Below are 93,555 nucleotides of genomic sequence, written 5' to 3'. Positions count from 1 at the left end.
CTACCAGCTCAAGAGCGGGAAGAAACAAAACCCCACGCTGGAGACGATCAACTCACTGGCCAAGGTCCTCGGCGTCTCCGTCGCCTTCCTCACGGACTTCGACAGCACGCCCGAGGCCGCGGCCGCGGTGGCGGACGTCGAGACGAAGGCCGCGCTGAACATTTTGCAGCGCGACGCCGGCGTCAAGGAAGTCCTCTTCCGGATGGGGGAGATGACACCCGAAGCACGGACCGTCCTCGCCACCATGAGCGAACAGCTCGTCCAACTCAATAAGAAGCACGCGAAGCCCGAATAGGAACACAGCCGCACCATGTCCATCGACGCCAGATCTGCCGCCGACACCGCGCGTTGGCGGCCCGGCCTTCGCGGAGCCGCCGAGTACCGGCGCCTCCGCCGCCGCATCAACAAGCTCCTCGCCGAGGTCGGCATCCCCGACCCGTGGGACATCCGCGAGTTCATCCAACGCGTCGCCGACCACCGCGGCCGGCCGATCGAACTGCTGGCCGCCGAGATCCCGCCCAACGGGCCCGACGCGATGTGGGTGCCCACCGAGAACGTCGACGTCATCCTCTACGACTCCACCCTCCGCGAGGGTGACCTGCACTGGGAGCAAGTCTTGGCGCACGAGGCCGCCCACATCCTGCTGTGCCACCGCGGCGACGACGACGCCGTGCTCGCCCGCGGCCCGCTCAACGACCAGCTGCGCAAGCTGATCGTCGACAACGGCGGCGACCTTGACGGCGACGGCGTGCTGCACCGCGAGACGTACTCCCACCGCCAGGAGACCGAAGCCGAGGTCGCGGCGTCGCTGATCTGGCAGGCCGCCGGCCGGAAGCTCATCGAGCCGAAGCGCCGCCTGCGCGGCGCCGACCTCAACAGCGTCGACGCGCTCGCCTCCGTCATGGGGCGCGCCCGTGCGTGAAGCGATCCAGACCGCGCTGCAATGGGTGATGGTCCTCGCCGGGATCGCGGTCACCGTCTACCGGCTCGTCGACCTGATCCGCTCGCCGAAACGGCCCGCGATGTGGGCGATGTGGTCCGGCCTGCTGCTGCTGACCCTGTGTGTCGCGGTCGGCATGAAGGCCATCTGGACCCTCTCGGCGCCGCAGTTCCTTGTCCAGCACCTGCTGATCCTCGGCTCGCTGGAGGCCTTCACCTGGTTCTACCTGCTGTCGATCTACGGCAGCCGTGAACGGCCCGCCGAGATCCGCTGGTACCAGGCCGCGATGTACCTGCTCGCCGCCGGCATGGTCGTCACCTGGGGCCTCAGCGTCGCCTTCGAGAACCCCGACTACCTGGACCTGGACTACGCGGCCTTCCCGCTCATCCGCGCGTCGGTGCTTTGCTACACCGCTGCCACCGGCGTCCTGCTCCTTACGCTGAGCCGGCTGTCCTGGAAGTGGTCGCGCATCGCCGACCGCGTGTGGCTCCGCCGGAGCCTGGTGACGCTGACCATCAGCACCGGCCTCGGCCTGCTCTACACCGCCCACCACCTGGCGTACACGCTCCTCGAGGCGATCGGCATCACTCCGCCGTACCCGCAGGGCCTGGAAGTGCCCGTGATCGCAGGCGGCGTCCTCGCGGCCCTGATCGGTCTGTCCATGCCGGTCTGGGGCCCACGGGTCACCGCGCTTCGGATGCTGGTCGAATACCGGCGCTCCTACCGCGAGCTGGAACCGTTGTGGCAGGCGTTCACCGCGGCCCAGCCGGCGATCGCGCTGGAGGCCCGGCCGCCGAAGTGGGACAGCGAGTTCGCGCTTTACCGCCGCGCCATCGAGATCATGGACGGCCGCAGCAGGCTCCGCGCCTGGCTCGACCCCGAGGTGGCGCAGGCGGCCGAGCAGGCGGCGCAGGCCCGCGGCCTGGAGGGCGCGGAGCTCGTCGCTGCCGTCGAAGCGGAGGTGTGGCGTCACGCAATCGCTGCCCACGCTGCCCAGGCTCCGGAGCCGAGTGAGAAGGTGCTCACGGAGCCGGCGACCGGCAACAACCTCGCCGCGATGGTCCAGTTCCTGCGGCTGGTCGCGGCGGCGTGGCAGCGGCCGCCGCTCATCCCGAGCTGATCACGAGAAGGCCATGAGCACCGACACCGTTGAACACCAGCCCCAGACCGCCGCCGAGAAGGCCGGGAAGGTCGTCGGCGAAATCCTCGCGCCCTGGGTGGTGCTCGTGCTGCTGTCGCTGGCGGTGCCGTGGCGTGCCACCGGCTACAGCGTCGGGTTCACCCTGCTGTGGGGCTTCGTTATCGCGTTCTTCTGCGCTGCCGTGCCGATGGCGTTCATCGTGCGGGGCGCGAAGAAGGGCGCCTGGGATGGCCACCACGTCCGCAACCGCGAGGGCCGGGTGAAGCCGCTGATCGTGTGCTTCGCCTCCACCGCGGTCGGGTTGGCGATCATGTTGTTCGGACACGCGCCGACCGACCTGGTGTACATGGCGGTCGCCATGCTCGTGTCGCTCGTGGTCACGTTCGTGATCACGTTCCGCTGGAAGATCAGCCTCCATGCGGCCGTCTCCGGCGGGGGAGTCGCGACGCTCGCCGTGGTGTATGGGCCCGTGGCCCTGGCGCTGCTGCTCGTCGTGGCGCTGATCTGCTGGGCCCGCGTGGTCACCGGCGACCACACTCCTGCGCAGGTCGCGGCGGGTACGGCGCTCGGTTTCGGGATCACGATCTTGACGTTCGTGCCCACTTTTTGACCACTCGAACGGAGTAACTTTGATGTTGCATACCGTCGAGGATGTAATTTTTAGTTGACGTTGGTTCGGATGGGCGGATAGCTTGAAGACCTCGCCGGGTGATCAGCACTCGCACGGCGACGAGCAGGGGGGGATCCTGCTGGCGACACAGACCTTCCGACACGCAAACCCTGTGTCGCCAGCAGGGAAAACCCCACACCCGAACCGTCCGTCGCACTAGGACACGCGACCCGGCACCCTCGAACCCGGGCCGCCGCGACGAACGAGAAGCGCCCCGCCAGCCAAGAGCGATCTCCCAGGCCGGCGGGGCGCTTCGTCGTTCAGCCGCCGAGCGCCGTCTGGTACTCCTTCGCCTGGTCCGGCGTCAGGAACCGCGACACCCGCACCAGCACCGCGCCCTTCACGTAGTCGTACTCGCCGACCGCGGGCATCCCCTTCGCGACCGACTGGATGAAGTCCATCCGCGCCTTCGCGCCGGCTTCGTCGGCGAACACCTCCACCGAACCGCCGCGCTCGACCGCGTCCTCCTTCGAGTACTCGACGTCGTCGGCCTTGACGCGCGAGTCCGAGAACGCCGTCTTCGACGTGTAGCCGTTCGGCCGGCCGAGCAGGTGGTTCGGGTCGTCCTCCGCGGTGTAGGTCTTGAACAGCTTCACCGTGGGGATCTTCGCGCCGAGCGTCTTCGTGACGTCCTCGGCGGACTTCGGCCCGGCGGCGGCCTCGGCCGGGGCGACAACGCCCGCCGAGTCGGTCGCCGTGGGCGCGCCGCCCGAGCTGCTGCACGCGGCCAACGAGAGCGCGGCCGTGGAGACGGCAACGGCCAAGACGGTACGACGGATGATCACGGACCCCTCCTACGTGACGATGGTCAACGCCGGTATGTCTCGCCAGACAGATCTTGCGTTACTGCAAGCAATGAACTCGTGACCGTGGCGCTTGACGGCTGCCCGACGCCAGCCTGGTTCGATATCCGCCATGACGCCTGCGCCCGCCCCGCCTGAGCCCTGGTACACATCAGCCCTTTTCTGGACCATCGCCGGCGTCGCAGTGGCGATCCTCGCCATCGTCGTCAGCGGGTTCGTTACCTGGTGGGTGGCGAACCCCAAGCGACGGCTGTACGTGTACGCCGCGAACATCACCCCGCTCGTCCACCGGGCGGGAGCGATCCTTTCCCTGGAAGTCCGGTCTGATGGGGTTGTGCTAACCAACCCTCACGTGGTCACCGTGCACATCTCCGTGCGGAGCCGTCGAGACATCCGGAAGGATGCCTTCGACGGGCCGATCAAGTTGTTCTTCGGCGCGCACATCGTGGACGTGCTGGAGCAGATCCATCAGTCCGACGTCCCGGGCTCACCTTGGCCAAAATTGGTCCAACATAAGGACTTCCTCGAAGTCCAGCCCTCCTTACTACGTCGCGATGCCAAGCTGACTTACACCGTTCTGGTGGAAGGCGACAAGGCGCCGAGCTTCTGGTCCGAGGTGCCCGTCGACGCAGACATCCGCGAGAAAGGTCCTGCCGAGGCGACCGTTCTTGAAGGGGTCGCGATCAAGATCGCCACGCGGGTTGCAGTGGGAAGTGCGCGCCCGTGGGTGACAAAACGTTGACACGAAGCAGGTGCGTTATCGTGTCCGACCAGTTACGCTTCGTGTGGGGAAAGGTGAGCGCGGCCAGGCAACGAGCAGGGAGGAACACCCCCGCATGACCGCCTCTGTACAGAAGACCGCTATCCAGGCCCGGACCCTCGTCTCCGACGAGCTGTTCCGGAAGCTGACGAACGACGTCCTCCGCGAGGACCGCGAGCTGGACGCCGCGTGCTCCCACCGGGTCACCGACCGCGAGGTCGCCGAGCGGATCGTGGACCAGGCGATCGCCTTCGTAGCCTCCGCCGACCCGGACAAGTTCCTGCGCCCGAGCAAGCGGGTCGACAAGGGCTGGCACGCCTTCATGCTCCGCACCCACGAGTACGCCGAGTTCACCGCGCAGCGCCCCGGCTGGTTCGTCCACCACGACCCCGACGTCGACCCGGCCTTCGGCGACGAAGGCCGCGCCATCGCCGCCGAATCGGTGAAGGTGATCGAGGCCGCCGGCTTCGTCGTCGACCACGAACTGTGGGACAACGCCGCCAGCTGCGGCGAGTCCGGATGCGGCGCTGGCCGACCGCCCGCCACCCGGTAGCCGCCACCATGGACCGTCGACACTGGGACCAGCTTCCCGAAGGTGCTCGACGCGTCGTCGAATCCCGGTGCGGGCCGGTCGTCCAGGCCGAGCCCGCACCGTCCGGGGTCAACAACGCGTTCGCTGGCACGCTCCACCTACGTCACGGCACACCCGTGTTCTGCAAGGGGATACCCGACGACGTCGACCCGTGGACCCTCGCGATGTTCGACCGCGAAGCCGCCATCGGCCCCGACCTGCCCGCCGACGTCTCTCCGCGCCTGCTGTGGGACCTCCACGCAGACGGCTGGCGGCTCTTGGGATTCGAGTACGTCGAAGGTCGCCCTGCGGACTTCGCTCCGGGTTCCTCGGACCTCCCGCTGGTGGCGCAGACGTTACGCACTCTGGCCACCAGCATCCCGGCGCCCACGAGCGAGAAACAGCAGCTGATCGGTGAGCGCCTGGCCGGCATCCAGGTCTGGAACACCTACCTCCGCAAGGGCGTACCCGAAGGCCTCGACTCCTGGGCGTCGGACAACCTCGCCGAGCTCGCGGCCCGAGAAGCCGCCGCCCCGGCGCACACCATCGGCGACACGCTGCTGCACACCGACCTCAACAGCCACAACTGGATCATCGGCCCGGCAGGTCCCCGGATCGTCGACTGGTCGTGGACAGCCCGCGGAGCAGCGTGGGTCGAAGTCGAGTTCCTCGCCCCGCGCCTGCTTGCCGCCGGTCACACTCCTCGGGACGTCGAACGATGGGCCGACAGTGTTCACGAGACTCCGCCGCCAATCGCCGGAAGCGCCGCGTTCGCCGTCGCCCTGGCCGGCATCTGGACCCACCGGGCGATGAGCGGCGGCTTCAACCCGGCGTTCGCTGACGCTGCACGGGAATGGGCGCGGCACCAGCTCGCGCTGACCTGATCGAGCCGGCTACACCGGTCGGGGCGGGCTACTGCTCGTCCCGACCGGGCCCTTCTACCTGTCGGAAGCTCGGGCTCGACATCAAGGTCGCCGGCGAGATCACCGCCGGGTCGGAGAAGCCGCTGCCGTCGTAGCGCTCGAACACCGCCCGGTCGTCCAGCGCGTACCACTTGCCCTGCGCGATGTTTCGGCCGTCCGCCTCGACGAACACCCGCGCCCCCGTCACATCAGGAAACTCCGCCACCGGTCACCCCTTCCGCTCAAGCCCCTCCTGCATCCTGCCTCCGACTGGGCACCGGGCTGCAGCGGCCCCGCCGCGGCGTGACAAAGTGCCCTGGTGAACATGCTCGGCGAGCTGCTGGACCCACGAAACCGCCTCGACCCGTACCCGCTGTACGCGCAGTGGCGGGAGAAGGCGCCGGTTGTCCGGGTCGGCGGCCCGTTCGTCGCCGTGCTCGGCCACGACGAGGCGGACCAGGCGCTGCGCGGCACCGAGTTCGGGCACCCCGAGCCGGAGGTCATCGACGGCGGCGACCCGGACCAGCCCGTCGACGAGCAGGGCCGGGTGGTGCGCGCGTTCGCGTTCCTGAACCCGCCGGACCACACCCGGCTGCGTCGCCTGGTGTCGAAGGCGTTCACGCCGCGCGTGGTCGAGAACCTGCGGCCGCGGATCGAGCAGCTGGCCACCGACGCGATCGACCGGATCGTCGACGCCGGCGAGGCGAACCTCATGGAGGCACTGGCGGTGCCGCTGCCGGTGACGGTGATCGCGGAGCTGCTGGGCGTACCGGGGGAGGACCGGGAACGGTTCGGCGCATGGTCGGCCGCGATGGCGCGGGCCTCGGACCCGGGGTTCCTCCTGCCGCCGGATGTCGCCGAGCGCGCCGCGGCCGCGCGGCGGGAGTTCATCGCCTACTTCCGCGACCTGGCCGTCGAGCGCCGCCGCGCCCCGGGGGACGACTTGCTGTCCGCGCTGGTGGCGGTCTCCGACGACGGCGCGATGCTAAGCGAGGGGGAGCTGCTGGTCACGCTCACCCTGCTGCTGGTCGCCGGCCACGAGACCACGACGAACCTCATCGGCAACGGCGTCCTGGCCCTGCTGCGCAACCCCGAGCAGTACGCCGCCCTCGTCGGCGACGGAACGCTCGCGGAGGCCGCGGTCGAGGAGATCCTGCGCTACGACTCGCCGATCCAGCTCACCATGCGCACCGTGCTGGCCAACACGACCCTCGGCGACGTCGAGCTGAACGCCGGCGACCAGACACTGGTGTTCTTCGGCGCCGCCAACCGCGACCCCCGCGCGCACCAGGCGCCCGACACGTTCGACATCACGCGGGCCCCGGAGCGGCACCTGTCGTTCGGGCACGGCATCCACTTCTGCCTCGGTGCGCCGCTGGCTCGGCTGGAGGGCCGGACGGTGCTGCGGGAACTCGCCCGCCGCGCCCCGGGTTTGCAGCTCGCCGGCGATCCGGAGTGGGCGGCCACGATGACGTTGCGCGGGCTGAGCTCGCTGCCCGTCACCGTGGCCTGAGCCGCTACCGGGGCTCCCCGTACTTCTCGACGTAGGAGGCGTAGTTGTCCGCGATGACCTGCTGCCCCTCCGCCGCGGTGAGCCGCTGCACCTTGATGAAGGCCAGCACCCTGGGGCCGTCGAGTCCCGCCCCATGAGCGAGGGCCGTGATCGTCTTGACATGGTCTTCCAGCTGGTCGACGACGCTCGGCGCCGACTCGATGATCCAGCGGCCGTTCCGCCACCCGAACCGGACGCTCCGGCCGGTCTTCCCCTCGCGGATGCGGCCAGAGATCCAAGCGGTGCCGCCATCGGCCTTCGCCGGGTTCTCTGTGAGCAGCAGGTAGACCCGCTCGGGGTCGTCGGCGTAGCTGGGGAGTCCGCGGCATGGGGTGATCGAGCCGTCGTCGTTGCGCGCCACCACCTCGTATTCGCCGCAGTCCGAGCACTTGAACAGGTCGTTGAGGGACTCGTAGTCGAACCGGTGGCCGCCATACTTGTCGGCCGGTGGCCCGGCGGCGGCCTGCTCTCGGACTGCGCGGACCGCGGCGGTGTGGCTCTCCCCGGTTTTCCGGGCGCGAGCCCGCGCGGCCTTCTGGGTGTTGCGGCTGGTCATGGCGTCCTCCAGCGGAGCGCCCACGTCACCCCGCGAGGTCTGCCGATCACGGGTCTGCCTTGCTGCTGCGCGCCGAGGCCATGAGCCGTCTTGTCCGCTGGGTGCCGGGTGGCCACGTGGGGGCCCGTCCGGCGCGGAGAGTGGTCTGCGCGTGCGACCACCGCGATCATAGCGGGCCGCGGTGCTCGGCGGCGGCTTCGCTGAACGACGACGCGATCGCCAGGCCGGGGGAGCTGGCCGGGTCGAAGAACTGGTTGCCGTACCGGCCGGTGGTCTCCTTTTGCAGGTGTCCGATGAGCGCCTGCAGCTCCTCATCGGAGAGGCCTTGGCGGCGGCCCTCGGTGATCACCGTGTGCCGGGCGACGTGCGAGGTGACCGTCTCCGGCTCCTCGATGCCGGCCAGCCGGGCAATCCGCTCGAGCGTGGCGTTCACCGCGGACCGCGCCAGCGGCTTGCCCGTCGAGGTGACGAAGAGCAGCGGCGGGGCGGATGCCGTCCCACGCAGGGCGATGGCTGAGCCGATGCCGCGCGATTCGAGGTATCGCTCAAGCCGCTCGTATGCCTCCGGCGGCACTGTCAGTGTGTGCACCCGGTCGCCCTTGAGCACCAAGTCGACGACGCGGACGCCGTGCGTGCGCCGGATCTTGTTCACCCGCAACGTGATCATCTCGGTGACGCGCGGAGCGCAGGCGAAAAGGAACCAGATCATCGCCGACGTCCGGAGCGCGACGTCGGCCGCCGGGTCCTTGTCGGCGGCCGCGAGGAGCGCGCCGACCTCCTCCCGGGTCAGGGACCTGGTAGTGGACTTCGTGCCCCTGGGCATGTCGACCTTGAGGTTCTTCCGGTTGACCAGGGCCATCGGGTTCATCTCCGTCAGCCCGGCCTGCATCGCCCACGTGTAGAACGCCGACGCCGCGGTGAACGTGTGCCCGCGCGTGGAGTGGGGGAGCGGCAGCCCGGTCTCCGGGTGCGGGGTGTCGTTGAGCGCCTGCGCCCACTCGACGACGTGAACGCGCTTCGCCTCGAACAGGTGCACGCCGTTGCGGGCGCACCAGGTCAGCCACGTGACACCGTTGCGCAGCCGAGAGGTGTCGCGCCACGTCTCGTACTGGTCGTACGGGTAGCCGATCGCGTCGCGGTACGTGGCCTTGGTGTCGCCTCCGACCTCCTTGAGCCACGCGCCGACGATCGCCAGCTCGCGCTGCCACCGGTCGCCGGCCTCGTCCCGGACCTGGGCGGGAACCGCTTCCGCCCGGACGAGTTCGCCGGCGACGTCTGGCTCGCTCAACGCGGCCTCCTTGCTGTTCGGATCGCGCGCGGCGTCTTGCCGCTGCGCCAGGGCTTCCCGGGCTTCGAGGTGAGGTGGTAGCCGCCGCAGCTGCGGCACTCGCGGGCGTAGACCGGGCTGTAGAGCCGGTTCGGGTCCGGCGGGGCGTCCTGGATCTCGGCGAGCCGGTCGAGCGCGGCCTGCTCGGTGTCAAACCGCAGCCGGTGGCCCTTCGGGCAGAACCGCGCGGCCGGCCGCGCCTCCCGGGCGGGCTCGGCGAAGTCCGGGGCGGCCCACGCCGGGGGCGGCGCGAACAGCGCCGTCCCCTGGTTGCCGCGGATGGCCTCCTGCAGCTCGGCGAGGTCGGCGGTCACCACAAGGTCCCCTCGGGTGCGCTCTCCTCGAGGAGAGCGCGGACCTTGTCGGCGACGACCACGCCGGAGAGATTGCGGGTGGCCGGATCGCTCACGAGGGCGAGCACCGCGGCGACCCGCTCCTGGTGTCCCGGCTCCGCGAGCATCCCCTCCTGGTCGAGCACCAGGGCGTGGCGGCACGACATCGTGACGAGCTCGTCGCCGAAGCCCGCGGTCATCTTCACCCGGTAGGCGAGGCCGGCGGCGCGCTCAACCAGCGTCGTGCCGACGAGGCTCGGCGAGTGCTCGATGCCCCAGGTGTCGTTCTGCAAGCGCCAGTTCGTCTCGTCGAGCTTGGCCCGCTGCTCGGCGATCACCCTGCGCCACATGGCGCCGGTCGTCGTCATCGGGCACCTCCAGTGGCCGCGTCGTACGCGGCGAAGATCTCGCGCGCCTGGTTCTCGCCGACGTGCTCGATCAGGACGGTTTCGAGCAAGTCGGGGTCGAGCCCGGCCGGCTGCGTCACGTCGTTGATTTCGGGATCTTCGTGCAGCTGGTCGTAGTAGGAGCACGCCTGGAGCCAGATTTTGCGGCCGTCTTCGTGGCCCTCCTGGGCGACGAGGCGCGAGTAGAGGTCCGGGAAGCGGTGTTCGGCGGTGAACTCGGGGTGCTCGGCGATCGACTGGTAGGACGTCGTCAGTGGCGGGGTGATCTCGACGCCGGTCGGGGTCGCGCCCCAGATGATCTCGGTGCCTTCGGGGTGCGCGGTGTGGTCGAGCGCGGCGGTGAGGTGCCAGGCGGCCTGCTCGGCGTCGTGCCGGTACGTGTAGCCGAGGTGGACGGTGGGGTGCCCCGGGCACGTGATCGTGACCGCGAACGGGAAGTCGTGTCTGCTCGCCGGTTCCGGCGTGCTGGTGTCCGTTGTGGACATGAGGGTTCTCCTTCGCTGGGTGCTGACCAGCTCGGTGATGTGTTGGAAGGTGGTGTTTGTTCGCGGGGTGCTGTCCCGCCGGGTGGTGCTGGGTTATGCGCTCGCGCCTGGTGCGCGGAAGACCGGCAAGGTGCCGTACTGGGTGACCTCGGTGAAACCCTGGCGCAGGTGCAGATCGGCCAGCAGCGGCCGGGCCCTGTACCCGATGGCCTTTTCACTGTCGAGGATGCTGCTCTCCAGGAGTCGGATCGCGTACTCGAACAGCTCGATCTCCGTGTCGAAGATCGGGCAGAACTCCGGGACGGCGTGCACTGCCGCGGCTGCGCCCATCCGGCGGCTCAATTCCCGCGCGATCTCGTCGGGCCGGCAGTCGGCGCGCTCGCCGGTGGCGCCGAGCATCGTCTGCGCGGCACGGAGCACGCGGACCACGTCCTCGCCCTCGTCGGCCGCGATGGGCGCCGAGGTGCCGTTCGCGCCGGCCTGGCCGGGTTCGCCGACGACGCTGGTCATGGCGCGCTGGTTCCGCGCCTCCCGCTCGCGGCGGTGCTGCTCGGCGGCCGAGGCCTTGCCGCTCAGCTCGAAGCCGAAGATCTTCACTCGCTTCCTTCCTGGCTTGGATCGATCGGTCGGGGGTGCTCGAATGCCCGCGACGAGTGCTCTGGTCCGAGCGCGCGGTGGCAACTCCAGCAGAGGTCGTTGTCGTCGAAGGTGTCGACGATCTCGTGATCGCCCGTCACGCCGTCGAAGTACACGAGCGGCGCGCGGCCGCAGAGCGTCGGCACGGGTTTGCGGGTGAAGCTCAGTGCGGCCTGGAGCTTCGCCTCCTCGTCGAGGTCGTCTATCGGCACCGTCTCGGGCTTGATGTTGGGATCGTGCGGCACGGCGACGTGCACGCGGCCCCGGTGGCGGTGCCGGACGAACTCCAGCTCGATGTCGCTGCGGCTGGCCAGCAGGTCGTGAACGACGCCCACGGGGGTGTTCACCTCCTCTTGTCGGGTTACGCGGTCAGGACGATGGTGGTGACGCCTCCGGCGAGCGCGAGCACGCCGAGCGCGAGGATCGGGAGCAGCCGCCGCAGAGCGCGGCGGCGGACACCCATGATCACGCCCCACACGAGCACCGCGGCGTACGCCGACACGGCGATGATCTGTCCTGTCCACACCGTCATGGTGTGCGTCCCCTCGTCCGTAACAGTGTTCGGATACTCAGTTCATAATACAGATTATGTACTGAATCTGGAAGATTCCGGAGCCGCAATGGTCGCTACCGGTTAAGGTGCGTCCACAGCCGGATCGCATCACCGAGCGAGCCGCCCCCCAAGCAGGGATGATTCATGATCAAGTCCGGTTAACGCGTACGTCGCGGCCGTGTTGGGGTTGGGCACCCTCGCCGCCGTAGTGCGACTGACCACGATGGCCCAAGCACTGTGGTTCCTCCGCTGGTTGATCAAGACCGGCGCCGAGAACGAGCGAGTACTGCGGCTCGTCCTCCCGATTCTCAAAGCCCTGCCTGGCCTGCTCCGCGAAGACAGCCGCTGGGCCGCCTCCCTCCGACAGCTGCTCCCCCGGCCTCCGGAGGCCGGCGACGAGGACAGCGCGGACGGGGGTGATGCGCCCCGCTGATCTTCGCCCGGCGCGGCCCCCGTATCGAGCCGCGCCGGGCTCCCCTCCCCGTGTGGGTTCACTGTGGGACGACGCGCGTGAAACTGTCGGTGGCTCCTGCCATACTTGGCGCGGCCGTTGCGCTGGCCAGAGTCCGAGCATCATGCGATCGCCCACGCCGGTCGAGATGCGCCAGAGGACCGAAGGGGCTCCGACTCGCGCCAGCTTGACGCTGCGCTGGTTGTCGACTCCCGACCCGGGCGGGCTGCGTGGGAGCCCGTCGTAGAGACGAGAGATCGACCGTGACCGCGAACAAGAGGCTCAAGCGCGACGCCCGCGCGTACGCCGCCAAAGCTGGAACCTCCCACACCCGGGCGACCTTCGCCGTCCGCCGCCGACCGGCCGTGCAGGTCGCCAGCGGCATGACCATCGACGAAGACTTCGGGCTCCTGGGCAAGGTTGAGCAGACCGACGATGGCTGGCTGATCACCCCGATCCGCAACGCCGAGGCGTGGACCCCCTTGAAGCCGCTGGTCCCGGTCGAGCACCCGGACCCGGCAACCTGGGACTCGGTCGTCACCGAGCTGCCGCCGCTGGCCGTCTTCGGAGTGCACAACCCGCCATTCCGGCTCGCCGCGCGATGCTGGACCTGGGCCGCGACCGGCTGGGCGATGAACGACCCGGGCGAGATCGCCGACGCGCCCGCGGTGCCGCAGCCCGCCGCTGAACTGCCCTACGAAGTCCGCGAGTTCACCGTCCTTGACCTGGACGGCGTGCTCTCCGGGGGCTGGCACGGCGTCATGCCGCACTGGCGAACGGTCGGCTGGTGCGACGATCTCGACCGCGCCCGGGAAGTCGCAGCCGCGGGCATCCGCTGGAAGGACGGCGCGGTCATGCGCGCGCAGGTCTGGGGCCCCGACCCGACCGATCCGGCCAGGCGAAGCGTGCTGGACACCGTCGATCCCCCCGCCGGGCAACGGCCGGACCGCCCGCATCGCCCGTTCCGCACCCTGCCCGACCTGCCACGCCCGAAGTGCGCGCCACCGACCCCGGAACCCGCCTGGACGGTCGACGAGCGAGACGCGCCGCAGTACGCGGTGCGATCCTGGCGCCCGGACGCCGGCTGGCAGCTGATGCTCTGGACCTCCAGCCGCCAAGCCGCGGCGATCACGACGTCCAACCTGTGCATCGGCATCGACGACCACCCGTACCCGTACGGCGACGTCTGGGGCCCCGGCTGGCGCCCAGGCGAACCGTCGCGCGTGCTGATGGACCTCGAACCGGAACGCGTCTATGGCGAGGAATCAGGCGACTACCGGCCGGACGAACCGGCCTTTTAGACCGCTGGCGTGCGACATAAGTGCGACAGCAACCGGCCAGTTCCGTGCGACGCTCGAAGACATGACCACACCCGAGCACCCGGAGATCGCCGCGATGCGCACGGCCTACCTCGCGCTGGCCGGCCTCGACGAGACGCGACGCCGCCGGGCGGTGCGCTGGTTGCTGTCGCGCCTCGCCGACGACGAGACCGCCGAGCGGGCGGCCGCCGAGCTCAGCCGAGCCAGGTGACGTCGAGGACGTCGACGCGCTCCTGGTCCTCCAGCACCAGGTAGGTGACCAGGCCGCGGCCGCTGGCGAACTCCAGCATCCGCATGGGGCTCTTCGGCTTGGCCAGGTTGTAGGGCGGCCCGGTCAGCGGGGCCAGCTCGAGGAGGTCGTACACGGCGGCCAGCTCGGGCAGGACGTCGTCGGGGAGCGTGCGGATCTGGCCGAGGACGCGCGGGTCCGTCTCGATGCGGTACGCCACCAGGGTTCTACCGGCGGAGCAGGGCCCGGACGTCGGCGAGCGGCACAGCGCCGGCGGGCGGCTCGCCGGTGGCCAGGGTGCGCTCGGCCTGCTGGAGCATCGCGCGGTGCGCGGCCGGGTCGGCGATCGTCTGCCGGGCGATGCGGCGCCAGCTGGCCAGCGTCTCGAAGACGTCGGTCAGGTCCAGCTTCTCCCCCGCGTCGGCCAGCGCCTGCTTGTACGCGGCGTCAAACTCGCCGCGCTCTTCCGGCAGGAGGGCGTCCCGGATGGCCCGGGGCGAGTCCAGCTCGCCAGGCTCGTGGTGCTCGGGGTGGTGCGCGGCCGCGGTCACCCGCTCACCATAGCCGGTCCCGGCGGGCCCCAGGGTTACCGTCGAGCCCATGAGCACGCCGAACAGCACCGATCCTGCCGCCGACACGGTGTGCCCGGGGTGCCACGACGGCGACTTCCCCGACTTCGACCACTTCGTGGAAGCGCGCGAGATCGCGCCGGAGGACGTCGGCGCTGCCTTCGGCGCGTGGCTGAACCTCACGGCGGGCTGGGACGGCGACCAGGACCAGGTCGCGCCAGGCCGCTAGCGGCGCTCACGGGCCGGGCGGAAGTGCAGCGTCACCGGCCGGTCGCGATCCGGGCCGGAGTCCATGCCCGCCAGCGTGGCCACGACCTTCCCCAAGCAGCCCTGGCACAGCTCGTGCGGCGGCCGCCGCGGCTCGCCGGCGTCGTCGAGCAACTCGACGTCGGCGTCGAACTCCCGGCAGCCGACGCAGTCGTTGCGGGCGTGCGGGTACGGAAGCACCGGCTCGCCAGCCTGGCGCGGGATGGTCACCGCGAGTTCTTCTCGAAGTTGAGGATGACCTCGCCGCCTCGCGGGTCGTCGACGAACATCAGCTTCAGCTGGTCGAGCAGCGGCGCGAACATCTCCGGCCCGAACGCGGCGAAGGCCGGGGAATGCTTGACGATTCCTTGGATGCCGCGGATCAGCTGCATCGCGGCGAACGGTCCGATCGGCACTTCGGCGCGTTCTCCCGCCTTCTCCCGCCGGATCAACTTCCGCAGCTCGTCGTCCGGAATGACGTCCGGCTGGGGGCCGTTCTGGGTGACGTACCAGACGATGCCCGGCATCATCGCCCGCGTGAACGGCCCGACCACGAGCGTCAGGCGTTCTCCTGCAGTCTCGCGAGCGCGCAGCGCGACGGCGTACGCCGTCCGCTCCTCGGGTGTCACCCGCCGCTCCCCCGCAGCCGCTGGCCGGGGCCGAGCTGAGCCTTGCGGAACTGGTCGACGGCGCTGTGCTCAAGCTGCGCATAGCCGAGGAAGTCGGCGAGGCCGGCGAAGTCGCCGCGGTCGAGGTAACCGTGGCACTCGTTGCAGGCGACCCAGCCGTTGCCGAGCAGCGGCCCCAGGTCGAAGAGCACTTCGACCCCGCCGAGTTCGGACGCCAGCGTCGACTTGGTCGGGTAGTACCAGGCTGGCGGGTGTTGCTCGGGGGCGCGCTCGCAGAAGTCGCACACCTTGCTCAGGCCGGCAGGGACGTCGCCCGGCTGCTGCGGCGCCGCGGGCAGCCCGAGCGCGGCGAGGAGATCAGCCTCGGTGCGCTGGGGCTCCGGCTGGATGTTGCCGAGCGGGTGAGGCGGTGTCGTACGCGGCGCCGCCCGGTACTGGCGCGGGGTGCCGTCGTGGTCCGGGAACCTGAAGCTGTTCATCGTGCTTCCCGGTCAGCAGTAGTCGGTGTTGAGGTGGCTGGAGGTCGAGTACAGCACGCGGTAGCAGGCGCGGAAGTCGTCCTGGGCCAGGCTCTTCGGCTGGAGCCACTGGTCGGCGATCTTCGCCCAGCCGTCCGCGCCGTGCTGCTCGTCGGCGAAGCTGGCCACGATGTCGGCCAGGTTCTCGGCGACCTCGGTGTAGCCCTCGTCGCTGGCTGTCCAACGGCGTAGTACGGCTGCTATCCGGTCCCGGGCGGCGACGTCGACGCGCTTCGGGTTCGGGCCGGTGGCGCGCATCTCGTCCACGGGCGTGGAGTCCTTGTACGGCCACAGGTTGAGGCCATTGCCGAACACCACGATCGAGGTCAGGCCTACCGACTCCCAGGAGCCCGGCCGACCGGCCATGAGGGTGCGCTGGGCGTAGTCCCAGGAGTTCCCGCTGCTGTCGCGTTCGCGGGCTTCGTGGAAGACCTGTTCGAGCGCGGACGCGAGGCTGGTGATCATCTTGCGCCCCGCTGCGGCGAACGCGGCGTGCAGCTCGTCGACGTCCTCCTTGCGCGGCGGGACAACCGGGCGAGATCCGCCGGCCTCGTGCTCGATGTCGACCAACGCCTTCTCCACGTGGCCCGCCTGCTCGTCGAACCGCCAGTACCGGTCGGTGTCCGGGACGGACAGCCACCCGCGGTTCTGCCCGTCGACGATGCGGTACGCGAACTCGGTCTGCGGCTCGGTCATTTCGCCTCCAGGGCAACGTGTTCGGCGCGAACGTACACCGGCGTCGTGGTGATCTGGCCGGGGTTCTCGTTGCCATGAACGGCCACCACGCCCGGCTCGGGGTCGTCGCCGACGTCGGGCAGCGTGCCGAGGTAGACGACGCGGCCTTCCTCCACGGGCTCTTCGGTGGTGAAGCCGCCGCCGAAGACGGGGTACGTGACGCCGCCGGCCTGGCCGGGCCCGGGGCCCTTGGCCTGGACCTCGCCGCGGCGGTGGACGTCGTCGAGGCCTTCGATGGTGCAGGCGACCCACCACTTCGTCGTGGTGTAGCCGGGGCTTGTGCTCTTCGGGCGTCCGGGCGACAGCTCCCGGGCGCCGCCGAGGGCGCGGTAGCGCTGGCTCATCGTCTGCCGGGTGATGCCCTGCCGCTCGGCGAGCGAGGTGAGGGTGGCGCCGCGGTCGAGCGCGCCTTCGATCAGCTGTAACTCGATCCGGTCGAGCTGGCCTCGCTCCCTCGGCAGCAGCAGCAGGCCGGCTTCGCAGGCTTCCCGGCTGACCTCCTCGGGCTGGGGGAGGTTCATCAGCGCGCGGAACTCCGGGTTGGCGCCGGTGGCGGCCGCGCCGAGGTTCCGGAGGGCGTCGATGGTCGCGTGTGGGGTTCCGAGCGGCGGCCGGAACGGGCCGAGCTGGTCTTCGGGGTCGCTTTGGACGGTCACGACGGCCAGCTTGCTCCACCTTCACGAAAAACGCAGTAATCGACTGACAATCTACGGAGAGGTTCACCCATTCGCGCGCCTCTCGACGGTGGCGAGCACCCGCTTCAGCGAAACCGCGTCCGCGCCGGCCTCGTCCAGGTACGCGGCGAGTTCGTCATGCCCCTCGGCGGGCAACCAGCCCTGCCGCATCCCGGCGGTGAGCTTGGACATCATCGAGACCTGGCGCAGCGTCTCCGGCGCGAAACTGCTCCTCGCCAGCCCGACGTACACCTCGGCCAACTCGGGGTCGCCCGCGGTCTGCGCGTCGACGCTCTGCCGGAACAGGATCAGGGCCATCATGAAGTCCCGGTCCATGTCGGCCTCGGCCGCGAGGTGGTCAACGATCTTCAGCGCGGGGCTGAGGTCGCCGGTCTCACGGGCCTGCTCGATGGCGGCGCCCAGCGCGGTGCCCTGGCGGACTTCGTACACGTCGGGGAGATCGATCGGCGTATCCACCTGGCCAAGTCTTCCGGGTCGCGCTGGTCGGGCGCATCGCCCGACCGGTCGTGTCCTGTTTTCGTCAACTATTCGACCAGCCATGGCTACTTCGCCAGGCCGGCGCCCGGTCCCCCGCCGAAGATCTTCCCCGCCACCTCCGGGTAGCCGAGGACGAGCGCGAGCACGGCGACCAGGAGCGCGGCGAGGATGCCGATCAGCCACGGCGAGGGCTTCTCGCCCCAGATGCGCCGGAGGACGGCAGCGCCCAGCAGCGCAAGCACGCCGATGACGACGACGGCCTTGATCAGTTCCACGGGATGGCCCACTTTCTTCACGCGGGCAGGCCGGCGACCTGCTCTCGTGCCTTGGTAGGAGACGCGCGACGTCTGGCAGGCCGTCGCGGTTGCGGTAGCCGAACAATGCATCGGCCGTTTGAGGAAGGCTGGGCCCCTGCCTTCCTTGCCGCGGACTCTTACACCGTCACGCTGCGTTGCGGTTTCAGTGTCGGGCACACTCTCCGCGTCTCCCGACGCCGACAACAACGGCCATTCGTACGCTCTCGGGCACGAGCTGCGAAAACTCCCGGATTTGCCACTCGGCAGACTGGAATGCATTATCGAACGCGTGTTCGAGAACGATCCGCGGTTCGAGTGGACGCGCGAGGCCGTGCGCCCGAAAGACCCGCCGGTCGACGTCGAGGCCGACATGACCCTGGTCCTGCCGCCCCGGCGGATGCGCTGGGGCAAGGACACGCCGATCTGGGTGCGCGCAGCCGGCGTCGGTGGCGGCTGGGCACCCGGGCGCCTGGTCGAGCAGTTCCTCACGGTCTCCGGGGACTGGTGGTGCGTCGTCGAGCTGCAGCTGGTGTCCCAGAACGGGAAGACGAAGATCGACCTGCGGATGCCCGTGGACCCGGAGATGCTCCGCGAAGCGGAGCCCGGCGATGCGCCGCAGCCGGAGTGACTTCCCGCGCTGGCCTGTCCGCGCGCATCAGCACGGCGCACGGCCAGGCCGGCGATGTCGCCCGGTCGCGGCCGCGGGCACCTCGGCACACGATGATCAGGTGCCCGAATACGACTTCGCCCCCGCTGAGCAGCGCTTCATCGAGCGCTGCGCGAAGGCGCGGGTGCCGGTGAACGTTGTCGAGTACCAGCTGGATCTGGGCCGCTTTCGACCTCCGCGAGCGGCACTCGTCGACGGGCCGGGCGCGGGACGTGCACGCGCTGGCGTGGCGCCGGATCCGCGACGCCAGCTACGGCCGCCGCTCCCCCGCCCGGGAGCCGTACGCCGGGTACGCGTGAAGCGGCGGCGTTACGAGAACCAGGACAGCACGGTGGGCGTGATCGCGTTGACGACGATGCCGGACAGGAACGCGAGCACGAGGGCAGCCCACCAGTAGATCAATGCCGACCGGCCTTGTCGCTTGAACTGCCTGCCGATCAGGTCTTCGACGGCCTTGGCCTGCTCCGCCTTGAGCGACGCCAGCTGCTCGTACCGGTCGGCGTCCGCCTCGGCCTGTTCAAGCAGCGTCGTTCGGGTGGCGAGGTCGTCTTCGAGCGCGCGCAGCAGCGTGCTGGTGCGCGTGAGGTGCTCCTTGACCTCGATGATCCTGTCTCGGTAAGTCACCTCGCTGCGTCCCGCAGCGCGCCGGTTTTCCCGAGCGGCGGAGTACACCCCGCCTGCGGCGGCCATAAACAGGAATACCGAAGCGCCGACCTGGAACCAGGTCGAGGCCTGGGGAGCGCCGAACTTGACGATGTCCCTCGCCAGCGCCGCAAGCATGAAGGAGGAGGCGATCGCGACCGTAATTACGGCAAGGATGGCAAACGGCGACCTCCGGAAGCGGGGACGCTGGCGCGGTCCAGACGTGCGCTCGGCAGACATCAGCTCAGCTTCGTCTACCGGAGCGGGAACGGGTTGCGGGGGTCGCGGTTGACCTGGACGGCGATCTCGGCTACCTCGGCGGCCCCGGCGGCGTCGAACGTCGCGTAGACGGTGTTCATGCGCGTCATCCCAACGGCCCGAGGGTCGTGCATGGTGAGCATCCAGCCGCCGGTGCCGTCGATGGCGATGACCAGCTGGGCGTCGCCATCGCGCCCCATGCGCGGGCTGGTGTCGACGCGAGGGAGAGCCAGCGTCCACTCCGCCGGGCGCTCGGCGGTGACGCCGTGGTTCGCGGCGAGCGCGTTCTCCGCGTGCTGGAGCAGCGCGATCACGGCCGCCGCGGTCTCGGGCTTCTTGTAGTACCGGTCCTGGCGCCACAGGACATCCACGGCAGCAGCAGGCAGGTTGGCGACGTTGTCCCATTCGCTCGGCGCGACGCCGTGCCGCTGGCCGGCCTCCAGCAGCTCGCCCAGCAGCGAGGCTGCCTCCTTCAGGTAGGTCGGGCCGTACCAGCCTGCGTTCCTGCTGGCGGCCTTGGTGACGTCGGCGAGCAGCTGCGTGTCGACGGTGGTGGACATCCGGTTCCTCTTCTCGGTCGGTGGTCAGAGTCCGCCGTGCTGGTACAGGGCGTCGCGTGGCGCGGCGAAGGTGTTACGAGTCAGTGGCGGACAGCGGCGCTCTCCAACAGCAGGCCGGCCAGGTTCTCGGCGTGTGCCTGGAACTCCTCACCGCGGTCGCGGCGAAGCGCGGCTTCTTCGAGCAGGCAGGCCAGTGGCTCGGCGACGTCCGGCGAGAGGAGCAGCAGGTAGTCGTTCACGGCTTCGTACTGCGCGGCGTGCGTCTCGATCAGCACGGTGGGCCGTTCCCGGTCGTTGACGATCACGGGGTCGCCGAGGACTCCCGTGCGGCTGGGGACCCACTTGCCGGGCGGCACAGCCGCCGCGCGGCCGCGGAGCAGCCGGGCGGCGGCGCGAAGCTCGTCGGTCGGATTGGTCACCGGGCTCTCCCTCCGAGGGACGTGACGGGCGACGCGAAGACGTAGCCGCCGGGAACGCACTGTTTCGGCGCCGGGTCGGCGAGGCGCACCCAGTCGGAGGCCGGCAGCCGCAGGTGCGCCTCCCCCGCGTCGGGTTCGGTGAAGACGTACACGACGCCTTCGTCCGCGTCCGGCACGAACACGTCGCTCACCCGTTCCCGGATGCCTGCGGGCAGCTGGCCGGACGCGGCCTCGGTGATGATGTCGCGCTCGCGGAGGCTGAGCACGGGCACCCACTGACCCGGCCGGGCGGCGGCGCGGGTGGTGTAGCGGCGCGCGGCGCGGGCTCGGTGGTGGCGGCGGGCCCGCGCGGTGGCGCGGTCGAGCCGGTGCAGCAGCTGGGCGTACCAGCCGTGGTCGATGACGGGGTTGTGGCGAGGGCGGTCGGTCAGGGCCTTCACGTCGTCTCCTCCGCTTCGGCTGTCTCGGCGGCCTTCCGTGCCTCGGTGCGCATCTTGCTCAGGGCTTGGCGGGTGACGCCGAGCTTGTCGGCGACGGGCTGGAGGCTGCCGGCCTCGGCGATCCACGTGTCGATCAGCGCCAGGCGGGCGTTGACGATGACGCGGTGGGCGGCCTTCTCGACGTCGAGCAGCGCGGCGAAGTCGTCGTACTTCGGGGCGGCCGGGTCGAACGGCACGTCGTCGGTGAGCTTGAGGGTGCGGATGAGGGCGGCGGCCTGGCGGAGCGCGGGGTTCGTCGGCATGGGCGAAGCGTCCAGCACGGCCGCCAGGTCGTCAACTGCGGGGTTGACGGGCGGGGCGAAGGTGGTCACAGCGTCGCTCCGGTGAGGGTGGGCGTGTGGCGGCGGGCGCGGCCGAGGAAGAACCGGCGGGCTGCGCGCTCGCGGTGGTCGATGCTGCGTTCGGTCAGCTCGAGGAGACAGCGCCCCGCGGTGTCGACGTCCCCGGCGGCGGTGCCCGGGTCGGCCGGGGTGATGTCGAGCGTGGCCGCGATGTCGTCGAGGCCGGCCAGCTGGTCGGGCGCGGTGGCGAGGACACCGCAGGCGAAGCTGGTGAGGTCGAGCAGCCGGGAGTGCCACGGCTCGTTGGTGGGGAAGTCGCTCCCCCACTGCGGGCGCTGATGGGCGGGGACGAGGCTGTACTGGCGGGTGAGGAGCCGGGCGACGCGGGTGGGGTCGACGGCGGCGAGGGTGTTGTCGTACAGCTGGCCTTCGAGCCGGATCAGCGCGGCGTGGTCGAGGTCCTGGTCCTGCTCGGCGAGGCCACGTTCGACGTAGCGGAGCGCGCGCAGGGCTTGCGGGTCGCCGAGGTCGGTGACGAGGCGGACGTTGTGCTTGACGAGGAAGTCGCCGCGCGCGCCGGTGGTGAGGTTCCACCAGGCGAATTCGACGGGCACGTAGCCGAGGACGTTGAAGTCGTCGCCGGACGTCTTGACGTCGACGACCACGACGTTGCGGTGTCGGGGCATTGCTGGCCTCCTGGTGGGCGGCTGCGGGGCCTGCCGGCTGCGGGCGGGCCGTGAGTCGGTCGGGATGGTGCACCCCGGTCCCGCCACGCGAGGGGCGCGCGGAACCGGGGTGCTGGGCGGGCGGGTCAGTGCGGGTCGTCGAGGCCGAGCGTGTCCCGGACGGCCTCTTCCAGGTCAAGGCCGAGGGTTTCGCGGACGACGTCGGCCAGGTGGAGCACGGTCGTGACGTGGGCGATGGCGCGGGCCTCGTCGTCGCCGATGGCTTCCCCGATCTCGCCGAGGTGGAGGTTGGCGCGTTCGTCCTGGGCGGGGAACGCCAGGTAGATGCCGAACGGCGGGCAGAGGTCGAGGATGGTGTCGCTGGCCGGGTGCGTGTACCGGATGTTGCCGGTGGGGTCGTGGTACGTGCGGGTGAAGCCGCGCGCGGCGAGCAGCGGGGTCAGCTGGGTGTCGAGCTGCTTCCGGCTGGCGGTCCTCGCCCGGATCGAGTCCAGGTACTCGCGGCTCATGCGACGGCTCCGTGCTGCGCGTCGGCCTTGATGGCGTCTTCGACGGTGAACTCGGCGACGAGGGTGCGGGCGAGGAACACGATCGGCGCGACGTCCGGGGCCGTCAGGGGCAGGCCGCGCGTCGAGTGGCCGAGGCGGATGTGGTGGAAGTTCTGGCGGGACGTGGTTCCGCGCCCAGCGACGTAGAAGCCGAGCGACGCGCCGGAAAGGTCGATGACGATGGTGGTGCGGGTGGCGTCGTGCTGAATGCAGCGGGGGGCGTCGTCGTCGGTGCGGGGCTGGTCGGCGAAGCCGTGCGGGGCGAGCGCGGCCGCGATGTCGTCGGCGAGCTGGTCGAGGTGGGCACGCCGGTTGGCGACGGTGTTCGGGTGGTCTTTCACGGGGTGCTCCCGGGGTGTGGGCGGTTGGGTGGTGTGGGTGGGCCCGCGCCGGCCTGGGCCGTGCGCGGGCCCAGTGCGGCTAGCGGGGCGGCAGTCCGGCGCGCTTGCGGCTCTCCTGCAGCGAGACCGCGTTGACGACGTCGCGGACGATCTCGGGGACGGCGTAGCCGTCGAGGTATTTCAGGGCGGCGAGGCGGCTGGCCTCGGTGTGCGCGACCTGGTCGGGGAAGTCGACGTGCGCGTACTCGCGGGTGATGACGAGGGTGATGCGGTTCGCCTGGTGGCGAATGGGGCCGCGCCACCAGGTGCGGCGGAAGCCGATGTGGCGGAGTCGGCGCCAGGCGGTGGCGCGGATCTTGCGGGATTGGCCCTCGGCGGGGAAGTCGATGCGTGTGGTCAACGGGTTCTCCGTGGTCTCTCGTGTGTTGCTGACGGAGAGGACGTTACTCGCATCGGCTTTGCTTGTCAACCTTTCGGTTGACAGGGACCGCCCCCGGGGTGGCCGCCCGTTTGACGGCCACCCCGGGCGGTCAGCGGAGGTGGGGACCCGGGCCGTAGAGGCGGAAGTCGGGGCGCTCGTCCAGCTCCTGCCGGGACTGCGCGTGCGGCGCGCACATCGGGTCACCGGCGTAGACGGTGGTGGCCTTGCTGGAGCAGGCGGTGCAGGTCTGCGGCTTGTCGGTGTTGGTGTTGGCGGCCATGGGTTCCTCCGGTCTCGTGCGTTGCTGACAGGGAGGACGTTACTCGTGCTCGCCACAGCTGTCAACCCCCCGGTTGACAGCCGCTTCGGTGAGCGCTGCCTGGCCGTCGAGGCGCGCGGCCGTCGCCTGCACGACCTGGCGCCGCTCCCGGGCCGCCTCCTCGGCGGCGAGACGCTTCTTGCGCAGCTTCTCCCGCTCCCCCGCCGTCACCCCGCCCCACGTGCCGAACCGCTCGTCTGCGGCCCACGCGGACGCGAAGCACTCGGGGCGCACCGAGCAGCCGGTGCAGATCCGGCGTGAGGCCGCGTGGGCGTGGCGGACGTCGCCCATCTTCGGGAAGAACGCGTCCGGCCCGACCTCGGCGCAGGCGGCGTCGCGGCGCCAGTGCTCGTCGGCCAGACGGGCGAGCTTCGGGGTGAGCGCGGCCAGCTCGGCGCGCAGCGTCAGCTCCCGGGCGTCGTCGGTGGGCAGGCTGGTCACGGTGTCCCCCTTGGACGGTTGGCCGCGCGGCGCGCGGTGGTGTCCCGAGTGGAGCAGGTGGGCCCGCCACCGTGAGGCCGGCGAGACGCCCGCGGCCTGATTGCCCGCTGGCCGGCCTTCCCGGGGTGCCCGGGATGCAGGCCCGGCGGTGCCGGCCTCGGCCGCCCTGGGCGAAGCAGGACCGGCCCCGCCCGGGGTTGGGCGGGGCCGGTTGGTGTCACCAGGCGGTCAGGGAGGCGTCGTAGATGTGCACGCGCTTGGCGGGGCGGGTGGTCTGGAGCAGCTGGGCCCACCGTTCGGTGACGTCGTGGTAGCTGTCGACCAGGGCGCCGATGTCGATGGGCGTCTCGTCGCCCTCGGCGTGTCCGAGCGCGGCCGCGACCTTCCACAGCGGGAAGGGTTCGAGGACGTACTGGTCGTTGTCGACGGAGTACTCGATCTCGACGTTCTGGTCTCGGGGTGTGCGTTCGATGCCTGCGGCGTACTCGACGGGGATGGCGGCCAGCCGCTGGGCTTCGTCGGCGGGTAGGCGGCGCGCGCGGAAGGTGGTGGTTCCCGGGTGGAGCTGTTCGACGACGTGGTGGAGGTCGGCGAAGTCTCCGGCGGAGACGTAGATCTTGGGGTAGCCGCCGAAGTCGGCGCCGGTCACCTCGTACAGGCGGGTGGTGTCGGTGTGCACGTTGGGGTCCCTTCGGGGGGCCTGGTGGCCCGCTGGCGTGTCTGCACGGCCGGGCGGGCGGGTTGGTGCCGCCGGGGCGGCTGGGGGCGTTCTGGGGCCGTTCAGGGGCGCCGGCCTCGGTGGGCGACGGCGCCCCTGAACGGGGTCATCGAGGGGCGGGGATGGCGCGTCGGGCGATGTGGAGCAGGGCGGCGGTGTAGTCGAGCAACGACCTCGAGCTGAGGCCCCGGTCGTACTCGGCGAGCAGCGCCCGGTTGCTCTCGTCGGGGTGCAGGTACACCAGCTGGTTGAGCAGGTCGTGGTGCTCGTCCTGTTCGGCGCGGGTGAGCGCGGCGAGCGGGTGGCCGGTGGTGGGGCGTCCGGCCCGGTCGTTGAGCTCGGCGAGTCGAGCGACGACCGGGCGGACGTCCGTGGTGGCGGTCAGCACTGGCCGTCGCAGAGGAACAGGCCGGGGGTGCCGCGCCACTCGTAGCCGCCGATACCGGCGATCTGGACGCCCGCGTTGCCGGGCGCGTCGTAGAAGTGGACGAGGTGGCCGAGGTAGTCAAGGCCGTTGAGGAACCCGTTCCACACGTCGAGTCCCCAGCCGCCGATGGTGCTCGGGAGCTGCGCGTAGAAGTTGATGACGTTGGCCCCGAGCGGGGTGAGCATGGCGAGGGTGATGACGACTGCGGTCACGGCGATCGTGGCGGCGACGGGGATGGCGAGGTGCGTGCGCATCGGGGGTTCCTTCGGTTGTGCGTTGCTGACAGAGAGGACATTACTCGCACCATGCAGGGTTGTCAACCCACCAGTTGACAGCGCACCCGGCGCGCCCCGTGAAGGCCCATCCCTCTATGAAGGCCCAACCGCCCGCCAGGGGCACATGGGATCTCCGGCCGCTCGACGGCCCGCTGACGGGTCTTCGACCACTCGGCGGGACAGAGGCCGGCGGAAGCGGGAAGGCCGGCCAGCGGGCGACCAGGCCCGCGGTCTCCACTCCCCCGGAAACCAGGCAGCACGCGGCCCCCGCCGGACTGGTCGCTCGACGGGGGCCGCGCGTGGCTCACTCGCTGACGAGCAGCTGGCGCCTCTCCGGCTGGATCGCGTCGAGCGCGTCGTCGACGAGCTTGGCGGCCAGGCGGGTGCACGCACGCGGAATGCGGACGGCGGCACCCTCGGCGACCCCGGGGGGCGCGGCGAGCATCAGGGCGGACACGACCAGCTGGGCGGCCGGGACGATGGCGTCACCGGCGATCCGGAAGACCTGCGGGCCGGTGCTGGGGCTCTCGACGACGAGGACCTTCGGGGTGCAGGCGTCGTCGCCCGGGTTGCAGGCGATGACGGTCTCGCCGACACGGGCGAGCAGGACCCCCTCGGCGATGCCCCACGCGACGTTGATGGCGAGGCCTTCGGGCAGCTCGTCGATCTCGGGCAGGGCGTACACCGGCTCGGCGGCCAGGACGAGCGCGGCCGCGACCAGGCGGAGGGTGTCCTTCATGTCGTCGAGGTCGACGGTGAAGCTGACGGGGCCTTCGTCGGGGAGGCAGATTGTGAGCAGCGGCTCCTCGTTGCCGAAGGGTGCGACGGTGGCGACGATCAGGATGTCGCCGACGTGCACGCCCTGGTAGCTGCCGTACTCGTTGGTCCAGTCGGCGCGGTCGGCGAGTTCGATGGGAAGGGCTGCGATCTCGGGGAGGTTCATCGGGGTTCCCTTCGGCTTTGCGTTGCTGACGGAGAGGACGTTACTCGCACTGCCAGGGGGTGTCAACTGGTCAGTTGCAAGGCGTGGCATCAGCCCCAGTGCTCGACGACGGCCTGGCGCCCCAGTGCACCGAGCATCAGGTCCTCCGCCATCAGGCTCAGCAGGTAGTGCTCGGACACCGAGCGATCCTCGTCCGCGCGCCCGTTTGCGAGGACGATCGCAGCCGCGACCATCCGAGCGGCCGACTCGACGTCGCCGTCGTGCGCGCGGAGCTGGCGCCGTTCGTGCGGCGTGTCGATGACGAGAAGGGCGGGCTGCTCACCCGGGGGCTCGGGGTTGCATACGATCAGCGCGTCGCCGACAGCGGCCCACAGGATGTCGACCCCTCGTCCCCAGGAGCGGCACCAGTTGAGAGTGTCGGCGAGGTGGCGGGGCAGCTCGCGGACGTCGGGCAGACTGGTAGGCGCCTGGGCTTCCCGGGCGCGGCGCTCGATCTCGGCGGCCGCCGCCTCCTGCTCGTAGTAGGTGTCGCAGCAGATCGGGTCGTAGACGCCCGTGGGGCTTTCGCCGTTCCAGTCGTGGGCGAAGGCGAGGTGCAAGGTGCGGCCGTGCGTCGGGACGGCGAAGACCTCGCCGATCGTCTCGCCGTCGTTGGTGTAGGTGGTGCGGAAGATCTGCACGGTGGTGGTGGTCGATTCCACGTCGGTGTCCTTTCGGGCCTGGTGGCCCGCTGCGGGGCCTTCGGGGGGTGGCGGAGTGACGGGCCCGGCGGCCGCCGGCTGGTCGCTCGGCGGCCGCCCGGGTTGGTCAGACGTGGCGGCGGCGCGCACCGGCGGACAGCTCCGGGCCGTCCGACTCCTCCCACTGGTCGAAGGCCACCCGGTAGAGGTCGGTGCCGAGCGCCTGGTGGGCCATGCCGAGGCCGGTCGTGTGCCCGTGGCGGCGAATAAGGGCGCGCATCCACTCGACGGCGGTGGCGACCGGGTCGGCCGAGAAGCGCAGGGCCGCGATGGCGAGGAACGCGAGTTCGCGAGCGACGTGCGCCTCCCCCTCGGCGAGCAGGTGCAGCGGGGCCGCCATCTCCGGGTGGACGACGATCACGCGGCGGCCGCCGAGCTCGAACCCGACCGTCCAGCCGTCGACGGTGGTGATCGAGCAGTGGATGCCGTCGAGCTGGAAGAAGTCGAAGTCGCCGGAGATGGCGAGGCCGGTCGCGAAGTCCTGGTCGAAGCGGGCGATCTCGGGGAAGTTCATCGGGACTCCTTCGGGTCTGTATTGCTGACAGGGAGGACGTTAGTAGCACTCGCAGGGTTGTGTCAACCCATGAGTTGACGGGTTCTGGTGGCCCGCTGAGCGTCCTTGGCGGCGAATCGGGGCGGAGGCCGGCGGCCGCGGTGCAGGTCGCTCAGCGGGCAATCAGGCGGCGGAGACGGGCGCCGGCCTCAGCTCGCAGGTGGAACGAGGGGCGAGGTCAGCAGTAGGCGATCTCGCCGCGGCTCGGGACGGTGACCGGGCGGCCGCAGGCGTCGCACTCGAATCGCTGGTGCTCGATGTGGACGTCCTGGAGGTCGACGCCGATCTCGCCGTCGCCGGAGGCGCAGACCGCGTTTCGGCGCACGCACGCGTCCACTTCCACGATCCTGTCGACGGCGGTGCAGTGCGGGCAGGCCAGCGCCTCCTTGTCCGCGTCGTACGTAGCCTCGGCGATCGCGTCCGACTTGCGGGCGGCGTAGGCGTCGAGAATCTGCTGTGCGCGCGTCGCGTCGAACGCGCGTCGGATGGTCTTCCTGGCTTCCGTGGCGCCGAGTTCGGCGACGCACAGGCCGTAGGCCTTGGTGAGGAAGTCGAGTTCGCGGATGGGGTCGGACACAGCTGGGGTCCTTTCGGGACGACGGGGCGGCCCCGGCCGGCTGCCCGGGGCGCGGGTGGTCAGGCGGCGACGGCCTCGCCGTAGTTGCGGTCGACGTTCTTGGCCATCTCGATGTCCCGGGCGCGGCCGAGCATGTGGGCCATGTACTCGCGCCAGGTGATCCGGCCGTTCGCGTAGAACCACGACTTGAGCTCGGGGGACGCGTGCTTGCGGATCCGCGACGCCGGGCCGCAGAAGAGCGTGCGAGCGTCGACCCCGGCGGCCTGGGCTTCCTTGGTGAGCAGGTGGCCCCGGCAGTCGGTTTCGGCCTGCGCGAAGCGACGGTCAGCGTCTTCGGTGAACAGGCGGTCGACGGTCTGCTCCAGGGTCTCCCCGGGCAGTTTCTGGGCGCGGACGAACGCGGCGCGCTCTTCCTGGGCCAGCTGGTCGGCGTCGAGTCCGTGAGCGTCGGCGTAGGCGTCGCGGTACTCCCAGCCCTGGGCGACGAGTTCGGCGATGCGGGCCTCGGTGGCTTCGCGGCGCTCGATCTCGGCGAGGATGGCGGACGTGACGGCTTCACTCTTGGCGTTGGCCAGCTTGGCGAACAGCTGGTCGTCGGTGAGCTTGGTGAAGTTCGGCGTCTTGGCCATGGCTGGTGTCCCTCGGTGTTCGGTGTGCGTTGCTGACAGAGAGGACGTTAGTTGCACGCATCCTCGCTGTCAACCCCTCAGTTGACACTGGTTACGCGTCGAGATGATTCGCCAGGTCAGCGACGTGCGCCTGCGCGGATTCGAGGCTCGGGAACGGCTCCGGCTCGTCGTCGATTCCCTTCGGGTCGAGCGTCCAGACGCCGTCGACCTTGGCCAGGCGGTACTCGACGCTGTACTCGGTGCAGGGCTCCCAGTCGCCGTCGAGGGTGCGGGTCTCCCCCTGCCGCGGAGTGAGGGTGACGTACTCGGTGTCGCTGATGCGGGTCCACACGGGAGCGATGGCGGTCTGCATGGCTTCTCTCCGGTCTTCGGGAGTGGTCGAGAGTGGGAGGCCGGCCGGGCGGGGTCAGCTCCCGCTCCGGCCGGCCTGGGCCGGTCAGAACAGGGCGAGCGCGGGCTCGGGGGCGGTGGCGACGAACCCGAAGCCGGTCTCGGGGGTGCCTTCGGTGAGTGCGAGTCCGAACAGGCCGCCGTCGTGGGCGGGCAGCAGCTCCGGCGCGGTGCCCAGCTCGGCGACGTCCGGCGCGGCAGCGGGGGCAGGCAGCTCCTCGGCGGCGGGCTCGGCGTCCACGGTGAACGCGTCGGTGGCGACGGTCCACCCGCGCTTCTCGGCCTCGGCGAGGGCGACGGCGTACGCGGCGGCGTAGATCGGCTCGGTGCGCTCCTCGTCCAGTCCGGCGAACTCGGCGGCGGTCAGGTAGCCGTGGAACGCGCCGTAGGCGGTGGTGATCGCGGTGGGCCACGCCTGGATGAGGATGCCGACGACCTTGTCGGACTCGGCGACCAGGACCGCGCCGTCCTCAATGGAGTCGTTGGACTGCGACGCGTTGTAGGCCGCGCCGGTGTCGTAGAACTCCCAGACCATCGGGGCCAGCTGCGGCGCGACGTCGGCGACCGGCTCGACGTCGGCGCGCTCGGCGGCGTTGGCGGCGGCCTGCTCGACCTCCTCGACGATGGCTTCCTGAGCGTGAACGCGTGACTCGAAGAGGTCCCACGCCTCGCCGTTCAGCTCGACGTCCCACATGCGGCCGGACCGGAACAGGTAGAACTCGCCGATCGCGGTCTGCGCGACGTAGTCGCCCATGTCGTTGCGGGTGAACTCGACAGTGGCGGTGGTGTCGGTGCTGGTCATTGGGTTCTCCCGGTTCGGCCGTGTGTTGCTGACAGAGAGGACATTAGTTGCACTCGTGGGGTGGTGTCAACCAGTGAGTTGACACGAGTTTTTCGGAGCCCTGCGCGGCCGAGGACGGGCCTGTGCCGGCTGCGGGGTGACGGGCCCGGGGGCGGGGCGAAGGTCGGCCAGCGGGGACGCAGGGGCGCCGGCCTCGCCCGGGTGGGGCGAGGCCGGCGGGCGGTCACTCGGCGGCGGCCGCCGCGCGCTCCGCGCGGAGGGCCTCGATGCGGGCCTTGGTAGCGGCGGCGCGCTCGGCGTCTTCCTTCTCCCGGGCGGCCTTCGCGGCGGCCCACTCCTCGTCGCGCTTCTTCTTCTCGGCCTTCTGCTGGGCGACGCGGGCCTTGTGGTCGGCCTCGACCTTCGCCCAGTGCTCGGCCTCTTCCGGGGTGGCTTCCCGGACCTGCGTGGCCTGCTCGATCTGCACCGTGTTGGTCCATCCGTACTCGGAGCGAACCGTCACGGTCTTCTTGTTCACCCGGACGATGGGGCTCCAGCCGCCCCAGTAGCGGAGCATCTGGCCAGGCTTCATGGCGTCGCGGTCCGCTATCGCGAACTTGCCGGAGGCCTTCGAGGCGGCCAACCGCTGGCGGTCGTACTCCAGCTCCTGCTCGATGTACGGGACCCGCTCCAGGAGGTTTTCCCGGTACTTGCCGGTCGCGGGCTTGCTCTCCGAGACCATGTAGACGGTCTTGCCGTCGGCGCCGAGGTGCCGCCGGGTGTAGCCGTCGAGTTCGCGCCGGATGCTGCGCAGGTCGGCCTCCAGCTTGTCGATCTTCCGCTGGATCTTCGCGGGCGACTCGTGCTCGACGGCGAGGTTGGCCTGGGTGACGGCGGCCGCGCGGGCGGCGTACCCGGCCTTGTCCAGCGCCTCGACCTCCTTCCGCATCGCGGTGTGCATCCGCTCCTGCGCCTTGCGGGCGCTCCGCTCGGAGTGGTGACCCACGAGAATCGGCTGGCCCATGTCGAACCGCTCGGACAGCTGGTCATGCCGCGCGCGGTAGCTGTCCGCCGTGGACAGGTGCCGTTCGGCCCGTTCTTCGAGCCGTTCGGCGCGTTCCTCCAGGCGCTCGCGCCGGTCGGCGACGGCCTGGGCGTGGTCGCGCGGGGTGTTGTTGACCGACACCCACACGCTGAACCCGGCGGCGCGCAGGACCTCGGCGGACCTCTCGATGGTGTAGTGCTTGGCCGGCTTGTCGCGGGACATGTGGATGTACAGGGTCCCGCCGGGCAGGCCGGAGTTGCGGCGCGCGGTCTTCCAGTAGTGCCCGGCGTCGCGCAGCGCCTGCCAGCTGCCGTCGCCCTTGACGGACCCGAACAGGAGGGTGCCGTCTTCGGGGGTGTGCACGATCTGGATGTCGTACTTCTGCTCGGCCTCCTCGAACGTCAGCTCCGGCTCGGCGGCCACAGCCGGCTCCGGCTGGCCGGCCTCGACGGGAGCGGACCCCTCGGGAGCGGCGGCGGGAGCGTTCCGCGCGGCGTCGACGTCGAGCGGGCTGGGCGGCGGGGTGCACGGCATCGGCTCGAGCTGGATGGCCTGGACGTCGAGCCCCATGCGGCCCGCGGCGTCGGCCTGGTCGGTGAGCACGATGTCGAACAGGGCGACGGCTTCGCCGGGGTGGACCTTGCCGAGTTCGAACATCTCGGCCGGGCGGGTGGTGGTCTTCGTGGACATGGCGGGGGATCTCCTGGCGCGCGGGGTGGCTGGGCTACTTGACGTGGGCGGGCAGGTCGGCGTAGGCGATCGGCTGGACCCCACCGGCGAGCAGGTCCATGTCCTCTCGCGCGTTCCGGGTCTCCACCCAGGGGCTGTTCGGGTAGTGGAGCCAGGTGACCTCGCCGGCCTGCTCGCCGGGCTTGACGCGCCAGACCAGCTGGCCCGACCAGTTCGAGCTTTCGGCGAAGTACTCGTAGGTCGCGGCGTTGCGCTTGCGGCGGATCAGCTCGGCGTACCGCTCGGCGCGGGGCTCGCCGAGGTAGAAGCCGCGGAGCAGGCCGCCCGGCCGCTCCGGCAGAAGGAGGCGCCGGTGGTAGTCGGCGAAGCTCATCGGCTCGCCGTCCCGGCTGACGTGCGTTTCGACCCAGTAACGGCAGTGGGAGCAGACGCCCGCCGCGGTGTCCGGGTACGGGACGGCGTGCGGGGCGACGCCGAGGAAGAAGTCCGTGCCGCCCGCGGTGATGAGGTCCCACTGCTCGTTGAGCCGCCACGCTTCCGCTTCCTGTGCTTCGTCGGCGGGGGTGTTGTTGTCCATGTCGACCACGGGATTTCCTTCGCTAGTGCGTTGCTGACAGAGAGGACATTAGTAGCACTCGCCGAACGGTGTCAACCCGTGAGTTGACACCGCTGGGAACGCGGCGACGCCAGACCCGATCCGAGCCCGGCGTCGCGAGTGGCACTACTGGTCAGGCGGGTTCGGAGTAGTCGTGGAGCGGGATGGGACCAGACTGTCCGGCGATCTGCGACCAGCGGCTGTCGGGCGACCACAGGAAGGCGTTGCCGAAGCCGTACGGGAGGTTTCCCGGGCCGAGCTCGTCGACGGGCAGGGCACGCAGATTGCGGGGGCCGCCGTCGAGCACGACGGGCGGAGTTTTGCCGCAAGGAACGTTGATCCGCAGGTGGGCGGGCACGCCGGGGCCGGTGATGACGACGCGTTCGTGCCGCGCGAGTCGGTGCACGGGCCAGTGCGCGCAGCCGGCCCGGTAGATCGCGGCGGGGAAGCCCTGGAAGTCGGCGATCGCGGCGTCTCCGGGGATTCCGATGCGGCCAGGGATGACCAGGCAGGGGATGCCGTTGGTCTCGTAGGCCCTAGCGAACGCCTCGACAGCGGCCGGGTCTGCGGGGTGACTGATGGGGCCGATGTGCCCGAGGGCGTCGGGCCCGGGGTCGGTGGGTACGACGTAGAGAGGCATTGCGGTTCCTCACTGTGCGTGTTGCTGACAGTGAGGACATTACTTGCGAAGATCTCGCGTGTCAACTCTATAGTTGACAGACGAGAAGGCCCCCGCGCCGAGGAAGGTACGCGGGGACCGGACTCGGAGGCAGAGGCTCAGCCGAGGCTGTGGTGCGTGCGGGAGATCAGCCGGACTCCGAAGGGCAGGGCGGCATGCTCGACGAGGTCGGGGGCGCCATGCATCCAGGAGATCCGCCAGCGGCCGCGCACGAGCGAGACGTTCTGAACGAGGCCGCGCGGGCTCCAGCCCACGACGCGGGAGATCCCCCGCGGGTCGACGTCGACGCCGGGCAGCTGGATCACGTCGAGGGGCCGGACGAGGTCGAGCGGGATTCGCTGCTGGTCGTCGCCGGGGATGCTCTTCAGCGGGGGGATCGTGGATCCGGCGAGCCGGGAGGCAACCGTGAGCAGCAGGTAGCTTTCGGTGTACTCGGCGGTGATCCGGCGGTCGCCGGTGACGCGCTTGTCCAGGCGGGGCAGGTCGTCCAAGACGTCCTGGTACTCGGCGGCGTTCGCGGTGCGCGGCGCGGCGATGGTCGTGATGACGGTGGCGTCGCTCATCTGCGTCTGCACCTTGCGCGCGGCGAGGCCGGCGCAGCGGAGCCGGTGGCGCACCAAGCCGTTCTGTCGCATCGTGACGGGTTTTGTCGTGACAGGCTTTTTCCTGACGGACATGGGTTCCTCCCGTGGAATGTTGCTGACAGAGAGGACGTTACGCACAAGCATGGCCCGTGTCAACAGGGCGGTTGACACGGGCCCTCCAGGGCTCGATCGGGTGCGGCTACGGCTTGGTGGCCCAGATGGCGACGGTGCGCACGGAGGTGCCGGAGATGGCGAACGCGTCGTCCGGGAGGTCGTAGTGTCCGCCGTGCTGGGCGACGAGCGCGCGGATCTCGCGGTGTCTGCGGTCCTCGCGGAAGGTGAAGCCGCCGGGGACGACGGCGACGAGCGTGCCGCCGGTGACGAGCGAGTCCCATGCTTTGCGTACGTGGTCGATCCAGATGGTGCGGTTGCCGGGAACGGAGAACGGCGGGTTCATCAGCACGCCGTCGAACGCGAGGGTCGCGCCGTCCGGCTGGCTGTACACGTGCGGGCCGTAGTTCTCGAAGGTCATGCGCTTGACGTCGGTGCGGTAGTGCTTGTCGATGTGATCGGCCAGGCCGTGCTCCGGCTCGATCGCGGTGATGTGGTAGTTGCGCGGGTGGAACGCGTCTTGCATGGCGCGCACGAGGTTGCCGTTTCCGGCGGACGGTTCGAGCAGGAGCGGCCCGTCGCTGCGGACGTTGTCGGCCAGCAGCTCGGCCAGCTCGGCGGCGAGCTCGGGCGGGGTCGGGTAGAAGTTGGTGCGCTGCCGGTTCTCGCGGCCGCCGACCGCGGTCGCGAGTGCGACGGCTTTGTCGGCGGCCGCGGTGGCGGCGGCGTGGTCACCTTCGGCTTCGGCGCGGCGGGCCTGGACGCGGAGCATTAGCGCGGTGGGGCGCATCGGTGTCCTCACTTCGGTAGTGCGTTGCTGACAGCGAGGACGTTACTAGTAGCGTTTCCGCTGGTCAAGGGGGCCTAACCGAACAGGGAAAGCTGCTCCACTTTGGCTTTCGGCCTCGGCGCGGGAGCCTGGGCCACCTTGGGCGCCGGGAGCGCCGGCCTGGTGCGGCGCTTCGCCTTCCGCTTCTTCTTCGGCGGCTTGTGCCCGCACTCGCAGGGGCAGGACCAGCGGCACACGCGGTCGGCGAGCCAGACCTCGGCGCCGTTGATCACGGTCCCGTCCTTGCGGGTGATCCAGGTTTCGCTGCTGCGTTGCGGCGTCGCATCCGGCTTGGCGAACTGGCATTCCTCGTGCCCGTCGTTGCTCGCGCAGTGGCCGGTGACGCCGTATTGGCAGGCGCATCGCAGGTGGAACTTCGGCGCGCTGGCGTGGACGGCGCGCAGCTGCTTGGGCCACACGGTGTCGCGGATCCAGGCCGCGTCCTCTTCGGACATCGGCGGCCGCGGCTGGTGGGCGCGCTCCAGCACGGCGACGTCGGCGGCGGCGACGCCGACCTGAACGTGGTCCAGCCGGTAGCGAGACTGGCGTGAGCGGTCGTAGATCAGGTGCAGGTCCAGGAGGCGCCCTTTGGGCCGGTCGTGCGCCCAGAGCACTTCGCACCGGCCGTGCTCGGGGTGCTCGACGACGTCGCCGACGTTGGGCCCCTCGGGTAGCCAGGCCGGCGGGGAGACCTGCTGGATCGTCTTCATGGCCTCGGGGTCGCGCAGTGGCTTCCAGTGCTCGGGCAGGCAACTGCGGTCGAGCTTGTCCGCGATCTCGTTGACGGTTTCGTAGAACCAACGCTGGGGTTCCCAGTACATCGCGCCGTAGGCGGAGGCGACGCGGACGCCGTTGACCTTGATCCGCACTTCGTTGGGCTGGCCGTCGACGAACACTTCGTCGGCGTCGATGGCGTAGCCCTTGTACTGATTGAGGGTCGTCCGGTCGTACGGGATCTCTTCGTGGTGCTCGACGCAGTCGCAGCTGCAGGTGAATTTGCAGACGCGGTCGGCGAGCCAGACGGGGACGTCGGAGCGGTCGCGGAGTTCGCCGGTGTAGCGGTCGTGGAACTGGCCGAAGCCGGGGAGCTTCGCCGGGGTTTCGCCGTCCGCGCGGAGAATCTTGGTTTCCGGCGAGTCCCAGGTGTCCTCCGGGTGGCAGTGCTTGTGCATCCCGTTCTCGCAGTGCCAGCTGGTGTCGAGCTGACACCGGCAGGCGTTGAGGTTGCCGCCGCGCTTGGCGGCCTGCCGGTATGCGGCGCGGAGTTTCCGGGGCCACACCTTGTCGCGGATCCACGCCGCGTCCTCTTCGGACATCGGCGGTAGAGGTTCGAGCATGTCACTCTCCCGTGCGTGTTGCTGACGGAGAGGACATTACTTGCTCTCGGCTCGTGGGGTCAACCCGATGGTTGACAGGTCGGCGCCTGCCGGCCAGCCCCACCCCTGCAGGGGTCTCCAGCTGCACGACGAGGTGCCGAAGATCCGGGCCCCGGGAGCGAATCTCTACGGGAGCGAACCCCTGGTGTCCATTCGGGAGCGAACCGCGCCGGGGCCTGCGGGTCAGGCGCCAGCTTTCGCGGCCGCGGTCATCAGGGTCAGCTGTTGGTAGGTGGTGAGCAGCACGGTCGTGAGCGCGGTGCGCGCGGCACGGCTGAGGGTGCGGTCCTGGCCGATGGCGAGCATCGCGACGGTGATGGGGTCCTGGCCGAGCTCATCGTCGCCGGGTTCGGGCTCGTCGCCGGTGATGTACTGGGCGATGTCGAGGCGTCCCCAGCGGCAGAGGGCGGCGAGGCCGTCCGCGGCCGGGGCGGCGCCGTGCTTCATGCGGCTGAGCAGGGCAGTGGAGACGCCGGTGGCCTTGGCGACGTCGACCCAGCCCATGCCGCGGGCGAGGCGAACGGTGTCGAGGGCTGCGTGGAAGCCATCCGCGTCGAAGCGGCGATTGCCCACCTTGGACCCCCCTGCCGTGCAGGTCACCGCCTTGATCACGGTGACACGAGCGGAAGCTACGCGCGGGCCCCGCCACGTTGCCGGTGACAGGTAGCGGGATCGGCCGGCGAAGTAGTATCGTCCTCGCCGTAAGCAACTTGATTCGGGAGGTTTCCGCAGCCGCGGAGACAGGTCGGGCCCGCCACAAGGTGGCGGGCCCGGACTCCTGTCGAACCCCAAAATGTGACGTTGTCAGCAACACACCCGAGGAACCTGAGAGGAGTGAGCCGAGTATGGCACAGACGGAGAGCGCCATCGACGAGAGCATCCCGAAGCTGTGGAACATCCACGGCCTCGCCGACAAGTCTGGCGTTGCGCGAACGACGGTGTCGGACCTGTACCGGGCCGGCCTGCTCCCCGGCTTCCAGGTCAACGCGCGCCTGGCGGTCTTCCGCGACAGCGCGCTCAAGCGGCTGCGGCGCAACCTGACGCCGAGCCACCCGAAGTCGGACCCCCGTCTACCCGAGCTCGTCACCACCGCGTGGGTCGCCGAGGATTGCGGGGTGTCGATCTCGGCGATCGACGCGCGATACCGGGCCGGGAAGCTTCCTGGTGTCTCGCTGGGCAGGTACACGCTGTTTCGGCGGCAGCTGGTCGAGCAGGGCGGCGGGCCGGGTGACCGCGACGATCCGATGCGCGACCCGAAGATCCCGGACCTGGTGACCCGGGAGGGCGCCGCGGAGATCCTGGGCATGAATCCGCGCGAAGTCCTGACCTGGTTCCACTTCGGCCGCATCCCCGGCGCCCAGTGCGACCTTGGCGCCGGGGAGGGGCGCAGCGTGCTGGTGTTCCGGGAGTCGACCATGCACCAGCTGGACCCGGCGGAGATCACCGCGAGCGCTCCAGCTCGTGACCACGACATCCCGGACCTGGTGACGGGCTCCGAGGCCGGCGAGATCCTGGGCGTCAACGTCACGAAGGTCTTGCGGATGCACCGGGCCGGCGAGCTGCCCGGCCGGGACGTGATCGGCAAGGCCGGCGATTCCCAGCGCACGGTGTACCGCCGGGACGTCGTCGAGAAGATCGCTTCCGGGAGGTAACCGCAGGCGAACGCCACAGGGCCCCGCTCCCCCAGGCCGGGGGCGGGGCCCTGTGGCGTTCAGGCCGCGCCGGTCACGTGTTCTCTTCCTGGTGGTGGTCGCCGCCGGGGCAGCAGGTGCATCCGATTTGGACAGTGAGCCACAGCCGGCGGGTGTGCTGGGGTCCTGGGTGGATGACGGGCTCGAGCTTGCGCATGTGCTGCGGGCTGTCGTCGGGCACCAGCTGCAGCCCCACCCACGCGGCGCCGGTCGTTTTGCGGGTCGGGCGGGCAAGCGCGTCGTAGGCCGGTTTCGCCGAGGCGGCGAGGTTGTCGGTATCGGCGCTGCGGTTGTCGCCGGGCGCCCAGTGCAACTGGACGGTGAGGAACTTGGCCTTCGGGATGCGGGCGGCTTTCGCTCGCCACGTCACGCCGTCGGTGATCGTCTGCTTGTACTCGTGGTGTTTCCGCCAGTGGACCTTCCAGTTGAGGTTGTACGGGCACAGCTTCGGCGGATAGCTGCGGTTGACGGCCTTGCCGCTGCGGCGCTTGGGCTGCGGGGGCATGACGAGCGGCACGTCGATCTCGAAGACGCGCCCCAGGTTTGGGTCCGGAGCGTTCACGCTGCGACCACCTGGGCGGCGCGCCCGGCGCGCAGGCCGCGCCACCAGGCCGCGGTCGCGGCCGCGCTGGCTTCGCGACGCAGGTCCCGGCGGACCTCCTCGACCACGCGGCGCCGGACGCCGGTCCGCTCGGCGATCACCGCGACGTCCAGCGACGTCGCGGCGAGCTCGCGCAGCAGTCCCAGCTGGCCCGCCGGGACGTCTTTCGCGCGCCGGGCGGGCAGGGTAGTCACCGCGGCCGCTTCGCGGCGCAGCTCGGCGCGGACGCGCTCGACGGTGCGGCGGCTGACGCCGGCCTGGGCGGCGACGTCGACGGCGTAGCGGTCCGTCGCGGCGAGACGACGCACGACCTCGTCGCGCTCGTCCGAGTTGAGGCGGGCGACGTCGATGACGCCTTCGCAGGCCAGCTCGATCGCGAAGTCGTCGAGCAGGGCCTCCGGCTCGGCGGCGAACAGGGGGATCGTCATGCTGCGACTCCTTCCCGCTTGCGGGAGCACAGGGTGCGGGCGACGCCGGCGTCGACGCCGGCGTCGAGCAGCCGCTCGTACTCGGCGGGGTCCTGGAGCCAGCCGAGCAGGTCCGCGGGCGAGCGATCTTCGAGGACCAGGCCGGCGAGGATCGTGAGGACGGCGCGGGTGCCGAGCTCGATCCCGGCCGGGGCCGGGGCGCGGTCGTTCCTGAGGGCCCCCCGGAGGACGCGGTCGGCGTCGGCCAGTGCGAGCCCGATGCCGTCGACGTCGCCGCGGTGCACCAGGTCGATGACCTGCTGGGCGTGCGGGAGCACCTGGTCGAGGTGTCGGCTTCCGGTGAGGGCGGCGGCGTCGGTCGTGGTGGGGGTGTTCATCGCTGGTGGGCTCCCTTCGGGCTGGCGCTGGTGGCGGTGTCGCGCGCGTAGTGCTCGGCGGCAAGCCGGCAGGCGCGACGGTTTCCGTGGAAAACCGGGGCGGGGCCGAGGGGCCACACCCGGTTCTCGGGGAACTGGATGGGCCGCTGGTTGGCGGTGACGACGTCCCCGCACTCGGGGCAGCAGCCCGGCTCGGCGAACCGCAGGGCGCGCGCGTAGGCGAGTTCCGCGGCCCGGTCGGCTTCCTGAGCGAGGCAGGGCATCGGCTCGTGGCAGCAGCCGCACACCGCGTAGTGCCCGTGCGGGTAGATCCACCAGGCGACGACTCCGGCCCAGGTGCGCAGGCGGACGCCTTCGCCGTCGCCGGTGGCCGGCCTGATCGTGATGAGGCTCGGTGTGGCGTCGGGTCCGTGGACGTCGACCATGGCGTGGTCGGACTCTCGCCACTCCTCGGCCGGGACCGGGGTGATGGCCTGGACGATCCACACGCGACGGTCCCACGCGATGGTGTCGCCGATCTGCGGCGTGCGGTGCGTCTTCTCGGCGTCGGCCGGTTCCCACTTGGCAGTCGTGCTCATCGCGCTGTTGCTCCCGCCTGAACGGGCCCCTGGAGGAACGGGGCGTCGTTTTCGGGGTGAAGGGCCGGGGGCAGCTCGGCGAGGTCCGTGATGAGCCTCTGGCGGCGAACCGGCAGCTCGCGCGCGCGCCCGCGCGTGTGGTGAGTTACCTCCACGGCCTGAGTTTCGAGTTGACCACTGATTCGGTGACCACGATTTTCGAGGGCAAGCCGACCCGGACCGCAGGGAGCGGAGCGACCGAGGACCGGAAGCGGCGCGGCAGCGCCTCCGTTCTTCGGTTCGGGTTGTTCTTCTGTTCGGGTAGTTAGTACTTCGGGTAGTTGATCTCCCTCCTGAGGGAGGTCGGGACCTCCCTCAGGAGGGGTGACCGGACCTCCCGTGGAGCGGGTCACCGGACCTCCCTTGGAAGGGATGTCCGGCCTGACCTGCGCGTTCGCGGCGTAGAAGCTGGTCAGGGAGGCGTGGCCGGTGAAGGTGACGGGCGGGGCCTCGTGGACGGTGTAGATGTGCCGCTTGTACATGCGGTTCGGGCCCCAGCGGACCACCTCGATCTCGACGGCGCCGAGCTCCACCAGCGGCTTGGTGTACTTGCCGACGTCGGTGGCCTTTTTCAGTCCCATCAGGCCGGCGAGGGTGGCCTGCGTGGGCCAGCAGGTGTCGTCGCCGCGTTGCCCGTTCACGTGCATCCGTAACAAGGCGTAGAGCGTCTTCGACTGTGACGGGAGATCGGCAAGGAGAACCCACTGGCCGACCGTCGTGTAGGGGAATCCCCGACCGTGGCGGATGGCCATCTCGGTGTCGGGGTCGTGCGTTTCGAACAAGGTCGTGCTCCGGATGTAGGTCCGCGCGCGCGATGGGACAGCGAGCGTGCGGACGATGACCCGGCAGGCAGGAGGAAGCGCGCGTGTGCGGGCAGCTCGAGCTGTGCCGGAACTCGCGACGCGGCGACGGCGCGCGGTCCGGGCAGGTGCCCGTAGGAGTGGACCGCGGCGACGTGCTGGGCGTCGTGAGCTGGAGGAACCCCCTGCCCGGCTGGGTTGTCAGCTGGCGGGGGCTAGAAACCCGCGCGAGTGCGGGTTATCCGACGTTCGTCGGCTCTCTACGGCGCTAGTCCGGAGATGTGATCGTCGTATCGGCTTCGCTTCGGCGTGCCGTGGGTACGATCCACGCTGGCCCCCTTGGTGCTCGTCTGTGTTGGAACGAGTCCTCGGGCGGTGAGGCGGTCCTGGACCGTCTCGGCCCCGGGGGTGGGGTGCTGACCCACTTCCGGGGCTCCCGCCGGGAACCCGAGACTTGCTTACTCAACGAAATCTATGTGAGTAATCGTCTTCGTGGAATAACGGGGCCGTAACACTGTGGTCTCCTAGAATACTCGTCAGCCGCCATTCGGGTGACGAATTCCGCCGGAACTTCTGGGCCAAAACCTGTAACGCCTCCCTCCTCGCCGTCACTTACCAGCGACAACGCGTCACTACCGCCCGGTAGCTTGATCAAGAGAAACCGCAGGTAGACAAGGCTTGTCACCGTCCACAGTGACCACTCGCACACGTTGCACTCATGATCACCTGCGGTACCGAAGTGATCACCTCTGGTTACAGAGAATGCGTGGCCTAGTCGTTCTAGAGCATTTGCACTAGCCCCGCGAATTTCACAGTAACGCCGCAGCCCTGTTCGGCGATGAATAGAGTTCGACTCTGCATTTTGCGCTGCATTCACGGCCATAGGCGGTTGTCACATCACAGACCGTGACGGGCGAGGAAGGCGAAGTACCCGCCGCGCGGCTCGAAGTGCTTGCTCAGCTCGTCGAACAGCTCCTGCACCGCCTTGCGCTCCCAGCCCGGCACCTCGCCGTCCTGTGTGCCCTCGAGGTAGAGCCGGGCGCTCTCCCACTCCTCGAACGCCGTGAGTGGCCGGTAGATCAGCAGCCACCGGGCACGCGCGGCCGGGCTTCCGTGCTCCCGCACGGGCGCCAGACCGATCCGCTCAGCGTCCTTTTCGGACATGTCGAACGCTGCCCACGGGTCGGCGTCCGGGGCCACGCTGGGTGCCGCCCCGGCCGGGGCCGGTGCCCGCCGCTGAATCGCGGCGGGCACCGGCCATGCCCACTTACTGCTGCTCACCGGAGGCTTCCTCGTCGGCGCGCGCCTCGTCTTGCGTCGCCTGCTCGATCGCCGCGGCGATCACCTCGCGGCGCTCACTCTCGGGCATCGCGCTGTAGTTGCGCAGCTCTGTCAGGATCGTCCGCAGGTCCCCGATGGGCATCAGGTCGTTCACGCCGGGGACCCGGCGTTTGACCACATCGGACAACAGCAGTCGCTGAGCGGTCCGGTCCATGACTTCCAAGTGGGTCAGGCCGGCGCCAATGGCCGCGCGCAGCTGCTCGGACGTCATGCTCTCGACCGGCTTCCCCTTGGTCGCCGTGCCACCCTGGGGCGTCGGAGGCGGCGTGTCGGCCCGCACGCGGGCAACGCGGCGTTCCTGGCGTTGGTCGCGCTGCTCGGCGGGCTCCGGCGGGCGGCCGACGCCCTGGGCGCGGGCGTCGCGCTCGGCCAGGCGACGGTTTTCCTCCTCGCGGTCCTCGTCCGCGCCGTCGCGACGTACTTCCCGGCAGTACGCCTTGTCCGGGTCGCACTTCATGTAGTCGAAGATCAGCCACTCCAGCGGGTTCTGGCTCGCCGGGGTGGCAACGGCTTCCTCGTCGGACTGGATGCCCGCGAACACCGATCGGCAGCCGACGACCTCGACCTTCGGGCGCCGGCCGCTGGTGCTGCGCCGGACGCGCAGGACGGCCGTCGAGTCGAACGCCAGGTCCTTCTGCGCCTGCGTGCTCCAGATCTTCTCCCCGGTGGGGTTCCCGTCGTCGCCCATCGCGGCGACGTCGCGGCCGCGGGCGGTGTAGACGACGATGCCGGGGATCGCGGCGAGCAGGTTCAGGATCTCGTAGTGCTTGTCGATGACCGGGTTCCAGTAGTTCGGCCCGGCGTTGATCTCGGCGTTCGGGTCACGGCGGAGGATGGCCTGGTTCTTCTTGGACTGCCGGGCCCGCCACTTCGCCAGCGCGCCGAGGCTGCGCCACTCCCCCGACATCGAGTCGATGCACACGACGATCGGCGGCTCGCCGGCTGCGCGGGCGGCCAGGCCGACACGGCGCAGCCACGACAGCTTCTCCATGAAGTCGGCCAAGTTGGCGAACGGCACGATTTCGTAGTTCGCACCGGGAACCGCGCCGTACTGGTGCGCGGTTCCCTCGAACCCGAATTCGAGCCAGAACGCCCGGCCCACCTTTTCGCTGCCGGTGAACTCGGCGAGCACCCAGGACTTCCCGGCCTTCTCCTCGCCCTCGACCAGAACCATGGGCCACGGCACCGCGCCGGTCGGGGTCTCGGTCGGGACGGCCTTGAGCAGGCGTTCCAGCTCGGCGGTGGCCTTGTCGAGCGACGTCCCGGCACCGGTCGGTGTGCTGACCGGGGCGTCGAGCGTTGCGGTCATTTCTCCCTCGTTTCTGACATGACGGTTCCCCTAGCGCTCTTGGCAAAGATCGAAAATTCCCGCCAACGCACGCTTTATTGATAGCTTTTTTTGGGGATACCGAAACGCTATTCTGCCCCAACATCAGATGTCAATAAGCAATTATCGACGTCTGTTCTTAAATGAATTAGGCCCGAGACGGAATGCGTCTCGGGCCTAATTCGCGGGGTTTCGGGGAGGCGGGCGGGACGGTGCCGGCCTCGGCGCGAGCGGCCTGTGGGTACAGGTATGCCGTCGCGCAGGCCCGTACTTTAGCAGCTTTTCGCAGGTCCCCAGGGTGACTCGGCGCTCAGCTGATCTCCCACTGGGACCGCTCGGCCGCGGTGAGCATCCGAACTTCGCACGACACAGCGCCGTCTGCGGAGATCGCGAAGTCCCAGCGCAGCGGGTTCGGGCGGCGCGGCTTCACCGGGCTGCTGATCTCGGCGAGGCTGTTGGTCCAGACCCAGCCGCCTCCCTCGACGCGGGCCAAGTACGGGTTCTTCGACGGGAGGGTGTCGATGAGGACGTCGACGGCCGGGCCGGGCTCGGGATCCCCGGTGGTCCAGCTGCTCATGGCCAGTTCTCTCCTGGGTGCGGGGCGAAGTGGACGGTGCGGGTCATCCGCGCCGCGAGGTGGTCAAGGAAGGCCGGCAGGCGTTCGTCGTCGTGGAACGGGTCCAGCTCGCCGCCGCGGATCTCGTCGGCGATGTCGGGGCGCTCCCGCACCAGCTGGTTGAACGCGGCCTGGCCTTCGGCCTGGGCGGGGCGCTCGTGGTGGTAGAGGGCGACGCGTCGCAGGTACCGCTCGTACTCGGTCACGGGGCGCTCACCGACACCAGCGCCGACAAGCCCATCGGCGCGACGCGGAACGCAGTCCTGGTCAGCTGGTCGATCGCCTTGCGCCGAGCGAGGGCCCGCGCGGCGGCGGCCGCGACGATGCTGAGCCCGCTGTACTCGGCTGCGGCCGGGCCGAGCAGCATTCCGGAGAGAACCGCGGTCCGGACGTCCGGCGGGATGTCGAGTTCGCACATCGCGTCTTCGGCGGAGGCGAGCATCCCCGTGGCCTGCTTGAAGGTCATGGCCAGGACCGCGTCCTCCTCGAGGAGACGCTGCCCGTCGTCGCCGAGCAGCGTGGCCGCGGCCGCGCGCCGGATCTCGGCGTGCCGCTCGTCGATGCTGGCCGGCTCGCCCGGGTGCTCTAGCTGGTACGGCGTCGAGTCTTCGACCCGGTCGACCCGGTGCACCGGGATGCCGAACAGGTCCGCGCTCAGCACGCCGTAGCGCTCCGGCTTCGGCGTCGCCTTCGGGAGTGCGTCCATCTGGCGCCGAGTGAGCCGGATCGGCTTGGGCGGGGGCGGGAACGACTCGATCATCTCGACCAGCCGCTCGTAGCTCAGGCAGTCGCTGTCGCCGGTCACGTCGCCTCCGGAGCGAACAGCGTCGGTTCCGGCGCGAGGGCCAGGCGCGGCCCGGCGAGCCGGTCGTCGATCGCGAGGGCCCACCGCGCGGCGTACGCGCTGATCTCCAGCAGCTCCTTGCGCAGGGCAACCGGGTCGAGCTCGGCCAGGGCCCCGGTGACGTGCTTCATCAGCTCGGCGCGGTGGGAGAGGCGGCCGCCGGCCGTGTCGACGTCGACGAGCTCGGCCGCCTTCGTCGCGGCGTGACGGTCGAGCGGTCGGCCAGTGCCGTCCGGGAGCGAACCGAGGCCAGCGGCGGCCGCGGCCCGGTCCTGCGCGGTGACCGCGGTGAAGACCTCGCCGAGGACGCGGTGCTGCGAGTGCTTGCCGTCGATCACGCCTGCACCGCCTGCTCGTCGACGGGCACGACGACGTCCGGGCGGACGTCGAGCGGCATCCACGGGCGACTGTCGAGCTTCACGCGCACGGTACTGGCGGGCTCGACGACGTCGCCGAAGTTCGCCCCGACCTTGACGCGCTGGCCGGGCTTGAAGCCGCCGGGGATGACGTGCACGCCGTGGGCGATCAGCGCTTCGGCGATCGTGACGGCGGTCTGAGTGAGCGCCTCGGCCATGATCCCGGTGGCCGGGTCCGGCTCACCGTTGTCGTAGCCGGCGCGCTCGACCAGTCCGCGGAGCTGCGGCAGCACGAAGTCGTCGACCGCGGCCATGATCCTCTCGTCGCCGCGCAGCGTGCTGGTGATGATGTCGACCAGGGTGCGTTCGGTGGCGGTGGGCGCGGGTGCGTAGGTCATCGTCGGTTCCTTTGCTGGTTGAGCGAGCGGTCGCGGTTGGTGGCGCGACCGTTGAACAGGGCGTAGAGGCAGCGGCGCACGTACCGCTGCAGGTCGGTGATCACGGGATCTCCTGGGCCGGAACGGCGGCGGCGACGGCGGAGGGCAGGAACTCCAGCACCGGCTCGTCGTCGGGCGGCAGGTTCCGGATGTGGTGGACCAGCGAGGTCTCGGCGGCGCGCAGCAGCGGCTGGCCGCAGGCGAGGGTGAAGAACTCGACGGGGAAGTCGGTCAGCTCGGCGAGCAGGACCAGCGCCTCCCACGCCGGGTACAGCTCACCGGCCTCCCACATGTCCACCTGCGGCTCGGCGACGCCACACGCCTCGTCGACCTCGGGCCCGTAGAGGCCGCGCAGGTCCAGGGCCTGGGTGATGCGGTGCGGCACGACGTCGCCCGCAGCCCACGCCTGGTAGGCGCGTTGATCGGGAGAGAACCGCGCTGCCCGCCGCCGGGCGGCCACCATGGCGGCTTCGAGCCTGACCAGTGCGGCCACGCGGCGCCCGGCGAGGTCGCTGGCCGGGGCGACCGGCGCGGCCTCGGCGGCGAGCTGCTTGCGGGCGTCGTGGTAGTCGGTGAGGGTCTGCCGGCCGCCGCGGCGGAGCCGGAAGCACGCTTCCATCGGCGCGGCGCCGCAGGCCGGGCAGCGGCGGGTGCGCGGGTTGTCCCGCTCGGTGTCGCGGGCCGGACCGTGCGGGGTCCAGCGGATGCCGTTGACGGTCTTCACGCCGCGAACTCCTCCCCGAACAGGTCCAGCTGGCCGCCGGTGGGCTCCGGCGAGCGGAAGGAGTGGATCAGACGGTCCCGCCACAACAGGGCGTAGTCGAGGCAGGAGGTGCACTTCTGGTGCGTGCCGACGCACGCGGGAAGCGGGTCGCTGTAGCGGGCATCGACCGACCACGACTCGGTGTCTGAGGTCTTGATGAGGTGGCCGACGCGGCGGATCCCGAGGGTCTTTACGCCGTAGGCGTGGATGTCGATACCGGGCACCGCGGCGACGATCGCCGAGATGATCGCGATGATCTCGCGCGTGGACTGGCGTCGGCAGAGGGAGCCCACGCCGACCGGTCCGGCGAGCAAGTCGACGCCGGCGCGGCGGTACTTCTCGATGCACGCGACGTACGCCTGAGGCGTGTCGCCCTGCAGCGTGGGGACGAACTTCGAGGGCCCGAGCGAACGCAGGAACCACTCGTCCCAGCGGGCGGTCAGCTCGAGGTAGTTGGCGACGGTGCGGTCCTGGTGCTCGCCGACCGTGAGGCCGGTCTTCGCCAGGATGTGGTCCTCGCACATCCAGTCCTGGATGCCGACCATCGTCGGCGGCCCGATCCAGTGGTGGTACTCGGCGATGGCGGAGACGTACTCGCGCGGGTCGGTGCGCCAGTAGCCGTGTTCCTCCAGCTCGTTGCGGGGCGTGCCGTCCGGGATGGCGTCGAGCGCCGAGTAGGCGCCGGAGTCGACCATGTACGGGCCGCGGTCGGGCCGGTCGCGGCGAATCCACCAGGTGGTGCGCTGGAGGCGGTGATGGGCGATGCAAACCGGGACCGGCGCGATGAGCTGGCTGGGCTCGGAGATGCCCAGGTAGAGGTCGGTGGCGACGTTCACGGTCGTCTCCGCCGGGAATCCAGGTCGATGACTCGTGCGCCGGTGCCGCTGCGGGTGCTCTTGCGGGGGTAGGTCACGTCGAGCGCGGCTACCGCGGCGTCGAAGCGGTCATCGGCGATGCGAGCGGGGTCTTGCAGTCGCGCCCAGCGGGCCAGCAGCTGCTCCCCGGCCGGGGTGAGCTTGAGCCGGCGGCCGCGGAGCCACACCTTCCCAAAGCGGTGGTTCCTCATGTGGTCGAAGACGACGTACTGCTTGTTCGCGGCGAAGGCGCGGGCGGCGCGCTCCTCGGTGCGGCCGAAGAAACCGTCGACGCGGTCGGTGCGCTTGCGGGTGTCGGACAGGTCGCATTGCGGGTCCTGGAGATGGGCGCGGCCGGTGAAGATGTTGACCCTGAGCACGAGGTGGCCGCGGCCGATCAGGTAGAGCGCGCGGTAGGCCGGCCACGCGGATCGGGTGACGTGCTGTTCGGTGGGCGCCGGGGCCGCGGGGAGTTCGGCGACCTCCCACAGAGCCGGCTGCTCGGCGCCGGACGCATCGATCAGGGACGAAGTCATGCCAGAAAATCTGGCATACGAGTGGATCAGATGGCCAGGGTTTCATGCCAGATTTTCTGGCATTCTCGCCGCGGCTGAGCGCCAGGGAATCTGGCATGATGCGCCCGTGCCACGCGACGCCTCTCCCCGGAATTCCCGCCCTTCCCCGCCCGATCCCGTGGCCGCCCGGGAGTGGCTGGAAGCCATCCGCCAGGCCCGCGAGGACGAGCCCGCCGCGGTGGCTTACGCCGTCGCCGCGGGCCTCGGGAAGCAGCAGATCGCCGACCTCCTCGGCAGGAACAGGGAGACGGTCCGCGTCAAGCGCAAGCAAGCCGAGGAAGCGGGGAAAGCCCGGGGAACAGCAGGTCAAGGCGGGGATTCCCCGATCCCCGTCCCGGCCGGGGACGACGGGGAGACCGGGGAATCTCGGGGAGCTGGCGGTCCCCGCAAGCAGGCCGGCGAGGAGTCTTCCCCGGGGACGAGGACGACCTCGCTGCCGGGGAGCGAACCCCACTGAGCCATCCGCGTGTCCCCGCCCGCGGGGAAGGGGAACCACGCCAGCAGCGTTACGCTGGGGACGTACCTCTTCGCGGAGGAACGGCCCCCGGACTGGCCCCCGGGGGTTCGCGAAGAGGTCAGCTCTTCCTCCCGCGAACCGAGGTCACCCATGACTGACGACGACATCGCCGACTTCGGCCGGCGCATCCGAGAGCTCCGCTCGGCGCGACGTCTCACCCTGCGCGAGCTATCCGACCTGACCGGCATCTCCTACGGCCACCTGGGCAAGATCGAACGTGGCGAGCGTGAAGTCGACAGGCGACGCACCTTGGAAGCGCTCGCGCTCGGGCTGCGCGTAGCCGCGTGGGACCTCACCGACCAACCGGTAGCCAGCTACGACCCGGTCAGCAGGGAAGGCCACGCGGCGCTGCGCGAGGTCGAAGCCGCGCTCGAGATCTACGAGCTGGGCCACGACCCGGGCGTGGCCGCGCGACCGTGGCCGGAGATCGCCGCCGACGTGCGGCACCTGATCGACCTGATGCACGTTCATTCCGACTACGTCGGCCAGGGCCAGCTGCTGCCGAAGCTGCTGCCCGAGCTGCACGCGGCGTACGTGCGCTACCCCGAGCACCGCACCGAGATCCTGCGGGCGCTGATTCGCGCCTACGCCAGCGCGACCTGGACAACCAAACGACTCGGCGGCCGCGGCCTTCCCGCCATCGCGTCCCGGTACGCGCAGCAGATCGCCGGCGAACTGAACGAGCCGCAATGGATCGGCTTCGCGGCCTGGCTGCGTGGCGACGCCACCGGCCAGCTGAGCAGGCCGGACCAGTACCGGCGCAGCGTCAGCGCGGCGGACAACCTCGCCGGCCAGCTCGACAACGACCAGGTCGCCCAGGCGTACGGGATGCTGCACCTCTCGGCGGCGCTCGCGTCCGCAGCCCAAGCCGACCGGACGACGGCGAACACACACCTCGCCGAGGCGGCCGCCGTCGCCGAACGGCTCGACCCGGAAGTCGGCAGCTTCGCCCGGCTGTGGTTCGGCCGCCCGAACGTGAAGGTCTGGACCGTCGCGCTGGCGACGGAGTTCGGCGACGGGCCAAAGGTGGCCGAGGTGGCACGCAATGTCGCGATCGAGGCCATCCCCAGCCCAAGCCGCAAGGCCGAGTTCTGGAGCGACGTCGGCCGGTCCCTGTTGCCGCACGCCAAGACCCGCGAGGAAGGCCTGCACGCGATCCTCACCGCTGAGCGCCTGGCGCCGCAGCGTGTCCGCAACGACGTGTTCGTTCGGGAAGCCGTCGCTGCGCGGTTCCGCCGGGACCGACGTGAGGCCGGCGGCCGCGAACTTCGCGGCCTCGCGTACCGCATGGGCTTGCACACCGGCTCTACGTCGATCGGGTGAAACAGCTCGCTTGTGTCCTCCATGACACAAGCGAGCTGGTGCCACTTTTAATCTCTTCGCCGTGACCACCGAACAGCCTTCCACCAGCGCGAACATGCCGCATCAGCGGCACGCGCCGAGCGCTGACGGCCGGCGGCTCACCCAAGAGTCGCCCAACGGCCGAGCGCCGATCGACGCCGACATGGACGAAGACGCGTGGCGCGCCATGGCAGCTGCCTCGTCGAGCAGGTGCAGCGCATGAGCAACAACCCGATCGGAATCGGGATCCGCCACTACTCCGGGGACGCGCTTCGGCACGCGTACCGCATCGTGCCGTTGGCCAAGCTGGAACTTCGGCGCCAGCTTGAAATCCACTCGGTATGCCACGAGCTGCTGGACGGGATGCTCGGCCTGTCGCACATCTACGACATGGTCAATCGGACAAACTTCAAGCACTTGGGCGGCCCGTTCAACGGGTGCCCCCTGTGCGCTGTCTGGCTAGCGACGAACCCTCACGAGGTCATCGCTGACGGCTTGGTCGTCGCCGTGGGCGGCATACTCCCGGACATCCCCGAACCGAGGTGGCCGGGTCGAGAGCGAGTAGTCCGACGGCCCGCGAGGGCCGCCCCCTGAAGCAGCCTCCGGCTTGCGCGATGCGTCCAACAGTCCTCGGGCGCCCACCTTTCCCCAAAAAAGGTCGCGCGAGCCGGAGGTGTCCACCCTCCTCGGTACAAGGCTGCGGGACCGGCCTGGTGGTCCCGAGGAGGTCGGTGCACGCAGGCCGCTCCAGGTGGTGGTAGCAGGCCTGCCGCACCACCCCCGACCAACCGAATTCGATGGGTGGCCGCGCTTCGAGGCGCGGAGGTTGGTCGGGACGACGCTCCCGGCATTGCTCTCGTGTTGCGCGGACCTGACGCTCCCGCGCGCCGGGAGCGTCCCTAAAACTTCACAGCTCTCTCCCCCGGCAAACGGGCACGTGCGCCTTCAACTGCCGCGAGGAGAGACCGGTGCGGTCGGTACTCCTGACGATGCCGCCTGCACCACCCCGGTGAACCCCGCCATCACCTATCCAAGGTGTAGCGGTGTCGCAGCCAGTCGGTGGGGTTCACCGGGGATCCACAACTTCACAGCTCCTGCGAGCACCACGTCGGCCGGAACCTGGAGCCCCCCGTGGGGTTTCGACCGCCTTGGGGGCCGGAATCGCAGGAAACAGAAGGTAGCCGCCTCGTTCCCGATCGCCCCCCGGTGCGCGGGGCGGCGAACCCTTCGCCGGCCACTGTAGGAGTTGGCCGGTAGCGCCCCCGGACAGATCAGCATGCAGTCCTGTCCGGGGGCGCTTTCACGTCTCCCGGTCGTCCACCGCGGCTTCCACCACCGGCTCGACGTCAACCAAGGTGCCGGCCTCGCGGCTCAGCCGTTCGTACCGACGCCGCATCAGCTCGAGCACGGCGTCTGAGCCGTCCGGATGCCGCAGGTGCAACGTCCGCAGCCGGGACTGCCCCGCCGCTTTCGCCGCCTTCGCGCGCGCAGCCTCACCGAGCATCTTGTGGTCCGCGCCGCGCTCGTGCGCGACGTAGAACAGGTAGTCCTCGACCACCTTCAACGCCTCGAAACACCCGTGGACCTCGGCGAAGAGATCGACGACGTCCCCAGCTGTGCCCTGCCAGCACAGTTCGTGAAGTGACTGGTGAAGCTGAAGGATTTCCAGCTGCCCCGGCAACCCAAGGTGACCAAACAGCTCAGACCGCTCCATAAGGCGCCAGGGTATAGGACCCTATACCCTGGCGCCTAGGAAGAATTTTTCCTGTTCAGCCGGTTGCGCGACGTCCGGACCGTCCATTGTGGAGGCTCGCTTCGCTCGCGCCAGGACGGCATCAGCCGGCGTTCGCGACGTGCGGGTATTGCTCCGTTGGCCGCGGTGACGCGTGTGGGTGGCAGCTGCACTTCACGAACTTGCCGTCTCCGCGCTCGATCATCCGGGCGTGGGGGCCTTCGCCAGATCGCGCGCCGCAGTTCGAGCACGCTGGGCGATCCTCGACCACGGGAGCGATCGTTGGGGAGGGCTGCTCCGGCCAGGGCAGCTCGTTGTCGCGCAGCCGGTAGAGCCAGCAGCCGACGACGGACTTCGTAACGGTGTCGAGGTCGGCGGCCAGGTGAGCGCGCAGCTGCTCCAGGACCAAGCCGTACCGCTCGGGCGCGGCGAGGATGTCGTGGCAGCGCTGGGCTACCTCCTGCAGCTTTGCTGATCGCCGGCCTGGTGCCCGCTTGTCGGCGGGGACCGGGATGGCCGCGAGCATCGCCGTGATGGTGTTCATCAGCTCGGGATCTACCACCACCTCCACCGGTTCTGCGGGCGCGGGCACGGTGCCGAACTTCAGGCAGCCGTCGTTCCCGGTGGTGGTTAAGGGTTCGTCTGGTTGGACTTGGTCTGGTTTCTGTGCGGCGGGGCGCACGCTCCGAGGTGCGCTGGGGCGTGCGCTGCGGGGTGCGCTGGGGCGCACTTCGGATGGTGCGCTGGGGCGCACAACCGGTGGTGCGCTGGACCGTACTACCGGTTGTGCGCTGGGGCGCACAACGGCGTGAGCTGCACTTTTACCGAACTCGATGTAGTTCGGGGTCGGGCTTGGTGCCGAACTCGCGTCGAGTTCGGCGGTTGCGCGGCGGCGGGCGTAGAACTCCTTGAGTGACTTGGGCCCGGCGTAGTCCTCCGGAGGCTCCTGGTTGACGACGTACACGTTGCGGCGTCGCATCCCGTTTCCGTACGTCTTCGTGTACTTCTCGACGGCGTCGATCTCGGCCAGCTCGTCGATGTACCGATCGACCGACTGCGGCCGACTGAACCCGCACCAGTCCGCCAGGGTCTCCCGGGTGGGCCACACCGTGAAGTCGCCGTGATCACTGCGGGTCTGGTTGAGGTGCATCGAGAGGTGCCAGTACAGGGCCTTGGCGTGGTCGCTGACGCCGGAGAGAGCGACCCAGTCGCCGAGCTGCGTGTACGGGGCGCGGCGGCCGGAGGCGATCTCCAACAGTTCGTCCAGCTCGACGAGGTCGTCGGGCGGCGTGGCTGCCGGCCGCGTGGGGCCGGTGCGTGAACGGCGTGCTGATCGTGTGGTCACGGTGGTCCTTGTGCTGTGATGCACGGCCACCCCGGGGTGTCGCTTGCCTCCGGAATCGGGGCTGTGTGACACTGGAGATGCCGCGCAATGGCTCGGAAGGCACTGCTCGGTACTGCTTCACGGCCCGGCTGGAGTTCCCGCTCCGCCGGGCCGAGCTGTTTCTAGGAGGCTTTCGCCTCGTCCTCGCGCATCGGGCGTGAGTGGATCTCGTAGCTCCAGGTGAGCTGACCTCGGGCGTCGTGGCCGCGGTGCTGCGACAGGTAGCCGCCGGCCACCAGCTCGCGCCGCACGCGCGCGGCTTTGGTCAAGCCGATGCCGGTGCCGCTGGCGATCGTCTCCACGGTGATGTGTCCCGGTGCGACCTCGCACAGCCACGCGAAGAGGCCGCGGGCCTCCAGCGAGAGCCCGTTGTCCCGCATCGCGTAGGCGGGATCTGGTCGGTCGGTGCTCATCTCCACCCTTTCCCCTGGTCAGTCCATCTGGCGGAAACCCTAGCGTGGCAACGCCAAGGCGTGGTCATCTGCGGATCTTCGGCGTGTCGTTCACAGCTGCACCAGCACCGCGGTCGCGTCGTCGTACCGCTTGAACCGGCGCCCGGAGACCGGATCCGGCTCCGGCGGAGTGGCCAGTTCGGACGCTCGGACCCGGTTGATCAGCCAGTCCGGGCCCTCCTCAACGAGCACGGTCCGCAGCGCCGCCCAGTCCCCCAGCTTGAACAGCTCGGTGAAGCGGCTCGCGCCATCCGTGAACATCGCGAACTCGCCGGCCTTCTCCATCGGCACCGTGCCGACGACCGCCTCGGCGACGACGCCCGGGTCGGTCTGAGCGACGAAGAACCCGCCCGGCCCCGGCCTGTTCCGCGCGGCCTCGATCCCCTCGCGGGAGTAGTCCGGCAAGTACGACGTCCGGTCGTCGACGATCACCGTGCCGTCCTCCAGCACGATCGGCGAGTCCGCCAGCGCGAAGTAGTCCAGCTCCCCGCCGCGGCGACGCACGATCGCGACGGTGGCGGACGGCGACGCGTTGTTCGTCAGGTCGCAGTCGGGGCCGTGCTCGCCGACAACCATGGCGATCGCGTCGTGCACCGCCTGGCGCAGCTCGATCTCGTCCCGGGTGATGAGCAGCTGGGCGACCGCGGCCGCGAGGTGGCGCACGTACCAGGCGACCGTGTGCACGCAGCCGGAGTCGATGCCGGCCGGGGCGGTCGCGCCGTCGAGCAGGATCACAAAGTCGGGGCCGGCGAGCACGTAGTCCTCGTTGACCCGGCCCGGCTCGGGCGACGGCTGGGTGGCAAAGCTGATCTGCACCGGCCTCAGTCCTCGAACTCGAAGGGGTAGGCGAAGCTGGCCAGCTGCGGGTGCATCACCGCGAGCATGACCTCGACGGGGCGGCCGTGCTGGTCGAACACCGTGCGGACGAGGTCGATGACCGGCATCGTCTCCGGCAGGTCCAGCAGCTCTCGCTCTTCTGGACCCGGCGCGATCCGGACGGTGATCTCCTCCAGCCCTCGGGTCGGTTCGAACCCCGCTTCGTGCAGCCGGGCGAAGCCTCCCCCCGGGCCGGTGTTCTCCTCGCGCAGCAGCGGCGCGGCCTCGGCGACGTCGAGCGGGTAGTAGGAATCCGCCAGCTGGTTGGCGGTGTCGTCGACGAACGTCCGCCGCCGGCGAACCCACACGGCGGCGCCGCTTTGCAGCTCGAGCCGCTCGGCGACGAAATCGCTGGCAGGGACCTCGGCGAGTTCACGCACCTCCTGGTGCACGAGGTGTGCCTGGTCGCCGGCCTCCGCCTCGAGAATGGCGCGGCCGCCGTGCAGCCACACCGAGCGCCGGTACCGGTCGATGCCGTGCCGACGCAGGGGTGGGAGCTTGCGGACGTACACCCCGCTGCCCGCGCGTCCGAACAGGACGCCTTGGGTCTTGAGGATGTCGAGCGCACGCCGCACAGGCGCGTCGGAGACGCCGTAGGCCTTCGCGAGGTCGGCGATGGCTGGAAGTGACGTTCCAGGCTCGTAGACACCCTGTGCAACTTTTTGTCTCAGGTCGTCGGCGATGCGCTGGTAGAGCGCCATCTTCCCGCTACTCATAGTGGCCACCCTAGCGCTAGATCGAAAGCTTGTATACGAGCTCTTGCCTTCTTGATCACGGAGACGTACATTGGCCTCATGCAAAGCTCGTATACAAGCTTTCCTGGGGCGGTAGCCGACCCGGGACCGCTTGTCGAGGATGTCGACCCGCCCGGCGCGTCGGTCGACGAATCCGGCGCGCATTCACGCCACGATTCCGCCATGACCGAAACCTCCACGCCCAATCACGCGACCGACGCGGACGAGGCCGAAGAACTCGGCTGGTGGAAAACGAACAGGATCTTCCTGATCGTCGCTTTGCTGACCCTGCTCGCTGGCGCCGTAATCGTCGTCACGCAGCTCAACTTCTATCGCGATATCCCCGGCCTCACGATCGAGGTGGTGGGCCACAAGATCATCGTTTGGCCGCTGATTCCGATCATGGTCGAAGGCTTCACCTGGACCTTCGGCGCGATGGCGACCCACGCCGTCCGGACGAAGACCGGCGGGGCCGGGAAGTACATCCGCTGGATGTGGTTCTTCGCCACGATCGCCGCGACCGTGAACGTCTACCACAACGTCAGGACCACCCACGACATCCTGACCGGCGTCGTGCTCGGCGGTGCGAGCATCGCGGCGCCGTTCCTCTGGCACAGCTACGTCGGCATGACCAGCGCGATCGTCGAGCACCGCAGCGTCGAAGACGTGAAGCTCGCGGCCAAGCGCCGCCTGCAGCACCCGCGGCTCTCGTGGCGCGCGGACCGCATCCAGACCCTGCTGATGTGCGACCGGCCGACCGCGTGGGCTTACGCCCTGGTCTTCAAGACCTCGGAGATCCACGACAAGGTCAAGGCCGACCTCGGGCAGCGCCTCGACGAGACGCCGCCACAGGTCGGCGCGGTGCTCGCCGCCCGCGTCGTGCGCCCCAACCAGCCCGCCGTGCCGAAGGCCAAGGCCGTGGCCAGGCCGGCCGTCAAGGCCGCGCCGCCGCGCCGCCCCATCGCGCCCCTGGCCCCGCCGAAGCCGATCGAACCTGCCCCGGCGAAGGTTGCCGAACCGCAGGTCGACCAGCCCTCCGACGCCCCGGCTGCTCGCGACGAGCAGCCTGCGGAGACCACCGGCCAGCTCGCCCCCGTGATCAAGATCAACGGTGGCCCGGACGGCGTCGACGAGCAGGAGATGACGCTCGAAGCCGTGCTGGCACAGCTGCAGCTCCCGGAAAAGAAGGCGCACATCGTCCGCACCTTCCACGAACTGGAGCAGCGCGGCCCCGTCCGCTCGTACGCCCAGGTCGACCGCCAGGCCGGCACCAACGCCTACGCCAAGACCGTGCTCCCCGGCTACTTCGACGCCGTGGGCATCCCGAACCCCTTCGCAACCGCACAAGCCAGCGGGTAACCCCGCGCCCCCCTGGAGGAAGACGGTCATGACTCAGCCGAGCGCCCCGGCGCCCGACACCCAGCCCAAGCAGGCAGCACCGAAGAACCAGCCCCGCCGCTACGCGCCACAGCCGAACCGGGTCCGCACCCGGAACGTGGCAGTCGGCACCGGGGTCCTCGGCGGAGTCGCAGTCGCAACGCAGTCCCTGCTCACCCTCGGCCCCACCGCCACCGCGGTCGGCGGGGCCGCCACCGCCGCCGTCGCCGGCGGAACCGTGCTCGCCGCGAAGACCCGCGGCCGCGCCCGCCGCCGCGCCACCGCGGCCGGCCCCGGCAGCGCCGCCCGCCGATCCATGATCGCCCGCGGCCGCCAGCGCGCCGCCCGCAACGCCGCCGCCCACGTCGGCGCGACCCGCCGCATGAAGAAGGCCGGAAAGCCCGGCATCGCCGGATGGTCCGCCGGACGTCGCCCCCGCACCGGCGCCGCCACCCAGCGCGCCCTCGCCGGGCAGGGCGCCCGCAACGGCTTCTGGAAGCCGCTCGGCCCGCAGCGCCGCAACGCGCGCGGCCAGTTCGCCAGCGGCCACCACGCCCCCGGCGCCCGACCCACGACCAAGGCTCAGGCCAAGGCCGCCCGCAAGGCCGCAGCCGCGCGCCGCCGTGCGAACAAGGCCATCGCCCCGGCCGCGTACAGGTCGACGCCGTCCCGCCGGGCCCAGAAGCGCCTCAACCGCTCCGAAACCCGAGCGACCAACCGCCGCGCCAGCGCCGCCAACCGGGAACGACGCGCCACTGCCAAGGCCGACCGTCGACGACGTCGGCAGGTGAAAGCCGACAACGCCCACCGCAACAGCAGCTACCGCTCCACCCGCAGCGAGGTCCGCAGCGTCGAGCGCTTCGGCCGCCGCATGACCCGGCTCGCCGGCCGGATCGCTCGCATCCACCGCAGCCCCCTCGGTCGCGGCATCGGCACGTTCTGGATGTGGACCGCGACGCGCGTGGGCAACGGCGTCCGCTCGGCCAGCGTGCTCCAGGCCCTCGCCGTCCCGTTCCGCGACCTATTCATCCGCCGGCCTCGCCCCATCCCGGCCGTCCCGGTCGTCGTTGCCGTCCCGGCGGCCGCGACGCCGAAACCTGCCGACCCGCTCGGCATGAACCTGCCTGGCCACCCGCTCACCGGCATCGGCCTGAACAAGGTTCCCGCAGCTTCCCACCCCGTTTCACCTGCACCAACACCCGTATTCGGACCTGGCTCCGGATTCGGTCTCGTACGAAGGGACACCACCACCGTGACCAACCAGATGGACTGGAGCGCTATGGCCGACGCCGTACGCACCTGGCGCCCCGAGAGCCCCGAAGACACCCAGAACTTCCTGTCCGGGATGCCGGACGGGCTCACCGAGCTGGCCTCCGCACTGCACGCCAAGAGCGGCGAGCTGGCCGCCGAGTTCCCCTACGCGGCCACCACCGCGGACGGTCTCGACGCGCTCGGCAACGTCATCCGGGCGGCCGCCGCGACGGCCGACCCGCAGCGCAGCGACCACGACGCCGCGAACGCGACCGGGCAGGCCTTCCGCGACGAGGTCGCGCACAAGCCGAACGCCCAGCACTGGATCGATGGGGTGTAGCCGGTGATGCAGCAGCAGACCTGCCCGAACGGCCACCCCGCGAACAGCAACGGGAACTGCTTCGGCCACGGGTGCGTGTACGACAACTCCAAACGCCACGACGGGCAGAACTGACCCGTCCCGACCGGGGCCGGGCCCGCCTCTCCCTCGCGGACCCGGCCCCACCTCACCCACCAGAACCACCAGCACGGAAGAGGAGCCCATGACCGGCGCTCACGACGAACCGCACACGCTCCCCAGCGCGTTCGCCTACTCCCTTATGGGCGGCGTCGGCACCTGGGCGTGCAGCAGCTTCGTCCTGACCAACATCGAAGAGATCGCCACCTGGCACGTCGCTGCCGGCGGGGCCGGGGCCACCGTGCTCGCCGTCGTCGGCGTCCACCACATCTTCAAGAAGGACCGGCGCACCACCGCCTGGTTCCGTGGCCTGGCCAAGGCGGTCGCCGGAGCTGTCACCGGCGGCGCCGCCTACTGGACCACCATGGCGCAGGCAACCGGCCACCCCAACAGCCTCGGCAGCCTCGGCGCGCTCGCCGGGGGCACCCTGCTGACCTGGTACACCACCGGCCTGATGACGCACTGGCTCGACCGCCGCGGCGACATCCACCACACCCAGCTCGAGGCGGAGTTCAGGGCCGCCGAGATGAGCTTCTGGGACCTGGTCCTCACGAACGCCGGCGTCGTCGGCGCCAAGGCGGGCGCTCCGACCGAAGACCGACTCGGCAATGAGACCGTGCGGATCACCGTCCCCAGCGGCTCCCTCAAGGTCATCACCGCGCAGGGCATCGAAGAGCGCATCGCGACCGAAGCCAACGCCCTCGCCCGCGGCTACAACCTGGCGCGGGACGCGGTGAAGCTCTACAGCCACGGGCAGGCAGGGCAGTTCGAGATGCGGATCGAGCGCACTCCCGCCACCGCGGTCCTCGCCGAGACCATCCCGTACCAGTTCGAGCCGGGCCCGTTCGACATCGCCGACGACTTCGTGATCGGCCGCTGGGAGAACGGCGAGCCGATCGTGATCAACCTGCTCAAGCTCCACGTCGAGATCATCGCGATGACCCAGGCTGGGAAGTCCAGCCTCCTGAGCCTGCTGCTCGACCGTATCGCCGGGTCCTTCAACGCGACCGCGGTAGTTGGCGGTAACTGGAAGGTCAACGACCTGATGTCCCAGCACCTTGAGCCGCTGCGCCAGGGCCACCAGCCGACCGTGAGTCACGTCGCCACGAACACCACCGACACCCTGGAGATGCTGGCTACCTACTTCGAGGAGGGCGCCCGCCGCTACGCGATCCCCCGTCACCAGCGCCCCGCCCGCCCGACCCGCGAGATGCCGGCCATCTTCGTCGTCCTGGACGAGGCCAGCTTCCAGCTGCGGTCGAACGAGAAGGTGCTGTGTCACGACGGCGTGTACCGGACCGGCTCCGAGCTGATCGAGCTGCTGACCCGCGGCACCACCGCCGTGTTCATCCAGGTCATCCTCGCCACTCAGTCGGGCACCGTCCCCGACTACGGCAACTTCGGCGGCGCGATCAAGCGGAACATCAAGCTCAAGATCGTGATGCGGATCGAGGACATCGCCGAGCTCCCTCGCGTGCTACCCGGCTGCAACCTGCGCGACCTCAAGCCCGAAAAGCTGATCTACCCGGGCGTCGCCTACATCAAGCTCGACACCATCACGCCGATGGCCGGGAAGCTCACGTACCTCGACACGCAGCTGATCCCGCAGCTGGTGGTGCAGCGCCAGGCCACCCGGGTCGACATCCCCGAGGAAGCCGGCATGTGCCTGACCGTGGGCCAGCGCTGGGAGCGCCCGGCGGCCGCCGAGGGTGAGCCGCAGCGTGACCCCGTCCTGGTGCAGGAGTCGGCGTGGAGGCGCCGGTGGGTCGGCGACGTCGACCAGTTCCTGGACTACGTCTACACCGGGCAGCGGCCCGCCCCGGTGAAGACCGCCGCCGCGGCCGCGCTCGCCACCGCCGGCCAGCGGCGTCCGGAGGCGGAGCGGCCGAAGACGGTCGAAGAAGCCCTCTCCCAGCTCGGCGGTGTGTTCCAGCGGCACCGTGCCGAGACCCGCGAGCAGGGAGCCAAGAAGGTGCTCGGCGCCGACGAGGAGACGATCAAAGGGACCTTCGAGGAACTGGTCGCCGGCTTCGAGCGGCCGGTCCCCGAGCCGCTGGCGACCATCGTCGAGCGGTTCGGCAAGCGCGAGTTCGTCTCGACCGAGGACCTCGCACAGGTGGTCGATATGACCGCGGCCGAGCTTGGCCTCACGCTGTCCCGCCACCCCTTCTCCGTCGTGCGGGATTCGAAGGCGGTCCGCCGTCCCGAGTACGAGGGGAAGCCGACGCGGGGCTTCTTCATGGCCCAGCTGCTCGCCGTCGCCGAGGAGTTCCGGACGGGGAAGCGGCCCCGGCCCTGACCTTTACTGGCCGCCTGTCAACAGCGCCGCTCGGGTTTCCCCGGGTGGCGCTGTTGCGTTCCCCGCGGGGAACCGCCCGGGGAGTTTCCCCGCTCGATTCCCTACGTCCGCAGCCGCACCCCGGGGACTGCTCCCCAGCCTCCCCGGGGACACCGTCAGGGAGGCAGCTCGGCCGGTCGCCGGGGAACGGTGAGGCGTCCCCGGGGCGCGGCCGCGGCGACGGGGAACCGCGTTCCGCACTCCCCCGCGACCGTCCCCGCCGACCCCACCGAGGCGCGTCCCCGCGTCCCCGGAATCCGGTCACCGAGCGCCCCGGGGAGAGCAGCGCCAGGGAAGCCGCCAGGTGGGGATTCGGGCGTCGCGGGTGTCGCGGGTGTCCCCGCGCACGGACGTGAAATGGTCCCCGAAACACGCCACAAACCCGTCCCCGCAGCGTGGGGACCACGCCGACCCGTAACGGTGTTTCAGACCCGTCACACCCGATACCCGCAGGCTGCACCCGCGACGCCTCCCGTAACGCACCCGCGACGACCCGATACACCCGTCGCGGGTCGTCGCGGGTCCCGTGACGGGTCCCGTCACGGGACCCCGGCGAGCCGCCGGGGACGGCGCCGGGAGCCGTCCCCGGCCGCCGACGTCGACCGGCAGGGGAACCGCCGCGGCCGCGTGCGGGGAGCCCTCGCGGGGATCAGGGCTCTCCGGCCGGCCACGGGGACGGGAACCGGGGAAAGCGCACCCGACCTGCTGTTCCCCGCTCCCCGGGGAGCGATTCCCCGGCCTCCCCGGCTCCCCGAGCCGCGTCCCCGAGCAAGCCGGGGAGGACTCCCCGGCCGTCCCCGCGCCCGGCGACCGGAGCGCCGGGGACGGCGGGGAACGACTCCCCGGCGCGGTCCCCGCGGCGACGCCGAACGGGGAGCGTGCAGGGTGGCAGCCGTCCCCGTCGGTCGTCTCCGGCTGCGGGGAATCGACCGCCTCGACACCTCCCGGGAAGCCACCAGCGCGGCTCAACTCAGCCCGGCGTGAGCCCCGCGCGGGGAGTACTAAAACGTCGCCCGCGACGGCACGCGATCCGGCGGGAAGGAGGCGTCCCCGCCGCGGCCGCCGAGCCTCGCCGTGCCGGCCGGGGAGGCGGCATCGGACCCTTCCCCGGAGACGACGAAAGGCCCCCCGCACCGTCCGGTGCGGGGGGCCTCAGCGCTCACGGCCGGGATGGGAATCGGGGATCAGTCGGTCGGGCCGCTCTTGGCGGGCGCGGCCGCGTCGACGGCGTCGGCGCGCAGCTGGTGATCGAGCTCGGTCACGACGTCCGCGGCGATGCCTCCGGCGGGGGTCGCCGTCACCTTGTCGAGCGCGTCCCCGACGCCGGGCAGCTGCCGGAGCGAGCTGGCCGCGTTCTCGACGGCGGTCAGCGACGCCGTCGACACGTGGACGCCGAGCACCTTCAGCACGCACAGCACGCCGGCGACGATCGCGCCGACGAGACCGGGCCGCCAGTCGTCGACGACGCCGACGTGCAGGGCGTCGGCGACGTCCCCGGCGGCGACGACGCCACCGGCGGCCTGGAACACGGTCCAGAGCACACGGTCGATCAGGTTCAGGAGGAACGGGGGCATTGGCGAACTACTCCATTCGAGTGATAACGGGTTCATTGCATCGCGCTGCGCGAGCGGCCCGCAATCAGCGGGCCGAGAGCGCGGAGGTACGAGATGTGGATCGAGCTGGCCGTGAACGGCGCCGTGACCGTGGTGGCTACGGCCGGGGGCACGGTGCTGGGCATGGTGGCCGCGGACTGGTGGGCACGGCGGCGCCGCTGAGCGCGTTGCCCGCCGGGTCTCCATCCGGCGGGCAACGGGCCCCCGGTCAGGCGCGGGGCGTCAGCTGGATGAAGACCGCCACCTCGGAGGCGCACGAGTACTCGACGTGCGCCTTCGTGGTGCCCGAGGGCAGCCGGATCGGCTCGCCTTCCTTCACCTCGACGCGCCACTGCTTCGGGTCGCCGCCGGTGCCCTGCCCGTCGACGGGCGTCCAGCAGTAGATGTGGCCGCCGAAGATCACGGTCTTCGCCGCGAACACCAGCGTCACGTCATAGGCCTCCGGCAGCGCCAGGACGTCGTAGCCCGTGGTCATGGCGGGCGGGAACTTGACCATGCAGTCCTCCATCGTCTGGATCGCGGCACGGATCGATGCCGCAGTGCCGGGGGTCGGGGACGGGCGGCCGCCGACGAAGACGGTGCCCTCGGAGACGTCGACCTCGATGTCGTCGAGGTCGACCAGGCCGGCGATGCCGGGGACGCGGCCAGCAGAGGTGTACTGGTGAACCGCGACGTGGCCGCCGGTGTAGTAGCGGATCGGGTGCTCGACGCCGTCGTTGACGCCGTACTCGGCGTCCCACTCCAGGACGTCGGCGCCCGGGGCGGTGATCTCCCAGGCCCGCATCGCCTGCAGATCGGACCCGGAGCCGTAGAGCAGGTTCTTCGCCAGCTGCGGGATGCGGACGTTCAGCTGCGTCAGGAACGCCCGGATCCACGCCTGCGCGGCGGGGCCCTTGGGCAGCGAGTGGTCCTCGTAGTCGAGCGCGGGGGCCAGGTCGAGCGCGTTCAGCCGCAGCAGCTCGTCGGCGAAGGCGTTCGCCTGCGCGACCGGGTCGCCGCCGAGCGCGTAGTGGTAGCCGCCGACGCGCGCTCCGGCTCCTCGGGCGCCGTTGACGTAGTTGTCGCCGCGGACACGCGCCGGGCCGGCGCCGTTGGTGAGCTTCACGAACACGCGGCGCACGCCGGAGCCGACGACCTGCGGCCAGCTGACCTGGCCCTGGTACGCCTCGTAGACGTCGATCGCTCGGTCGCCCAACGGGCACCTCCTTCCTCGGGTTCAGCGCGCACGAGAAAGGCCCCCGGTGGTTGCCAGGGGCCTTCGGAGTGCGCGGGTGATCAGTGGTGGGGCAGGAGCTGGACGAGCGCAGCGACGACGCCGGACGCGAGTGCGCCGATGACGGCCACCCAGATCATCTGGCGGCCGACGCTCATGTGCTTCGTGTCGGCCGACAGGTCGCGGCGGATGTCGGTGACGTCGACTTCGACCCGGTCGAGGCGGACGCCGTGCTCGGCCAGCAGCTCGGCGTGCCGATCGATCTTGTCGTCGATGCGGTCGAGCTTGGCTTCTACACGGCCGAAGCCGTGAGCCAGCTGGGAGTCGTCGGGGGTGGGCACGGTTCACCTCGTAGGTCAGGGCGTGAGGGCAGGGTCGGGCGCGACGGGTTCTTGATCAGGGATCGGGGTGACGGTGACCAGCTGGTAGTCCTCGGCCGCGCCCGCCGAGCCGGTGTCGGGGTTGCGGTTGGGCCAGGACGTCGTCGTCACCTGGAAGTGCTGGTCGCCGACCGCGAGCCGCTGGCTGTCGTAGAACGGCGCCGCGTAGCGGCCGCGCTCGACCAGCACCTCCCCGGTGTCGGCGTGCACGAACTTCGCGCGGGCCGGCGGAACCCCCGCAATCACCCGCACGTAGCTGGCGACGTTCGGGACGTTCGGGGCCTCGGTCAGCACGGTCAGCCGCGCGGCCCCGCCGTCGACGACCTGCTCCACGTACCTGCCCGCCGCGACGTCGAGCACCATCCGCGGTCCCGGGATGATCTCGACGCTGAGCAGGGTGTGGTCGTAGGCGGGGTCGAGGCCGGCGACCCGGACCAGGTGGCCGACCCATTCGCCGATCGCGTCCGGCCGGAACACGCCGGTCGGCTCCTCCGGCGTGACGACCACAGTGGACGTCACGGTCGTTCCTGGGCTGAAGCCAGTGCTGCTGGTCATGCTGGTCCTCCGAGATCGTTACGGGCCCATGCGGCGGATGTTCAGCCGGGCGCAGGTGCGACCCACGGTCGTGCTGACGTTGCCCGACGCCGAGTGCCACACACTCATGTAGATCACGGACCCGACAGCGAGACTCGGGAAGAACGCGTTGGCGTGCAGCACCTGGCCGTCGTTGGTGTTGAACCCGGGTTTGTGGTCTTCGCCGCCGACGTTGTTCACCGACGTGCTGGTGCCGTTGACCAGCAAGAACAGGTAGATGTCGGACGCGGGGGTTTGCAGCGGGAACTGGCAGTCGACCTCGTAGGACCCGGCGGTGCGGATCGTGACCGTGTTCGCCACCGAGGGCACCCACATGTTGTCCGGATTGGACTCGGCGACGTCGAGGTTGATCAGCACGTCGGTGGCGGGCGGGATCGACTGCGAGACCGTCTGCTTCAGGCTGGCGTGCGGGACGTACGCCCGCGGCGCCGGCGCGCCCGTGACGATGTTCGACAGGTTGTTGATCCCGGTCGACAGCAGGTTCAGGTCCGCTTGGTGAACCAGGCTGCCGTCGACGAACGTCGGCATCGTCACGAGGCACCGCCCCGCTGGGCGTCATGGGTCGGCACCGCGGCCACCTCCAGTCAGGTTGACGGCCACGGCACTGGCCAAGGTTGATCAGTAGATCGGCGTCGTCGTCGAGCCGAGGACGCCGTACTGCGGGTCCCCCAGCACCCACGCCGAGGGGACGAACACCGGGGAGCACTGGAGGTCGATTCGCCACGTCCCGGCGTCCGGGTCGATGTCGTGGTTGATCTGCTCCACGTAGTAGTCCCCGCTCAAGACCACGCTGCCGGCGCGGCGGCGGATCGTGACGCGCAGGCCGAGCTCCAGCCCAAGCAGGGTCGCCCAGGCGGACGGGAACGCGATGGGGTTGATCGTCAGCTTCTCGATGCGCAGCTTCGCCCGCGCGTAGCGGCCGAGGTAGAACGTCCCGGCCTGCGTGAGGTCGAAGTCGTTCGTGCATTGCACGTTGTGGCTGAGGATCCGCTGCCCGTACTTCGCCTGCGCGGCCGTGTTCACCATCGGCGCGAAGTCGTTGTTCCCCGGCCGGGTCAGGTTGGCCTGGCTGAAGGTGTACGTCGGGTCGATGTCGCCTTCGTAGTCCTCGTACGGGATCTCTCCCGACGCGACGTCTTCGCCGAACACCGCCACCGGGATCTGGTGCACGTCCCGGTACCTCGAGCTGCGGTCGTCGAAGATCACCGTCCCGCCCTGGTTGGCGTACAGGAACCCGCGCTCCGACTCCTGGATCTCCTGGAGCACGTCCAGCAGCATCCGCCGGTTGTAGTCGTTGTCCGGTGCCAGCTGGAGGTAGCCGCCCGCACTCAGCCATGGCCCGTTCCAGTACTTCGCCAGCAGCCGGCCGACTCGGCCCCCGGAGAACTCCTTGTCGTTGCCCACCCCGCGCAGGTAGTGCTTCTTCAGCTGTGCGGTGGTGAGCGCGTACGGGTAGGTGGCGAAGTTCGCCCAGGACGCCGTCGACACGGGGTCGCCGAAGTAGGTGGTGGCGTTGAAGAACAGGTTGTCCAGCTGGATCGACGCTGAGGGAGTGAACCCGAGCGGTTGCGTGTCCTGCACGACGTAGTCATCGAGGTACATCGAGAACGACCCGTTGGAAAGGGTGATCGCGAAGTAATGCCACGTGCTGTCCGGATATGCTCCCGGGAAATTCGGCGCGTCGAAAGCGTAAAGAGGTGCCGCTCCTCCATTCGGGTCGATGAACCGAAAACACAGCGTCCCGCCGGTTGTGTACAGGCCGATGTAATGCGCCGGACCGAGTGGCTGGTTTGCTGTTTTTTCGCCGCGATTCATTGATGCTAGGCCGAAATACACGCAGCCCGACTGAAAGCGGAACCAGCCCTCGAATGTGAACGCCCTCGGGTTCATGGAAACAGCGCCGCCGCGCGTGCCGATGTAGGTCGTCTGGGTCAAGTCGCCCTTCACCGGAGGTGTGGCGTTCTGCTGCGTGATCGACACGACGGGCGAGCCGTCCAGGAACGAATCGCCCGCCCAGTTCACCGAGGAGGAGTTGCTGCCCAGCTCGGTGTACCCGGCCATCGGAGCGCCACCACCTGGCCGCTGAATCTGCTGAGGCCCGGAGGCGTCATTCAGCGGCGCGAACATGTTCGGGCCGTCCGCCGTGATCGTCGCGAGGTAGCTCTCGGCGATCTCCGTTCGCGACAGGACCGCGAGCGCGTCGACCACGGTCAGCGGCCGAATCCCCCGGGTCCCGTTCATGTCGTAGTGCAGCGGATACCGCTCGATGTACCCGCTGTAGACCCGGTACGCGGTCGGTCCCGTGGTGCTGAACGCGGTCGGGTTGCGCCCGTACTCCAGCTGCACGGCATCGACGTAGAACCGTGTCGGCGCTCCCCCGGAGCCGAAGATCTCCAAGGTCTCGGCGACGTCGACCGCTTTCCAGGACACGAACACCCGGGTCCACGCGTCTTGAGCGGTCGCAACGTTCGACAGGTGCTCGACGCCGGCCGCGTCGATGACCCGCAGCTGCACCGTTGTGCCCGAGGTAGGGCGCACGTACGCCGACACCACCATGAGCAGGTCGGGCCCGACGATCACACCGAGCGCCGTGCCGAAGCCGCGGCCGTCCGTGGTCTGCGTGACCTGCATCGACTTGGTGCCGGTCCAGAAGTGGGCCGTCGACGTCGCCTGAGTGGTCCCGGCGCCGCTCGGGTTGAACAGGCTGAAGCCCGTCTCGAACGACGGGTCAGCGCCGGTGCCGAGCATCGAGACGTTGATCATGTTGCCGGTGTTCGGCCACAGTGCGCTGATCCGCATCGCCCGGTAGGGCTCCAGCGTCTGGCCGTTCTGGTTGAGCGGCGACGCCGGGTTCTCCGGGTTCAGGCTCTCCAACGGGTCGGTGACCTCGATGTTCGCCGTGCCGGCCTGCACCTGGTCGAGCTCGTACTGGCGGCCGCGCTGTACGGAGATCTTCCGCGCGATCGTCCGCCGGGCCCGGGAGTTCAGCGATCGCCGTGTCGGGCCTGGCCCCACCACGTGCGGTGGCCCCACCGTGGGGTCGATGTACACCAGCAGCAGCGGCCTGTTCGGGTTCGGGATTTCCCCGGTCAAGCTCGACGGCTGCACCGGGAACGGCCCGGCCCCGCCCAGCGCCGAGGCCGGCGCCGCGGTCCGGGAGGCGGCCGGGACGTCGTTGGTGACGGTGTTCGCGATCGCCGCTGCAGGCGCGCCCGAACGGGCCCCGGCGGGGGCGTCGGTGAACAGGGTGACGCCGATGGCCAGCTGAGCGCCTGGTGCGCCCGTACGGGCCGGAACCGGGTTGTCGGGCACCGTCACGCCAATGAGGGCCGGGCCGTCCGCAGGGGCGCCCGTGCGAGCCGCGAACGGTGCGTCCTGCACGGTCACGCCGACCGCGACCTCGTCGACGGTCTCCCCCGTGCGCGCGGCCGCGGGGACGTCGCTCGCCACCGGGACATCGATTCCTAGCAACGTGTCCGGCGCGCCGGTCCGCGAGGCGAACGGGACGTCGAGCAGCGTGATCGGCTCGGGCACCGTCCCCGACAGCGTGCTCTCCGGCGCACCCGTGCGGGACGCCGCCGAGACGTCGCTGGCGAGCGAGACGTCGATCGCGATCTGCTCGCGCGGATTCCCCGTCCGCCCGGCCGCCGTCGTGCCCGTCACCGTGACCGGCACCAGCTGGCCCTGATAGATCACCAGGGTTTCCAGCGCCGTCTTCGCCGTGCCGAGCACCGGGGACCAGGTTTGGATGCCAGCCGTCGACCCCAAGATCGGGATCTTGTACGACGCCCGGACCGCCTGCGTGCTCGTCCCGGCCGGGCTGAACGCGCCCGGAAGCGTGTGCCACGAGTCCCCGCCTGCCTGGTCACTGCTCTCGGTGTAGGAGTCCGTGCTGGGCAACGGCACGAACAGCACCCCGAGGACCAACGTGTACGTCGGCGCCGGGGTGTTCGGGGCGATCGAGTTCGTCGGCGTGGCCGTGACGGCCTTCGTACCGGTCGGGTCCACCTGGAACCGCCACCCTGACGGCGCCACGCCGGTGAACTGGTCGACGCCCATCGCGTAGTTCGCGTTGTTCGCGCTGAACGCCACCGAGACCAGGTCGCCGGCCTGCAGCGGGGTGGTCACCACCGTCGAGTAGACGACGTTCATGCCGTCGCTGCTGGAGGTCCGCGAGTAGTCCTGCTGCCAGGTGTTCCCGCGCGAGTCCGAGACGGTCGGCGGGGTCGAGCCGGAGCGGTAGTTGAAGCTGGCGAACCGCAGCACCAGCAGGTCCCCGGCCGGGACGCCTCCAGCGGGGACCGACACCGACATGCCAACCGCGGTGGTGCTGCTGATCCCGTTGGTGCCGATGTGCTTGACGTACTGGAACGCCACGACCGCCCCTCTCCCCCGGTGCTGCTCCCCGAGGCGGCCACGCCTACGGGTGGTAGATCAGCAGCGCTCCCTGCGGTGACCACTGGTCGGTGAAGGTGCCGCCCTGGCCGGCCTGGTTGCTGCCGAAGTCGTGAATCCCCAGCAGCGGCTGCGTCGCGGCGGTTCCCGGGGTGCGATCCGACAGCACCAGGTAGCGGGCCCCGGAGAACGTCGCCGACGCCCACGCCGGGTTGCTGGCGAGGAACTGCGTCGCGCCGGAGCCGACGCACTCCCACACCACCGAGCCGTCCGTCACCGTGCCGCCGACGACGGTCGGCCACGTAGGCGCCGACGCGCCCGAGGTACCGCCGGACACGCAGCGGTAGAGGAACCCGTTGCCCGGGTTCGGCCGGACCGTGAACTCCGCGGCGTAGGCCGTCGCCCCGGCCCACGCGGTCGTCCAGCTGTTCGCCGCGATGTACGACACCGACTTGCCGGTGAGCGCCACCCCGCCGACGGTGTAGCCGTTGGCAGTGGCCAGCTCCCCCGCCAGCGCGGACACGAACGTGTCGGTGTCGAGGTTCGGCGTGTAGCCGGTGCCGTGCAGGGTCGCGACGATGTTGTCCGCCACCCAGTTCCACTTCGCCTGCGCGGCCAGCGCGAGCGCAGGCCGGTAGAACTTGGCCATGAGCGGCCCCCTTCTGGTCGATCAGGTGAATGCCGGGGTGAAGCCCGGCCCGTTGTTCCGCCCGGCGAAGCGGATGACGATCTTCTGGACGACCTTCTGCAGGTCGACTTCGCTCAACACCGAGCCGGCGACGTTCACCGCGACGTTGACGATCTGCGTTGTCCCGCCGCCGGAGACGGGGACGAGCGGGACCAGGCCGCCCGCGGTGACCGCGCTCGGCGCGGCCGCGCCGGTGCCGCTCGAGCTCGTCGCCGGGCGGCCGGCGACGCCGGTGCTGAGGTTGACCGCGACCGCGGAGGCCTTGGTCACGCGATCGGCCATCGCTGTAGCTGCGGAAACAGCGGTGTCGGCGTGGTTGTCGATGCCGACAGCGAGGCCTTGGGCGAGGAACTGGCCCAGTTCGATCATGAGTTTCGACGGCGAGGCGATGCCGAGGGCGTCCTTGAAGCCCTGGATCACGCCGCCGGCGAAGTCCTTGACCTTCTGCCAGAGCCACCCGCCCATGGCGGAGATGCCGTTCCAGAGGCCGACGATCAGGTCGTGGCCTGCGTTGAGCAGCCAGGAACCGGCGTCGGCAAGGAACGACTTGACGTTGCCCGGCAGGTCGTGGAACCAGCGCTTCACGCCCTCGTAAGCGTTGGTGATGCCGTTGCGCAAGCCGACCAACAGGTCGGCGCCCTTCTGCACCAGCCAGTTCCAGGCGTCCGAGAAAAACGCTTTGACCTTGCCAGGCAGCTCGACGAACCACTGCTTGACCGACTCGTAGGCGTTGATGATCCCGCGGCCCAGGCCGATCAGGAGATCCATGCCCTTTTGGACCAGCCAATTTCCAGCGTCGACCAGGAATGCCTTCACGCGGCCGGGCAGTTCACGAAAGAACTGGACAGTTGCGTTCCAAGCGTTCTTGATTCCGGTGGTGAAGCTGTTCCAGGCGTCGATCGCGGTCCGCAGCAGGAGGCCCGCCAGAAACCCGAGCGCATAGCCGATTTTCCGTGGCAAATCCTTGACGAATTGGATTGCCGCGTCGATCCCCCGTCGAGTCGCGTCGACGGCTGAGTTCCAGGCGTTTCGGAAAAAGTTTCCGATCATGCTTCCCAGGGAAGCTATCCCGCTGAGAATCTTGCCGGGCAGCGCCTTGATCCAGTCGATCCAGCCGGAAAGGAGGTTCACCACCCAGTCGATCGCCGTCGAGAAGGCGTTCTTGATCGCGTTCCAGATGCCGACGAAGAACGAGGCGACCGAGTCCCAGTTGCTGATCAGCAGGTAAACGCCGGCGGCCAGGGCCAGCACGGCGACCACGATCCCGGCGATGATCCACGTGACCGGGTTCGATGCGAAGCCCCAAAACACCGCCAGCAGCGCGGAGAACGCCACCACCAGCGCGCCGCCGACCACGACCGCGAGCACCTTCGCCGCGGTCTCGTGCCGCGACAGCCAGCCCGTCACGTCGGCGATGACGCCGGCGATCTTCGAGAACACCGGCAGCAGCTCGGTACCCACGGCGATCGCGAGCGCGCCCAACCCGTCCTTTGCCTGGGCGACCTTCGTGTTGAAGGTGCCCTGGATGTCCGCCCAGCCCTTGACGTGCCCGCCAGCCTCCGACGTCGCCTGGCTGATGGCGCGGACCTTGTCGTTGGTGATCTCGGCGTTTTCGCCGGTCAACATCAACGCCACGTTCAACCCTGTGGCGTCGCCTGTGGACTTCGCCAGGGCCTGGCCGTAGGACTGCATGACCTGCGCCCCGGTCATCTGGTGGCCGCCGAGCTGATGGAAGCTCGCCGCGAGCGTCGCGAACGACCGGGCCTGCGCCGCCGAGATCGGGTCCAACGCCTTGGTGTCAGCGGTGAACTGCTTCAACGTCGTGGTGCCGTTGATCACCGACTGGCCGAGCTTCTGCACCTCGGGCGGCAGGCCGCGGAGGGCGTTCTGCATGTTGAGGATCACCCGCGTGGCGTCCGGGCCCATCGACTCCCGGATCCGGTTGGCGATCATCTGCAGCGTGCCCGACAGCCCGCGCTCGCCGAGGGACTGCGCGAGGTCCTGGGAGTTGATCCCCAGCATCGCGAGTTCCTTTGCCTGCACCGAAGTGGGGCTCTGCATGTGCCGGATCACGTCGGTGAGGTTCTGCGCGCTTTGCTGCGCGCTCATGCCGTGCACCGTCATCGAGGAGAGCGACCCGAGGATGTCGTCCAGCGAGACGTGCGCGGCCGACGCGACCGGGAGCACGGCGGCCATCGATGCCGACAGCTCCTGGAACGTGCTCTTGCCGACCGACGTCGCCGCGACCAGTTTGGACGTGACGTTCGCGGCGTCCTCGGCCTTGAGGTGGTAGTCGACCATCACCGACGTCACCGCGTCGGCCACGGTTTCCAGCTCGGCGTTCTCCGCCTTCGCGCCCTCGGCTGCGGCCTGGAGCACCTTCAGCCCGTCCGCACCGTGCTGGCCGCCGGAGCCGATGGTGTACATGGCTTTCGCCAGCTCCATCGACGAGTAGCCCACCGACCCGGCCATGTCGAGAATGCCGCGGCGGACCAGCTCGAGGTTGTCGTGCGACTCCCCGGCAGAGGTGACCAGCCGCATCGTCGCGGCCTCGAAGTCGCCGGCCATCTTGACCGTCACCGCCGCGACGCCGATCCCGACCGCGCCGATCCCGAGCGCGGCCTTCTGGACCAGCGCGACCTTCCCGGCCGTCGTCGCCGCCGTCGAGGCGGCCGCGGCGTCGATCTTCGCGGCCATCGCCTCGGTCGAGGCGGCGGCGCGCGCGTTCGCCGCCTCCATCTCCGTGGTGGAGCGAATCGTCTGGGCGGCCATCCGCTGGTAGTCGATGGTGTACTGCAAAGCCATCTCGTCGGCTTTGGTGGTCATCGCGCCCATCGAGCGCATCAGCGCTTCGTTCTCCCGCAGGATCGAGGCGACCGACGTCGAGATCTTCGCGGCCATCGACTCCCCGGCCAGGCCGGCGGCCTGGAACTGGGGCAGCAGCTCGGCGGCGTTCGAGCGGAGCCGGATGTAGAGGTCGGCGACTTCCTGCACGCCGAACCACCCCCTCCAGGTCGTGAGCGAGCAGGGGAGTGGCGGTGCGGGTTCAGCCCAGGCGCATCCAGCCGCCGACGCCGTACATCTCGTCGTAGATCCACCGCGCGGGACCGTTGACGACGAAGAGGAACGCGGGCTCCAGGAACGGGTACTTCGCGCCGTTCCGGATCCCGGTTTCGAGGTAGAGCCCGTACTTCGACGACGACGTCTTCGACTTCCGGCCGCGGTAGGACGGGTACTGATTGGCGGCGATGCCGACCTTGATCTCCCAGCCAAGCGCCGTCCACGCGACGGCGGTGCGGGTGATCGAGCGGTACAGCGTCCCCGAGATCTCTGCTGGGCCGGTGCCCGGCCACGCCGGCGTCTTGGTGCCGTACGGGTGCTTCCCGACGCTGGCGTTGATCTTCGCCTGCTTCACGATCAGGTCCGCGATGGGCACGATCGTCGCGCGGGTCCGCAGGTTCGACTCCGTCGCGATGCGGTTGAACACCGCGGCGAGCACGCCGGGCGCAAGCTCACGGTCCACTGCCGACCTCCCGCCTGTGCTCGGCCATCGCGCGGTCGTGCGCGGCCTCCTCGGCGGCGAGCCGGGCTTGCATCAGGTCCCAGCAGTACCGGCGCACGTACTCCGGCGTCGCGTCCAAATCGGACCAGGACCAGCCCATGTACCGCATCAGCTCGAAGTCGACGAGCTCCGGCGGGGGAGGCCCGGAAGACCATGTGCCCTCGTAGATCGACTCTGCGGGCCAGAGCAGGTCTTCGAGGTATGGGCTTCCGGGCTCTAGCGAGGGTTTTGGGCGCTCTTGATGTGGTCGGTGATCGTGGAGATGACCTCCAGCGGCAGGCCCGCCGCGGTCTCGGCGGTCAGCGGGAACTCCAGCAGCGGCTGGTCGAGCGGTTCGAGGGTGGTCTCGTCGATGCCGTCCACACGGGCGTCGTAGAGGCGGCCACCGATGATCAGCCGGGCCATGAGCCCGTGCACGGCGGCGGTCGCGGCCGCCGGGTCCGGGGTGCCGTCCGGGCCGAGCGCGACCGCGTCGGCCTCCAGCTTGGACATCGTCTGCGTCTTCGGGTTGCGGAAGACGACGAACAGGTCTTCGCCTTCGTCGGCGAGGTCGGGGAAGTGCGCGGTGATCACGCGGTTGGCGTATCCGGCCATCGGGGGACTCCTCACGGAAGGTGCTGCGGGGACAGGAAAAGCCGCGGCCGGGGCCGGGTGCTGGAGGCCGGGCCCGGCCGCGGATCAGGGACCGTCGTCAGTAGACGGCGGGGTTGAAGTTCTTGAGCACGGCCGAGACGCTGCCGCCGTCCGTGCCGTTGTAGATGCCGGACAGGCTGTAGGACGCCTGCACGTAGTTGCCGCCGATGTCGCGGGAACCCTTCTCGACGCCGGTCTTCGACATCGTGATCGCCAGCGACGTCCCGCCCGCGGTGATCGGCTGCGTGAGCGTCGCCGTCGACGGCGTCTGCACGTTCTTGAGGTACAGGTCGTAGTCGAGCTGGTTCTCGAAGATCGCCTTGTACGAGGCGTCGACCTCGAGCGGGCCCTGGAAGATCTCGCGCGGGCCCTGCGTGCCGTCCGAGGACTGGATCGGGTCGACCGACCGCTTGATCGTGTAGTCGAGCGACAGGCCGCGGTTAGAGGTCGCGCCGGCGTTCTTCATCGTCCACTGCCAGCCCAGCAACGGCGGCTGCCCGTTGAAGGCCGGCGCGAACGTCGCCTGCGACGTCGCGGGCATCGAGGTCATCTTCACCGACATCGACACCGCGTTCTTCGGGTCGATCTTCAGCCCGAAGTCGCTGACCGTCGCGTAGGTGTAGCCCTGCGGGTTGCTGGTCGTGTCGTCGAGGGTGATCGCGTAGGACCGGCGCGGCACGAACGGGTTCTGCTTGAACGTGTGCGTGGTCTGCGACACCACCGCCACGCCGGCGTCGTGGGCCTTCGTCAGCCCGCCGACGGGCGTCACGATCGGGATGTCGTACGGGCCGGTGCCGGTCGCGGTGCCGGTGACGGCGTACTCGATGCCCTGGCCGGTGTCGAGCATGATGGTCGACCCGGCCGGGATCGACACCGCCGTCTGGATCGTCGCCGCTCCGGCCGCGGCCGCCGTCGCCAGCGTCGTCGAGACCCCGGGGGTGACGACGTCCGGGCCGATCGACCCGGCGAGGAACAGCCCCACCAGGTCGGGGTAGGCCATGACGTCGATCGACCACGTCGCGTTCACCGGGCCCTGGTACATGCCCTGAAGCACGGAGTCGTTGTAGCGGTAGGACTCGTCCTTGATGGACGCGATCACGTCGTCGAAATCCGCCTTGGTGAAGGGGATCGAGTACAGCGGGACGACGTAGGTTCCGGGCGTCACCTCGGGAGCGATACCCAGTTTCGAGAGCCGGGACAGCTGAGTCATCGGCGGCTCACTCCTTCACGTTCGCGTCGGCCGCCGCGCCGGAGGTCGGGGCCTCGGCGACGGCGCCCTTCTTCCGCGCGGCCGCGGTCGCCCGGGTCGGGCTCGACGTGCCGGGCGGCGGGGTGGACGGCTGGGGGAGCGTGGCCGGGTCCGCCGGCTCGGACTCCTCCGGCGGCGCGGTCTCCTGCGGCGGGTCGACCGGCGTCAGCCCGGTGATCGGGTCCGGCCAGTCGATGGTCTCGCCTGGCTGCACCTCCGCCGGGATCTGCGGGACCGTGACCGGCCACGGGGTGTCATTTCTCTGTCGCATGACGAAACTCCAAGCAGGGCAAGGGAAATCGGGTCAGATGAACGCTTGGTCCTGCGCCTGCCAGAGCACGTCGGCGCGGAGCAGCCCGTCGACGGCGGTGTTCTCGACCGGCATGTAGTGCACGCCGATCTCGGCGTGCGCGGGCGCTTCGGCGACGGCCAGGAACCGGCCGCCGTGGGTGTGGTCGCCGAGCTCGTCGCGGACCCGGTCGATCAGCAGCTCGATCGCCTCGTCGAGCGCGTCCTGCTCGACCTCGGCGATGTTCGCCCCGACCGTGGTGGTGCCGAGCGGCCAGTAGATCGCCGCCCGGAACGAGTACGTGCCGAGCTTCCGCTGGTTCGCCCACCGCGCATCGGTGTAGTTGCCGGGCACCAGGTACAGGCCGGCGACGCGGGTACTCGGGGTCCGCGGCATCCGGCCCTGAACAATCCTGAACGGGCCGCCGTCCGCCTGGAGCAGGGCAGGGAGCCCGTCACCGGAGCTGGTCAGCCACTCCGCTTCGCGCTTGATGGCGTCGCCGATCCCGGGCACGTCGGCCTCCGGTCAGCGCTGCGATGCGCAGGCGGGGTCGGGGACGGCGAATCCGCTCGAGTACGCCTCGTCGCCGTGGTAGCCGGAGTACAGGCGGAATCCGTCGTCGCACTTCACCGCCCAGTTGGTGAAGCCGTCCGGCATCGTGACGATCCGCGCGGGGGCGTCGTTGACGGCTTTCGAGCGGGGCGCGTCGTGGAACGGCTCGGTGTACTTGTTGTCGTCGCAGGCTGCCGAGCCGAACAGCAGCACGGGCACCAGGAGCAGCGCGGCGGCGCGGCGGTTCATGCGTCCACCGCCGGCTTCTCGTCCTCGGCGAGCTGGCGCGCCGCCGGGAGCGCGGCCCGGACGAACTCGTCCTTCGCGCCGAGGAGGGTGTTGAGGCCGCGGGTCAGCATCGGGCAGTCCGGCAGGGTGTCGATCATCTCCTGCGCGAGGTCGTGCACCGCCTTGCTCACCTCGCGGAGCCGGTTCGGCAGGTGCTCGTACTCGAAGTAGCGAGCGACGTCGACGACGGCCGCGTGGCGGCCCTTCAGGTTTTGCATGATCACCTCGAAGGTCGGGGGAGTGACGCCCCGAGCTGGGGCGTTAGGTTCTGCGCGCCCGCCGCTTCCGGTGCCGGGTCTTCTTCGGCGGCTTCCACACGCGGTGGTGCCGGACCCGGCGGTGGACGACGATGCGGGTGCGCCGCATCCGGTGCTCGGTCACCACGCGCGTCCGCTTCCGGTACGCACGTGCGCTGATCAGCCGGTACTTCTGGCCGTGGTGGCGGCCGCGGGTGACGTGCCGGGTGCCGCGGCGCTTCCCGGCGTGCGACTTCGTGCCCGGCCGGGCCGGGTGTCGCAGCCGCCTGGTGGCGCCGGTGTGCCCGCGCGCGTTGGCCAGCCGCCGGCGCGCGTTCGCGTCGAGCGCCTTCTTCGGCTTCGACCCGGCGGCCGCGCGCCGCTTCGCCCAGTACGCCTTGAGCGCGGCGGAGATCTTCGCCTTCGTCTCCGCCGACATCGGGTGGCCCTTGTGCGACTTGCCTTTCCGGGCCTTGTTGCGTTCCCGCGCCAGCTGGGCGAGCTTCGCTCGGCCTTCCGGGGTCAGGTGGTGCGTGGCCACCGGATCAGTCGCTGCGCGAGTACGGCGCCAGCCACGACACCGCCAGCGCCTCCAGCGCGTCGGGGTCGTGGCCGTGGTTCGGCTGCAACGGCGCCAGCTCGCGGCACGCGATCGCCGCGGCCATGTACTTGCACGCGCGCCGCAGGTCCGAGGGCACCGTGTGGTAGCCCCCGGAGTACTTCACCGTCGCGTACGTCCCGATCGGCAACCAAGTTCCCAACCTGAACCACAGGTGACCGGTGTCGACATCCGGGCCGTCGAACCCACCCGCCACGAACGTCTGCCCGCCGCCGTAGGAGCGGGTCACCGAGATGCTGAGGTCCGAATAGGACCAGAACTCGGGGTAGTGCGGGGCGCACTGGTGCAGCCAGATGTGCCGCACCAGGTCGGATCCGCTGTTGAGCGACGACGCCCACGAACGGCCGAGCTGCCCGGCGAGGTCGAGCGGCAGGCTCGCCGAGTCCGAGTACTCGTCCGGGTCCACACCGGACATCCGGTGCGACTCGACCAGGCCAGTGAACGGCGCCAGGCGCCGGCCGACCTCGGTTTCGCACGCCCGCGTCGCCTCGGCGAGCATGTCCGCCACCGCCGAGTCCGAGAAGCCCTGCACCAGGTCGGCGAACGCGCCATCCCGCAGCTGCTCCGCCGAACACAGCGGCGTCGGGGCGTCATCAGGCACTTCAACCACCTCCCGGGCACTAGGCCATTCGGGTGACCTGGAAATCGAGGAGGTCACACGAGGATCTGGGATACCTCTTACTAAGGACGCCGTTCACCAGCGGAAACAGCCAAGATCCTGTCCGGGATCCGGTGTCACCCATGAAGAACCGAAGGGCGGGAGAGCCCCGCTTACGGACCTGAACGGACTTACTCGTGACGCCCCTCGAACTGACCGAACTGCTTGCCGTTGCCGCCTTCATCGCGCTGACGCTGGCCGCTGGCGTGACCGCCATCGCGCGGAAGGAAAAGCCACTCCGTCTGCTGTGGATCGCCGGCTTCTTTCTGCTCGCGTCGATGTGCATCGCCGCCGGCAAGACGGACGCGCTGTCGGCCCTTGCCGAACTGTTCCAGCGGTGAGCCGACGTCAGCCCTGCGCGGTCTTCCGCCCGCCGCGGGCGCGGGGCTTCGCGGTCTCGGCCGAGGAGTCGGGCGCAACGGCGGTCGGGACCGGGGCGCCGGTGGCGGCGTCTTCACGGGCGGCCAGGCCGGCGAGGTCCGCCTCGGCCTCGGGCGCGGCTGCCGTCTCGGCCTCGGGTGCGGCGGCGGTGCCGATCTGGGCGTCCGGCTCCGTCACGACGGCACCCTGCGCGGCCGCCGCCGCGGCCTTCGCGGCGGCGAGGTGCGCGGCGAGCGCGTTCAGGTCGACCAGGCCGGCGGGCTCCGGCGCGGGCTCGTCGACGGGCTCATGCTCGTGGAACCCGCCGTCCGGGATCTCCAGCAGGCCGGCGGCGTGCTCGGGGGCGACGTCGACGACGTCGCCGTCCTCGGCCCAGGAGTAGCCGTGCGAGGCGGAGCCCGCGCGGTCCTTGCGGATCAAAACCATGGCTGTCCAATCGCGACAGAAGAGGCTGATGGGGGAGCGGGGCGGGCGCGGCCGCCGCGGTGGCGGCCGCGCCCGGGAGTCGTGTCAGAGCTGGGTGTTGACCCGGTTGATCACGCCGATGAACTTCGGCGCGCGCAGCGCCAGCGTCGTGTCGGCGATGATCGCGTACGGCATGGTGTCCGGGCTGTCGGTCGTCGGGTAGACGTCCAGCGGCTCCAGCTCACGCACGTACGGGCGGAACAGGTTGTCCCGGTCCCGGCTCACCAGGAAGATGCTCTCGTTGCCGGTGGCGGACGGGAACTTGTTCGCGTTCGTGCCGACGTACAGCGGCTGCGGCTGCGCCGGGGCGGTCGCGCCGTTCTTCGGGATCAGCGTGACGCCGTTGTCCACGATGGACGTGGTCTGGATCGGCGTCTTGCCGTCCGAGGCGAACCCGACGACGGCGTCGACGACGCCCAGCAGGGTCTCGTTCCCCGGGCTGGTGGACCGGTAGACCTTGTAGAGCAGCGGCTGCGCGCCTTCCAGGCCGCCCGGCACCGCGAACGACAGCGTCACGGTGTTGGCCGAGCCGGACAGCGCCGCGGTGGTCACCTCCGCCGACGCGGCGATCTCGCCCTGACGCTCCATGACCGCCGAGACGCGGTAGGAGTAGGTGCCCGCGGCGAGGCTGCCGCCGGACGCCGCGCTGGCCTGCGTGACCGTGCCCATCGTGTAGGTGCGGGTCGACAGGAAGCTCGACTTCACGATCGGGATGCCGCGGTAGCTCGGGACGATCAGGCCGGCCGCGACCTCGATCGGGCCCTCGAACCGCTGCTGAGCCTGGAGCAGCTGCGCCAGGCGGCTCTGCGCCGTGTTGCTCATGACGAACATCCAGTTCGAGTCGAACACGCTCATCGCGCTGTTCGTCTCGACCATGTCCGCGAGCTCGTCGAGGTGCGCGAGCGACATCGACGCGCCGGCCTTGTCCTGGGCGTTCTGCTCGGCGCCGGAGAAGTTGCCGACCAGGGAGTCCAGGCCGTCGAACTGCGGGTAGGCGCCGTTCGCGGTGGCCGCCGCGTTGCCCCACAGCACCGACGTCTCCATGTCCCAGTACAGGCCCTGGATGCTGCCTTCGATCTCCTTGCCGCGGAGGTCGCCGATCACCTGCCGGGTGACCGCCTGGGCGTAGCCGGTGACGCCGCCGATGGTCTGCAGGTGCGTCATCTGGAACGCGTACTGCTCGTACGTGCTGGCGGTCAGCGGTCGCGCGCCGCCGTCCTGCACGTGGCCGCCGCGCGGGTTCCGGCTCCGGCGGTTGAAGTAGTAGACGTCCGACTCCCACCGGCCGGACGGGATCGCCCGGACCAGCGGGGAGTAACGGCGCTGGTACTCCAGCAGCTGCGGGTCGATGATCTTCGGGATGAGCGCGCCGACACCGGCGGCGCCCAGGGCTTCCTTGAGTTCGTTGCCGTTCACGGCGATGGTCCTTCGTTCGAGCGGGCACGAAAAAACCCGCCACGGGGCGTGGCGGGTTGGGGTGGGCGACCATCGCTGCCGGACGGCACCAGCCAGGGGCTGGCGGTCAAGACGGGGGAATGAAGCTGGAGGTGGGGGACCGGCGCGGGCCTGCTCCCCCCGGGGCAAGCCCGCGCCGGAGTCGGGTTCTACTGCTGGCGGGTGACCGAGCGGGCGCCCATGATCGCCGCCTCCGTGTTGCGGCGCAGGAGACCGCGTTCCGCCTCGGTGTACTGGTGCAGCGGCTTCTGCGGCCAGTCCGCCGGCAGGCCGAAGTCGGTCCCCTCGTAGCTGGCGACGCCCGCGGCCGCGGCGGTCTCGGTGGCGCCCGGGACGAGGCCCTTCCGGGCGGGGAGGCCGCCGGTCGTGGCGATGTCCTGGAGCGCCGAGGTGATGCCGGCCTGCACGAGACGGGCGATGCGCTGCTCTTCGGTCTCCTGCACCGCCGGAGCCGCCGGTGCGGCGGCCGCGGGTGCTGCTGCGGCCGGGGTAGCGGTTTCGGTCGTGGCGGCCGCGGCCGCCGGCGCCGACTCGGCGGCCGGAGCCTCTTCCGCCGCGGCCGCGGACTTCGGCGCGCCGAGCCGGTCGAGCAGCTGGGCGAACTGGTCGCCGGTCAGGGTGACGCTGGGGGCCGCCGGGGTCTCGGCCGCCGGGGTGGTGGGCTCCGCCATCGCGGGCTCCTCTCCTGGTGTGTCGGCGACGGCCACCGGGGCGGTCACCGTCTCGTCGGGGGTGTCGGCCGCGGGCGCGGCTTCGGGGGTCTCGGCGGTCTCGGCCACCGGAGCTTCGTCAGCGGCCGCGGACTCGGCGGGCTCGTCGCCGCCGCCCGCGTCGGCGTCGCCGTCCAGGTCCGGGTCGATCGCCAGGAGCGCGGAGATCGCGCCGTCCATCGCGGCCTTGCCGATTTCGGGCAGTTGGCTGGCTTCGAGGTACCAGGACGACACACGCACGCAGATCGGGCCGTTGGTCAGCTCGACGCTGAACGCGCCGCTGTCGTCGCCGAACATCTCCAGCACGCTGGACTCGCCGACCTGGTGAACCGGGCCGGAGAGCACGCCGGCCGACGCGGTGAGTCCGTGACCCTCCAGAGCGCGGGCGATGCGCTGCCGGGCGCGCTTGAGCTGCGGCGGGGTGTACTCGGCGGTCACCGACTCCTGCGTGAACGCGTACCAGGCGTTCACCGTCTCGGTGGCCGTGGTGAGCGGGTACCGCTGGCCGCGGCCGGTGTAGCCGTTGTCGGCGTAGGTGACGCGCGGCTGCTCGTCGGTCGCGGGTGCGGGCGCTGGGGTCGTCACGGGGCTGTCCTCCTCGAGGATCGGGGTGGCCACCAGCGCTTCCTGCACGGACTCGTGGATGACGGTGCGGCCAGCGGATTCGGTGGTGCCGGCCTGGGCCGGTTCGGTGCGCTGCACGGCGTCGACGCGCGCGCCGTCCACACCGGGGTTCTTGGTGAAATCGAGCCCGTCCAGCTCCAGGTCGTCGCCGGTCTCGACGGGCCCGCCGTCCGGGCCGGGCTCGGTGCGGACCGGGCCGAGCCAGTACCCGCGGATCGACACCCCGCGCAGGAACTGGCGGCCGTCTGCGTCGGGCTCGATCAGGTCGAGGATGTCCCGGGCCGTGCCCGTGGGAGCCATCTCCGCCACGAAGTGCACGGCGCCGGTCTTGTCCATCGACAGCTCGACCAGCCGCCCGACGATCTCCGTGGAGTCGTCCTCGGCGTCGTGGTGGGTGAGCATCGTCAGCGGCAGCCCGTCCGGGTCGGCCAGGCGCTCCTGCGCCCGCGCGACCATCCGGGCGATCAGCTCCCGGGTGTAGAGCCGCCGGTTGCGGCTCATGCCCGGCTTGATCGCGATGCCGGTGGCAGTGGCGATCGGGCTAGCGGCCACGGCGGGCACCTCCTCCTCGAGCTGGGGCCGTCGCCGCGCGGATCGGCGCGGCCGCGGCGGGGAAGATCTCGCGCAGCTTCGCCCGGACCTCCGGGGTGTCGAGCGCGAGGAGAAGCAGATCCATGAACTCCTCGGCGTCCGCGTCGGCGAGCGGGTCGTCCCCGCCGCCGGGGACGTGGGGACGGGGACGCAGCCGACCCGGCCGGCGCGGGGACGGCGGGGACCCGGCGGGGGACGGGGAACCACGCGGGGACGAGCGGGGAATCGGGGAATCAGCCGGGGACACGCAGGTCACCGGCCATACAAGGCCACGTCAACGCCCTGAAGGCTCGGGGTCGTTCCGCCGACCGTGAGCACGATCCGTCCCCGCTCGGGGAGCACCAGCGGCTTCGTCGCGTGGTGCAGTCCGCTAGCTGCCTGCGCCGTCCCCGGGGCGGTCAGCTGGGGAGCGGAGAGGCCGCTGGGGAACCACTTGTCCCCGGCGCCCTTGATCTCCAGGGACACGTCCAGGGTCGGGGTGTCCCCGGCGACGGCGGCGACGGCGACCGACAGCCACAGGTCGGTGAACTCGCGCAGGCTGAACTCCATCGAGGTGACCGTCGCGGTCAGCGTCGAGCTGATGCCCGAGGTTTCCCGCTTCCACACCAGCCGCCCGAAGGGCAGGTAGTTCGACATCAGGGACCTCCGAGCAGGTAGCGGGTGACGTCGAGGGACGTCAGCGGCGAGGTGGGGATCAGGGCGCACCGGCAGTACGGGTGCAGCGGCGGCGCGGGGGCGCCCCCGATCGGGTGCGGGTTCGCGGCCTCGGCGTCCAGGCAGGCCGGGCACACCTGCGCGCCGCCCACGGTCACGAAGTCGACGAGAGTGGCGCCGTAGGTGCGGTAGAGGGCGAGGCCGGCGCGGGTGAACTCGACGCCCATCGCCACGTCCACGCCGACCGTGATGGCCCGCTGGTCGCCGGAGCCGAGCAGGTTCCAGACCGCGGAGACCATCGCGTCGTAGTCGGCGCCGTCGTCGGCGAGCCGCGCCAGCACGGCGGCAACGTCGGCGGCGGACGCGCGGATAAGGCCGGCGATCACCGCGGCGGCCGCGGCCGGGTCGCCGGGATGGTCGCGATAGGCGTCGGCAAAAGCCGCGGCGAAGTCGAGCGGCCCGTAGCCGGCTTGGTGTGCGGCGAGCGCGAGCGCCCCCGCATGGCCCTCGGCCCACCCCGCGCGCAGAGCGTCCGTGACGAGCAGCGCGAGGTCTTGGAACCTCGGGTCGTGCCGTTCGGCGGCGATCCCCGACAGCAACAGCAGCGCCGCCGCGGCCGCCTCGGCGCGGTGCCGGTCGCGGACCTCCTGGTCGGTCGACTCGGACGCCAGCGACAGCCGCCGCCGGAACGACGCCACCGACCCGGCTACGTCGACCGTCACCGCGAGTGACTTCCAGGCAGTGGTGATCAGGGCGGTGCGTTCGGCCGCGAGGGCTTCGCGGCGGGCGTACACCTCGGCCCAGGTGCCTTCCAGCTCGCCGAGCCGGACGGTCGCCTCTAGCACCCCGGGCTCGGTGTGGTGCTCGCACGCGAGCGCGACCGCGGTCGCGCACCCGGCCCGGACTTGGTCGGTGAGCGGGCCTCCGGTGGCGGCCCAGCCGGACACGAAAGCGAGCCGGGCGGCGTCGGCGAAGTCGGACACGGACACCTCCCCGGGGACACCGGCGGTCGGGGACGTGCGGGTCCCCGCTGCGGGGACCACGGCCGTTCGCGCCCTGCCGTCCGGTGGTGGCGGGGACGATCAGCGGGGAGGGGAGTGATCGGGGACTGAACGGTCGGCGCGGCGTCGCGGAGGCGTCGCGGGGACCGGTGAATCCCGGCTTTCCCCGCTGTCCCCGCGCCGGGGAATCCCAGGAGGGAAGTCGCTGACCTGCGGTTCCCCTGTCCCCGCCTGGCATGAGGAGGACCGGCTGGTCCCCGGCCGGGAAGGCGCGGCGTGGGGAGTAACCGGGGACTAACGCCTGCGCGCCGGCCGGTTGAAGCAGGGGTCCCAGCGGGGAATCGGGGCGATCCCGTCCATCCAGTTCGGGCCGTACATGTCGCGCGGTGAGCTGCCCCCGAGGATGCTCCGGGGGTAGCTGCGGTCGCGCAGCAGCGCGACCCCGGCGGGCTGGCTGTCGACCCGGTGGGTCTCGTCGGCGGCGAAGCCGTAGCCCGGGATCGTCACGGTCCACTGCCCGTCGCGCTTCCCGATCGACGGCTTGCGGCGCGGCACGTCAGTCCTCCACGGGCACGTGCCAGGTACCCGCCTCGTGGTCCCGTCCAGAGCACACCCGCGGGTACGGGCTGTCGGTCTCTTCGCCCTCATCCATCCGGATGTCGTCGACGAAGAAGTGACCACGCGGAGTGAACACCGTGAGGGTCACCGCACTGGCGTCGTCGTCCGTCACCGGCGCGATCGGAACGAGGGTGACGATGGCCGCGAGGCACTGCTGCGGGCCGTCCCCCTCCTGGGCGACGTAGTGGACCTTCTGCGCGACTCCGACGGTCACGGGCACCTCCAGCGGGGTTGGGAGCTGAGCCCGGCCGCCCCGCCGCACACGGCACGTGCGCGCGATCGGGGGGCCGGGAACGGCCGGCCTGGCGGAAGCACTCGTCCTTCACGGGGTGCTCGCCAGGGCGGCATGGGGCCGCGGACGCGGCGCGCTCGGATCCGCCATTTACGGGGGTGAGGTCCGGCGCGGCTCGCGTCCGCGGGGTCTAGGCGATGACCTTCGAGATCAGCGCGGCCACGTCCTGGGCGCGCAGCGGGTGCGGCCGCTCCGGAGCTGGCTCCGGCTCGGCCACCGTGTCGACGTCGTCCATCAGGCGGCCGCAAACTCCGCCAGGGCGGCGTCGCGGCGGGCGAGGTAGCGGCTGTGGAACTCCGCGAGGCGGGCCCGGTCGCCGCCGAACAGCTCAGTCGGCTCGTCGTCCTTCTTCGCGTCGTCCTTCTTGCCGCCGGCCTTACCTGGCTCGCCGGGGCCGGCCTGGTCCTCTTCGCCCCCGGCGCCGACGTCGTCGGGCTGCTCCTCGCCGGGCTCCCCGGCGAACGGCTTCAGCTCGTCCGGGACCGGCTCGGGCTCCGGATGCACCAGCTGCACGGGCGTCTTCTCGTCGGCCGGTTCGCCGGCCTCCAGCGACGTCCCGCGCAGCATCGCGGCGATCTGCGCCTGCCCGTGGGCGATGACGTCGCGCCACAGGAACATCCTCGTTCCGACGACGAACACCGGTTCGTCGCCACCGGGGACCGGCGGTTCGCCGACCTCGGCGCGGGCCCGGTTGAGGGTCCACAGACCGGTCGTGACCCGCTTCTCCCGGATCTCCTCGATCACCTTGGAGTCGCGCATGTCAACCTGCTGGAACTTCAGCGTCCAGCCGGTGATGTTGAACCCGCCGATCACCAGCGCCGACACCAGCTTCTCCAGCACGATCGCCGCGATCGGGTCGCAGGTGTTGACCTCGTAGCTCTTGCGCTGAGACTCGCCAGTGCCGCCACCGAGGTTGCCGGACTCGATCACGCCAACCTCGGCCGGCGGGACCCCGTAGCAAGCCAGGATCTCGTCGCGCTTCTGCGACAGCGTGTCCAGCGCTTCGGAGATCTTCGCCTGCTGGAGTTCGTGGATCGTGCCGCCGCCCTTGGTGGTGATCGGCGTGCCGATGTTCCGCGGCCCGACCACGCGGGTCATGTGCTGCGCGGTCCACTTCGTCACCTCGGCCGGGGCCATGTCCCGGGGAAGGTCTGCGTGGATGTTCGGCGGGTTCCCCTTGCGGTAGGTCTCCTTCAACGTTGCCGCCGTGAAAAGCCAGGTCGTGATCGGCAGCAGCGCCGCTTCGGTCGGGGACACCCCGAACATCCCCGAGCGGGGAGCGTCGAGGCTGATGTGGATCACCTCGTGCGGCGCGAACTCGGCGCGCTGCCCCTGGTCGGTCACCTGGACGTACGCGGTGATCTCGCCGTGCTGGTCGGCGATCGGCAACACGCTCGGCGCGTCCAGCGTGTACAGCGCCACCGGTACCCGGCCGAGCCAGACGACCTCGATGAACGCGTCGCCGAACACCAGCAGGTCCGCGATCGTCGAGCGGAGCAGCTGGCGGATGTCCTCGCGCGGGTTGCAGAAGTCGAGCAGCCGCTCCAGTGCCAGCACGTTCGCCGGCTTCTCCGGCTTCTCCTGGTCGCCTTCGCCTTCGTCGTTCACCCAGTCGGTGACCAGCCCTCCGGCGGTGATCGTGCGGGCGATCGCGTTGGTGCACGCCCACGACCACGGGCACGCCAGGAACGCCTCGTACAGCTGCTGCATCAGGCTGCGCCGGTCGGTCTGTGTTGCGGTGCCGATGCCTTGGTTGGCCTCGGTCATGCCGCCGGGGCCGACGCCGTACTCGTAGCCGCGGCGCGGCGCGGCGGGCCGCGCCAGCGCGGCCGGCGCCTTCGCCTCTTCGACCTGCTCGCCGCGGCGGAACCAGCTGGACCAGAAGGCCATCGCGCACCTCCTTGTTCAGATGTCGTCGGCGGTGACCACCGCTCCGCGCGGGGTGTCGGTGTCCCCGGACCAGCCGGGTCGGTTGTCGGCGCGGTAGGCGTAGTTGCCGATCGGCAGCACGGGGCCCGGCTCGTTCTCACCCGGTGGGGCCGGGACGAACTCGGGGCCGCCGCCGAGGTTGATCAGCAGGTACCGCAGGGCGTCCGCGGCGTGGTCCTCGGCCGCGGTGTCGATGTCCTCGGGGTCGCCGGTCGTCGCGTGCGGCAGCGTCGGCAACGTCCGGATCAGGTTCTCGACGGTCTCGAACACGTGCAGCCGTGGGCAGGTCTCCCAGCCCATCGCGCGGTGCAGCACGCACGCCGGGCCCTCGCCGAGGTAGGAGTGCACGCGCTGCCAGCCCGGGACGCGGCCGCCCTTACCGGCCGGGGTGAGGTACACCCCGTTGTCGGCGTAGACGTCGGAGATGGGCTTCGCGTCGCCGCGGGTCGCCCACATCGCGTCGTCGCCGAAGCGCACCCCAACGTGCTCACCGGCCGCCTCCGCGGCGAGGATTCGCCGCGCCTGGTCGCGCTCGCCGACGCGCTTGGCGTAGACCTCGCGGTACACCCAGACCCGGTCGTCCTCGTCGACCGCGGCCCACAGCACGCACCACGGGTTCGAGAAACCCCAGTCGATGCCGTTGTAGCGGCGCCAGCTCGCAGGCAGCGTCACCGGCTTCACCACGTGCCGGTCGAACGACCACTCGCTGAACGCCTGCCCGGCGAAGGTGTCCCAGTTGCCGTCGCGGAACGCTGCGCGCAGCTGCTCGGGCAGCGCGTCCAGGTCGTGCGCGTACTCGGCGTTCACGTGCGGGTTGTCCGACAGCTTCGAGGGGATGAACCGCACCTCGCGGCGCCGGACGTCGGTATAGGTCTTCGTGCCGTACAGCGTTGGCGCGATGAACCGGTCCTTCACGAACCCGTGCCCTGGGCCGCCCGGGTTGGTTCCCGACCGGATGCCGAGCACGGGGACGTCCTCCCGGCCGGACCGAAGCCGCGACTCCAAGAAGGACACGACGTTGGGTGGGGTGAGGGTCCGCTCGTCGAACAGCAGCAGCTGGTACTGACCGCCCTGCCTTCTCGTGGCGTCCGCCAAGGTCTCCGCGTAGCGGAACATCAGCCGGGACCCGTTGCTGAACGACAGGTTGTACTTGGTGCCGTTCCAGGCCGCGCCGAGCTCGCGGGCGAACCCGACCTCGGCCAGCTCGGCGAGCAGGCTCTCCTCGAGCTCCGGGTACGTCCGCCGGAACGCGCCGACCCGCAGGCCGGGATAGCGGACGCACGCCCGAAGGCCTTCCATCAGCAGCGCGCGGGTCTTGCCGCCGCCGGCCGCGCCGCCGTACAACACGTCGAACTCGGTGGCCGCGTGGAACTCCTGCTGGCGCGGTGTCGGGACGTACCCGAGCGCGGCGAACACGTCGACGCTGCGGAGCCGGGCGGTTTCGCGGCGCTCCTGCTCAGCCTTCAGCGTCCGCAAAAGGTGAAGCTTCTCCAGCTTCAACTCCGCCAGGCTGCTCGGCGGCCGCCAGCTCGGCTTCGAGCCTCCGGATCTCCTCGTCGACGGCGTCAAGGGTGATCACCTCGATCCGCGGCGGGCGGTCCAGGCCGAGCAGCTTCCGCCGTTCGACGATCAGCCGCCGGCAGGCGTCGATGGCCAGCAGGTCACCCTTCATCGCCGCGGGCCACGCGGCGGCCTGCAGCCGGTCGATCCGCATCAGCTCGGTGTGCCGCAGCTCTTCGACCGCGGCGGACGCCTCCTGGACGTAGGCCGTCATCGCGCGTTGGACGTCCTTCTGCGCGGCCTGGCGGGACGAGTACTCGAGCCGTTCGGCGATCGTCTCGTAGTCGAGGCCGGCCATCCGCAGCTTGATCGCGTCGGCCCGCCGCTTCGCGGTCGCCGCGCGTTGCGCCTTCGACGCACCCACGAGAGGTCACCCCCTCGCGGTCGAGCACCTACCAGAGCTGGGCGGGCTGGGGCACGCGCAGCGAGTCGAGGAACGTCGCGCCGGGCGCGTCCGGCCGGACGATGCCGGGGAACACCCCCTTCATCACCGTCCGCTGGAGCTCGCCGAGCGCGGTGCGCCGGTCGAGCACGGCGGGGTGCTGGTAGCCCGCCGCGACGCGGCCCCGGTACTCGACGAACCCGGCGGCGTTGCGGAACCGGCAGTGCAGCGCGAGGTGGCAGATCACGCACAGCGGGACGAACGTTTCCGGCTCGTCGTAGTTCTCCAGGTGGGCGTCGAGCACGCCCTCGGTCTGGCCGCACGCGGCGCACGCGGACGGCCGCGGCAGCGCGCCGGCGTCGAACTGCTGGTTGAGCCACCGTTGAACGCGTTCGCGTTTCTCGCCGGAATGGCCGTTGTACGAGGAAAGGCCCACGGGACTGTCCTTTTCGGATCGAGTGCGTTGCTGACGTAGCAACGATATCCGGCCCCACCGACAGATCAACTACGCGCGTTCCAACGTGCCGAGTGTGCCCCGTACGCGGCCCCGCCACGTCGGCGCGAGCGCGGCGACCTCGCGGGCTGCGTCGCCGAGCGGGTGCGTCGTCCGGCTGGACACCGCGCGCCCTTCGAGGAAGATCCGCTCGACGCCCGCGTCGGCGAGGCCTTCGGCGAGCTGGTCGAACCCGGCCTTGCCGCCGAGGGCGTCCCACAGCTCGGGGAACACCCGGCGCGCGATCACGGTGCGGACGTCCACCTGCTCGATCCACGCGACGAGCGTGCCGATCGTGTCCGGGGTGACCCTCAGGTCCAGCACGGGGATCGGGTCGAACACGCCGCGGCCGCGACCGAGGTCGTGCGCCGGGCCGGGTTCCTGCACCGCGAACACCGTGAAGCCGTTGTCGGCCAGCTGGCGCCCGAGCAGACCAGTGCACGCGCCGAGGTCGAGCACGTGCCCGTCGACGGGCTCGGTCTCGGTGAGCACGTGCTGGACGATGCCCTGGTGGATCCGCGGGAAGACGCCGGCGCGCCCCCAAGCGTCGACGTACGAGGGGTCGTCGAACCTCACGAGCGTCCCGGCCGCCGGCCGTCCTCCGCCGGGTACCAGGCTGGGCTGTACGCCCAGTCCTTGATGCCCTTCACCGCGAACACGCCGTCCTGCGCGAGCAGGTTGACCTCGTCGAGCGTCGCGCCCATTTCGGTGGCGATCTCCTGCGGGTCCATCGCGTGCTCCGCGATCAGCTCCCGGACGATCTCGCTCATCGACACCGCGACGTGGGTGCCCTTCGCGCGGTTGATCCGGATCGTCATCAGCATGGCGGTGGGCCGGTCGACGTCGAGCACCGCGACCGGCACCCGGCCGCCCCAGCGCTCCCGCACCTGGGCCGCGAGACGCTTCCACTTGCCGTGCCCGTCCGCGCCGCCGCTCGAGGAGAGCCGCCAGCGGTGGTAGCCGTCGATGATCAGCCCGTCCGGGTTCACCAGCAGCGGCTGAATCCACCCGGTGGTCAGCATCGAGCGGGCGAGCAGCTTGAGCTCGGTGCCGTGCACCCGGTTCGGGTTCCAGGTGTTCGCGTCGAGCTGGTCGGCGTCCACCCACCGGATGTGGTCGAGCGGGTCCGCGCCGGCCGGGGTCGGTTCGAGCGTCGTGGTCATCCTCGCGTCCCCCGTTTCGCCTGGTCGGACTTCGTCTGGTCGGCGAAGGCCTGCGGCAAGATCCGCCGCTTGTACGCGCCGCTGGTGAACTGCTTGAGCACGTAGGGCAGGGGGAAGCTGTCCGGCGCGCGCCGGGCGGCGACCTTCACCCGCGCCAGGGCCTTCATCGCGTTGGCCAGTTCCGCGGCCTCGTCGAAGTGGTCGACGATCCACTGCTCGATGCCGTCCCACGACTCGGCGTAGCGGGCGAGGATGCCGGCCCGGTCGATCTCCGCGTGGTACCGCTCCTGCAGCGCCATCTCCGGGAAGACCTTCATCACCGCGTCGTAGAAGTCCGGCTCGGTGGCGCGCAGGTAGTGCAGCGCCTTCGCCGACTCGGGGATCAGCGGCGTCGCGACCCGCAGCGCGTTCCCGGCCCAGGCCTGCGCGTCATAGATCGGGCAGTACCGGATGCCCTGGTCGTAGAAGTAGCGCAGGATGTCGTTCTCCTGCCAGTCGAACAGGGGCTTGCACAGCGACGCCTTGGGCGTGCTCGACGCGCAGATGTAGTTCTCGTTCAGCTTGACCACCGAGGACTGCCAGCGCATCAGCGACTCGGCGGCCCGGACGCCGGTCATGATCGCGACCTTGCCCTTGTACGGCGCCGCGAGCACCGAGTCCATCGTCAGCTGGGAGAACACGGTGTCGGGCGGGTAGCCGAGGTCGTCGAGCGTCGTCGCCCACGCCGGCTTCGGCCGCACGTGCTCCCGGTTCGGGTCCCACTGGATGTACCGGGACGTCTTGCCCAGCACGTACTTCGAGGAGATCAGCGGCACCGCGAACCACGTCATGTTCACCCACGGCAGCTGCCGGTAGGTGTCCACGAAGGACAGCACGGTGTCCGGGATGACCTCCTCGTCGCGGAACGCCACGTTGACCGAGGTGAGGCCGCGTTCCTGCGCGACCTCCCACGTCAGGTGCAGGAGCGCGAGGGAGTCCTTGCCGCCGGAGAACGCGACCACGACGTTGTCGACCAGGTCGTAGATGTGGTGGATTCGCCGGCGGGCCTCCTCCAGCACGTTCGCGTCGATGAACCGCTTCACCCTGGTCACCGGTCGGCACCGCCGATCCCCGGTACCCGGGCGTCGAAGAACTCCACCAGCCGCTCGCCCAGCGTCTCTGCGCCGGGGAACTCGCGCTTGAGCCAGCGCACGAACGCGTACCAGCGGGCCTGCTGCGTTTCGTCGTCAAACACCAACTGGTACGCCACGACCGGCTCGCCGACCCCGGCCGGCGACTCCTTGTCCTCGTCGTCGTCGCCGAGGTCGGGCGGTTCGAGCAGCCGGTCGACGGCCTCCTGCGTCCATCCGGTGCCCTCGTAGTCCTCGTCCAGGTAGGACAGCAGGTGGACCAGGGCGTCGTCGTCGTAGCCGCCCAGCTCGCTGGTGCGGTTGTCGACCAGGTTGATCCGGAGCGCGGTCTGGTCGTCGCAGGTGATGACCTCGCACCGCGCCGTCGTGTGCCGCTCCTGTCGGATCGCCTCGAAGGTGTGGTTCCCGGCGAGGATCACCAGCTGGCCGTCGTCGGCCTGGCGGACGACCAGCGCGCGGTACTGGCCGTTGCGCTTGATCGACTCGCGGATCTTCCCGACGTCGCCGCGCTTGGCGTTCCCCGGGTACTTCGTCAGCTCGCCGAGCGGGATGTCCCTGGTCGAGACGTATTCGCTGCTCACCGCCACCCCCTTGCTCGAGTAGTTGGCCCGGGGGCTAGCGGGGTGCCGCCCACCAGCCCCCGGAGTCCCCCGCCAGGGCAAGCCGCGAGCGGCAGCGGGCTAGAGTAAATAAAAAGACCTCAGGTGTTGGCCTACTTTGCGTTAACTACAGGTAGCGCAACGGAGTTAACGCCGATGAGGTACTGGGCCTGCATTACTCCGCTTTGTGCGTCAGCCAGGAGCACCGGAACCCCACCTACACCTGACCTGAAAGCCGAGCCCAGCGGCTGCCAGGTCAGGCCGAGTGGAGCGACCGTGCTTTCGGCACTGCTGTACACCCTGATCAGCCTGCTCATCGTTCTGCTGGCGTGCGCTGGGTACGTCTCGATCTTCATCGAAGATGAAGATCACGCGAAACGTGCCTTTGCTGTCCTGAAGTACCTCGGTTGGCTCCTGCTCGGAGGCGGCGGAGCCTTCGCCGCCTACCTCAAGCTGCACGAGTTGGGCCTTTTCTGAGGTGAGGCCGGGCGCGGGGCGCTGCCCAAGTCCCCACAAAGGCAGCGCCCCCGCGTCCGTTGAGGCTGACAAAGTCCTCGGTGGAGCACCGTAGCGGTCGGGACCGACAGAACCGTCCCGCTTAGGCTCGGGGCGTGAACCTCGACGCCATCGTCGTGAGCGCTAGCGTGCTCGACGGGCTGCCCTGCACTGGTCAGGCGCCCGTGCCCGTCGCCGTGGTCCAGGCCCTTGCGCTCGCTGGGATGACGGCTGACGAGATCGTCGGTGCGTTCCCCGGTGTCACCTCGGCCGGGGTGCAGCAGGCATTGGTGATGCCGGCCTGGATGGCGTTGCCGCCCGGCGGGCTCACCGCGGCCCAGTACGACCAGCTGGCCGAGGACGTGTGTGTCTGGATCGAGGTCGTCGACGGCCGGATCGTCGCTCGAAGGTGAGCTCCGGGACCGACAGAAACGGCCGCCCCCGGAGCTGAGGGGCGGCCGTTTCGCGGTTTGGGTACACGTCTCCCGTCGCGTAGGCGCCTATTTAGACACGCGGGGAGTCGATCACGCCACGGCCGAGACTTCCTCGGCGTGTCGCGGCCGCCGGTTCCGCGTCGGCGTCGCCAGCGCCAGGTCGACGACCTCGCGCACCGAGTACAGCGGCCAGCCGCGCCCGTTGCGGCGCCGGGCGACCAGCCGGCCGTTGCGGGCCCAGGTGTGGATCGTCTGCACGCTGAGCGAGTCGCGGAACGGCAGCAGCTGGGGAACGGCCTTCGAGATCTCGGCTGCGGTCAGCTCTTGGCCCATCGCCCGGAACAGCATCGACTTCAACCGCTCGTCGGAGTCGTAGGTCTCGCCGCACGCCGAGCAGCGTGCGAGCTTGCGGTCCGGCCAGCCGAACACGTCGCCGCCGCACAGCCCGTCGTCCAGGTCGCCGGCGACGCACTTGCCGCGGTACTGGCGGTCCGGGCGCCGGTCGATCGCTCGCCAGCAGCGGTTGATCTCGTTCATGATCATCGAGTAGAGGTTGCCGGCCTCGTCGGTCTCGGAGAGCCACGACGGGCGGAGCGCCAGGTACTCGGCCATGCCTTCGATGGTGCGGGCGCACCGCGGCTGGTGCTGGTAGCCGTGGGCGACGCGGCGCAGGCCTTCGCCGTCGAACACGCCCACGCACACCGCGGTCGGCATCAGCGTGTCGTGCAGGTACCGGATCCAGGAGACGAGGACCGTCTGCAGGTCGCGCAGCGCGTTGTCGGCGCGGTGGTCGGCCAGCGGCGCCTGCGGCTCGGTCGAGCGGACGGAGATGCCGATGGAGACCTTCGCGCCGCGGCCCTCGCGCTGGGCGGTGATCCGGACCTCCTCGGCGAGGGTCGGCATCTTCGCGCCGCGGACGTCGATCCCGTGCTCGTACAGCGACCGCAGCGCCTCGCGGAGCCGGGCGAGGTGCGCGGAGCAGATGACGGCGGGGGAGTCGGCTCGCAGCGCGGTGGAGCACTTGGGGACGTCGCAGACGCGGGACTCGACGGTGGTCACGGTCATCGGGCACCGCCGAACGTCGCGCGGTTCTGCTCGACGACCAGGGCGAACGCCTGTCCCACGCTGAACCCGGCTTGCTGGTAGGCGACGTAGAAGCCGCCGAGCATCTGCGCGTACTGCCGCTGCTCGGTGGTCGGTTCGACCGGGCCGGCCTGAAGCTTCGCCAGCTCTTCGACCGAGGGCCACGGCGTGCTGTTTTCCCCTTGCATTCGCCCCTCCGGGGTTCGTGGAATCCGTGCCTGATTCCGTCGAACTCAATTCCAAGGGAGCGGCTTAAATACGGCTATAGCCTCTTCTGAAACCCGATTTCGGATTCGAAATTAATTGTTATGAAGTCTGGTCGACGGCCGCGTCTGTGTGCGTGCGCAACGGGTCTGGCGACCGCCTGGTCCTGCGTTACGTCCCCGGCTAGACTGTCAACTAAATGTGACATCTGGGACGCCGTGTTCACTTTGAGTGACACGGACGGTCGCCGGGGGAGGCTCAAGAGAGGCGCGCGTTGACCACACCGAACGACCACGAGCCGGGGACTACGCTCCCCGAGCGGCTGAACTACGCGATACGCCTCAGCGGGCTCTCTGAGCAGCAGATTCTTGACGGCATCGTGGCCCACGGCGGCCACCTGAGCCGCAACGCGC

General features: G+C 70.3%; 127 protein-coding genes and 1 pseudogene. 25 read left to right on the top strand and 103 right to left on the bottom strand.

Features of this window, described 5'->3' with window-relative positions; all coding sequences use genetic code 11:
• The 4 genes and pseudogenes from ACERZO_RS47925 to ACERZO_RS47910 all read left to right on the top strand — a co-directional run.
• A pseudogene (locus ACERZO_RS47925) lies at positions 1 to 295 on the top strand (hypothetical protein); the annotation flags it as partial.
• 15 nt (positions 296 to 310) lie between these two features.
• A complete protein-coding gene (locus ACERZO_RS47920) occupies positions 311 to 922 on the top strand; it encodes a hypothetical protein (protein WP_372672686.1) in 612 nt (203 codons plus the stop codon).
• Complete coding sequence (locus ACERZO_RS47915) at positions 915 to 2,060, top strand: MAB_1171c family putative transporter (RefSeq protein WP_372672685.1); 1,146 nt, start codon at positions 915 to 917, stop codon at positions 2,058 to 2,060. Before ACERZO_RS47920 ends, ACERZO_RS47915 begins: the two co-directional genes overlap by 8 nt.
• A gap of 13 nt (positions 2,061 to 2,073) precedes the next feature.
• On the top strand, positions 2,074 to 2,691 hold the full coding sequence (locus ACERZO_RS47910) for a phosphatase PAP2 family protein (protein WP_372672684.1): 618 nt from the start codon (positions 2,074 to 2,076) through the stop codon (positions 2,689 to 2,691).
• 320 nt (positions 2,692 to 3,011) lie between these two features.
• On the opposite strand, the gene ACERZO_RS47905 is transcribed toward ACERZO_RS47910, so the two are convergent.
• Complete coding sequence (locus tag ACERZO_RS47905) at positions 3,012 to 3,536, bottom strand: hypothetical protein (protein ID WP_372672683.1); 525 nt, start codon at positions 3,534 to 3,536, stop codon at positions 3,012 to 3,014.
• Positions 3,537 to 3,666: 130 nt separating this feature from the next.
• On the opposite strand from ACERZO_RS47905, the gene ACERZO_RS47900 reads away from it, so the two are divergent.
• The 3 genes from ACERZO_RS47900 (at position 3,667) to ACERZO_RS47890 (ending at position 5,769) form a co-directional block, all read left to right on the top strand.
• On the top strand, positions 3,667 to 4,296 hold the full coding sequence (locus ACERZO_RS47900; RefSeq protein WP_372672682.1) for a hypothetical protein: 630 nt from the start codon (positions 3,667 to 3,669) through the stop codon (positions 4,294 to 4,296).
• Between the two features lie 94 nt (positions 4,297 to 4,390).
• Positions 4,391 to 4,867 (top strand): hypothetical protein, encoded by a 477-nt coding sequence (locus ACERZO_RS47895; RefSeq protein ID WP_372672681.1) that lies wholly within the window; start codon positions 4,391 to 4,393, stop codon positions 4,865 to 4,867.
• 8 nt (positions 4,868 to 4,875) lie between these two features.
• Positions 4,876 to 5,769: a hypothetical protein gene (locus ACERZO_RS47890; protein ID WP_372672680.1), complete on the top strand. Its 894-nt coding sequence runs from the start codon at positions 4,876 to 4,878 to the stop codon at positions 5,767 to 5,769.
• 28 nt (positions 5,770 to 5,797) lie between these two features.
• On the opposite strand, the gene ACERZO_RS47885 is transcribed toward ACERZO_RS47890, so the two are convergent.
• A complete protein-coding gene (locus ACERZO_RS47885; protein WP_372672679.1) occupies positions 5,798 to 6,013 on the bottom strand; it encodes a hypothetical protein in 216 nt (71 codons plus the stop codon).
• A gap of 99 nt (positions 6,014 to 6,112) precedes the next feature.
• On the opposite strand from ACERZO_RS47885, the gene ACERZO_RS47880 reads away from it, so the two are divergent.
• Positions 6,113 to 7,300: a cytochrome P450 gene (locus ACERZO_RS47880; RefSeq protein ID WP_372672687.1), complete on the top strand. Its 1,188-nt coding sequence runs from the start codon at positions 6,113 to 6,115 to the stop codon at positions 7,298 to 7,300.
• 4 nt (positions 7,301 to 7,304) lie between these two features.
• On the opposite strand, the gene ACERZO_RS47875 is transcribed toward ACERZO_RS47880, so the two are convergent.
• The 8 genes from ACERZO_RS47875 to ACERZO_RS47840 all read right to left on the bottom strand — a co-directional run bounded on the left by ACERZO_RS47875 (position 7,305) and on the right by ACERZO_RS47840 (position 11,614).
• Positions 7,305 to 7,895: a hypothetical protein gene (locus ACERZO_RS47875; protein WP_372672678.1), complete on the bottom strand. Its 591-nt coding sequence runs from the start codon at positions 7,893 to 7,895 to the stop codon at positions 7,305 to 7,307.
• A 166-nt stretch (positions 7,896 to 8,061) separates the two neighbouring features.
• Positions 8,062 to 9,183 (bottom strand): tyrosine-type recombinase/integrase, encoded by a 1,122-nt coding sequence (locus tag ACERZO_RS47870; RefSeq protein ID WP_372672677.1) that lies wholly within the window; start codon positions 9,181 to 9,183, stop codon positions 8,062 to 8,064.
• Positions 9,180 to 9,536, bottom strand: coding sequence for a hypothetical protein (locus tag ACERZO_RS47865; RefSeq protein WP_372672676.1), 357 nt, complete (start codon positions 9,534 to 9,536; stop codon positions 9,180 to 9,182). The genes ACERZO_RS47870 and ACERZO_RS47865 overlap by 4 nt, the downstream gene beginning before the upstream one ends.
• On the bottom strand, positions 9,533 to 9,922 hold the full coding sequence (locus tag ACERZO_RS47860) for a hypothetical protein (RefSeq protein WP_372672675.1): 390 nt from the start codon (positions 9,920 to 9,922) through the stop codon (positions 9,533 to 9,535). The genes ACERZO_RS47865 and ACERZO_RS47860 overlap by 4 nt, the downstream gene beginning before the upstream one ends.
• Entirely contained in the window at positions 9,919 to 10,446 is a 528-nt protein-coding gene (locus ACERZO_RS47855) for a hypothetical protein (protein ID WP_372672674.1), read from the bottom strand. Before ACERZO_RS47855 ends, ACERZO_RS47860 begins: the two co-directional genes overlap by 4 nt.
• 93 nt (positions 10,447 to 10,539) lie before the next feature.
• Positions 10,540 to 11,043, bottom strand: coding sequence for a hypothetical protein (locus ACERZO_RS47850; protein WP_372672673.1), 504 nt, complete (start codon positions 11,041 to 11,043; stop codon positions 10,540 to 10,542).
• Positions 11,040 to 11,429: a hypothetical protein gene (locus tag ACERZO_RS47845; protein WP_372672671.1), complete on the bottom strand. Its 390-nt coding sequence runs from the start codon at positions 11,427 to 11,429 to the stop codon at positions 11,040 to 11,042. The genes ACERZO_RS47850 and ACERZO_RS47845 overlap by 4 nt, the downstream gene beginning before the upstream one ends.
• A gap of 14 nt (positions 11,430 to 11,443) precedes the next feature.
• Positions 11,444 to 11,614 carry a hypothetical protein gene (locus ACERZO_RS47840; RefSeq protein ID WP_372672670.1) on the bottom strand — a complete coding sequence of 57 codons (171 nt, stop codon included), beginning with the start codon at positions 11,612 to 11,614 and terminating at the stop codon, positions 11,444 to 11,446.
• Positions 11,615 to 11,843: 229 nt separating this feature from the next.
• Here ACERZO_RS47840 and ACERZO_RS47835 point away from each other — a divergent pair, with 229 nt between their 5' ends.
• From ACERZO_RS47835 to ACERZO_RS47825, 3 genes are all read left to right on the top strand, one after another.
• Complete coding sequence (locus tag ACERZO_RS47835; RefSeq protein WP_372672669.1) at positions 11,844 to 12,068, top strand: hypothetical protein; 225 nt, start codon at positions 11,844 to 11,846, stop codon at positions 12,066 to 12,068.
• Between the two features lie 281 nt (positions 12,069 to 12,349).
• Positions 12,350 to 13,387, top strand: coding sequence for a hypothetical protein (locus tag ACERZO_RS47830; protein WP_372672668.1), 1,038 nt, complete (start codon positions 12,350 to 12,352; stop codon positions 13,385 to 13,387).
• Positions 13,388 to 13,448: 61 nt separating this feature from the next.
• Entirely contained in the window at positions 13,449 to 13,616 is a 168-nt protein-coding gene (locus ACERZO_RS47825; RefSeq protein ID WP_372672667.1) for a hypothetical protein, read from the top strand.
• Here ACERZO_RS47825 and ACERZO_RS47820 read toward each other — a convergent pair.
• Entirely contained in the window at positions 13,600 to 13,854 is a 255-nt protein-coding gene (locus ACERZO_RS47820) for a hypothetical protein (RefSeq protein WP_372672666.1), read from the bottom strand. The two genes, ACERZO_RS47825 and ACERZO_RS47820, sit on opposite strands and share 17 nt — an antisense overlap.
• Before the next feature lie 7 nt (positions 13,855 to 13,861).
• On the bottom strand, positions 13,862 to 14,185 hold the full coding sequence (locus ACERZO_RS47815) for a DUF6247 family protein (protein ID WP_372672665.1): 324 nt from the start codon (positions 14,183 to 14,185) through the stop codon (positions 13,862 to 13,864).
• 49 nt (positions 14,186 to 14,234) lie between these two features.
• On the opposite strand from ACERZO_RS47815, the gene ACERZO_RS47810 reads away from it, so the two are divergent.
• The gene (locus ACERZO_RS47810) at positions 14,235 to 14,432 is read left to right on the top strand and encodes a hypothetical protein (RefSeq protein WP_372672664.1); all 198 of its coding nucleotides are present in this window, start codon (positions 14,235 to 14,237) and stop codon (positions 14,430 to 14,432) included.
• Here the strand turns inward: ACERZO_RS47810 and ACERZO_RS47805 are convergent.
• The 7 genes from ACERZO_RS47805 to ACERZO_RS47775 form a co-directional block, all read right to left on the bottom strand.
• Entirely contained in the window at positions 14,429 to 14,680 is a 252-nt protein-coding gene (locus ACERZO_RS47805) for a hypothetical protein (RefSeq protein ID WP_372672663.1), read from the bottom strand. The genes ACERZO_RS47810 and ACERZO_RS47805 overlap by 4 nt on opposite strands.
• On the bottom strand, positions 14,677 to 15,078 hold the full coding sequence (locus ACERZO_RS47800) for a hypothetical protein (RefSeq protein WP_372672662.1): 402 nt from the start codon (positions 15,076 to 15,078) through the stop codon (positions 14,677 to 14,679). Before ACERZO_RS47800 ends, ACERZO_RS47805 begins: the two co-directional genes overlap by 4 nt.
• Positions 15,075 to 15,557: a hypothetical protein gene (locus ACERZO_RS47795; RefSeq protein ID WP_372672661.1), complete on the bottom strand. Its 483-nt coding sequence runs from the start codon at positions 15,555 to 15,557 to the stop codon at positions 15,075 to 15,077. Before ACERZO_RS47795 ends, ACERZO_RS47800 begins: the two co-directional genes overlap by 4 nt.
• 12 nt (positions 15,558 to 15,569) lie before the next feature.
• Positions 15,570 to 16,292 carry a hypothetical protein gene (locus ACERZO_RS47790; protein ID WP_372672660.1) on the bottom strand — a complete coding sequence of 241 codons (723 nt, stop codon included), beginning with the start codon at positions 16,290 to 16,292 and terminating at the stop codon, positions 15,570 to 15,572.
• Positions 16,289 to 16,987: a hypothetical protein gene (locus ACERZO_RS47785; RefSeq protein WP_372672659.1), complete on the bottom strand. Its 699-nt coding sequence runs from the start codon at positions 16,985 to 16,987 to the stop codon at positions 16,289 to 16,291. Before ACERZO_RS47785 ends, ACERZO_RS47790 begins: the two co-directional genes overlap by 4 nt.
• 63 nt (positions 16,988 to 17,050) lie before the next feature.
• The gene (locus tag ACERZO_RS47780) at positions 17,051 to 17,482 is read right to left on the bottom strand and encodes a hypothetical protein (RefSeq protein ID WP_372672658.1); all 432 of its coding nucleotides are present in this window, start codon (positions 17,480 to 17,482) and stop codon (positions 17,051 to 17,053) included.
• An 86-nt stretch (positions 17,483 to 17,568) separates the two neighbouring features.
• Positions 17,569 to 17,778 carry a hypothetical protein gene (locus ACERZO_RS47775; RefSeq protein ID WP_372672656.1) on the bottom strand — a complete coding sequence of 70 codons (210 nt, stop codon included), beginning with the start codon at positions 17,776 to 17,778 and terminating at the stop codon, positions 17,569 to 17,571.
• A 310-nt stretch (positions 17,779 to 18,088) separates the two neighbouring features.
• Here ACERZO_RS47775 and ACERZO_RS47770 point away from each other — a divergent pair, with 310 nt between their 5' ends.
• A complete protein-coding gene (locus tag ACERZO_RS47770) occupies positions 18,089 to 18,427 on the top strand; it encodes a hypothetical protein (protein WP_372672655.1) in 339 nt (112 codons plus the stop codon).
• Positions 18,428 to 18,603: 176 nt separating this feature from the next.
• The gene (locus ACERZO_RS47765; protein ID WP_372672654.1) at positions 18,604 to 18,765 is read left to right on the top strand and encodes a hypothetical protein; all 162 of its coding nucleotides are present in this window, start codon (positions 18,604 to 18,606) and stop codon (positions 18,763 to 18,765) included.
• A gap of 10 nt (positions 18,766 to 18,775) precedes the next feature.
• On the opposite strand, the gene ACERZO_RS47760 is transcribed toward ACERZO_RS47765, so the two are convergent.
• The 28 genes from ACERZO_RS47760 to ACERZO_RS47625 all read right to left on the bottom strand — a co-directional run bounded on the left by ACERZO_RS47760 (position 18,776) and on the right by ACERZO_RS47625 (position 36,436).
• Positions 18,776 to 19,348 carry a hypothetical protein gene (locus ACERZO_RS47760; RefSeq protein ID WP_372672653.1) on the bottom strand — a complete coding sequence of 191 codons (573 nt, stop codon included), beginning with the start codon at positions 19,346 to 19,348 and terminating at the stop codon, positions 18,776 to 18,778.
• A 14-nt stretch (positions 19,349 to 19,362) separates the two neighbouring features.
• On the bottom strand, positions 19,363 to 19,926 hold the full coding sequence (locus ACERZO_RS47755) for a hypothetical protein (RefSeq protein WP_372672652.1): 564 nt from the start codon (positions 19,924 to 19,926) through the stop codon (positions 19,363 to 19,365).
• Between the two features lie 80 nt (positions 19,927 to 20,006).
• Positions 20,007 to 20,345, bottom strand: coding sequence for a hypothetical protein (locus tag ACERZO_RS47750; RefSeq protein WP_372672651.1), 339 nt, complete (start codon positions 20,343 to 20,345; stop codon positions 20,007 to 20,009).
• The gene (locus tag ACERZO_RS47745) at positions 20,342 to 20,785 is read right to left on the bottom strand and encodes a hypothetical protein (RefSeq protein WP_372672650.1); all 444 of its coding nucleotides are present in this window, start codon (positions 20,783 to 20,785) and stop codon (positions 20,342 to 20,344) included. Before ACERZO_RS47745 ends, ACERZO_RS47750 begins: the two co-directional genes overlap by 4 nt.
• On the bottom strand, positions 20,782 to 21,156 hold the full coding sequence (locus tag ACERZO_RS47740) for a hypothetical protein (RefSeq protein WP_372672649.1): 375 nt from the start codon (positions 21,154 to 21,156) through the stop codon (positions 20,782 to 20,784). Before ACERZO_RS47740 ends, ACERZO_RS47745 begins: the two co-directional genes overlap by 4 nt.
• Positions 21,153 to 21,812, bottom strand: coding sequence for a hypothetical protein (locus tag ACERZO_RS47735; RefSeq protein WP_372672647.1), 660 nt, complete (start codon positions 21,810 to 21,812; stop codon positions 21,153 to 21,155). Before ACERZO_RS47735 ends, ACERZO_RS47740 begins: the two co-directional genes overlap by 4 nt.
• 125 nt (positions 21,813 to 21,937) lie before the next feature.
• Positions 21,938 to 22,321 (bottom strand): hypothetical protein, encoded by a 384-nt coding sequence (locus ACERZO_RS47730; RefSeq protein ID WP_372672646.1) that lies wholly within the window; start codon positions 22,319 to 22,321, stop codon positions 21,938 to 21,940.
• Complete coding sequence (locus tag ACERZO_RS47725; RefSeq protein WP_372672644.1) at positions 22,318 to 22,701, bottom strand: hypothetical protein; 384 nt, start codon at positions 22,699 to 22,701, stop codon at positions 22,318 to 22,320. Before ACERZO_RS47725 ends, ACERZO_RS47730 begins: the two co-directional genes overlap by 4 nt.
• A gap of 79 nt (positions 22,702 to 22,780) precedes the next feature.
• A complete protein-coding gene (locus ACERZO_RS47720) occupies positions 22,781 to 23,101 on the bottom strand; it encodes a hypothetical protein (protein WP_372672643.1) in 321 nt (106 codons plus the stop codon).
• 130 nt (positions 23,102 to 23,231) lie between these two features.
• Positions 23,232 to 23,402 carry a hypothetical protein gene (locus ACERZO_RS47715; RefSeq protein ID WP_372672642.1) on the bottom strand — a complete coding sequence of 57 codons (171 nt, stop codon included), beginning with the start codon at positions 23,400 to 23,402 and terminating at the stop codon, positions 23,232 to 23,234.
• A 39-nt stretch (positions 23,403 to 23,441) separates the two neighbouring features.
• Positions 23,442 to 23,882: a WhiB family transcriptional regulator gene (locus ACERZO_RS47710; RefSeq protein WP_372672641.1), complete on the bottom strand. Its 441-nt coding sequence runs from the start codon at positions 23,880 to 23,882 to the stop codon at positions 23,442 to 23,444.
• 217 nt (positions 23,883 to 24,099) lie between these two features.
• Positions 24,100 to 24,561 (bottom strand): hypothetical protein, encoded by a 462-nt coding sequence (locus ACERZO_RS47705; RefSeq protein WP_372672640.1) that lies wholly within the window; start codon positions 24,559 to 24,561, stop codon positions 24,100 to 24,102.
• A gap of 145 nt (positions 24,562 to 24,706) precedes the next feature.
• Positions 24,707 to 24,988 carry a hypothetical protein gene (locus tag ACERZO_RS47700; RefSeq protein ID WP_372672639.1) on the bottom strand — a complete coding sequence of 94 codons (282 nt, stop codon included), beginning with the start codon at positions 24,986 to 24,988 and terminating at the stop codon, positions 24,707 to 24,709.
• The gene (locus tag ACERZO_RS47695; RefSeq protein ID WP_372672638.1) at positions 24,982 to 25,281 is read right to left on the bottom strand and encodes a hypothetical protein; all 300 of its coding nucleotides are present in this window, start codon (positions 25,279 to 25,281) and stop codon (positions 24,982 to 24,984) included. The genes ACERZO_RS47700 and ACERZO_RS47695 overlap by 7 nt, the downstream gene beginning before the upstream one ends.
• Before the next feature lie 325 nt (positions 25,282 to 25,606).
• Positions 25,607 to 26,245: a hypothetical protein gene (locus ACERZO_RS47690; RefSeq protein WP_372672637.1), complete on the bottom strand. Its 639-nt coding sequence runs from the start codon at positions 26,243 to 26,245 to the stop codon at positions 25,607 to 25,609.
• Between the two features lie 89 nt (positions 26,246 to 26,334).
• Positions 26,335 to 26,946 (bottom strand): hypothetical protein, encoded by a 612-nt coding sequence (locus tag ACERZO_RS47685; RefSeq protein ID WP_372672636.1) that lies wholly within the window; start codon positions 26,944 to 26,946, stop codon positions 26,335 to 26,337.
• Between the two features lie 106 nt (positions 26,947 to 27,052).
• On the bottom strand, positions 27,053 to 27,499 hold the full coding sequence (locus tag ACERZO_RS47680; RefSeq protein ID WP_372672635.1) for a hypothetical protein: 447 nt from the start codon (positions 27,497 to 27,499) through the stop codon (positions 27,053 to 27,055).
• A 217-nt stretch (positions 27,500 to 27,716) separates the two neighbouring features.
• The gene (locus ACERZO_RS47675; protein ID WP_372672634.1) at positions 27,717 to 28,115 is read right to left on the bottom strand and encodes a hypothetical protein; all 399 of its coding nucleotides are present in this window, start codon (positions 28,113 to 28,115) and stop codon (positions 27,717 to 27,719) included.
• A 59-nt stretch (positions 28,116 to 28,174) separates the two neighbouring features.
• Entirely contained in the window at positions 28,175 to 28,744 is a 570-nt protein-coding gene (locus tag ACERZO_RS47670) for a hypothetical protein (protein ID WP_372672633.1), read from the bottom strand.
• Between the two features lie 91 nt (positions 28,745 to 28,835).
• A complete protein-coding gene (locus ACERZO_RS47665) occupies positions 28,836 to 29,096 on the bottom strand; it encodes a hypothetical protein (RefSeq protein ID WP_372672632.1) in 261 nt (86 codons plus the stop codon).
• 84 nt (positions 29,097 to 29,180) lie between these two features.
• A complete protein-coding gene (locus tag ACERZO_RS47660; protein ID WP_372672631.1) occupies positions 29,181 to 29,936 on the bottom strand; it encodes a hypothetical protein in 756 nt (251 codons plus the stop codon).
• A gap of 223 nt (positions 29,937 to 30,159) precedes the next feature.
• A complete protein-coding gene (locus tag ACERZO_RS47655) occupies positions 30,160 to 31,650 on the bottom strand; it encodes a DUF3560 domain-containing protein (protein ID WP_372672630.1) in 1,491 nt (496 codons plus the stop codon).
• A 34-nt stretch (positions 31,651 to 31,684) separates the two neighbouring features.
• Positions 31,685 to 32,236 carry a hypothetical protein gene (locus tag ACERZO_RS47650; protein WP_372672629.1) on the bottom strand — a complete coding sequence of 184 codons (552 nt, stop codon included), beginning with the start codon at positions 32,234 to 32,236 and terminating at the stop codon, positions 31,685 to 31,687.
• Between the two features lie 142 nt (positions 32,237 to 32,378).
• The gene (locus ACERZO_RS47645; protein ID WP_372672628.1) at positions 32,379 to 32,885 is read right to left on the bottom strand and encodes a hypothetical protein; all 507 of its coding nucleotides are present in this window, start codon (positions 32,883 to 32,885) and stop codon (positions 32,379 to 32,381) included.
• A gap of 137 nt (positions 32,886 to 33,022) precedes the next feature.
• Entirely contained in the window at positions 33,023 to 33,559 is a 537-nt protein-coding gene (locus tag ACERZO_RS47640) for a hypothetical protein (RefSeq protein WP_372672627.1), read from the bottom strand.
• Positions 33,560 to 33,707: 148 nt separating this feature from the next.
• Positions 33,708 to 34,409, bottom strand: coding sequence for a hypothetical protein (locus ACERZO_RS47635; protein ID WP_372672626.1), 702 nt, complete (start codon positions 34,407 to 34,409; stop codon positions 33,708 to 33,710).
• Positions 34,410 to 34,483: 74 nt separating this feature from the next.
• The gene (locus ACERZO_RS47630) at positions 34,484 to 35,785 is read right to left on the bottom strand and encodes a DUF6248 family natural product biosynthesis protein (protein WP_372672625.1); all 1,302 of its coding nucleotides are present in this window, start codon (positions 35,783 to 35,785) and stop codon (positions 34,484 to 34,486) included.
• A gap of 222 nt (positions 35,786 to 36,007) precedes the next feature.
• A complete protein-coding gene (locus tag ACERZO_RS47625) occupies positions 36,008 to 36,436 on the bottom strand; it encodes a hypothetical protein (protein WP_372672624.1) in 429 nt (142 codons plus the stop codon).
• Between the two features lie 233 nt (positions 36,437 to 36,669).
• Between ACERZO_RS47625 and ACERZO_RS47620 the strand changes: the two genes are divergently transcribed.
• Entirely contained in the window at positions 36,670 to 37,476 is an 807-nt protein-coding gene (locus ACERZO_RS47620; protein ID WP_372672623.1) for a hypothetical protein, read from the top strand.
• A 73-nt stretch (positions 37,477 to 37,549) separates the two neighbouring features.
• On the opposite strand, the gene ACERZO_RS47615 is transcribed toward ACERZO_RS47620, so the two are convergent.
• The 15 genes from ACERZO_RS47615 to ACERZO_RS47545 form a co-directional block, all read right to left on the bottom strand.
• Positions 37,550 to 38,077 carry a hypothetical protein gene (locus tag ACERZO_RS47615; RefSeq protein WP_372672622.1) on the bottom strand — a complete coding sequence of 176 codons (528 nt, stop codon included), beginning with the start codon at positions 38,075 to 38,077 and terminating at the stop codon, positions 37,550 to 37,552.
• Positions 38,074 to 38,544 (bottom strand): hypothetical protein, encoded by a 471-nt coding sequence (locus ACERZO_RS47610; protein WP_372672621.1) that lies wholly within the window; start codon positions 38,542 to 38,544, stop codon positions 38,074 to 38,076. The genes ACERZO_RS47615 and ACERZO_RS47610 overlap by 4 nt, the downstream gene beginning before the upstream one ends.
• Positions 38,541 to 38,921: a hypothetical protein gene (locus ACERZO_RS47605; RefSeq protein WP_372672620.1), complete on the bottom strand. Its 381-nt coding sequence runs from the start codon at positions 38,919 to 38,921 to the stop codon at positions 38,541 to 38,543. Before ACERZO_RS47605 ends, ACERZO_RS47610 begins: the two co-directional genes overlap by 4 nt.
• Positions 38,918 to 39,499 (bottom strand): hypothetical protein, encoded by a 582-nt coding sequence (locus ACERZO_RS47600; protein ID WP_372672619.1) that lies wholly within the window; start codon positions 39,497 to 39,499, stop codon positions 38,918 to 38,920. Before ACERZO_RS47600 ends, ACERZO_RS47605 begins: the two co-directional genes overlap by 4 nt.
• Positions 39,496 to 40,320, bottom strand: coding sequence for a hypothetical protein (locus tag ACERZO_RS47595; protein WP_372672618.1), 825 nt, complete (start codon positions 40,318 to 40,320; stop codon positions 39,496 to 39,498). Before ACERZO_RS47595 ends, ACERZO_RS47600 begins: the two co-directional genes overlap by 4 nt.
• Before the next feature lie 915 nt (positions 40,321 to 41,235).
• Complete coding sequence (locus ACERZO_RS47590) at positions 41,236 to 41,619, bottom strand: hypothetical protein (RefSeq protein ID WP_372672617.1); 384 nt, start codon at positions 41,617 to 41,619, stop codon at positions 41,236 to 41,238.
• Positions 41,606 to 42,988: a hypothetical protein gene (locus ACERZO_RS47585; RefSeq protein WP_372672616.1), complete on the bottom strand. Its 1,383-nt coding sequence runs from the start codon at positions 42,986 to 42,988 to the stop codon at positions 41,606 to 41,608. Before ACERZO_RS47585 ends, ACERZO_RS47590 begins: the two co-directional genes overlap by 14 nt.
• A gap of 328 nt (positions 42,989 to 43,316) precedes the next feature.
• Positions 43,317 to 43,583 carry a hypothetical protein gene (locus tag ACERZO_RS47580; RefSeq protein WP_372672615.1) on the bottom strand — a complete coding sequence of 89 codons (267 nt, stop codon included), beginning with the start codon at positions 43,581 to 43,583 and terminating at the stop codon, positions 43,317 to 43,319.
• A complete protein-coding gene (locus ACERZO_RS47575; RefSeq protein ID WP_372672614.1) occupies positions 43,580 to 43,828 on the bottom strand; it encodes a hypothetical protein in 249 nt (82 codons plus the stop codon). The genes ACERZO_RS47580 and ACERZO_RS47575 overlap by 4 nt, the downstream gene beginning before the upstream one ends.
• Positions 43,825 to 44,427: a hypothetical protein gene (locus ACERZO_RS47570; protein WP_372672613.1), complete on the bottom strand. Its 603-nt coding sequence runs from the start codon at positions 44,425 to 44,427 to the stop codon at positions 43,825 to 43,827. The genes ACERZO_RS47575 and ACERZO_RS47570 overlap by 4 nt, the downstream gene beginning before the upstream one ends.
• Positions 44,424 to 44,804: a hypothetical protein gene (locus ACERZO_RS47565; protein WP_372672612.1), complete on the bottom strand. Its 381-nt coding sequence runs from the start codon at positions 44,802 to 44,804 to the stop codon at positions 44,424 to 44,426. Before ACERZO_RS47565 ends, ACERZO_RS47570 begins: the two co-directional genes overlap by 4 nt.
• A complete protein-coding gene (locus tag ACERZO_RS47560; RefSeq protein WP_372672610.1) occupies positions 44,801 to 45,220 on the bottom strand; it encodes a hypothetical protein in 420 nt (139 codons plus the stop codon). Before ACERZO_RS47560 ends, ACERZO_RS47565 begins: the two co-directional genes overlap by 4 nt.
• A 100-nt stretch (positions 45,221 to 45,320) precedes the next feature.
• Positions 45,321 to 45,983, bottom strand: coding sequence for a zinc finger domain-containing protein (locus tag ACERZO_RS47555; protein ID WP_372672609.1), 663 nt, complete (start codon positions 45,981 to 45,983; stop codon positions 45,321 to 45,323).
• A complete protein-coding gene (locus tag ACERZO_RS47550; RefSeq protein WP_372672608.1) occupies positions 45,980 to 46,858 on the bottom strand; it encodes a deazapurine DNA modification protein DpdA family protein in 879 nt (292 codons plus the stop codon). The genes ACERZO_RS47555 and ACERZO_RS47550 overlap by 4 nt, the downstream gene beginning before the upstream one ends.
• Complete coding sequence (locus tag ACERZO_RS47545) at positions 46,855 to 47,412, bottom strand: hypothetical protein (RefSeq protein ID WP_372672606.1); 558 nt, start codon at positions 47,410 to 47,412, stop codon at positions 46,855 to 46,857. The genes ACERZO_RS47550 and ACERZO_RS47545 overlap by 4 nt, the downstream gene beginning before the upstream one ends.
• Positions 47,413 to 47,518: 106 nt before the next feature.
• On the opposite strand from ACERZO_RS47545, the gene ACERZO_RS47540 reads away from it, so the two are divergent.
• The 4 genes from ACERZO_RS47540 to ACERZO_RS47525 all read left to right on the top strand — a co-directional run bounded on the left by ACERZO_RS47540 (position 47,519) and on the right by ACERZO_RS47525 (position 49,903).
• Positions 47,519 to 47,908, top strand: a complete 390-nt coding sequence (locus tag ACERZO_RS47540; protein WP_372672604.1) for a hypothetical protein — start codon at positions 47,519 to 47,521, stop codon at positions 47,906 to 47,908.
• 150 nt (positions 47,909 to 48,058) lie between these two features.
• Positions 48,059 to 49,291, top strand: a complete 1,233-nt coding sequence (locus tag ACERZO_RS47535; RefSeq protein ID WP_372672603.1) for a helix-turn-helix domain-containing protein — start codon at positions 48,059 to 48,061, stop codon at positions 49,289 to 49,291.
• A 61-nt stretch (positions 49,292 to 49,352) separates the two neighbouring features.
• The gene (locus ACERZO_RS47530) at positions 49,353 to 49,532 is read left to right on the top strand and encodes a hypothetical protein (protein WP_372672602.1); all 180 of its coding nucleotides are present in this window, start codon (positions 49,353 to 49,355) and stop codon (positions 49,530 to 49,532) included.
• Positions 49,529 to 49,903, top strand: a complete 375-nt coding sequence (locus ACERZO_RS47525) for a hypothetical protein (protein WP_372672601.1) — start codon at positions 49,529 to 49,531, stop codon at positions 49,901 to 49,903. The genes ACERZO_RS47530 and ACERZO_RS47525 overlap by 4 nt, the downstream gene beginning before the upstream one ends.
• A 706-nt stretch (positions 49,904 to 50,609) precedes the next feature.
• On the opposite strand, the gene ACERZO_RS47520 is transcribed toward ACERZO_RS47525, so the two are convergent.
• The 5 genes from ACERZO_RS47520 to ACERZO_RS47500 form a co-directional block, all read right to left on the bottom strand.
• On the bottom strand, positions 50,610 to 51,023 hold the full coding sequence (locus tag ACERZO_RS47520; RefSeq protein WP_372672600.1) for a hypothetical protein: 414 nt from the start codon (positions 51,021 to 51,023) through the stop codon (positions 50,610 to 50,612).
• Between the two features lie 121 nt (positions 51,024 to 51,144).
• Positions 51,145 to 52,386 carry a hypothetical protein gene (locus ACERZO_RS47515; RefSeq protein ID WP_372672599.1) on the bottom strand — a complete coding sequence of 414 codons (1,242 nt, stop codon included), beginning with the start codon at positions 52,384 to 52,386 and terminating at the stop codon, positions 51,145 to 51,147.
• A gap of 161 nt (positions 52,387 to 52,547) precedes the next feature.
• A complete protein-coding gene (locus ACERZO_RS47510; protein ID WP_372672598.1) occupies positions 52,548 to 52,838 on the bottom strand; it encodes a hypothetical protein in 291 nt (96 codons plus the stop codon).
• A gap of 90 nt (positions 52,839 to 52,928) precedes the next feature.
• Positions 52,929 to 53,693, bottom strand: coding sequence for a protein phosphatase 2C domain-containing protein (locus ACERZO_RS47505; protein ID WP_372672597.1), 765 nt, complete (start codon positions 53,691 to 53,693; stop codon positions 52,929 to 52,931).
• Between the two features lie 5 nt (positions 53,694 to 53,698).
• Complete coding sequence (locus ACERZO_RS47500) at positions 53,699 to 54,469, bottom strand: GntR family transcriptional regulator (protein ID WP_372672596.1); 771 nt, start codon at positions 54,467 to 54,469, stop codon at positions 53,699 to 53,701.
• 51 nt (positions 54,470 to 54,520) lie between these two features.
• Between ACERZO_RS47500 and ACERZO_RS47495 the strand changes: the two genes are divergently transcribed.
• From ACERZO_RS47495 to ACERZO_RS47485, 3 genes are all read left to right on the top strand, one after another.
• Positions 54,521 to 55,846 carry a DUF2637 domain-containing protein gene (locus ACERZO_RS47495; RefSeq protein WP_372672595.1) on the top strand — a complete coding sequence of 442 codons (1,326 nt, stop codon included), beginning with the start codon at positions 54,521 to 54,523 and terminating at the stop codon, positions 55,844 to 55,846.
• A gap of 28 nt (positions 55,847 to 55,874) precedes the next feature.
• Complete coding sequence (locus ACERZO_RS47490) at positions 55,875 to 57,455, top strand: hypothetical protein (RefSeq protein WP_372672593.1); 1,581 nt, start codon at positions 55,875 to 55,877, stop codon at positions 57,453 to 57,455.
• Between the two features lie 202 nt (positions 57,456 to 57,657).
• Positions 57,658 to 59,871 carry a hypothetical protein gene (locus ACERZO_RS47485; RefSeq protein WP_372672592.1) on the top strand — a complete coding sequence of 738 codons (2,214 nt, stop codon included), beginning with the start codon at positions 57,658 to 57,660 and terminating at the stop codon, positions 59,869 to 59,871.
• Positions 59,872 to 61,094: 1,223 nt separating this feature from the next.
• Here the strand turns inward: ACERZO_RS47485 and ACERZO_RS47480 are convergent.
• The 18 genes from ACERZO_RS47480 to ACERZO_RS47395 form a co-directional block, all read right to left on the bottom strand.
• Positions 61,095 to 61,484, bottom strand: coding sequence for a hypothetical protein (locus tag ACERZO_RS47480; protein ID WP_372672591.1), 390 nt, complete (start codon positions 61,482 to 61,484; stop codon positions 61,095 to 61,097).
• 247 nt (positions 61,485 to 61,731) lie between these two features.
• Entirely contained in the window at positions 61,732 to 62,718 is a 987-nt protein-coding gene (locus ACERZO_RS47475) for a glycoside hydrolase family 25 protein (protein ID WP_372672590.1), read from the bottom strand.
• A gap of 80 nt (positions 62,719 to 62,798) precedes the next feature.
• Positions 62,799 to 63,077 (bottom strand): hypothetical protein, encoded by a 279-nt coding sequence (locus tag ACERZO_RS47470; RefSeq protein WP_372672589.1) that lies wholly within the window; start codon positions 63,075 to 63,077, stop codon positions 62,799 to 62,801.
• Between the two features lie 15 nt (positions 63,078 to 63,092).
• A complete protein-coding gene (locus ACERZO_RS47465) occupies positions 63,093 to 63,671 on the bottom strand; it encodes a hypothetical protein (RefSeq protein WP_372672588.1) in 579 nt (192 codons plus the stop codon).
• An 18-nt stretch (positions 63,672 to 63,689) separates the two neighbouring features.
• Positions 63,690 to 64,244: a hypothetical protein gene (locus tag ACERZO_RS47460; RefSeq protein ID WP_372672587.1), complete on the bottom strand. Its 555-nt coding sequence runs from the start codon at positions 64,242 to 64,244 to the stop codon at positions 63,690 to 63,692.
• 84 nt (positions 64,245 to 64,328) lie between these two features.
• Positions 64,329 to 68,087, bottom strand: a complete 3,759-nt coding sequence (locus ACERZO_RS47455) for a hypothetical protein (RefSeq protein WP_372672586.1) — start codon at positions 68,085 to 68,087, stop codon at positions 64,329 to 64,331.
• A gap of 43 nt (positions 68,088 to 68,130) precedes the next feature.
• Positions 68,131 to 68,754 carry a hypothetical protein gene (locus ACERZO_RS47450; RefSeq protein ID WP_372672585.1) on the bottom strand — a complete coding sequence of 208 codons (624 nt, stop codon included), beginning with the start codon at positions 68,752 to 68,754 and terminating at the stop codon, positions 68,131 to 68,133.
• 21 nt (positions 68,755 to 68,775) lie between these two features.
• On the bottom strand, positions 68,776 to 71,787 hold the full coding sequence (locus ACERZO_RS47445) for a phage tail tape measure protein (protein WP_372672584.1): 3,012 nt from the start codon (positions 71,785 to 71,787) through the stop codon (positions 68,776 to 68,778).
• A gap of 52 nt (positions 71,788 to 71,839) precedes the next feature.
• Positions 71,840 to 72,316 (bottom strand): hypothetical protein, encoded by a 477-nt coding sequence (locus tag ACERZO_RS47440; RefSeq protein WP_372672583.1) that lies wholly within the window; start codon positions 72,314 to 72,316, stop codon positions 71,840 to 71,842.
• On the bottom strand, positions 72,306 to 72,464 hold the full coding sequence (locus ACERZO_RS47435) for a hypothetical protein (RefSeq protein WP_372672582.1): 159 nt from the start codon (positions 72,462 to 72,464) through the stop codon (positions 72,306 to 72,308). The genes ACERZO_RS47440 and ACERZO_RS47435 overlap by 11 nt, the downstream gene beginning before the upstream one ends.
• Before the next feature lie 107 nt (positions 72,465 to 72,571).
• Entirely contained in the window at positions 72,572 to 72,949 is a 378-nt protein-coding gene (locus ACERZO_RS47430; protein ID WP_372672581.1) for a hypothetical protein, read from the bottom strand.
• A gap of 97 nt (positions 72,950 to 73,046) precedes the next feature.
• Positions 73,047 to 74,198: a hypothetical protein gene (locus ACERZO_RS47425; protein ID WP_372672580.1), complete on the bottom strand. Its 1,152-nt coding sequence runs from the start codon at positions 74,196 to 74,198 to the stop codon at positions 73,047 to 73,049.
• A 7-nt stretch (positions 74,199 to 74,205) separates the two neighbouring features.
• Entirely contained in the window at positions 74,206 to 74,508 is a 303-nt protein-coding gene (locus ACERZO_RS47420; RefSeq protein WP_372672579.1) for a hypothetical protein, read from the bottom strand.
• A gap of 33 nt (positions 74,509 to 74,541) precedes the next feature.
• Entirely contained in the window at positions 74,542 to 75,039 is a 498-nt protein-coding gene (locus ACERZO_RS47415) for a hypothetical protein (RefSeq protein ID WP_372672578.1), read from the bottom strand.
• A 12-nt stretch (positions 75,040 to 75,051) separates the two neighbouring features.
• A complete protein-coding gene (locus ACERZO_RS47410) occupies positions 75,052 to 75,327 on the bottom strand; it encodes a hypothetical protein (RefSeq protein ID WP_372672577.1) in 276 nt (91 codons plus the stop codon).
• On the bottom strand, positions 75,324 to 75,584 hold the full coding sequence (locus ACERZO_RS47405) for a hypothetical protein (RefSeq protein ID WP_372672576.1): 261 nt from the start codon (positions 75,582 to 75,584) through the stop codon (positions 75,324 to 75,326). The genes ACERZO_RS47410 and ACERZO_RS47405 overlap by 4 nt, the downstream gene beginning before the upstream one ends.
• A gap of 43 nt (positions 75,585 to 75,627) precedes the next feature.
• Positions 75,628 to 76,143 carry a hypothetical protein gene (locus tag ACERZO_RS47400; RefSeq protein WP_372672574.1) on the bottom strand — a complete coding sequence of 172 codons (516 nt, stop codon included), beginning with the start codon at positions 76,141 to 76,143 and terminating at the stop codon, positions 75,628 to 75,630.
• A gap of 4 nt (positions 76,144 to 76,147) precedes the next feature.
• Positions 76,148 to 76,822 (bottom strand): hypothetical protein, encoded by a 675-nt coding sequence (locus ACERZO_RS47395; protein ID WP_372672573.1) that lies wholly within the window; start codon positions 76,820 to 76,822, stop codon positions 76,148 to 76,150.
• Between the two features lie 194 nt (positions 76,823 to 77,016).
• Between ACERZO_RS47395 and ACERZO_RS47390 the strand changes: the two genes are divergently transcribed.
• A complete protein-coding gene (locus ACERZO_RS47390) occupies positions 77,017 to 77,220 on the top strand; it encodes a hypothetical protein (RefSeq protein ID WP_372672572.1) in 204 nt (67 codons plus the stop codon).
• Positions 77,221 to 77,227: 7 nt separating this feature from the next.
• Here ACERZO_RS47390 and ACERZO_RS47385 read toward each other — a convergent pair whose 3' ends face one another.
• From ACERZO_RS47385 to ACERZO_RS47310, 16 genes are all read right to left on the bottom strand, one after another.
• Complete coding sequence (locus ACERZO_RS47385; protein WP_372672571.1) at positions 77,228 to 77,686, bottom strand: hypothetical protein; 459 nt, start codon at positions 77,684 to 77,686, stop codon at positions 77,228 to 77,230.
• Positions 77,687 to 77,770: 84 nt separating this feature from the next.
• On the bottom strand, positions 77,771 to 79,141 hold the full coding sequence (locus tag ACERZO_RS47380) for an SU10 major capsid protein (RefSeq protein WP_372672570.1): 1,371 nt from the start codon (positions 79,139 to 79,141) through the stop codon (positions 77,771 to 77,773).
• Between the two features lie 188 nt (positions 79,142 to 79,329).
• On the bottom strand, positions 79,330 to 81,066 hold the full coding sequence (locus ACERZO_RS47375; protein WP_372672569.1) for a hypothetical protein: 1,737 nt from the start codon (positions 81,064 to 81,066) through the stop codon (positions 79,330 to 79,332).
• Positions 81,056 to 81,190 carry a hypothetical protein gene (locus ACERZO_RS47370; protein ID WP_372672568.1) on the bottom strand — a complete coding sequence of 45 codons (135 nt, stop codon included), beginning with the start codon at positions 81,188 to 81,190 and terminating at the stop codon, positions 81,056 to 81,058. Before ACERZO_RS47370 ends, ACERZO_RS47375 begins: the two co-directional genes overlap by 11 nt.
• Positions 81,191 to 81,357: 167 nt before the next feature.
• Entirely contained in the window at positions 81,358 to 81,741 is a 384-nt protein-coding gene (locus ACERZO_RS47365; protein ID WP_372672567.1) for a hypothetical protein, read from the bottom strand.
• Positions 81,741 to 82,742 (bottom strand): hypothetical protein, encoded by a 1,002-nt coding sequence (locus ACERZO_RS47360; protein ID WP_372672566.1) that lies wholly within the window; start codon positions 82,740 to 82,742, stop codon positions 81,741 to 81,743. Before ACERZO_RS47360 ends, ACERZO_RS47365 begins: the two co-directional genes overlap by 1 nt.
• 312 nt (positions 82,743 to 83,054) lie before the next feature.
• Entirely contained in the window at positions 83,055 to 83,315 is a 261-nt protein-coding gene (locus ACERZO_RS47355) for a hypothetical protein (RefSeq protein WP_372672565.1), read from the bottom strand.
• 1 nt (position 83,316) lies between these two features.
• Entirely contained in the window at positions 83,317 to 83,592 is a 276-nt protein-coding gene (locus ACERZO_RS47350) for a hypothetical protein (protein ID WP_372672564.1), read from the bottom strand.
• 312 nt (positions 83,593 to 83,904) lie between these two features.
• A complete protein-coding gene (locus tag ACERZO_RS47345) occupies positions 83,905 to 85,560 on the bottom strand; it encodes a phage portal protein (protein ID WP_372672563.1) in 1,656 nt (551 codons plus the stop codon).
• Positions 85,561 to 85,575: 15 nt separating this feature from the next.
• Positions 85,576 to 87,075 (bottom strand): terminase large subunit domain-containing protein, encoded by a 1,500-nt coding sequence (locus ACERZO_RS47340; RefSeq protein WP_372672562.1) that lies wholly within the window; start codon positions 87,073 to 87,075, stop codon positions 85,576 to 85,578.
• The gene (locus tag ACERZO_RS47335) at positions 87,056 to 87,523 is read right to left on the bottom strand and encodes a hypothetical protein (protein WP_372672561.1); all 468 of its coding nucleotides are present in this window, start codon (positions 87,521 to 87,523) and stop codon (positions 87,056 to 87,058) included. Before ACERZO_RS47335 ends, ACERZO_RS47340 begins: the two co-directional genes overlap by 20 nt.
• A 28-nt stretch (positions 87,524 to 87,551) precedes the next feature.
• Positions 87,552 to 87,977 carry a hypothetical protein gene (locus ACERZO_RS47330; RefSeq protein ID WP_372672560.1) on the bottom strand — a complete coding sequence of 142 codons (426 nt, stop codon included), beginning with the start codon at positions 87,975 to 87,977 and terminating at the stop codon, positions 87,552 to 87,554.
• A 69-nt stretch (positions 87,978 to 88,046) separates the two neighbouring features.
• The gene (locus ACERZO_RS47325) at positions 88,047 to 88,610 is read right to left on the bottom strand and encodes a hypothetical protein (protein ID WP_372672559.1); all 564 of its coding nucleotides are present in this window, start codon (positions 88,608 to 88,610) and stop codon (positions 88,047 to 88,049) included.
• Positions 88,607 to 89,197 (bottom strand): ParB N-terminal domain-containing protein, encoded by a 591-nt coding sequence (locus ACERZO_RS47320; RefSeq protein ID WP_372672558.1) that lies wholly within the window; start codon positions 89,195 to 89,197, stop codon positions 88,607 to 88,609. The genes ACERZO_RS47325 and ACERZO_RS47320 overlap by 4 nt, the downstream gene beginning before the upstream one ends.
• Positions 89,194 to 90,288, bottom strand: coding sequence for a phosphoadenosine phosphosulfate reductase domain-containing protein (locus ACERZO_RS47315; RefSeq protein WP_372672557.1), 1,095 nt, complete (start codon positions 90,286 to 90,288; stop codon positions 89,194 to 89,196). Before ACERZO_RS47315 ends, ACERZO_RS47320 begins: the two co-directional genes overlap by 4 nt.
• The gene (locus tag ACERZO_RS47310; protein WP_372672556.1) at positions 90,285 to 90,908 is read right to left on the bottom strand and encodes a ParB N-terminal domain-containing protein; all 624 of its coding nucleotides are present in this window, start codon (positions 90,906 to 90,908) and stop codon (positions 90,285 to 90,287) included. Before ACERZO_RS47310 ends, ACERZO_RS47315 begins: the two co-directional genes overlap by 4 nt.
• A 294-nt stretch (positions 90,909 to 91,202) precedes the next feature.
• Between ACERZO_RS47310 and ACERZO_RS47305 the strand changes: the two genes are divergently transcribed.
• The gene (locus ACERZO_RS47305; RefSeq protein WP_372672555.1) at positions 91,203 to 91,403 is read left to right on the top strand and encodes a hypothetical protein; all 201 of its coding nucleotides are present in this window, start codon (positions 91,203 to 91,205) and stop codon (positions 91,401 to 91,403) included.
• A gap of 134 nt (positions 91,404 to 91,537) precedes the next feature.
• On the top strand, positions 91,538 to 91,834 hold the full coding sequence (locus ACERZO_RS47300) for a DUF433 domain-containing protein (RefSeq protein WP_372672554.1): 297 nt from the start codon (positions 91,538 to 91,540) through the stop codon (positions 91,832 to 91,834).
• Between the two features lie 111 nt (positions 91,835 to 91,945).
• Here ACERZO_RS47300 and ACERZO_RS47295 read toward each other — a convergent pair whose 3' ends face one another.
• The gene (locus ACERZO_RS47295) at positions 91,946 to 92,920 is read right to left on the bottom strand and encodes a hypothetical protein (protein ID WP_372672553.1); all 975 of its coding nucleotides are present in this window, start codon (positions 92,918 to 92,920) and stop codon (positions 91,946 to 91,948) included.
• The gene (locus ACERZO_RS47290; RefSeq protein ID WP_372672552.1) at positions 92,917 to 93,126 is read right to left on the bottom strand and encodes a hypothetical protein; all 210 of its coding nucleotides are present in this window, start codon (positions 93,124 to 93,126) and stop codon (positions 92,917 to 92,919) included. Before ACERZO_RS47290 ends, ACERZO_RS47295 begins: the two co-directional genes overlap by 4 nt.
• Positions 93,127 to 93,555: the final 429 nt, after the last annotated feature.

Origin of the sequence: Amycolatopsis kentuckyensis, from assembly GCF_041679295.1 — a bacterium.
In the GTDB taxonomy this organism is placed as follows: Bacteria; Actinomycetota; Actinomycetes; order Mycobacteriales; family Pseudonocardiaceae; genus Amycolatopsis; species Amycolatopsis kentuckyensis_A.
Note: the sequence above shows the minus strand (reverse complement) of the source record. Positions and strands in the feature narration are given on the sequence as shown.

Bases quoted from the DNA above. Each gene is read 5' to 3' on its own strand.
- ACERZO_RS47920 (WP_372672686.1), top strand. From the start codon at position 311: ATGTCCATCGACGCCAGATCTGCCGCCGACACCGCGCGTTGGCGGCCC.
- ACERZO_RS47910 (WP_372672684.1), top strand. From the start codon at position 2,074: ATGAGCACCGACACCGTTGAACACCAGCCCCAGACCGCCGCCGAGAAG.
- ACERZO_RS47900 (WP_372672682.1), top strand. From the start codon at position 3,667: ATGACGCCTGCGCCCGCCCCGCCTGAGCCCTGGTACACATCAGCCCTT.
- ACERZO_RS47895 (WP_372672681.1), top strand. From the start codon at position 4,391: ATGACCGCCTCTGTACAGAAGACCGCTATCCAGGCCCGGACCCTCGTC.
- ACERZO_RS47890 (WP_372672680.1), top strand. From the start codon at position 4,876: ATGGACCGTCGACACTGGGACCAGCTTCCCGAAGGTGCTCGACGCGTC.
- ACERZO_RS47880 (WP_372672687.1), top strand. From the start codon at position 6,113: ATGCTCGGCGAGCTGCTGGACCCACGAAACCGCCTCGACCCGTACCCG.
- ACERZO_RS47875 (WP_372672678.1), bottom strand. From the start codon at position 7,895: ATGACCAGCCGCAACACCCAGAAGGCCGCGCGGGCTCGCGCCCGGAAA.
- ACERZO_RS47860 (WP_372672675.1), bottom strand. From the start codon at position 9,922: ATGACGACGACCGGCGCCATGTGGCGCAGGGTGATCGCCGAGCAGCGG.
- ACERZO_RS47855 (WP_372672674.1), bottom strand. From the start codon at position 10,446: ATGTCCACAACGGACACCAGCACGCCGGAACCGGCGAGCAGACACGAC.
- ACERZO_RS47840 (WP_372672670.1), bottom strand. From the start codon at position 11,614: ATGACGGTGTGGACAGGACAGATCATCGCCGTGTCGGCGTACGCCGCG.
- ACERZO_RS47825 (WP_372672667.1), top strand. From the start codon at position 13,449: ATGACCACACCCGAGCACCCGGAGATCGCCGCGATGCGCACGGCCTAC.
- ACERZO_RS47810 (WP_372672664.1), top strand. From the start codon at position 14,235: ATGAGCACGCCGAACAGCACCGATCCTGCCGCCGACACGGTGTGCCCG.
- ACERZO_RS47795 (WP_372672661.1), bottom strand. From the start codon at position 15,557: ATGAACAGCTTCAGGTTCCCGGACCACGACGGCACCCCGCGCCAGTAC.
- ACERZO_RS47790 (WP_372672660.1), bottom strand. From the start codon at position 16,292: ATGACCGAGCCGCAGACCGAGTTCGCGTACCGCATCGTCGACGGGCAG.
- ACERZO_RS47760 (WP_372672653.1), bottom strand. From the start codon at position 19,348: ATGTCTGCCGAGCGCACGTCTGGACCGCGCCAGCGTCCCCGCTTCCGG.
- ACERZO_RS47755 (WP_372672652.1), bottom strand. From the start codon at position 19,926: ATGTCCACCACCGTCGACACGCAGCTGCTCGCCGACGTCACCAAGGCC.
- ACERZO_RS47735 (WP_372672647.1), bottom strand. From the start codon at position 21,812: ATGCCCCGACACCGCAACGTCGTGGTCGTCGACGTCAAGACGTCCGGC.
- ACERZO_RS47730 (WP_372672646.1), bottom strand. From the start codon at position 22,321: ATGAGCCGCGAGTACCTGGACTCGATCCGGGCGAGGACCGCCAGCCGG.
- ACERZO_RS47715 (WP_372672642.1), bottom strand. From the start codon at position 23,402: ATGGCCGCCAACACCAACACCGACAAGCCGCAGACCTGCACCGCCTGC.
- ACERZO_RS47695 (WP_372672638.1), bottom strand. From the start codon at position 25,281: ATGCGCACGCACCTCGCCATCCCCGTCGCCGCCACGATCGCCGTGACC.
- ACERZO_RS47690 (WP_372672637.1), bottom strand. From the start codon at position 26,245: ATGAACCTCCCCGAGATCGCAGCCCTTCCCATCGAACTCGCCGACCGC.
- ACERZO_RS47680 (WP_372672635.1), bottom strand. From the start codon at position 27,499: ATGAACTTCCCCGAGATCGCCCGCTTCGACCAGGACTTCGCGACCGGC.
- ACERZO_RS47670 (WP_372672633.1), bottom strand. From the start codon at position 28,744: ATGGCCAAGACGCCGAACTTCACCAAGCTCACCGACGACCAGCTGTTC.
- ACERZO_RS47665 (WP_372672632.1), bottom strand. From the start codon at position 29,096: ATGCAGACCGCCATCGCTCCCGTGTGGACCCGCATCAGCGACACCGAG.
- ACERZO_RS47660 (WP_372672631.1), bottom strand. From the start codon at position 29,936: ATGACCAGCACCGACACCACCGCCACTGTCGAGTTCACCCGCAACGAC.
- ACERZO_RS47655 (WP_372672630.1), bottom strand. From the start codon at position 31,650: ATGTCCACGAAGACCACCACCCGCCCGGCCGAGATGTTCGAACTCGGC.
- ACERZO_RS47645 (WP_372672628.1), bottom strand. From the start codon at position 32,885: ATGCCTCTCTACGTCGTACCCACCGACCCCGGGCCCGACGCCCTCGGG.
- ACERZO_RS47640 (WP_372672627.1), bottom strand. From the start codon at position 33,559: ATGCGACAGAACGGCTTGGTGCGCCACCGGCTCCGCTGCGCCGGCCTC.
- ACERZO_RS47635 (WP_372672626.1), bottom strand. From the start codon at position 34,409: ATGCGCCCCACCGCGCTAATGCTCCGCGTCCAGGCCCGCCGCGCCGAA.
- ACERZO_RS47630 (WP_372672625.1), bottom strand. From the start codon at position 35,785: ATGCTCGAACCTCTACCGCCGATGTCCGAAGAGGACGCGGCGTGGATC.
- ACERZO_RS47620 (WP_372672623.1), top strand. From the start codon at position 36,670: ATGGCACAGACGGAGAGCGCCATCGACGAGAGCATCCCGAAGCTGTGG.
- ACERZO_RS47610 (WP_372672621.1), bottom strand. From the start codon at position 38,544: ATGACGATCCCCCTGTTCGCCGCCGAGCCGGAGGCCCTGCTCGACGAC.
- ACERZO_RS47605 (WP_372672620.1), bottom strand. From the start codon at position 38,921: ATGAACACCCCCACCACGACCGACGCCGCCGCCCTCACCGGAAGCCGA.
- ACERZO_RS47600 (WP_372672619.1), bottom strand. From the start codon at position 39,499: ATGAGCACGACTGCCAAGTGGGAACCGGCCGACGCCGAGAAGACGCAC.
- ACERZO_RS47585 (WP_372672616.1), bottom strand. From the start codon at position 42,988: ATGACCGCAACGCTCGACGCCCCGGTCAGCACACCGACCGGTGCCGGG.
- ACERZO_RS47580 (WP_372672615.1), bottom strand. From the start codon at position 43,583: ATGAGCAGCTGGACCACCGGGGATCCCGAGCCCGGCCCGGCCGTCGAC.
- ACERZO_RS47560 (WP_372672610.1), bottom strand. From the start codon at position 45,220: ATGACCTACGCACCCGCGCCCACCGCCACCGAACGCACCCTGGTCGAC.
- ACERZO_RS47545 (WP_372672606.1), bottom strand. From the start codon at position 47,412: ATGACTTCGTCCCTGATCGATGCGTCCGGCGCCGAGCAGCCGGCTCTG.
- ACERZO_RS47535 (WP_372672603.1), top strand. From the start codon at position 48,059: ATGACTGACGACGACATCGCCGACTTCGGCCGGCGCATCCGAGAGCTC.
- ACERZO_RS47525 (WP_372672601.1), top strand. From the start codon at position 49,529: ATGAGCAACAACCCGATCGGAATCGGGATCCGCCACTACTCCGGGGAC.
- ACERZO_RS47520 (WP_372672600.1), bottom strand. From the start codon at position 51,023: ATGGAGCGGTCTGAGCTGTTTGGTCACCTTGGGTTGCCGGGGCAGCTG.
- ACERZO_RS47510 (WP_372672598.1), bottom strand. From the start codon at position 52,838: ATGAGCACCGACCGACCAGATCCCGCCTACGCGATGCGGGACAACGGG.
- ACERZO_RS47500 (WP_372672596.1), bottom strand. From the start codon at position 54,469: ATGAGTAGCGGGAAGATGGCGCTCTACCAGCGCATCGCCGACGACCTG.
- ACERZO_RS47490 (WP_372672593.1), top strand. From the start codon at position 55,875: ATGACTCAGCCGAGCGCCCCGGCGCCCGACACCCAGCCCAAGCAGGCA.
- ACERZO_RS47485 (WP_372672592.1), top strand. From the start codon at position 57,658: ATGACCGGCGCTCACGACGAACCGCACACGCTCCCCAGCGCGTTCGCC.
- ACERZO_RS47480 (WP_372672591.1), bottom strand. From the start codon at position 61,484: ATGCCCCCGTTCCTCCTGAACCTGATCGACCGTGTGCTCTGGACCGTG.
- ACERZO_RS47465 (WP_372672588.1), bottom strand. From the start codon at position 63,671: ATGACCAGCAGCACTGGCTTCAGCCCAGGAACGACCGTGACGTCCACT.
- ACERZO_RS47450 (WP_372672585.1), bottom strand. From the start codon at position 68,754: ATGGCCAAGTTCTACCGGCCTGCGCTCGCGCTGGCCGCGCAGGCGAAG.
- ACERZO_RS47435 (WP_372672582.1), bottom strand. From the start codon at position 72,464: ATGCGGTACATGGGCTGGTCCTGGTCCGATTTGGACGCGACGCCGGAG.
- ACERZO_RS47430 (WP_372672581.1), bottom strand. From the start codon at position 72,949: ATGGCCGGATACGCCAACCGCGTGATCACCGCGCACTTCCCCGACCTC.
- ACERZO_RS47425 (WP_372672580.1), bottom strand. From the start codon at position 74,198: ATGACTCAGCTGTCCCGGCTCTCGAAACTGGGTATCGCTCCCGAGGTG.
- ACERZO_RS47420 (WP_372672579.1), bottom strand. From the start codon at position 74,508: ATGCGACAGAGAAATGACACCCCGTGGCCGGTCACGGTCCCGCAGATC.
- ACERZO_RS47410 (WP_372672577.1), bottom strand. From the start codon at position 75,327: ATGAACCGCCGCGCCGCCGCGCTGCTCCTGGTGCCCGTGCTGCTGTTC.
- ACERZO_RS47405 (WP_372672576.1), bottom strand. From the start codon at position 75,584: ATGCAAAACCTGAAGGGCCGCCACGCGGCCGTCGTCGACGTCGCTCGC.
- ACERZO_RS47385 (WP_372672571.1), bottom strand. From the start codon at position 77,686: ATGGTTTTGATCCGCAAGGACCGCGCGGGCTCCGCCTCGCACGGCTAC.
- ACERZO_RS47370 (WP_372672568.1), bottom strand. From the start codon at position 81,190: ATGGATCTGCTTCTCCTCGCGCTCGACACCCCGGAGGTCCGGGCGAAG.
- ACERZO_RS47365 (WP_372672567.1), bottom strand. From the start codon at position 81,741: ATGTCGAACTACCTGCCCTTCGGGCGGCTGGTGTGGAAGCGGGAAACC.
- ACERZO_RS47345 (WP_372672563.1), bottom strand. From the start codon at position 85,560: ATGGCCTTCTGGTCCAGCTGGTTCCGCCGCGGCGAGCAGGTCGAAGAG.
- ACERZO_RS47320 (WP_372672558.1), bottom strand. From the start codon at position 89,197: ATGACCACGACGCTCGAACCGACCCCGGCCGGCGCGGACCCGCTCGAC.
- ACERZO_RS47295 (WP_372672553.1), bottom strand. From the start codon at position 92,920: ATGACCGTGACCACCGTCGAGTCCCGCGTCTGCGACGTCCCCAAGTGC.
- ACERZO_RS47290 (WP_372672552.1), bottom strand. From the start codon at position 93,126: ATGCAAGGGGAAAACAGCACGCCGTGGCCCTCGGTCGAAGAGCTGGCG.